This window comes from Streptosporangium sp. NPDC050148 (assembly GCF_055586505.1).
Map to the genome: position 1 here is coordinate 1 of NZ_JBVJIA010000023.1, position 108285 is coordinate 108285.

Annotated in this window: 117 protein-coding genes, 3 tRNA genes, 1 pseudogene and 1 riboswitch (1 of these 122 only partly in view); of the genes and pseudogenes, 53 read left to right on the forward strand and 68 right to left on the reverse strand. The window is 71.3% G+C overall.

All coding sequences use genetic code 11. The features are described from left to right. Positions 1-131: 131 nt before the first annotated feature. Both ACZ6RT_RS24700 and ACZ6RT_RS24705 read right to left on the reverse strand, forming a co-directional pair. Entirely contained in the window at positions 132-1166 is a 1035-nt protein-coding gene (locus ACZ6RT_RS24700; protein ID WP_399190494.1) for a hemolysin family protein, read from the reverse strand. After that, on the reverse strand, positions 1163-2650 hold the full coding sequence (locus ACZ6RT_RS24705) for a hemolysin family protein (RefSeq protein WP_470156397.1): 1488 nt from the start codon (positions 2648-2650) through the stop codon (positions 1163-1165). The genes ACZ6RT_RS24700 and ACZ6RT_RS24705 overlap by 4 nt, the downstream gene beginning before the upstream one ends. Before the next feature lie 683 nt (positions 2651-3333). On the opposite strand from ACZ6RT_RS24705, the gene ACZ6RT_RS24710 reads away from it, so the two are divergent. Further along, complete coding sequence (locus tag ACZ6RT_RS24710) at positions 3334-4308, forward strand: LCP family protein (protein ID WP_399190498.1); 975 nt, start codon at positions 3334-3336, stop codon at positions 4306-4308. Positions 4309-4400: 92 nt separating this feature from the next. Here ACZ6RT_RS24710 and ACZ6RT_RS24715 read toward each other — a convergent pair whose 3' ends face one another. After that, positions 4401-5048, reverse strand: coding sequence for a GOLPH3/VPS74 family protein (locus tag ACZ6RT_RS24715; RefSeq protein WP_399190500.1), 648 nt, complete (start codon positions 5046-5048; stop codon positions 4401-4403). A 154-nt stretch (positions 5049-5202) separates the two neighbouring features. Here ACZ6RT_RS24715 and ACZ6RT_RS24720 point away from each other — a divergent pair, with 154 nt between their 5' ends. The 4 genes from ACZ6RT_RS24720 (at position 5203) to ACZ6RT_RS24735 (ending at position 8770) form a co-directional block, all read left to right on the forward strand. Beyond that, entirely contained in the window at positions 5203-5826 is a 624-nt protein-coding gene (locus ACZ6RT_RS24720) for a DM13 domain-containing protein (RefSeq protein WP_399190502.1), read from the forward strand. Between the two features lie 141 nt (positions 5827-5967). Next, positions 5968-6573: a TenA family protein gene (locus ACZ6RT_RS24725; protein ID WP_470156399.1), complete on the forward strand. Its 606-nt coding sequence runs from the start codon at positions 5968-5970 to the stop codon at positions 6571-6573. Between the two features lie 146 nt (positions 6574-6719). Further along, positions 6720-7043 carry a rhodanese-like domain-containing protein gene (locus tag ACZ6RT_RS24730; RefSeq protein WP_399190506.1) on the forward strand — a complete coding sequence of 108 codons (324 nt, stop codon included), beginning with the start codon at positions 6720-6722 and terminating at the stop codon, positions 7041-7043. A 232-nt stretch (positions 7044-7275) separates the two neighbouring features. Continuing rightward, positions 7276-7388, forward strand: a riboswitch (TPP riboswitch). Then, entirely contained in the window at positions 7379-8770 is a 1392-nt protein-coding gene (locus ACZ6RT_RS24735) for a purine-cytosine permease family protein (RefSeq protein ID WP_470156400.1), read from the forward strand. Its footprint overlaps the riboswitch before it by 10 nt. Before the next feature lie 148 nt (positions 8771-8918). On the opposite strand, the gene ACZ6RT_RS24740 is transcribed toward ACZ6RT_RS24735, so the two are convergent. After that, entirely contained in the window at positions 8919-9503 is a 585-nt protein-coding gene (locus tag ACZ6RT_RS24740) for a methylated-DNA--[protein]-cysteine S-methyltransferase (RefSeq protein ID WP_344892159.1), read from the reverse strand. 125 nt (positions 9504-9628) lie between these two features. Between ACZ6RT_RS24740 and ACZ6RT_RS24745 the strand changes: the two genes are divergently transcribed. Both ACZ6RT_RS24745 and ACZ6RT_RS24750 read left to right on the forward strand, forming a co-directional pair. Further along, on the forward strand, positions 9629-11500 hold the full coding sequence (locus tag ACZ6RT_RS24745) for a PAS domain S-box protein (RefSeq protein WP_399190510.1): 1872 nt from the start codon (positions 9629-9631) through the stop codon (positions 11498-11500). 175 nt (positions 11501-11675) lie between these two features. Further along, positions 11676-12107, forward strand: coding sequence for an ATP-binding protein (locus tag ACZ6RT_RS24750; protein WP_399190632.1), 432 nt, complete (start codon positions 11676-11678; stop codon positions 12105-12107). A gap of 210 nt (positions 12108-12317) precedes the next feature. Here ACZ6RT_RS24750 and ACZ6RT_RS24755 read toward each other — a convergent pair whose 3' ends face one another. The 3 genes from ACZ6RT_RS24755 to ACZ6RT_RS24765 form a co-directional block, all read right to left on the reverse strand. Beyond that, positions 12318-13013, reverse strand: coding sequence for a YidC/Oxa1 family membrane protein insertase (locus ACZ6RT_RS24755; protein WP_399190512.1), 696 nt, complete (start codon positions 13011-13013; stop codon positions 12318-12320). A 284-nt stretch (positions 13014-13297) separates the two neighbouring features. Continuing rightward, positions 13298-13564, reverse strand: coding sequence for a DUF6412 domain-containing protein (locus ACZ6RT_RS24760; RefSeq protein WP_399190514.1), 267 nt, complete (start codon positions 13562-13564; stop codon positions 13298-13300). Further along, positions 13561-13728, reverse strand: coding sequence for a hypothetical protein (locus ACZ6RT_RS24765; RefSeq protein WP_399190516.1), 168 nt, complete (start codon positions 13726-13728; stop codon positions 13561-13563). Before ACZ6RT_RS24765 ends, ACZ6RT_RS24760 begins: the two co-directional genes overlap by 4 nt. Positions 13729-13844: 116 nt before the next feature. Here ACZ6RT_RS24765 and ACZ6RT_RS24770 point away from each other — a divergent pair, with 116 nt between their 5' ends. Further along, positions 13845-14540 carry a response regulator transcription factor gene (locus tag ACZ6RT_RS24770; protein ID WP_470156401.1) on the forward strand — a complete coding sequence of 232 codons (696 nt, stop codon included), beginning with the start codon at positions 13845-13847 and terminating at the stop codon, positions 14538-14540. After that, complete coding sequence (locus ACZ6RT_RS24775; RefSeq protein ID WP_470156403.1) at positions 14537-15664, forward strand: sensor histidine kinase; 1128 nt, start codon at positions 14537-14539, stop codon at positions 15662-15664. Before ACZ6RT_RS24770 ends, ACZ6RT_RS24775 begins: the two co-directional genes overlap by 4 nt. A 15-nt stretch (positions 15665-15679) precedes the next feature. Here ACZ6RT_RS24775 and ACZ6RT_RS24780 read toward each other — a convergent pair whose 3' ends face one another. Further along, on the reverse strand, positions 15680-16435 hold the full coding sequence (locus tag ACZ6RT_RS24780; protein WP_470156405.1) for a hypothetical protein: 756 nt from the start codon (positions 16433-16435) through the stop codon (positions 15680-15682). A gap of 229 nt (positions 16436-16664) precedes the next feature. Here ACZ6RT_RS24780 and ACZ6RT_RS24785 point away from each other — a divergent pair, with 229 nt between their 5' ends. The 3 genes from ACZ6RT_RS24785 (at position 16665) to ACZ6RT_RS24795 (ending at position 19379) form a co-directional block, all read left to right on the forward strand. After that, complete coding sequence (locus tag ACZ6RT_RS24785; RefSeq protein WP_399190524.1) at positions 16665-17018, forward strand: STAS domain-containing protein; 354 nt, start codon at positions 16665-16667, stop codon at positions 17016-17018. 48 nt (positions 17019-17066) lie between these two features. Beyond that, complete coding sequence (locus ACZ6RT_RS24790; protein ID WP_399190526.1) at positions 17067-17747, forward strand: glycosyltransferase family 2 protein; 681 nt, start codon at positions 17067-17069, stop codon at positions 17745-17747. 171 nt (positions 17748-17918) lie between these two features. Continuing rightward, positions 17919-19379, forward strand: a complete 1461-nt coding sequence (locus tag ACZ6RT_RS24795) for an MptA/MptB family glycosyltransferase (protein ID WP_470156407.1) — start codon at positions 17919-17921, stop codon at positions 19377-19379. On the opposite strand, the gene ACZ6RT_RS24800 is transcribed toward ACZ6RT_RS24795, so the two are convergent. Further along, complete coding sequence (locus tag ACZ6RT_RS24800; RefSeq protein WP_470156409.1) at positions 19261-21552, reverse strand: hypothetical protein; 2292 nt, start codon at positions 21550-21552, stop codon at positions 19261-19263. The genes ACZ6RT_RS24795 and ACZ6RT_RS24800 overlap by 119 nt on opposite strands. 65 nt (positions 21553-21617) lie before the next feature. Here ACZ6RT_RS24800 and ACZ6RT_RS24805 point away from each other — a divergent pair, with 65 nt between their 5' ends. The 3 genes from ACZ6RT_RS24805 (at position 21618) to serS (ending at position 25550) form a co-directional block, all read left to right on the forward strand. Continuing rightward, complete coding sequence (locus tag ACZ6RT_RS24805) at positions 21618-23084, forward strand: glycosyltransferase 87 family protein (RefSeq protein ID WP_470156411.1); 1467 nt, start codon at positions 21618-21620, stop codon at positions 23082-23084. A 102-nt stretch (positions 23085-23186) separates the two neighbouring features. Next, positions 23187-24107: a prephenate dehydratase gene (pheA, locus tag ACZ6RT_RS24810; RefSeq protein ID WP_470156413.1), complete on the forward strand. Its 921-nt coding sequence runs from the start codon at positions 23187-23189 to the stop codon at positions 24105-24107. A gap of 180 nt (positions 24108-24287) precedes the next feature. Next, on the forward strand, positions 24288-25550 hold the full coding sequence (gene serS / locus ACZ6RT_RS24815) for a serine--tRNA ligase (protein ID WP_399190536.1): 1263 nt from the start codon (positions 24288-24290) through the stop codon (positions 25548-25550). 221 nt (positions 25551-25771) lie between these two features. On the opposite strand, the gene ACZ6RT_RS24820 is transcribed toward serS, so the two are convergent. Next, positions 25772-26317: a TetR/AcrR family transcriptional regulator gene (locus ACZ6RT_RS24820; protein ID WP_399190538.1), complete on the reverse strand. Its 546-nt coding sequence runs from the start codon at positions 26315-26317 to the stop codon at positions 25772-25774. A 106-nt stretch (positions 26318-26423) separates the two neighbouring features. Here ACZ6RT_RS24820 and ACZ6RT_RS24825 point away from each other — a divergent pair, with 106 nt between their 5' ends. Further along, positions 26424-27566 carry an FAD-dependent oxidoreductase gene (locus tag ACZ6RT_RS24825; RefSeq protein ID WP_470156415.1) on the forward strand — a complete coding sequence of 381 codons (1143 nt, stop codon included), beginning with the start codon at positions 26424-26426 and terminating at the stop codon, positions 27564-27566. Between the two features lie 421 nt (positions 27567-27987). Here ACZ6RT_RS24825 and ACZ6RT_RS24830 read toward each other — a convergent pair whose 3' ends face one another. Continuing rightward, positions 27988-28191 (reverse strand): cold-shock protein, encoded by a 204-nt coding sequence (locus ACZ6RT_RS24830; RefSeq protein WP_012886943.1) that lies wholly within the window; start codon positions 28189-28191, stop codon positions 27988-27990. A gap of 236 nt (positions 28192-28427) precedes the next feature. On the opposite strand from ACZ6RT_RS24830, the gene ACZ6RT_RS24835 reads away from it, so the two are divergent. Further along, positions 28428-29228 (forward strand): HAD family hydrolase, encoded by an 801-nt coding sequence (locus ACZ6RT_RS24835; RefSeq protein ID WP_470156417.1) that lies wholly within the window; start codon positions 28428-28430, stop codon positions 29226-29228. A gap of 86 nt (positions 29229-29314) precedes the next feature. Here ACZ6RT_RS24835 and ACZ6RT_RS24840 read toward each other — a convergent pair whose 3' ends face one another. Both ACZ6RT_RS24840 and ACZ6RT_RS24845 read right to left on the reverse strand, forming a co-directional pair. Next, positions 29315-29839, reverse strand: coding sequence for a bacterial proteasome activator family protein (locus tag ACZ6RT_RS24840; RefSeq protein ID WP_470156419.1), 525 nt, complete (start codon positions 29837-29839; stop codon positions 29315-29317). A 4-nt stretch (positions 29840-29843) separates the two neighbouring features. Continuing rightward, a complete protein-coding gene (locus tag ACZ6RT_RS24845; RefSeq protein WP_470156421.1) occupies positions 29844-30800 on the reverse strand; it encodes an NAD(P)H-quinone oxidoreductase in 957 nt (318 codons plus the stop codon). Between the two features lie 117 nt (positions 30801-30917). Between ACZ6RT_RS24845 and ACZ6RT_RS24850 the strand changes: the two genes are divergently transcribed. The 3 genes from ACZ6RT_RS24850 to ACZ6RT_RS24860 all read left to right on the forward strand — a co-directional run bounded on the left by ACZ6RT_RS24850 (position 30918) and on the right by ACZ6RT_RS24860 (position 34918). Then, positions 30918-33392, forward strand: a complete 2475-nt coding sequence (locus tag ACZ6RT_RS24850; protein WP_470156422.1) for a nucleotide-binding protein — start codon at positions 30918-30920, stop codon at positions 33390-33392. Between the two features lie 119 nt (positions 33393-33511). Continuing rightward, positions 33512-33600: transfer RNA gene (locus ACZ6RT_RS24855), tRNA-Ser, on the forward strand. Between the two features lie 583 nt (positions 33601-34183). Continuing rightward, entirely contained in the window at positions 34184-34918 is a 735-nt protein-coding gene (locus ACZ6RT_RS24860) for a GAF and ANTAR domain-containing protein (protein ID WP_470156424.1), read from the forward strand. A gap of 350 nt (positions 34919-35268) precedes the next feature. On the opposite strand, the gene ACZ6RT_RS24865 is transcribed toward ACZ6RT_RS24860, so the two are convergent. Next, positions 35269-35724 carry an STAS domain-containing protein gene (locus ACZ6RT_RS24865; protein WP_470156426.1) on the reverse strand — a complete coding sequence of 152 codons (456 nt, stop codon included), beginning with the start codon at positions 35722-35724 and terminating at the stop codon, positions 35269-35271. A 198-nt stretch (positions 35725-35922) separates the two neighbouring features. Between ACZ6RT_RS24865 and ACZ6RT_RS24870 the strand changes: the two genes are divergently transcribed. Beyond that, the gene (locus tag ACZ6RT_RS24870) at positions 35923-36666 is read left to right on the forward strand and encodes a GAF and ANTAR domain-containing protein (RefSeq protein WP_470156428.1); all 744 of its coding nucleotides are present in this window, start codon (positions 35923-35925) and stop codon (positions 36664-36666) included. A 298-nt stretch (positions 36667-36964) separates the two neighbouring features. Here the strand turns inward: ACZ6RT_RS24870 and ACZ6RT_RS24875 are convergent, their stop codons facing one another. The 10 genes from ACZ6RT_RS24875 to ACZ6RT_RS24920 form a co-directional block, all read right to left on the reverse strand. Beyond that, positions 36965-37294, reverse strand: coding sequence for a hypothetical protein (locus ACZ6RT_RS24875; protein ID WP_470156430.1), 330 nt, complete (start codon positions 37292-37294; stop codon positions 36965-36967). Beyond that, complete coding sequence (locus ACZ6RT_RS24880; RefSeq protein WP_470156432.1) at positions 37291-37662, reverse strand: hypothetical protein; 372 nt, start codon at positions 37660-37662, stop codon at positions 37291-37293. Before ACZ6RT_RS24880 ends, ACZ6RT_RS24875 begins: the two co-directional genes overlap by 4 nt. After that, on the reverse strand, positions 37646-38095 hold the full coding sequence (locus tag ACZ6RT_RS24885; protein ID WP_470156433.1) for a hypothetical protein: 450 nt from the start codon (positions 38093-38095) through the stop codon (positions 37646-37648). The genes ACZ6RT_RS24880 and ACZ6RT_RS24885 overlap by 17 nt, the downstream gene beginning before the upstream one ends. Continuing rightward, positions 38092-38697 (reverse strand): hypothetical protein, encoded by a 606-nt coding sequence (locus ACZ6RT_RS24890; protein WP_470156435.1) that lies wholly within the window; start codon positions 38695-38697, stop codon positions 38092-38094. The genes ACZ6RT_RS24885 and ACZ6RT_RS24890 overlap by 4 nt, the downstream gene beginning before the upstream one ends. 244 nt (positions 38698-38941) lie before the next feature. Continuing rightward, on the reverse strand, positions 38942-40120 hold the full coding sequence (locus ACZ6RT_RS24895; protein WP_470156436.1) for a helix-turn-helix domain-containing protein: 1179 nt from the start codon (positions 40118-40120) through the stop codon (positions 38942-38944). Continuing rightward, positions 40101-40772 carry an HAD family hydrolase gene (locus ACZ6RT_RS24900; protein ID WP_470156438.1) on the reverse strand — a complete coding sequence of 224 codons (672 nt, stop codon included), beginning with the start codon at positions 40770-40772 and terminating at the stop codon, positions 40101-40103. The genes ACZ6RT_RS24895 and ACZ6RT_RS24900 overlap by 20 nt, the downstream gene beginning before the upstream one ends. Before the next feature lie 196 nt (positions 40773-40968). Continuing rightward, complete coding sequence (locus ACZ6RT_RS24905; RefSeq protein WP_470156440.1) at positions 40969-41430, reverse strand: hypothetical protein; 462 nt, start codon at positions 41428-41430, stop codon at positions 40969-40971. 384 nt (positions 41431-41814) lie between these two features. Further along, positions 41815-42375: a hypothetical protein gene (locus ACZ6RT_RS24910; protein ID WP_470156442.1), complete on the reverse strand. Its 561-nt coding sequence runs from the start codon at positions 42373-42375 to the stop codon at positions 41815-41817. A gap of 183 nt (positions 42376-42558) precedes the next feature. After that, entirely contained in the window at positions 42559-43134 is a 576-nt protein-coding gene (locus ACZ6RT_RS24915; RefSeq protein ID WP_399190572.1) for a hypothetical protein, read from the reverse strand. Positions 43135-43624: 490 nt separating this feature from the next. Then, on the reverse strand, positions 43625-44077 hold the full coding sequence (locus tag ACZ6RT_RS24920; protein ID WP_399190576.1) for a GNAT family N-acetyltransferase: 453 nt from the start codon (positions 44075-44077) through the stop codon (positions 43625-43627). 63 nt (positions 44078-44140) lie between these two features. Here ACZ6RT_RS24920 and ACZ6RT_RS24925 point away from each other — a divergent pair, with 63 nt between their 5' ends. Further along, positions 44141-45028: a DUF2268 domain-containing putative Zn-dependent protease gene (locus ACZ6RT_RS24925; RefSeq protein ID WP_470156444.1), complete on the forward strand. Its 888-nt coding sequence runs from the start codon at positions 44141-44143 to the stop codon at positions 45026-45028. Positions 45029-45091: 63 nt separating this feature from the next. Continuing rightward, on the forward strand, positions 45092-45850 hold the full coding sequence (locus tag ACZ6RT_RS24930) for a MerR family transcriptional regulator (RefSeq protein ID WP_470156446.1): 759 nt from the start codon (positions 45092-45094) through the stop codon (positions 45848-45850). A gap of 200 nt (positions 45851-46050) precedes the next feature. On the opposite strand, the gene ACZ6RT_RS24935 is transcribed toward ACZ6RT_RS24930, so the two are convergent. The 4 genes from ACZ6RT_RS24935 to ACZ6RT_RS24950 all read right to left on the reverse strand — a co-directional run bounded on the left by ACZ6RT_RS24935 (position 46051) and on the right by ACZ6RT_RS24950 (position 49962). After that, on the reverse strand, positions 46051-47043 hold the full coding sequence (locus tag ACZ6RT_RS24935) for an SMP-30/gluconolactonase/LRE family protein (protein ID WP_470156447.1): 993 nt from the start codon (positions 47041-47043) through the stop codon (positions 46051-46053). A 240-nt stretch (positions 47044-47283) separates the two neighbouring features. Continuing rightward, the gene (locus ACZ6RT_RS24940) at positions 47284-47916 is read right to left on the reverse strand and encodes a LysE family translocator (protein ID WP_470156449.1); all 633 of its coding nucleotides are present in this window, start codon (positions 47914-47916) and stop codon (positions 47284-47286) included. Between the two features lie 202 nt (positions 47917-48118). Then, complete coding sequence (locus ACZ6RT_RS24945) at positions 48119-48868, reverse strand: SDR family NAD(P)-dependent oxidoreductase (protein ID WP_470156451.1); 750 nt, start codon at positions 48866-48868, stop codon at positions 48119-48121. Positions 48869-49212: 344 nt separating this feature from the next. After that, positions 49213-49962, reverse strand: coding sequence for a TetR/AcrR family transcriptional regulator (locus ACZ6RT_RS24950; protein WP_399190588.1), 750 nt, complete (start codon positions 49960-49962; stop codon positions 49213-49215). A 117-nt stretch (positions 49963-50079) separates the two neighbouring features. Between ACZ6RT_RS24950 and ACZ6RT_RS24955 the strand changes: the two genes are divergently transcribed. The 5 genes from ACZ6RT_RS24955 (at position 50080) to ACZ6RT_RS24975 (ending at position 53260) form a co-directional block, all read left to right on the forward strand. Continuing rightward, complete coding sequence (locus tag ACZ6RT_RS24955) at positions 50080-51015, forward strand: ATP-binding cassette domain-containing protein (protein WP_470156454.1); 936 nt, start codon at positions 50080-50082, stop codon at positions 51013-51015. Between the two features lie 24 nt (positions 51016-51039). Beyond that, positions 51040-51825: an ABC transporter permease gene (locus tag ACZ6RT_RS24960; RefSeq protein ID WP_399190592.1), complete on the forward strand. Its 786-nt coding sequence runs from the start codon at positions 51040-51042 to the stop codon at positions 51823-51825. Between the two features lie 170 nt (positions 51826-51995). Next, a complete protein-coding gene (locus tag ACZ6RT_RS24965; RefSeq protein WP_399190594.1) occupies positions 51996-52289 on the forward strand; it encodes an ArsR/SmtB family transcription factor in 294 nt (97 codons plus the stop codon). Continuing rightward, positions 52286-52672, forward strand: a complete 387-nt coding sequence (locus tag ACZ6RT_RS24970) for a VOC family protein (protein ID WP_399190596.1) — start codon at positions 52286-52288, stop codon at positions 52670-52672. Before ACZ6RT_RS24965 ends, ACZ6RT_RS24970 begins: the two co-directional genes overlap by 4 nt. A 375-nt stretch (positions 52673-53047) precedes the next feature. Further along, the gene (locus ACZ6RT_RS24975) at positions 53048-53260 is read left to right on the forward strand and encodes a hypothetical protein (RefSeq protein ID WP_399190598.1); all 213 of its coding nucleotides are present in this window, start codon (positions 53048-53050) and stop codon (positions 53258-53260) included. Positions 53261-53340: 80 nt separating this feature from the next. On the opposite strand, the gene ACZ6RT_RS24980 is transcribed toward ACZ6RT_RS24975, so the two are convergent. The 6 genes from ACZ6RT_RS24980 to ACZ6RT_RS25005 form a co-directional block, all read right to left on the reverse strand. Next, positions 53341-53619, reverse strand: a complete 279-nt coding sequence (locus ACZ6RT_RS24980; RefSeq protein ID WP_344891985.1) for a cell division protein SepF — start codon at positions 53617-53619, stop codon at positions 53341-53343. 186 nt (positions 53620-53805) lie between these two features. Next, positions 53806-54696: a protein phosphatase 2C domain-containing protein gene (locus ACZ6RT_RS24985; protein WP_470156457.1), complete on the reverse strand. Its 891-nt coding sequence runs from the start codon at positions 54694-54696 to the stop codon at positions 53806-53808. A 121-nt stretch (positions 54697-54817) separates the two neighbouring features. After that, positions 54818-55054, reverse strand: coding sequence for a hypothetical protein (locus ACZ6RT_RS24990; RefSeq protein ID WP_399190602.1), 237 nt, complete (start codon positions 55052-55054; stop codon positions 54818-54820). Positions 55055-55142: 88 nt separating this feature from the next. Continuing rightward, positions 55143-55529, reverse strand: coding sequence for a hypothetical protein (locus ACZ6RT_RS24995; protein WP_399190604.1), 387 nt, complete (start codon positions 55527-55529; stop codon positions 55143-55145). 3 nt (positions 55530-55532) lie between these two features. After that, positions 55533-55955 (reverse strand): hypothetical protein, encoded by a 423-nt coding sequence (locus ACZ6RT_RS25000; RefSeq protein ID WP_470156460.1) that lies wholly within the window; start codon positions 55953-55955, stop codon positions 55533-55535. A 350-nt stretch (positions 55956-56305) separates the two neighbouring features. Further along, positions 56306-56992, reverse strand: a complete 687-nt coding sequence (locus ACZ6RT_RS25005) for a hypothetical protein (RefSeq protein WP_470156462.1) — start codon at positions 56990-56992, stop codon at positions 56306-56308. Between the two features lie 276 nt (positions 56993-57268). On the opposite strand from ACZ6RT_RS25005, the gene ACZ6RT_RS25010 reads away from it, so the two are divergent. Together ACZ6RT_RS25010 and ACZ6RT_RS25015 are read left to right on the forward strand one after the other, a co-directional pair. Beyond that, positions 57269-57844 (forward strand): cadmium resistance transporter, encoded by a 576-nt coding sequence (locus tag ACZ6RT_RS25010; protein ID WP_470156463.1) that lies wholly within the window; start codon positions 57269-57271, stop codon positions 57842-57844. A 52-nt stretch (positions 57845-57896) separates the two neighbouring features. Then, a complete protein-coding gene (locus ACZ6RT_RS25015; protein ID WP_470156465.1) occupies positions 57897-58721 on the forward strand; it encodes a PrsW family glutamic-type intramembrane protease in 825 nt (274 codons plus the stop codon). A 168-nt stretch (positions 58722-58889) separates the two neighbouring features. Here the strand turns inward: ACZ6RT_RS25015 and ACZ6RT_RS25020 are convergent, their stop codons facing one another. From ACZ6RT_RS25020 to ACZ6RT_RS25030, 3 genes are all read right to left on the reverse strand, one after another. Further along, positions 58890-59762, reverse strand: a complete 873-nt coding sequence (locus ACZ6RT_RS25020) for a TIGR03943 family putative permease subunit (protein WP_470156467.1) — start codon at positions 59760-59762, stop codon at positions 58890-58892. A 183-nt stretch (positions 59763-59945) separates the two neighbouring features. Continuing rightward, a complete protein-coding gene (locus ACZ6RT_RS25025; protein WP_470156468.1) occupies positions 59946-60974 on the reverse strand; it encodes a permease in 1029 nt (342 codons plus the stop codon). Between the two features lie 163 nt (positions 60975-61137). Continuing rightward, positions 61138-62001 carry an NUDIX domain-containing protein gene (locus tag ACZ6RT_RS25030; RefSeq protein ID WP_399196998.1) on the reverse strand — a complete coding sequence of 288 codons (864 nt, stop codon included), beginning with the start codon at positions 61999-62001 and terminating at the stop codon, positions 61138-61140. A gap of 219 nt (positions 62002-62220) precedes the next feature. Between ACZ6RT_RS25030 and ACZ6RT_RS25035 the strand changes: the two genes are divergently transcribed. Together ACZ6RT_RS25035 and ACZ6RT_RS25040 are read left to right on the forward strand one after the other, a co-directional pair. Further along, complete coding sequence (locus ACZ6RT_RS25035) at positions 62221-62514, forward strand: hypothetical protein (protein ID WP_470156470.1); 294 nt, start codon at positions 62221-62223, stop codon at positions 62512-62514. Continuing rightward, a complete protein-coding gene (locus ACZ6RT_RS25040; RefSeq protein WP_470156472.1) occupies positions 62436-63290 on the forward strand; it encodes a VOC family protein in 855 nt (284 codons plus the stop codon). Before ACZ6RT_RS25035 ends, ACZ6RT_RS25040 begins: the two co-directional genes overlap by 79 nt. A gap of 31 nt (positions 63291-63321) precedes the next feature. Here ACZ6RT_RS25040 and ACZ6RT_RS25045 read toward each other — a convergent pair whose 3' ends face one another. Next, on the reverse strand, positions 63322-63675 hold the full coding sequence (locus tag ACZ6RT_RS25045; RefSeq protein WP_470156474.1) for a VOC family protein: 354 nt from the start codon (positions 63673-63675) through the stop codon (positions 63322-63324). Between the two features lie 242 nt (positions 63676-63917). On the opposite strand from ACZ6RT_RS25045, the gene ACZ6RT_RS25050 reads away from it, so the two are divergent. Next, positions 63918-64394, forward strand: coding sequence for a winged helix-turn-helix transcriptional regulator (locus ACZ6RT_RS25050; RefSeq protein ID WP_470156476.1), 477 nt, complete (start codon positions 63918-63920; stop codon positions 64392-64394). Between the two features lie 135 nt (positions 64395-64529). Here ACZ6RT_RS25050 and ACZ6RT_RS25055 read toward each other — a convergent pair whose 3' ends face one another. Continuing rightward, a complete protein-coding gene (locus ACZ6RT_RS25055) occupies positions 64530-65348 on the reverse strand; it encodes a M15 family metallopeptidase (protein ID WP_470156478.1) in 819 nt (272 codons plus the stop codon). A 56-nt stretch (positions 65349-65404) separates the two neighbouring features. Continuing rightward, entirely contained in the window at positions 65405-66307 is a 903-nt protein-coding gene (locus ACZ6RT_RS25060; protein ID WP_470156480.1) for a helix-turn-helix domain-containing protein, read from the reverse strand. A gap of 53 nt (positions 66308-66360) precedes the next feature. Between ACZ6RT_RS25060 and rplK the strand changes: the two genes are divergently transcribed. Both rplK and ACZ6RT_RS25070 read left to right on the forward strand, forming a co-directional pair. After that, positions 66361-66786 (forward strand): 50S ribosomal protein L11, encoded by a 426-nt coding sequence (rplK, locus tag ACZ6RT_RS25065; protein WP_399197005.1) that lies wholly within the window; start codon positions 66361-66363, stop codon positions 66784-66786. A 413-nt stretch (positions 66787-67199) separates the two neighbouring features. Next, on the forward strand, positions 67200-68381 hold the full coding sequence (locus ACZ6RT_RS25070) for an ATP-binding protein (RefSeq protein ID WP_344891928.1): 1182 nt from the start codon (positions 67200-67202) through the stop codon (positions 68379-68381). Positions 68382-68499: 118 nt separating this feature from the next. Here the strand turns inward: ACZ6RT_RS25070 and ACZ6RT_RS25075 are convergent, their stop codons facing one another. Continuing rightward, on the reverse strand, positions 68500-69345 hold the full coding sequence (locus ACZ6RT_RS25075) for a MauE/DoxX family redox-associated membrane protein (protein WP_470156482.1): 846 nt from the start codon (positions 69343-69345) through the stop codon (positions 68500-68502). A gap of 5 nt (positions 69346-69350) precedes the next feature. Continuing rightward, positions 69351-70301, reverse strand: coding sequence for a hypothetical protein (locus tag ACZ6RT_RS25080; RefSeq protein WP_470156484.1), 951 nt, complete (start codon positions 70299-70301; stop codon positions 69351-69353). Positions 70302-70605: 304 nt separating this feature from the next. Between ACZ6RT_RS25080 and ACZ6RT_RS25085 the strand changes: the two genes are divergently transcribed. After that, positions 70606-71112: a SigE family RNA polymerase sigma factor gene (locus ACZ6RT_RS25085; RefSeq protein WP_399197054.1), complete on the forward strand. Its 507-nt coding sequence runs from the start codon at positions 70606-70608 to the stop codon at positions 71110-71112. A 180-nt stretch (positions 71113-71292) separates the two neighbouring features. On the opposite strand, the gene ACZ6RT_RS25090 is transcribed toward ACZ6RT_RS25085, so the two are convergent. After that, the gene (locus ACZ6RT_RS25090; RefSeq protein WP_399197008.1) at positions 71293-71820 is read right to left on the reverse strand and encodes a MarR family winged helix-turn-helix transcriptional regulator; all 528 of its coding nucleotides are present in this window, start codon (positions 71818-71820) and stop codon (positions 71293-71295) included. A 101-nt stretch (positions 71821-71921) separates the two neighbouring features. Between ACZ6RT_RS25090 and ACZ6RT_RS25095 the strand changes: the two genes are divergently transcribed. Continuing rightward, a complete protein-coding gene (locus ACZ6RT_RS25095; protein WP_470156485.1) occupies positions 71922-72485 on the forward strand; it encodes a YceI family protein in 564 nt (187 codons plus the stop codon). A gap of 396 nt (positions 72486-72881) precedes the next feature. Then, positions 72882-72971 (forward strand) — tRNA-Ser (locus ACZ6RT_RS25100). Positions 72972-73188: 217 nt separating this feature from the next. On the opposite strand, the gene vph is transcribed toward ACZ6RT_RS25100, so the two are convergent. Beyond that, entirely contained in the window at positions 73189-74049 is an 861-nt protein-coding gene (vph, locus tag ACZ6RT_RS25105; protein ID WP_470156487.1) for a viomycin phosphotransferase, read from the reverse strand. A 50-nt stretch (positions 74050-74099) separates the two neighbouring features. Beyond that, positions 74100-74505: pseudogene (locus ACZ6RT_RS25110) on the reverse strand (transposase); the annotation flags it as partial. Positions 74506-74544: 39 nt separating this feature from the next. Here ACZ6RT_RS25110 and ACZ6RT_RS25115 point away from each other — a divergent pair. Both ACZ6RT_RS25115 and ACZ6RT_RS25120 read left to right on the forward strand, forming a co-directional pair. Beyond that, positions 74545-74913, forward strand: a complete 369-nt coding sequence (locus tag ACZ6RT_RS25115) for an Imm21 family immunity protein (RefSeq protein ID WP_399197186.1) — start codon at positions 74545-74547, stop codon at positions 74911-74913. 286 nt (positions 74914-75199) lie between these two features. Further along, entirely contained in the window at positions 75200-75601 is a 402-nt protein-coding gene (locus tag ACZ6RT_RS25120) for a hypothetical protein (protein ID WP_470156490.1), read from the forward strand. Positions 75602-75790: 189 nt separating this feature from the next. Here the strand turns inward: ACZ6RT_RS25120 and ACZ6RT_RS25125 are convergent, their stop codons facing one another. Continuing rightward, complete coding sequence (locus ACZ6RT_RS25125) at positions 75791-76207, reverse strand: VOC family protein (protein WP_399197188.1); 417 nt, start codon at positions 76205-76207, stop codon at positions 75791-75793. A gap of 130 nt (positions 76208-76337) precedes the next feature. Between ACZ6RT_RS25125 and ACZ6RT_RS25130 the strand changes: the two genes are divergently transcribed. Together ACZ6RT_RS25130 and ACZ6RT_RS25135 are read left to right on the forward strand one after the other, a co-directional pair. Continuing rightward, a complete protein-coding gene (locus ACZ6RT_RS25130) occupies positions 76338-76475 on the forward strand; it encodes a hypothetical protein (RefSeq protein WP_470156492.1) in 138 nt (45 codons plus the stop codon). A gap of 252 nt (positions 76476-76727) precedes the next feature. Continuing rightward, positions 76728-77534 (forward strand): endonuclease/exonuclease/phosphatase family protein, encoded by an 807-nt coding sequence (locus ACZ6RT_RS25135; protein WP_470156494.1) that lies wholly within the window; start codon positions 76728-76730, stop codon positions 77532-77534. Between the two features lie 159 nt (positions 77535-77693). Here the strand turns inward: ACZ6RT_RS25135 and ACZ6RT_RS25140 are convergent, their stop codons facing one another. The 3 genes from ACZ6RT_RS25140 to ACZ6RT_RS25150 form a co-directional block, all read right to left on the reverse strand. Beyond that, positions 77694-78737, reverse strand: coding sequence for a hypothetical protein (locus ACZ6RT_RS25140; RefSeq protein ID WP_470156496.1), 1044 nt, complete (start codon positions 78735-78737; stop codon positions 77694-77696). A 5-nt stretch (positions 78738-78742) separates the two neighbouring features. Next, entirely contained in the window at positions 78743-79246 is a 504-nt protein-coding gene (locus ACZ6RT_RS25145; protein ID WP_470156498.1) for a SigE family RNA polymerase sigma factor, read from the reverse strand. 427 nt (positions 79247-79673) lie between these two features. Continuing rightward, positions 79674-80582: a LysR family transcriptional regulator gene (locus ACZ6RT_RS25150; protein ID WP_470156500.1), complete on the reverse strand. Its 909-nt coding sequence runs from the start codon at positions 80580-80582 to the stop codon at positions 79674-79676. A 69-nt stretch (positions 80583-80651) separates the two neighbouring features. Between ACZ6RT_RS25150 and ACZ6RT_RS25155 the strand changes: the two genes are divergently transcribed. Beyond that, a complete protein-coding gene (locus ACZ6RT_RS25155; protein WP_470156501.1) occupies positions 80652-81407 on the forward strand; it encodes an SDR family oxidoreductase in 756 nt (251 codons plus the stop codon). 67 nt (positions 81408-81474) lie between these two features. Here the strand turns inward: ACZ6RT_RS25155 and ACZ6RT_RS25160 are convergent, their stop codons facing one another. The 3 genes from ACZ6RT_RS25160 to ACZ6RT_RS25170 all read right to left on the reverse strand — a co-directional run bounded on the left by ACZ6RT_RS25160 (position 81475) and on the right by ACZ6RT_RS25170 (position 83620). Further along, positions 81475-82134 carry a dihydrofolate reductase family protein gene (locus ACZ6RT_RS25160; protein WP_470156503.1) on the reverse strand — a complete coding sequence of 220 codons (660 nt, stop codon included), beginning with the start codon at positions 82132-82134 and terminating at the stop codon, positions 81475-81477. A gap of 60 nt (positions 82135-82194) precedes the next feature. Then, entirely contained in the window at positions 82195-83058 is an 864-nt protein-coding gene (locus ACZ6RT_RS25165; protein WP_470156505.1) for a helix-turn-helix transcriptional regulator, read from the reverse strand. A gap of 109 nt (positions 83059-83167) precedes the next feature. Continuing rightward, positions 83168-83620 carry an alcohol dehydrogenase catalytic domain-containing protein gene (locus ACZ6RT_RS25170; RefSeq protein ID WP_470156507.1) on the reverse strand — a complete coding sequence of 151 codons (453 nt, stop codon included), beginning with the start codon at positions 83618-83620 and terminating at the stop codon, positions 83168-83170. 212 nt (positions 83621-83832) lie between these two features. On the opposite strand from ACZ6RT_RS25170, the gene ACZ6RT_RS25175 reads away from it, so the two are divergent. Beyond that, entirely contained in the window at positions 83833-84789 is a 957-nt protein-coding gene (locus ACZ6RT_RS25175) for a helix-turn-helix domain-containing protein (RefSeq protein WP_470156508.1), read from the forward strand. Here the strand turns inward: ACZ6RT_RS25175 and cutA are convergent. Beyond that, positions 84755-85099: a divalent-cation tolerance protein CutA gene (gene cutA, locus ACZ6RT_RS25180; RefSeq protein ID WP_399197198.1), complete on the reverse strand. Its 345-nt coding sequence runs from the start codon at positions 85097-85099 to the stop codon at positions 84755-84757. The two genes, ACZ6RT_RS25175 and cutA, sit on opposite strands and share 35 nt — an antisense overlap. 269 nt (positions 85100-85368) lie before the next feature. On the opposite strand from cutA, the gene ACZ6RT_RS25185 reads away from it, so the two are divergent. From ACZ6RT_RS25185 to ACZ6RT_RS25200, 4 genes are all read left to right on the forward strand, one after another. Continuing rightward, complete coding sequence (locus tag ACZ6RT_RS25185; RefSeq protein ID WP_399197199.1) at positions 85369-85740, forward strand: YciI family protein; 372 nt, start codon at positions 85369-85371, stop codon at positions 85738-85740. Beyond that, entirely contained in the window at positions 85737-87047 is a 1311-nt protein-coding gene (locus ACZ6RT_RS25190) for an RNA polymerase sigma factor (RefSeq protein WP_470156510.1), read from the forward strand. The genes ACZ6RT_RS25185 and ACZ6RT_RS25190 overlap by 4 nt, the downstream gene beginning before the upstream one ends. 79 nt (positions 87048-87126) lie before the next feature. After that, complete coding sequence (locus ACZ6RT_RS25195; protein ID WP_399197201.1) at positions 87127-87717, forward strand: RNA polymerase sigma factor; 591 nt, start codon at positions 87127-87129, stop codon at positions 87715-87717. Next, entirely contained in the window at positions 87710-88687 is a 978-nt protein-coding gene (locus ACZ6RT_RS25200; protein WP_399197203.1) for a CU044_5270 family protein, read from the forward strand. The genes ACZ6RT_RS25195 and ACZ6RT_RS25200 overlap by 8 nt, the downstream gene beginning before the upstream one ends. Positions 88688-88911: 224 nt before the next feature. On the opposite strand, the gene ACZ6RT_RS25205 is transcribed toward ACZ6RT_RS25200, so the two are convergent. The 5 genes from ACZ6RT_RS25205 to ACZ6RT_RS25225 form a co-directional block, all read right to left on the reverse strand. After that, on the reverse strand, positions 88912-89565 hold the full coding sequence (locus ACZ6RT_RS25205) for a response regulator transcription factor (RefSeq protein ID WP_470156513.1): 654 nt from the start codon (positions 89563-89565) through the stop codon (positions 88912-88914). After that, positions 89556-90779, reverse strand: coding sequence for a sensor histidine kinase (locus ACZ6RT_RS25210; RefSeq protein ID WP_470156514.1), 1224 nt, complete (start codon positions 90777-90779; stop codon positions 89556-89558). Before ACZ6RT_RS25210 ends, ACZ6RT_RS25205 begins: the two co-directional genes overlap by 10 nt. 77 nt (positions 90780-90856) lie before the next feature. Further along, positions 90857-91582 (reverse strand): hypothetical protein, encoded by a 726-nt coding sequence (locus ACZ6RT_RS25215; RefSeq protein WP_470156516.1) that lies wholly within the window; start codon positions 91580-91582, stop codon positions 90857-90859. Then, positions 91579-92508, reverse strand: coding sequence for an ATP-binding cassette domain-containing protein (locus ACZ6RT_RS25220; protein ID WP_399197207.1), 930 nt, complete (start codon positions 92506-92508; stop codon positions 91579-91581). The genes ACZ6RT_RS25215 and ACZ6RT_RS25220 overlap by 4 nt, the downstream gene beginning before the upstream one ends. A gap of 166 nt (positions 92509-92674) precedes the next feature. Next, positions 92675-93274, reverse strand: coding sequence for a transcriptional regulator (locus tag ACZ6RT_RS25225; RefSeq protein ID WP_470156518.1), 600 nt, complete (start codon positions 93272-93274; stop codon positions 92675-92677). Between the two features lie 44 nt (positions 93275-93318). Between ACZ6RT_RS25225 and ACZ6RT_RS25230 the strand changes: the two genes are divergently transcribed. Next, positions 93319-95211, forward strand: a complete 1893-nt coding sequence (locus ACZ6RT_RS25230; protein WP_470156520.1) for a pyruvate, phosphate dikinase — start codon at positions 93319-93321, stop codon at positions 95209-95211. Between the two features lie 70 nt (positions 95212-95281). Here the strand turns inward: ACZ6RT_RS25230 and ACZ6RT_RS25235 are convergent, their stop codons facing one another. Further along, positions 95282-95914, reverse strand: a complete 633-nt coding sequence (locus tag ACZ6RT_RS25235) for a LysE family translocator (RefSeq protein WP_470156522.1) — start codon at positions 95912-95914, stop codon at positions 95282-95284. A 187-nt stretch (positions 95915-96101) separates the two neighbouring features. Here ACZ6RT_RS25235 and ACZ6RT_RS25240 point away from each other — a divergent pair, with 187 nt between their 5' ends. Together ACZ6RT_RS25240 and ACZ6RT_RS25245 are read left to right on the forward strand one after the other, a co-directional pair. Beyond that, positions 96102-96629: a DinB family protein gene (locus ACZ6RT_RS25240; RefSeq protein ID WP_399197212.1), complete on the forward strand. Its 528-nt coding sequence runs from the start codon at positions 96102-96104 to the stop codon at positions 96627-96629. A 124-nt stretch (positions 96630-96753) separates the two neighbouring features. Further along, entirely contained in the window at positions 96754-97674 is a 921-nt protein-coding gene (locus ACZ6RT_RS25245) for a TIGR03619 family F420-dependent LLM class oxidoreductase (protein ID WP_399197213.1), read from the forward strand. 196 nt (positions 97675-97870) lie between these two features. On the opposite strand, the gene ACZ6RT_RS25250 is transcribed toward ACZ6RT_RS25245, so the two are convergent. The 3 genes from ACZ6RT_RS25250 to ACZ6RT_RS25260 form a co-directional block, all read right to left on the reverse strand. Continuing rightward, positions 97871-98275 (reverse strand): hypothetical protein, encoded by a 405-nt coding sequence (locus ACZ6RT_RS25250; protein WP_470156524.1) that lies wholly within the window; start codon positions 98273-98275, stop codon positions 97871-97873. A 1329-nt stretch (positions 98276-99604) separates the two neighbouring features. After that, positions 99605-100039, reverse strand: coding sequence for a hypothetical protein (locus ACZ6RT_RS25255; protein WP_470156526.1), 435 nt, complete (start codon positions 100037-100039; stop codon positions 99605-99607). A 419-nt stretch (positions 100040-100458) separates the two neighbouring features. Further along, positions 100459-101733, reverse strand: coding sequence for an esterase-like activity of phytase family protein (locus ACZ6RT_RS25260; RefSeq protein ID WP_470156528.1), 1275 nt, complete (start codon positions 101731-101733; stop codon positions 100459-100461). 256 nt (positions 101734-101989) lie between these two features. Between ACZ6RT_RS25260 and ACZ6RT_RS25265 the strand changes: the two genes are divergently transcribed. Beyond that, entirely contained in the window at positions 101990-102454 is a 465-nt protein-coding gene (locus tag ACZ6RT_RS25265; RefSeq protein WP_399197217.1) for a MaoC family dehydratase, read from the forward strand. 358 nt (positions 102455-102812) lie between these two features. On the opposite strand, the gene ACZ6RT_RS25270 is transcribed toward ACZ6RT_RS25265, so the two are convergent. Together ACZ6RT_RS25270 and ACZ6RT_RS25275 are read right to left on the reverse strand one after the other, a co-directional pair. Beyond that, a complete protein-coding gene (locus ACZ6RT_RS25270) occupies positions 102813-103448 on the reverse strand; it encodes a response regulator (RefSeq protein WP_399197218.1) in 636 nt (211 codons plus the stop codon). After that, the gene (locus tag ACZ6RT_RS25275; RefSeq protein ID WP_399197219.1) at positions 103445-104599 is read right to left on the reverse strand and encodes a sensor histidine kinase; all 1155 of its coding nucleotides are present in this window, start codon (positions 104597-104599) and stop codon (positions 103445-103447) included. Before ACZ6RT_RS25275 ends, ACZ6RT_RS25270 begins: the two co-directional genes overlap by 4 nt. 485 nt (positions 104600-105084) lie before the next feature. On the opposite strand from ACZ6RT_RS25275, the gene ACZ6RT_RS25280 reads away from it, so the two are divergent. Then, positions 105085-105157 (forward strand) — tRNA-Arg (locus tag ACZ6RT_RS25280). 61 nt (positions 105158-105218) lie between these two features. On the opposite strand, the gene ACZ6RT_RS25285 is transcribed toward ACZ6RT_RS25280, so the two are convergent. The 4 genes in view from ACZ6RT_RS25285 to ACZ6RT_RS25300 are tightly spaced (each overlapping or abutting the next) and all read right to left on the reverse strand, a layout consistent with a single transcriptional unit that may run on beyond the window. Further along, a complete protein-coding gene (locus tag ACZ6RT_RS25285) occupies positions 105219-106430 on the reverse strand; it encodes a tyrosine-type recombinase/integrase (RefSeq protein ID WP_470156530.1) in 1212 nt (403 codons plus the stop codon). Beyond that, on the reverse strand, positions 106427-106621 hold the full coding sequence (locus tag ACZ6RT_RS25290) for a helix-turn-helix domain-containing protein (RefSeq protein WP_425957679.1): 195 nt from the start codon (positions 106619-106621) through the stop codon (positions 106427-106429). The genes ACZ6RT_RS25285 and ACZ6RT_RS25290 overlap by 4 nt, the downstream gene beginning before the upstream one ends. After that, the gene (locus ACZ6RT_RS25295; RefSeq protein ID WP_470156532.1) at positions 106618-108282 is read right to left on the reverse strand and encodes a replication initiator; all 1665 of its coding nucleotides are present in this window, start codon (positions 108280-108282) and stop codon (positions 106618-106620) included. Before ACZ6RT_RS25295 ends, ACZ6RT_RS25290 begins: the two co-directional genes overlap by 4 nt. Continuing rightward, positions 108279-108285: the 3' end of a hypothetical protein gene (locus ACZ6RT_RS25300; protein WP_470156534.1), read on the reverse strand. Its footprint extends 152 nt past the window's final position; the window shows 7 of its 159 coding nt (coding positions 153-159); the start codon falls outside the window, past its right edge; its stop codon occupies positions 108279-108281. The genes ACZ6RT_RS25295 and ACZ6RT_RS25300 overlap by 4 nt, the downstream gene beginning before the upstream one ends.

Consider the following 108285-nt stretch of genomic DNA (forward strand, 5'->3'; position numbering starts at 1 on the left):
GAGGGGGGGGGGGGGGGGGGTGTTGGCTGTTTTTTTTTGGGGGTGGGGGGGGGGGGGGGGGGGGGGGGGGGGGGGGTGGTGGGACCGCCCCCCCCCCCCCCCCCCCCCACCACGGTGGAAGGGAAAGCCCGCTATCGGGCCGTGAGCGCCCGTACGTCCAGGATCTCGCCGAGCAGGTCCGTGAGGCTCACCATGCCGATCACCTCGCCGCCGCCGTCGGTGACGAGCCCCAGGTGGGCGCGGGCGTCCTGGAGGGCCGAGACCGCGTCGGGAATCGTGGTGCCCGCCTCCAGGCGGGGCACCGGGCGGGCGAGCTCGGCGGGAGTCGCCTCGGGACGGACCAGGACGTCCCTGACGTGCACCACGCCCAGCACGTCGCCCGGACGACCGGAGGTGACGAGCATGCGCAGGTGCCCGTCGCGCGCGGCGACCTCGCGCATGTGCGCCCCGGTCGCGTCGGCGGGCACCGAGGTGGTCTCCGCCAGCGGCAGCATCAGCCGTTCGACGGGCTGCTGGTGGACCCGCAGGGCCCGGGTGAGCAGGTCGTGCTCGTCGCGGTCGAGCAGGCCCATCCGGCCCGACTCCCCGACCAGCATCGCCAGCTGGACCGGGGTCCTGGTGGTGGCCAGCTCGTCCTTGGGATGGACCCCGAACAGCCTCAGGATCTGGTTGGTCAGGCCGTTCAGCGTGGCGAGCACGGGACGGACGACCCAGGTGAACCCCCGGAACGGCAGGGCCAGGGCCATCGCCGCGGTCTCCGGGTGGGTCAGCGCCCACGACTTGGGCGCCATCTCGCCGACGACCATGTGCAGGAAGGTGACGAGGGCCAGTGCGATCACCAGCGAGATGGGGACCTGGAGCGACTCGGGTACGCCGACCGCGGCGAAGACCGGCTCCAGCAGGTGCTCGATGGCGGGCTCGGTCACCATGCCCAGCCCGAGCGAGCAGAGCGTGATGCCGAGCTGCGCCCCCGCCAGCATCAGCGAGAGCTCCCTGCCGCCGCGTACGGCGGCGCGGGCCGTGATCCGGGTCAGACGGCCCCCCTTGGCCGCCAGCTCCTCCAGGCGGTGCCTGCGGGCCGAGATGACCGCGAACTCGGCGGCCACGAAGAAGGCGTTGCCGATCAGCAGGGCCACGCCCAGCAGCAGTGCCGCCGTGGTGCTCATCGTCGCCTCCCCCCGCTCCGCTCGATCATGGGCGCCTCGGGACCGCGTTCGATCATCCGTGGCTCGGATGTCATCGCCTCGCCGTCCCTCCCGGCGTCCGTCGCCGTTCCCTCCGCCACGTCCGTCCCGGTGCCGTCGTCCCCCGGGGGTGTGGCCAGCGAGAGCCGTACCCACTCGGGGACCCTGCGGTGCACCGACAGGACCGTCAGCTCGGCGTCCTGCTCGTCGGCGCGGTCGTTCTCCAGCGGGTCGTTCTGCAGGGTCAGCGTCACGGTCACCCGGTCGCCAGGCTCGGCCATCCGGCCGAGGGTGGCGAGCACCAGGCCCGCGGCGGTGTCGTAGTCGTCGCTCTCGGGCAGCTGCAGGCCGATGGCCCGCTCGATCTCGTCCAGCCGGAGCGTCCCGGGCAGATCCCAGGTGCCCTCCTCACCGGCCACGACCCCGGCCGGTTCGGGGTCGTTCTCGTCGATGAGCTCGCCGACGAGCTCCTCGGCGAGGTCCTCGACGGTGACCACTCCGGCCAGGCCGCCGTACTCGTCGATGACGCACGCCAGGTCGTCGCGGGCGACGCGCATGCGCTCCAGCACGACGGGCAGCGGCAGGGAGGTGGGCACCAGGAGCGCGGATCGGGTGATCTTCTCCAGCGTGCCCTCGGTCAGTCCGGACCTGAGCAGCTCGCGTACGCCGGTCACCCCCACCACGTCGTCGCCGTTCCGGCTGCACAGCACCGGGTAGCGCGAGTGGCCGTGGGTGCGCACGGCCTCGATCAGGTCGGAGATGGGCCGCTCGTCCCTCAGCAGCACGACGCGCGGGCGGGGCACCATCACGTCCTCCGCGGTGCGGTCGCCGAACTCCAGCGCGCGCTTCAGCAGGTCCGACAGCCGCGGCGGCAGGTCACCGGCCATTGCGGAGTCGGAGATGATCCGGGAGAGCTCCTCGGGGCTGGCACCGTGCTCGATCTCCTCCACCGGCTCCACGCCGACCAGGCGCAGCAGGCCGGTGGCGGCGGAGTCGAACAGCCGGATGACCGGCCCGGCGATCCGCAGGTAGATCATCGTCGAGCGGGCGAGGAACTTCGCCACCGGCTCCGGACGGGCGATGCCGAGGTTCTTGGGGGCCAGCTCGCCCAGGACCATCTGGATGACGGTGGCGACCGCGACCGCCAGCGCCACGGCGATGCCGGGTACGGCTCCCGGCGGCACGCCGGCGCTCTCCAGCCAGGGGCGGATGACGGTGGCGATCGCGGGTTCGGCGATGAAGCCGACCAGCAGGGCGGTGACGGTGATGCCGAGCTGCGCGCCGGACAGCATGAAGGACAGGCGCCCGGTCACCGCCAGTGCCCGCTCGGCGGCGGCGTCCCCGGCGTCGGCCTGCTCGCGGAGCACGCCGCGGTCCGCCGCGACGAAGGCGAACTCCTGGGCGACGAAGTAACCGGTGGCGAGAGTGAGGAGAAGTACGGCCAGCAGGCCCAGAGCCGTGTTCACCGGGGGATGCTCCCGACCGGTTCAGCGGGTCCCGTGCGCGTGCACGGGCAGGTACTCCACGGGTCCGCAGTGGACACGATCATCCTTTCGAGCAGAGGTAGTCCTCTACCGTAACGATCCGGGTGGGGCTTGATGTTTCCGGATCGGCCGTCGAGCGCATTATTGGTGGCTAACCACCCCTATGAGTACTTTTGCATAAGGAAACCTTGGTGACCCGGCGGCATGCGCGTGAGCCACGACGTAGCGTCGATAATGACGTTTTCACCAAAGATCGAGAAGTGGCGGGACACGACGTGGCTGACAGGCCCGAAGACGACGATCGCACTCGTGCGCTGCGATCGCCCACGCCGGGGTCCGTGCCGCAGGGAGCGGCCGGACGGCCCGCCCCTCCCTCGCGAGGCGGGCCGGCGTCGCCCCTCCAGGAGGTGACGGCGCCGCGGCGCGGGGCCTCCGCCCGTGAGGCGTCCACCGGGCAGGAGGCGCCCGGGGAGGTGCCGCGCCCCCGGGGAAGCTCGCGGGTGTACGGCAAGGCCAGGCCGGGTTCCAGCCCGGTCAGGCCGTTGAAGGCGTCCTCGGCCCCGGCCCCCGGCGTTCCGGCGCCCGCGGGCCCGCGGGCGGGAGGCCCGGGGGGTCCGGCAGGTCCGACAGGTCCGACAGGTCCGACAGGTCAGGGAGGATCGCGCGTGTCAGGCTGGCGGCCCAAGCGTCCCGGACGGCTCGCGGTACGGATCCTGGCCGGTGTGGTCGTCGTGTTGCTGGTCCTGGCCGTCGGCGGGTACTTCGTGGTCAGCTCGCGGCTGGTCACGATCGACGCGCTCGGCGACTACGAGGGACGTCCCGCCGACACCCCGGGCACCAACTGGCTGCTGGTCGGCTCCGACAGCCGGGCCGGTCTGACCGCGGCCCAGCGCAAGAAGCTCGCCACCGGCAAGGCGGTGGGGCGCCGTACCGACACGATGATGCTGCTGCACATCCCCGACGGCGACGGCCGCCCGACCCTGGTCAGCCTGCCCCGGGACTCCTACGTGCCGATCGACGGCCACGGCAGCGACAAGCTCAACGCGGCCTACGCCTTCCAGGACGGCGGGCCCAAGCTGCTGGCCAGGACCGTGGAGAAGGTCACCGGGCTGCGGCTCGACCACTACATGGAGATCGGCTTCGGCGGCTTCGTCGGCATCGTCGACGCCATCGGCGGCGTGGAGATCGACGTCAAGCAGGCCATCAAGGACCCCAAGGCCGGGATCAACCTGAAGAAGGGCCGGCAGGTCATGGACGGCGGGACGGCCCTGGGCTACGTCCGCACCCGCGCCACCGGCAACATCCCCGACCTGGACCGGACCCAGCGCCAGCGCCAGTTCTTCTCGGCGGTGGTGAAGAAGGCCGCCAGCCCGGGCGTCCTGATCAACCCCTTCACGTCCGTCCCGCTCGCGCTGAGCGCCGCCGACTCGGTGTCCGTGGACGAGGGGACAGGGGTGTTCAACCTGCTCTCCCTGGGCCTGGCCATGGGCGACAACCCGGTCACCACGGTCGTCCCGGTCGGCTCCCTGCCCACCATCAACGGCCAGTCCGTCGTCAAGTGGGACCGGGAGAAGGCCCTGCGCATGTTCGAGGCGCTGGCCCAGGACAAGGCGGTCCCCAAGGACGTCCTGGCCAAGTAGGCGCTCCGCCGGGCGGGGACGTCCGGCGGATGAGGCCGAGCCGGTGACGGGCCGCTGAGGGGCCGGTGGGCAGGGCGGTCGAGGGGCCGGTCTCAGCTGGTCGTGGTGGTGACCACGGCACCGGCGATCACGGCCGTCATCACGGCGGCGTTGACGGCTGCGATGGTGTCGGAGACCGCCTTGCCGGCCCATCCGCCCTCGACGATCTCCTTGATCCGCTCCTTGCTCGCGTCGGGGAACGCCTTACGGTCGATCTTGGCCGCGTGCAGGATCGCGATCAGCACCGTGACCCGCTCGTCCGGGACGGCACCCGACAGCACGCCCTGCACCCGCTCGCGGATCTCCAGCTCGACACGCGGGTCACGCTCGGGGTAACGCGTGCTCGGAAAGATCCCCAGCACCTTGTGCCGCTCCTCGTCCAGCACGCCCCGCTCCGCCAGGCGGGACAGCAGGCGCCTGCGGAGCTTGTCGGTCTGAAGCTTCTGCACCCACCACTCGGGCTTGCGCGCCTTGGTCTCCGCCGCCATCCGCGCGAGCGGCCCGTCCAGCTCCTCGTCGCCCAGGGGGGTCGTGTCGCGGACGGTGACCTTCTTGTCGGCGAGGTCGATCCGCCCGGCGACGGTGAGCTCGCCCAGCAGCGCGCCACCGAGCGCGGCGTTCAGCTCCGTGGAGCCGATGAGCTGCTTTCCGTCCTGCTCGCCGTACGCGAGCAGAAGTACTTCCTCTGCGATCGTCGTCATGGCCCAGACACTACGTCGCGGCTCCGGGGCGGGTGTAAGCACTCCGTAAGCGATGGGCGTCCCCATCGGCGATAGCGTCGCCCCGAGGTCGCGGGAACGCCCGTCGGCCTCGTTCCCGGGCCGAGGCCCGGGGGCTCGACGCTGGAGGTGTCCGATGAGGGTCAAGAGGTTGCTCCGGCATCCCGTCACCCGGGTCGTGCTGGTGATCGGCGCGGTGGCGGTCGGTGTCGCCCTGTACCTGTTCCAGCCCTGGCGGCTGTTCACCGTCGTGGAGGTGAACGAGGCGCTGCCGGTCGCGGAGGCGCCATCCTCCCCGGCGTCCCCGGGGGCCTCGGCGTCACCGGAGTCCGAAGCGTCCCCGGCGTCTCCGGAGTCCCCGGCGGACGGCGGGACGGGCGAGCCCACCCGCCCCGCCGAGACCTCCTCGGCGCCGAAGAGCCTGGCCACGGGCACGTTCGTCTCCCACGAGCACGACACCGCCGGTACGGCGAAGGTGCTGGAGCTGCCCGACGGGAGACGGATCCTGCGGATCGAGGACCTGAACACCTCCGACGGCCCGGACCTGAGGGTCTGGCTGAGCGACCAGCCCGTCAAGCAGGGAAGGGCCGGTTGGTTCAACCTGGACGACGGCAGGCACCTCGAACTGGGCGACCTGAAGGGGAACAGGGGGAACGCCAACTACGCCATCCCGGCCGGGGCCGACCTCGACGACCTGAAGAGCGTGACCATCTGGTGCAAACGCTTCAGCGTCTCCTTCGGCGCCGCCGCCCTGAGGTGACCGCGTCCGGGGGACGTCCCGAGGCGATCCGCGCCTCCGGGAGCGAGGGTCGGGACCGTCGAAGCGTCTTGCGCCTTCGGGAAGCGGAGGCCGGGACCGTCTCGGCGCGGCCGGACGCCCGCCTGGCACAATGCCCGGACTATGAGCGTTTCCGAGGAACTGCATGTCATCGGCCGCCCGCTCGTCGAGGCGCAGCTGGCCCACCCGACGGTGGCGGGCATCGCGCGGGGGGACCTGCCCGAGCCGGTGTTCCGGTCCTGGCTGGAGCAGGACTACCTCTTCCTGCTCGACTACGTGCGCGTCTTCTCGCGGCTGGCCTGGCAGGCCCCCGACGGGCATCTGGGCGACCTCGTGGACCTGGCCCACTCCACCTTCCACGACGAGCTGAACCTGCACCGGTCCCTGTCGGCCGGGTTCGGCGCCGACCTCGACGGGGCGACGAAGGGACCGGCCTGCGCGGCCTACACCGCCTTCCTGCTCGACTCCGCCGCGGTCTACGCCGACGGCCTGGCCGCGCTCTATCCCTGCATGTGGGGCTACTCCACCCTCGGCAGGAGGCTGGCCGAGAACCCGCCCGAGGAGCCTCGCTACCGCGCCTGGGTCGACACCTACGCCCACCCGGGCTTCGCCGAGCTGACCGGGAGGATCGCGGTGATGATCGACGAGGCGGCACCGGACCCGGACCGGGCCCGGAGGCTGTTCACCGAGGGGATGACCCATGAGATGGCCTTCTGGGACGTGCCCTGATCTCGTTCCCGTCCGTCCTCCGGCTTTGTGGCACCGGATGACCGACCGTGCCGGTTCGTCCTTCACCGGGGAGGATCGAAGGTCCGGATGAGGGCGTCCGAGTGGCTTTGCGCCCCATCGGGTGGCGGAGTTGGAACAATGAGCGCATGAATGTTCCTGAGGTCGAGGTGCAGGCCGTGCCGGATGACGCGTTCCTGCTCGACGTACGCGAGAACGACGAGTGGCGCGCCGGGCACGCGCCGGGAGCCGTCCACATCCCGCTGGGAGAGTTGCAGTCCCGGGTCGGTGAGGTGCCCAAGGACGCTCCCGTCTACGTGGTCTGCCGGGTCGGCGGCCGTTCGGCGAGCGCCACCGCCTGGCTCAACCACGGCGGCTGGAACGCGATCAACGTGGAGGGCGGAATGCGGTCCTGGGACTTCGCCGGCCGCCCGATGGTCGCCGACGGTGGTCACGACCCGTTCGTCGCCTGAGCCGCACGGACCACGGAGCCGCGCCGGCCGTGAAGCCGTCCGGGCCGTGACGTCGCCCGCGTTGTGAAGCCGCTCCGACCGCGGAATCGCTCCGGTCGCAAAACCGCCGGGTCGCGGAGCCGTCCGGGTCGTGAGGCCGCCGGTTGGACGTCCGCGCGGACCCGGTACTGGCCGAACACGGACCTATGGTGCATCATGATGGGCGCGAGCTGGGGTGACCCCGGCTTCGCGTACCACCCGACGCGGGAGCTTGGGGCAACCAGGCTGAGAGGGCAGCTACAGCTGCTGCCGACCGCATGAACCTGTCCGGGTAATGCCGGCGTAGGGAGCATGTGATGGCGTCTGCCGCCGTTGACTCTGCGAGTTCCACGAATCCGGGGGCGGCCGAGGCCCCCCTCACCCTCGACGAGGCTCCTCCCCGGGCGCTCGGCGTGCTCGACCAGGGCGCGCTCTGGGCCAACCTGGGCGTCAGCCTGCTCGGCTTCTCCGGCGCGATCGCGCTGATCGACCCGCTCGGCGACCGGCCGCTGAGCTTCGTGGCCGCGATCGTGGCCGCGGTGGTGGGCAGCCTCGTCGGCACCGCGATGGTGGGCCTGGCCGCCATCCCCGGGCAGCGGACCGGCGCCCCGGCGATGGTGCTGCTGCGCGGGTTGTTCGGGGCGAGGCTGTCCTACCTGCCGACCGTGCTGAACATCGTCCAGATGCTCGGCTGGGGCGCCTTCGAGCTCTGGGTCATCGCCCAGGGCGCGCAGGCCATCGCCGGATCCTTCGGGGTCGAGGTGCCCTACCCGGTCTGGGTGGTCATCGCGGGGGTGATCACCACCGCCTTGACCATCCGGCCGCTGGGAGCGGTCCGCCTGCTCCGCCGGTACGTCACCGCCGCCGTGGTGGTCTCGATGATCTGGTTCCTGGTCGCCCTGTTCCAGCGCGGACCGGCGATCGGTGGCGGGTCGTGGGAGGCGTTCGCCCCCTCGGTGGACTACGTGATCGCGCTGTCGGTCTCCTGGGTGCCGGTCGCGGCCGACTTCGCCCGGTTCTCCCGCTCGGGCAGGGCCTCCTTCGCGGGCGTCGTCGGCGGCTACACGATCGCCCAGGTGGCCTGCCTGGTGCTGGGCATCGCGGCGCTCGCGCTGGTCGGCAACGACCCGGACAGGGTGTGGGAGCCCTTCGTGGCCGCGGCGCTCGGCCCGCTGTTCTTCGGCGTCCTGGTGCTGCGCGAGACCGACCAGTCGTTCGTGAACGTCTACTCCACCGCGACCTCGCTGCAGAACCTGCTGCCCCGGCTGGACCGCAGGATCATCTCCGGGGCCATCGGCGTGCTGGTCACGCTGCTCGCGATCTTCGTCGAGGCGGACACCTACACCGGTTTCCTGGGCATCATCGGTGCGGTCTTCGTCCCGATGTTCGCGGTGCTCGTGGTCGACTACTTCCTGCTCGGCGGCGCCGCGCACTGGGACACCTCCGCCACCGCGCCCTCGCGCGGGCTCATGATCGTCCCCTGGGTGCTCGGCTTCGCGGCCTGGTGGATGCTCACCGCGCTGCCGGTCGCCCCGGAACTGGCGTGGTGGACCTCGTTCTGGACCGGTGTCCGCGACCTGGTCGGGTTCGTCCGGCAGCCGTGGATGAGCGCGGCCGTCGGCGCGTTCCTGGTCGCCGGGCTCGTGACCCTGGCCGTCGGCGCGCTCCAGCGCCGCTTCCGGGGCGCCGGACGAGGCGGGAGGCCCTGACCGTACGGGAACGAGGGTGACGGGGGCTTCCGGCCGTGCGGGCGGGAGCCTCCGGCGTGCGCGGGCGGGGGCTCCAGCCGTGCGCGAGCGGGATCTCCGACGGTGCGGGCGAGGCTGCGGGAAGCCGGTCGTGCGGGACGGGCGAGGGCTACAGGACGCCGGATCCGCGGGCGGCCGCGGTGGACTCGATGTGCAGCAGCCGCTCCTTGGCCGCCGAACCCCCGGCGTACCCGCCGAGGACGCCCTCGCTCTCGACCACCCGGTGGCACGGCACGATGACGCAGACCGGGTTGCTGCCCAGCGCGTTGCCCACCGCGCGCAGCGCCCGGGGCCTGCCGATCCGCTCGGCGATCTCGCGGTAGGTGGTCACGGTCCCGTACGGTACCGAGAGCATCATCTGCAGTACGGTCCTGGAGAACTGGGTGGCAAGGCGCAGGTCGACCGGTGTCGCGAAGGCGCGGAGCCGGGCGGAGAAGTAGGCGTCCAGCTCCCGGCGGACGGGGTCGAGGCGCCGGGCGTCCGGTCCGATGAAGGTGCCGACCTCGCGGCTGACCCGCTCGAAGACGACGTTCTCGTCCTCGTAGCTGCAGGCCACCACACCCCGGGCGGTGACGGCCAGGGTGAGACGCCCCAGCGGCCCGTCGAGCGTGCCGAACGCGATGTCGGGATGACTCGTCCCGACATAGTCGGGCGAGGTCACCCGTAGCAATGCATCGATGTCGCCGGATGACATGGCCCCACCCTTTCGTATCCAGGTGTGTGGTGACCGCAGAGTATCGGACGGATCGCCCGGCCAGTGGCAACACGTGCGGGCCGAAAGTGCCAAGATCAGACCGGTCGAGGCGGCACTATGGGTGGGTGGTGGACTACAGGGCCGGGATCGCCGGGGGCATCGGCCGCGAGGTCGTCGCCGCCGCGCCCAACGCGATCGTGGCCATCGACCGCGAGCAGACGGTCCTGGCGTGGAATCCCGCGGCCGAGCGGCTGTTCGGCTGGCCGGCCGGGGAGATGATCGGCCGCCGGGCGCCGGTGGTCCCCGAGGAGCTGACGGCCGAGCACAACGCGGTCCTGGAGAAGGTCCGGATCGACGGCCAGGTGTCGCTGCGGACCAGGAGGTTCCGCCGCGACGGCAGCCTGCTCGACGTGCGGGTCGACACCGGCGCGCTCTGCGGGCACGACGGCACCCTGCTGGGGTACGTCAGCGTCTACCACCTGGCCCAGGACGACGAGAGCGCCAACGACCGCAACGCGCGCCGCGGCCGGCTGGTGCGCCGCCTCACCGACGTGGTCGCCGACATCAACGCCGAGCTGGAGCTGCCCGCGGTGCTCGACCGGATCGCGGCCAGCCTCGCGGAGCTGACCGGCGCCGACGCCGGTGGCTTCGTGCTCATCGAGGGCGACCGGCTCCGCCTGGTGGCCCGGCACAACCTTCCCGACGCGCTGCGCGACTCCACCGCCGACCTGCGCACCAGCCTGGTCGGCAGGCTGCTGCGCGAGGGCAGGACCCTCATGCTGGAGACCGGCGACCAGGCCCGGCTGGACGAGCTCATCTGGTCGCGGCTGCCCGGCCTGCACACCGTCGCGCTCGGGCTCGCGTCCATGGGCGGGCGGCCGTACGGCGCGCTGTACGCGCTGTTCGCCAAGCGCAAGGCGGGCCACCTGGAGCTGGAGCTGCTGGAGCTGCTGGCCGGTCACGCGGGCATCGCCGTGGGCAACGCCATGGCCTACCAGGAGGCCCTGCGGCAGCGCGCCCACGAGCGGGCGGTCTTCGACGCCAGCGCCGACGGCATCGCGGTCCTCGACGACCTGGGGCGGGTCGTGCAGTGGAACCCGGCCGCGAGCGAGCTGACCGGTTTCCACGCGGCCGAGGTGATCGGCGGGCCGCCGCCCTTCCGGCTGCCCGCGCCGGGGGAGAAGCTCACCATCCAGCTCCCCTCGGGGACCTGGCTGGACGTGCTCTGCGCGGAGATCGTGGAGACCGGCGAGATCGTGGTCGACTTCCGCGACGTCACCCGCGCCAAGGAGCTGGAGGAGGCCAAGGACCTCTTCCTGGCCACCACCAGCCACGAGCTGCGCACCCCGATCACCGTGGTCCGAGGGTTCGCCGCCACGCTCGACGCGCGCTGGGACGGCATGACCGACGGCGAGCGCCGCGCCGCCGTGCACACCATCGCCGAGCGGGCCCGCTCCCTCGGACAGCTCATGGACCACCTGCTGCTGGGCGCGCGGGCGGGCGCGGGCGAGCTCACCCTGCGGATCGAGGGCTTCGACCTGGCCGAGTCGGTGCGCTCGGCCACGCTGGGGCTGCCGGTCCTGTCCGACCTGCACCGGGTGGAGGTGGACGTGCCCGGCGACCTTCCCCGGGTCTCCGGCGACGCGCTGGCCACAGACATCCTGCTGGGCCAGCTTCTGGAGAACGCCTTCAAGTACTCCCCGGACGGCGGCCTGATCAGGGTCCAGGCGTGGGTGGAGGGCGAGCGGGTGGTGCTGGTGGTCGACGACGAGGGCGTGGGCATCGCGCACGCCAGCCGGGAGCGGGTCTTCGAGCGTTTCGTCCAGGCCGACAGCGGTGACCGCCGCAGGTTCGGCGGGGTCGGTCTCGGCCTGTACATCGTGCGCAGCCTGGCGCGGGCCCAGGGAGGAGAGGTCTCCGCCCATCCCCGGCCCTCGGGAGGGACCCGGATGAGGCTCGCCCTGCGGATCGACGACACGCCCGGCGCCCTTACCTGATCGACACGCCGAAGCGGTAACGAGACCGTAACGGATGTGCTGATCTATTGTCGAATGTGCACAAGCTGTAGTCGACACTCGGTTTCCATGGCTGCGTAACGGGGCATTTCGGTCGTACTGGGGTGAGTTCCTCAGGGGGGTTCAGGGATACGGGGAGGTGAGTGCGTCGAGCGTCGTGTTGTTGCCGTATGCACCGTCCAGCGTCGCTGTCGCACGCCAACGCCTCTGCTCTGACCTGCAGGAACGGGGCGTGTACAAGGACGCGGTGGAGGACGCGGTGCTCGTGGTCAGCGAACTGCTGAGCAACGCGCTGCGTCACGCACACCCGTTGCCGTCGGGGCAGATCAGGGTGTCTTGGGAATGGAACGAAGAACACGTCGAGGTCGCTGTGAGTGACGGCGGCGCGGCGACCGAACCGAGGGCCGGGCGCCCGGCACTCTCCTCCCTGGGAGGACGGGGTCTCGGAATCGTCGAGTATCTGGCCTCCACATGGGGGGTCAGACACGAAGGGGGCGTGACCACGGTGTGGGCGGTGGTCACGGTGGCCGACACGTTGGGTAACGGCCGTGTCTCCACTCCCGAGCCCGCGCTCAGAGAGTGCGGCTGACCCCTTCACCGGATCCGCCCGCGATCTCCGTCCCGTCCCACCTGTCATGGGACGGGACGGAACCCCCAACGGCCCCTCCGGATCACCCGCCCAGACCACCGGCCCCCTGCCGCGTGCCCGCTTCCTCGGAGACCACCGGGCCCCTGCCCGCTGGCCGGGCCCGGGTAGCGGTGGCCGTTCGGCTGGCCGGGCCCGGGTACCGGTGGCCGTTCAGCCCGCGGTGAGCGCGGGACGGTGCAGCACCGCCCGCTCCCCGGCCGTCCACGCCGTGCTGACCAGCAGGTAGATCCCGGCCGCGAGCGGCAGCACCATCGCGGCGAGGACGGTTCCGTACGGGAGCAGGGGCATCAGCCGGCGCAGTGCCGCGGGCTGGACGTCCGGGCTCATCGTGCGCCGGATCCTCCGGGAGGTGATCCACGCCACGGCCACGAGCAGCACGAACAGGCCGGCGAAGACCAGGGTCGGGCCGCTGAGCAGCCCGAAACCGGCCACCGTACCGGCGAACTGCTGCCCGAGCGGCACCCCGAGAAGCCCGTGGGTGAGCAGCGCGTTGGCCTGCCCGGCGATCGTCGAGGAGATGAAGACCTGGTAGGTGACCAGCAGGAAGGGCGCCTGGGCCAGGGACGGCAGGCAGCCGGCGAGCGGGGAGGTGCCCTCCTTGGCGTAGAGGGCGGACAGCTCCCTGCGGAGCCGCTCGGGGTCGCGCTCGTGGCGCTTCCTGAGCCGCTGCACCTGCGGTGCGAGGCGGGTCCGGGCCCGCTCCCCCCGCGCCTGCATGACGCTCAGCGGCAGCAGCAGGAGGCGGACGAGGACGGTGAACACGATGATCGCCAGAGGGGTGGAACCCAGCGGCTCGGCGAGCGAGGCGATCAGACCGGCGGTGAACCCGATGACGGGGTCGAACATGACGGAACCCTTCTGAGCAGAGTGGAGACGGCACAGAAGGCGCCCGCGAGCCACGGGGGATCTTTCCGGTACGCGTGCGCGCAGCGCGCCGACGGGGCACGCTCACGGCGCGGTGCTCACATGAGAACGACGGTTCCCGTACGAGACCGGCGGTGCACGTACGAGGACGGTGACGCCCACATGGGGACGACGACGCTCATACGACGGCGCTCATACGACGGCGACGGCTCGTGCGAGAACGACGGCTCGCGCGGGATCACACGCGTATGCGGAAGGAAGAGGGGTCACGCGGGCGCCGGGCCCGCCGAGGGCGCACGGGGCCGGGGCCTGCCGGCCGCGTCGGGGTCGAGCTGCCGGACGAACATCGTCCGCCTCGCCCGGTCGCGCCGGGACAGCAGCGACCGTGGCCCCGCGTCGGAGGAGACGGGCGCGGGGCGCAGTGCCCAGGCGAGCAGGAGCACGCCCAGCCCGACCACGGCGGCCGCCGCCGGCGCACCGCCTCCGTCGAGCATCCAGACGGCCAGCGTCTGGAGGGCGAGCAGCAGGTTCACCTCGTGAACCTGGCCACCACCGTGACCATGGCGACGACGGCCAGGGCCACCAGCGCCAGCACGAGCGCGAGCTTCAGCAACCCGAACAGGGCGGGCAGCACGAAACCGAACACCACGTAGAGCGCGAGCAGGACGCCCAGAACCGCCATCACGATACGACCCATGCGCTCCACCGTACGTCGGCCGAGCAGGCCGTGAGCGGCTTGATCATAACGATCGGGGCGCGCCTGGACCGGCGGCGGGATCGAGGACCGGTCCCGGCGGGCCTACCGTGGTGGCCATGAGCGCGCGGATTCTGGTGGTCGACGACGATCCGATGGTGGCCGAGGTCGTGGCCCGCTATCTGGAACGTGACGGTCACACGGTCGAGTGCGTCGGCGACGGTGCCGAGGCGCTCAGGCGCGCGCTGGCGGACCCTCCCGACCTGATGGTGCTCGACCTGATGCTCCCCGGGCTGGACGGCCTGCAGGTGTGCAGGAAGCTCAGGGAGCGCCGGCCGGTGCCGGTGATCATGCTGACCGCGCTGGGCGAGGAGATGGACCGGGTCGTCGGCCTGGAGACCGGCGCCGACGACTACGTGACCAAGCCCTTCAGTCCCCGGGAGCTGGCCCTGCGCGTGCAGTCCGTCCTGCGCCGGGCCCGCGGCGCCTCGCTGCCGGCCGGTACCGGGGTGCTCAGGGACGGTGACCTGACCGTCGACGTGGGCGCCCACGAGGTGAGGTTCCGCGGCGAGGAGATCATGCTGACCGCCCGCGAGTTCGACCTGCTGGCCTACCTGATGCGCAACCCCCGGCAGGCCTTCAGCCGTTCCGCCCTGCTCGACCAGGTCTGGGGCTGGTCCTTCGGTGACTCCTCCACGGTGACCGTCCACGTCCGCAGGCTCCGCGAGAAGATCGAACCCGACCCGACCGTGCCGCGGCGGATCGTCACCGTCTGGGGCGTCGGCTACCGCTACGAGCCGCTGGCGGAGTCATGATCAACGAGATGGCGCTGATCGTCGCGGTCACCGCCGGGCTCGGCCTGCTGGTCGCGCTGGCGGGACTGGGCGCGATGTGGCTGCTGCGCGAACGGTCGATCGGCGCCATGCTCACGGTGGTCGCGGTGGTGACCGTCGTGGCGACGCTGGGCGGCGTGGTCGCCATCACCCTGAAAATGATCATCGAGGGTACGCCGAGGGACATCGTGCTCAGCGTGGTCGCGGTGGGCGGCCTGGTCGGGCTGGGCGTCGCGACGGTGCTGGCCCGGCGGGTGGTGGCGGCCAGCCGCAGGCTCGTCGACGCGGTGCACGCGGTACCGGCCTCGGGGGAGTTCACGCCGCCCACCGGCCTGCCCGCCGAGCTCGGCACCATCGCCGTGAGCCTGGACCGCGCCTACCGGCGGCTGCGCCTGGCAGGCGAGCGGGAGCGGGCCCTGGAGAGCGCCCGCCGCGAGCTGGTCGCCTGGGTGAGCCACGACCTGCGCACTCCCCTGGCGGGCATGCGGGCCATGGCCGAGGCCCTGGAGGACGGGGTGGTCTCCGACCCCGGGACGACCGGCCGCTACCACCGGCAGATCCGCCTGGAGGTGGACCGGCTGTCGGGCATGGTGGACGACCTGTTCGAGCTGTCCCGGATCCACGCCGGGGCGCTGCGCCTGTCACGCGGCAGGATCGGCCTCGGCGACCTGGTCGCCGACGCCCTGGCCGGGGTGGAGGAGCTGGCCAGGGCCAAGGGGGTACGGCTGACCGGCGAGGTCGACCCGGTGATCCCGGTCCAGGCCGACGCGGCCGAGCTCTCCCGGGCGCTGCGCAACCTGGTGGTCAACGCGATCAGGCACACGCCCGGGGACGGCACCGTCGTGGTCCGCGCCTCGGCCGGGGACGGGGTCGCCCGGCTGTCCGTCACCGACTGCTGCGGCGGCATACCCGCGGACGACCTGCCCCGCGTCTTCGACGTGGCCTTCCGCGGCGAGGCGGCCCGTACCCCCACCGTCGACGGCACCGGGGCGGGGCTCGGCCTGGCGATCGCGCGCGGCATCGTCGAGGCCCACGAGGGAGAGATCGGTGTCGTCAACTCCGGCCCGGGCTGCCGTTTCGAGATCAGGCTGCCCCTGTCGGCGTGAACGTTGCGGTCGTCCTCACGTCCCGCCGGAACCGAAGCCGGTGTCGCTCGCGTCGCCGGACCCGGGACCGTCCACCCCACCGGATCCGCCTCCGGCCTCGGAGCCCGGCCCGCTCCCGCGACCGGACCCGGCCTCGCCGCTCCCGAAGCCGGACCCGGGCCCGGACACGGCGGACCCGGACACGGACCCGTTCCCGGAGCCCGACCCCGACCCGTTCGTGGACCCCGGCCCCGATCCGAGGCCGAGGGCACCCCGGTCGCCGGTGGCCCCGGATCCGGTCCCGTTGGCGGCCGGTGCGGACGTGACCTCGCCGTCGGGCCGTACGGAGACCATGAGGGTCATCTGCGCGCACTCGCCGTCGGTGTCCGGCTCGACGTGCTGGCAGGAGGTCAGCCTTCTGGTGGTGCCGAGGGACTCCACCATCGCCCGGAACGTCGGGCACGGCCACCGCCACATGCAGCTGCGGCAGCGCAGGATCGGATGGGCCGCGTCGCTGGTGATGCCGCCCGCGTCCCGTGGCTGGTGCAGGTCGAGCAGCCGGACGCCCAGCGTGGCGAAGTCCAGGAGCTCCTCGCGGGCCCCTTCGAGGAAGTCGAGGTCCTCGACGGACAGACGGGTCCTGATCGGCACGTGTCCCTCGTGGTTCACCAGGCTGCGCAGCGAACTCGCCGCATCGCGCCACGAGGTGGCCTTGCCGGTACGTGTGATCATGGACTCCAGGTGCTCCTGGAGCCGCTGCCGCTGGAGGTCCTCGGGTAGGTCGGTGTTCATGGGTGGTTCGAGCCCGTTTCTCGTGACTCAACGGCCACCGCTGCGGTAGCGCAGCGGCGATCGGGAGGTGGCGGGTCCCCTCCCTGTTTCCGGCCAAGCCGGTGTCGCGCAGTGTCAAGCTTCGCGCACTCAGGGTTTCCGTGCGGCGGAAACGGGGGACAAAGGGCGGACGACTCGGGTTGTTCAAGAGAACGTGACCCGTGGCTCTCGCGCCGCTAGTGTGCCCGCTGTGGAGCTAAAAGTCTCAAGTCGATCTCATGCCGGGCACACCGTCGTGACCATCATTGGCGAAATCGACCTATATACCGCGCCTCGCCTGCAGGCCGAGTTCACCCGGCTGCTTGGCCAGAACCAGACCATGCTCGTGGTCCTCGACATGTCCGCCGTGGAGTTCTGCGACTCCACCGGCATGAACGTGCTCCTCTCGGCGCTCAAGCGGCTGCGTGAGCGCGGCGGCACGCTGGAGGTGGCGGCGCCCCGCCCTGCCGTGCGTAAGATCCTTCAGGTCACCGGACTGGACTCGGTCTTCGTCGTGCACGAGACCATGCCGGAGAAGCTGCTGAGTTCCGAATCCCAGGGATGACGCCCCGCCCGCGGCCGAGGCCCGGGATCTGCACGCTGGAGGTGCTCGATGACCGGCACGGCGGCGATCATCCCCGCCAAGGACGAGGCCGACCGGATCGGGGCCACGGTGGCCGCGGCCCTGGCGCTGCCCGGCGTCGACCTCGTCGTGGTCGTGGACGACGGCTCGGCCGACCGGACGGGGAGGATCGCCAAGGCGGCCGGGGCCCGGGTCGTGCGGCACAGCCGCAACCGGGGCAAGGCCGCCGCCATGGAGAGCGGTGCCGAGGCCGTCCGCCTGCTCGACGGCCCGCAGCCCCGGCACCTGCTCTTCCTCGACGCCGACCTGGGGGAGACCGCCCGTACGGCCGCGCCGTTGATCGAGCCCGTCGCCTCGGGAGAGGCCGACATGACGATCGCCGTGTTCGTCACGCGCGTGAAGCTCGGCGGGCACGGGTTCGTGGTGAAACTGGCCCGGCAGGGGGTCGAGCGCGCCACCGGCTGGACGCCGGCCCAGCCGCTCAACGGCCAGCGCTGCCTGACCAGGGCGGCCTTCGAGGCGGCCCGGCCGCTGGCCCGCGGTTTCGGCGTGGAGACGGGGCTCACGATCGACCTGCTGCGCAAGGGCTTCCGGGTGCGTGAGGTCCAGGTGGAGATGGCCCACCGGGCCACCGGCACCGACTGGAGGGCCCAGCTCCACCGGGCCAGGCAGTTCCGCGACGTCGCCCGCGCCCTGCTGGCCCGCCGCTGACCCTGTCCCGGCCCTGCGCCGCCTCCCGGCATCCGCGGTCGATCACGCGGCCGTCACGGTGTCCCGTCGCCGCTCGGCGTGCCGTCGCGTGATCGGTGGCGCGGGCGGACCCCGCGGTCGCGGCCGGAGGCGGCACGCCCGGCACCGCTCGGGATGTGGTGGAATTTGCCGGTGACCCGGGACGCGTCGGTCGTCGACGAGAGGCGGAGTCCCGCCGGCGACGCGCCGCGCGGGCCGGACGTCGCCGCGTTCGGCCTCCTGGCGCTCTCGGTGGCGACCACGGTCTCGATCGGCCTGCTGGGCCCGTCCGCGATGGTCCCCGGGCTGCCCGGCCCCTCCTGGCAGCCCCCGTACGCGCTGGACGCCCGTCCCGGCCCCCACCTGGTCATCGCCATGGGCCTCGCCGCGATCGTGCTGGGCGGGCTCGGTCTCGCCGGCGCGCTCCGGTCCCGGTGGAGTCCTCCCGCGCGCCTGCTGCTCGTGGCCGGTTGCGCCGCGGCGGGCCTGATCGCCTTCCTGCCGCCCTCCGGGTCGGCCGACCACCTCAACTACGCCGCCTACGGCCGCCTGGCCGTGCTCGGCCACGACCCCTACGCGATCGCCCCCTCGGCCGTGCCCGGTGACCCGGTCACCGGCGCGGTCGAGGAGTGGACCGGGGTGACCAGCGTCTACGGCCCGGTGGCCACCGCTGTGCAGGCGCTGGCGAGCCTGGTGGGCGGCGACTCGGTCAGGCTGACGGTCTTCGCCATGGCCGTGGTCAACGCCGCGGCGTTCATCGGCACGGCGCTGCTGCTGCACCGGTTCGCCGCCGGGGACGAGCGCCTGCGGAGACGGGCGGCGCTGCTCTGGGCGGCCAACCCGTTGCTGCTCTACCACCTGGCCGCCGGGATGCACGTCGACACCCTCGCCATCGCCTGCATGGTCGCCGCGCTCGTGGTGCGCGGGGCCGCCTCCGGGGTGCTGCTGGGGGTGGGCATCGGGATCAAGCTCAACGCCGGGCTGGTGGCGCTCGGCCCGGCGTGGGAGCTGCGCCGCTCTCCCGGCCGGCTCGCCGTGGTGGCCGGGACCGCGACGGTGACCGTGCTTGCCGTCTACGCCGTCGCCGGGCCGCACGTGCTGGACCAGGTGAGCGCCGCGAGCAGAAGGGTCTCCCTGGCCACCCCCTGGCAACTGGTCAAGACCGGCCTTCAGGAGGTGTTCGGGCCGGGCGCGTACTCGGCCTGGATCCAGGCCGGTTCCCTGGCCCTGATGGTCTTCCTGGCCTGGCTGCTGCTGCGGGTCATGCCCTCCGGCGACGCGCCCGCGGTCGCCGCCGCGGTGGTGGTCGCCTGGCTGTTCGCCGCCCCGTACGCGCTGCCCTGGTACGACGGGCTGGCCTTCGCGCTGCTGGCGATGGTCTCCTGGCCCGCGCTGGAGGGCTTCATGGTGGCCAGGGTCACGGTGCTCTCGCTGGGCTACCTCCCGGCCAGGGAGGCGCTGCGGCCCGAGGACCTGCTCTGGCTGAAGACCCTGGTCAGGGAGCGGGTGGTGCCGTGGACGCTGCTGGCCGTGACGGCCGCCCTGGCGTACTGGGCGGTGCGGAGCGCACGGCGCGCACCGAGGCGGCCAGTGTCAGCGGAACCGCGACCGTGAGCGCCATCGCCGGGATCGCGATGCCCGAGTCGTTCATCAGGAACCCGATCAGCGCGCACGTCAGCGCCCCGATCAGCCCGGCGCGCAGCGCGGGCGCCTGCGCGTAGGCCCGGCCCAGGGCCGAGGCCCCCCACCGCGACGGGCGGTCCAGCACCAGGAACAGGAACGCCAGCGCGACCAGGGTGAGCAGCGAGAGCGACCAGTTGCCGACCGTGACCCCGATCATCGCCGAGAACTTCCGGCCGACCACGGTCCACGCCTGCCCGTCCAGCACCTGCTGGACGAAGGCGCCCAGGTGGGTACGGCTCGCCGGGGGCCTGCTCCAGTCGGCCACCGCGATGGCACCGACCAGCAGGCCGCCCGCCAGACCGGCCAGGCCCAGCCGGACCGGTGAGAGCCGGCCACCGGCCAGCAGGATCAAAAAGACCGTGACCCCCACCAGGAACGCCGGGACCCCGCCGAAGTCGGCCCCCCAGGCCGGCCAGCCGTCGGCGAACACCGCGAGCCCCCCGTACGCCGCGCAGACCGAGAGCGCGAGGCCGCGCCGGCCCCGCGAGAGCAGCCACTGGCCGACCCCGGCCAGGGCCAGGATCGTCCCGGCCGAGTAGACGGCGAAGGCGATGTTGCCGAAGCCGTAGAAGCGCCCGCCGGTGACCGGCTCGTAGCCGGTGACCGCGTTCACCTGCAGCGCCGAGCCGGTCATCACGTCGGCCAGCAGCGTCACCGACGTGACGCCGGCGACCACGGTGAGCGGGCCCAGCGGATGTGCCCGCCAGGGCCGGGCGAACGCCACCGCGGTGATCGCGCAGGCGAGTCCGAGGATCGTCGCGATCACCGAGACCATCGGGACGGGCAGGGTCCACCACGGGACGAGCTGCGCCAGGAAGGTGGAGACCGGGACGGCCCCGCTGACCACGGCGACGACCTGGACGGCCCTCAGGGCCCGCGCCCCGCCCCGGCCGCGCCGGATCGCCAGGGCGGCCAGCAGGTAGAACAGGATCTGCACCGTCACGAGCACCGCGAAGAAGGGCCCCCGCACCGTGACGAGCACCTGGCTCGCCAGGTCGTCGTCGGCCAGCTTCCCGGCCGTGGCCGTGACCGGTTCCCCGCTCGGCCCGATGCCCTGCCAGGTCCGGCCCACGACCCCGTCCGGGGTCGGCAGGCCCAGCAGCCCGATCGCGGTGGCGGTCAGGTCGGTGTTGGTGACCAGGCCGTCCTGCCGGGTGGAGGCCGCGCCGAGGTACCCGCGGGGGTAGGGCGTGCCAGCGGGGGACGGGCCGTGGGCGATCGCCACGTGCAGGTGCGGCGCGGGTGAGGTGTCGGCCAGGCCGGCGACCAGGACCGTGGTGCCCGCGGGTCCGGCGCCCGCCGCGCCCGGCCGTGGCAGGCGGTCGAGGACCTGGCCCACCACGCGGTCGGCCCCGGCAACCGCCTCCCGCCTGACCCGGTCCGTCATCGCGCCGGGGATCGCGTCCCGCGTGGCGTCCGGGGAGGTGCCCGGTGCGGGCCCGCCGCCGGTCCAGGCCCGGGTGAGGTCACCGGCCTCCACCACGACCAGCCCGTACGGGGACAGGTCGCCGAGTCCCGCCACGTCGGCCGCGTACCGCGCGACCCTTCCCGACGCGTCGGCGGCGCCCAGGGCGGCTCCCGGCCCGGCCGCGGCCACCTTCAGCCCGGCCTCCGTCACGGTCCGCCCGAGCCGCCCGGGGACGGCGCGGAAGGCGGTGGTGGCGTTGAAGGCGGACAGGGCGGCCCAGCCCGGCACGCTCGCCCCGCCGCCGGGTGTGGCCTGCGGGACGGGCGGGGCGGCGCAGCCCGCGCCGGGCGCCCCGGCCCGCTGGCCCGCCGAGACGGTCAGCCAGCCCGCCGCCGGGCAGGTGATCGCCCGCTCCGGCGGGGGGACCGCCCGGGTGGACATGGACGCGGACCCGCCCTCGCCGGCGAGCCGCCACAGGTTCGGGGTCCTGGCCGGATCGAGGTCGCTCCAGAGCAGGCCCGGCACCCCGACGATCACGACCCGGCCGGCGGGGGCCCGGGACGCCGAGGCGGCCTCCGCGGCACCGGCACCGGCGAGCACCGGGACGGCCAGGAGCGCGCAGACCAGGACGAACAGCGGCGCGAGCGGCGCGGGGACGATCCCCGCGGGCCCGCGGCCGTGCTGCGTCGAAACCATCGGGTTCCCCCTGTCCGTACCCGCCGGGCGGCCGTTTTCCCGGCCCCACGGTAACCTGCCTGGTCGTGAGGACTGGCGAGACGACCGCGACCCGACGGAGCCCGTGGGCGCGGTGGTCGTCGTACCTGCTCGCGCTGCTGCTCGTCGCCGTGGCGGTGGCCCCGCTGGTGCTCCACTGGCTGGGCAACGTGGACGACCAGCGCCTGGTCGACCTGGATGTGTACCGTACCGGCGGAGAGGCCGTGCTGCAGGGGCGGCCCGTCTACGACTTCGTGACGCCCGCGCCGCAACTGCTGCCGTTCACCTACCCGCCGGTGGCCGCGCTGCTGGCCACGCCGCTGGCGGCGATCTCGTGGCCGACGGCGCAGTGGGCGTGGACGGCGCTGATCTTCCTGACCCTCGCGGTCACCGTCGCGCTCTCCTTCCGCGCGGTGCTCGACGGCGGCGCCGGGTCCGCGGGGAGCGCCGGGAGCGCTGGGAGCGCCGGGTCCGCGGGGAACGCCGGGTCCGCCGCGTCCTCCGGGAGTGCCGATGCCGTCGGGAGGGACGATCCGGCGCGGGCGGCCGTGCCCGGTGCCCCGGGCGGGTGGCGCGCCGTGGGCCGGTTCCGGTGGCCGCTGCTGTTCGCCGCGCTGATGATCGGCTGCACCTATCTGATGCCGATCAGGGACCAGGTGCGCTTCGGCCAGGTGGACATCCTGCTCGTCGCGCTCTGCCTGGCCGACTGCACGGTCCGGCGGCCGGTGTGGCCGCGCGGCATGCTGATCGGCCTGGCCGTCGCGGTCAAGCTCACCCCGGGCGTCTTCCTCGTCTACCTTCTCGTCACCGCCCTGGGGCCGGGCGGAAGGCGTGAGCAGCGAGAGACCTTCCTGACGGCCGCGCTCACCGCCGCGCTGCTGACCCTGCTGCCGTTCCTGGTGATCCCGTCGGACGCCGCCGACTTCTGGTTCCGCGCGCTGCTCGACCCCGAGCGGCTCGGCGCCAACGCCGCGACCACCAACCAGTCGATGCGCGGCATGCTCATCCGGCTCTACCTGCCCGACACCCTGACGACCCTCCTGTGGATCGCGCTGGTGGCCGTGGTCGCCTGGTACGGCTTCCGGTACGCCCGCAGGGCCCTGCTCGACGGCCACCCGGTGACCGGGGCCGCCCTGGTGGGCCTGATGGCCGTGCTGCTCTCGCCGGTCGCCTGGATCCACCACCTGGCCTGGGTGGTCGTGGTGATCGGCGCCCTGGCCGGCGACGGGCGCGACCCCGTCAGGACCAGGGTGGCCGCGGGGGTCTGGCTCTACTACGTGCTGCCGATCCCCTGGTGGGGGGTGACGATCAAGGCGGCCGAGATCCCGGTGCTCAGCCCGGTGCTGGGGAAGATCGTCCAGAACGGGTTCGGGCTGGGCGCGCTGGCCCTGGTCTGGCTGCTCGGGGTGTGGCTGCCCCGGCGACGAGAGGCGTTCCGGGCCGTCACGCCGGGCGGCCATGAGAACGGGCCCGCCCGGAAAGCGGGTCCGTCCCCGGGGAAGACCACCCTCTGAGACGGGGCGGCCACATGGCGGGACGGCCCACGCGGCCGAGGGAATGATCCGAGTATGTAATCCTGCGCGCATCTTCCGGTGGGTCCCGGCTAACCTGGGGACATGCCGAAACTCGCTTACCTGGGACCGGAGGGGACCTTCACCGAGGAGGCCCTGCGCATCCTGGCGCCCGGGGCCGAGCGCCTGCCCAGCACGAACGTCCCCGCGGCCCTGGAGGCCGTCCGGCGCGGCCAGGCCGACGGAGCCGTCGTTCCGCTGGAGAACTCGCTCGAGGGCGCCATCACCACGACCCTGGACGAGCTCGCCCGGGGCGAGTCGTTGCTGATCAACGCCGAGCTGCTGCTGCCCGTCGAGTTCTCGCTCCTGGCGCGCCCCGGCACCGAGATCGCCCACATCAAGAGGGTCTTCACCCACCCGGCGGCCATCACCCAGTGCCGCAACTTCATCGCCCGCGAGCTGCCCGACGCGGTGGTGGTCGCCGCGTCGTCGACCGCGGCCGCGGCGCAGGAGGTCGCGCTCCCCGGCTCGCCGTACGACGCGGCCATCGCCGCGCGGATCGCCGGTGAGCACTACGGCCTGGTCGAGCTGGCCGGTGGGATCGGCGACCGTCCCGACACCGTGACCCGGTTCGTCCAGGTCTCCCGTCCCGGGCCGCTGCCCGAGCCGACCGGTGCGGACCGGACGTCCCTGGTCGCCTTTCTGGCCGACGACCACCCGGGCGCGCTGCTGGAGATGCTGACCGAGTTCTCCGTCCGCGGCGTCAACCTCTCCCGCATCGAGTCGCGGCCGACCGGCGACGGCATCGGACGCTATTTCTTCCACTTCGACTTCGAGGGGCACGTCGCCGACGCCCGCGTCGGCGAGGCCGTCTCCGGCCTGCACCGGATCTGCTCCCGGGTGCGCTTCCTGGGCAGCTACCCGCGTGCCGACGCCCTGTCCCCGCAGATCAAGCGCGGCACCCGGGACGACGACTTCGCCGAGGCCGCGAGCTGGCTGGACAGGATCCGCACCGGCCGGGTCTGACCCGGGCCCGATCGCCTGTTCCGAGCCTGTCGCCGGGCCCGGGATCCCCGGTCCCGGGCCGGTCCGAGAGGCGGCCCAGGTACGCTCCCCGCCGTCCCGCGCCGTCTTCGGACGGGTCCGGGACGGCGCACGGATCAATCCGGGCGCGGAGCGCGGCCGTCCATCGGTAGCCTTATGCGTGTGATTGACCTGCGTACCCTTCGTGAGGATCCCGACCGGCTACGGGCGTCGCAGCGTGCCCGCGGTGAGGACGACTCTGTCGTCGAAACGCTGCTCGACCTCGACGAGCGCCGCCGTGGCGCGCTGAGCCGCTTCGAGACGCTCCGCGCCGAGCAGAAGACCGTCGGCAAGTCGGTCTCCCGTGCCTCCGGCGAGGAGAAGGCGGCCCTGCTGGAGCGGGCGAAGGATCTCTCCTCGCAGGTCAAGTCGGCCGAGGCCGAGGCCGAGAAGCTCGGCGTCGAGCTCGACGAGCTGCTCTACACGGTGCCCAACCTGGTCGAGGAGGGCGCTCCGGCGGGCGGCGAGGACGACTACGTCGTGCTGGAGCAGGTCGGTGAGAAGCCGTCCTTCGACTTCGAGCCCAGGGACCACCTGGCGCTGGGCGAGCTGCTCGGCGCGATCGACATGGAACGCGGCGCCAAGGTCTCGGGATCGCGGTTCTTCTTCCTGAGGGGCGTCGGCGCCCGGCTCCAGCTCGGGCTGCTCAACATGGCCATGCAGCAGGCGATCGAGGCGGGCTTCGTCCCGATGATCACGCCGGTGCTGGTCAAGCCGGAGTCGATGAAGGGCACCGGTTTCCTCGGGGCGCACGCCTCGGAGGTCTACCACCTGCCCGGCGACGACCTGTTCCTGGTCGGCACGAGCGAGGTGCCGATGGCGGCCTACCACGCCGACGAGATCCTCGACGACTCCGCGCTGCCGTACCGCTACGCGGGATGGTCCTCGTGTTTCCGCCGCGAGGCCGGGTCGTACGGCAAGGACACCCGGGGCATCATCCGGGTCCACCAGTTCGACAAGGTGGAGATGTTCTCCTACGTCCGTCCCGAGGACGCCTACGACGAGCACCGGCGCCTGCTCGACTGGGAGAAGGAGATGCTGGCCAAGGTCGAGCTGCCCTACCGCGTGATCGACACCGCGGCCGGAGACCTCGGCACGTCGGCCGCGCGGAAGTTCGACTGCGAGGCGTGGGTGCCCAGCCAGAACCGCTACCTCGAACTCACCTCGACCTCCAACTGCACCGACTTCCAGGCCCGCAGGCTCGGCGTCCGGTTCCGTGAGGCGGGGGGCAAGCCCCGGCACGTGGCCACCCTGAACGGCACGCTGGCCACCACCCGGTGGATCGTCGCCATCCTGGAGAACCACCAGCGGGCGGACGGCTCGGTCGTGCTCCCCGAGGCGCTGCGTCCCTACGTCGGCCTCGACGTGCTCGAACCCGTCAGGTAGCCGGTTCCGAGGCACCCCCGTTCACCACGTCACCACGTCACCACTTCACCGCGAGGACCCCGCCCACGGCGGGGTCCTCGCGCGTTCCCCCACCGCCCCCACCGCCCCCACCGCCCCCACCGCCCCCACCGGCCGCCTCGCCGCCGCCCGGCCCACCGGGACGGACGCCGCCATGCCGAGACCGGCGACGACCCGGCCGGGGAAGCCCGCCGGGGCCCGGGTCACTCCGTGAGGTAGCGCTGCAGGGTGGGGCCGAGCCAGTCGACGATCTCCTCGCGGGACATCCCGGCCACCGGTGGCAGGCGGAGGATGTAGCGGCACAGGGCCATGCCGAGGACCTGCGTGGCGGCCAGCCCGGCCCGTACGGGGGCCTGGGCCGGGTCGGCGATGAGGCGGGCGGTCAGGGAGCCGAGCTGGGTGGCGAAGATGCCGCGCATGCGCTCGGCGACGGCCTCGTCGGTGACACCGGTGCGGAGCAGGATCATCATGCCCTCGTCCTCCTCCCAGCGGTCGAGGAAGTGGGTGATCAGCGCCCTGCCCACGGTGTGGCGGGGGACGGCCGTCAGGTCCGGGAACCTGAGGTCGACGTCGGCGGCGGCGGCGAAGAGCCCGTCCTTGCTGCCGTAGTAGCGCATGACCATGGACGGGTCGATGCCCGCGTCCGCGGCGATGGCCCGGATGGTCGCGCGCTGGTAGCCGTCCGAGGCGAAGCGCTCGCGTGCCGCGGTCAGGATCGCCGCCTTGGTGTCGTCCGAGGTTCTCCGCACGTCACCGACTGTAGGCCAACACGTGTTGACATGGCCAGCCCGAAGGCGCACAGTTATGCCAACACCTGTTGACCAACAAGCGTTGGCATACGAGAGGGAGAACGACATGCTTCCCGTCACCACGGACGTTCTCGTCATCGGCGCGGGCCCGACCGGCCTGGTCGTCGCCGCAGCCCTCGCCGCGCACGGGATCGGCGTCACCGTCGTCGACGACCAGGCGGCCGGTGACAACACCTCCCGCGCCGCCGTCGTCCACGCCAGGACCCTGGAGGTCCTGGAGGGCATCGGCGTCTCCGGGCGGCTGACCCCCCTGGGCATCCACGCGCCGCGCTTCACCATCAGGGACCGCGACAGGACGCTCGTGCCGGTCGAGTTCGACAGGCTCCCCACTCGCTACCCGTACACGCTGATGATCTCCCAGGCCGTCACCGAGCGGATCCTGCTGGAACGCCTCGTCGAGCTGGGCGGCCACGTCGCCAGGCCGTACCGGCTGGAGAGCCTCGTCCAGGACACCGACGGGGTGACCGCGAGGCTGTCCGGCGGCGCGGTCGTCACCGCGAAGTACCTGGTCGGCGCGGACGGCATGCGCAGCACGGTCCGCGAGCAGGCGGGGATCGCCTTCGAGGGCAAGGAGTACCGGGAGTCGTTCAGCCTGGCGGACGTGCGGCTCACCGGCGGCGTCCCCGACGACGAGGTGGTGCTGTTCTTCTCACCCGCCGGGCTGGTCGTGGTCGCGCCGCTGCCCGACGGCAGCCACCGGATCGTCTCCACGGTCGACGAGGCGCCCGAGCACCCCGACGTGGCCTTCGTCCAGGGCCTGCTGGACGGCCGGGGCCCGAAGAGGGAGCGGGCCGTGGTGAACGAGGTCGTCTGGGGGTCGCGCTTCCGGGTCCACCACCGCGTGGCCCGCACCTTCCGCGCCGGACGGGTCCTGCTCGCCGGTGACGCCGCGCACGTGCACAGCCCGGCCGGAGGGCAGGGGATGAACACCGGCATCCAGGACGCCGTCGTGCTCGGGGAGGCGCTCCTGGTCGCGCTCAAGGGCGATCAGGGGGCACTGGACCGCTACGCGGACGCCCGCCGCCCCGTGGCCCTGCAGGTGGCCACCTTCGCCGGGCTGCTCTCCCGGCTGGCCAACGTCGACAGGCGCCTGCGGCCGTTCAGGAACGTCGTCCTGGGGACGCTGGCGCGCGTCCCCGCCTTCCGCCGCCGGCTCGCCTGGCGGCTCTCCGGCCTTGTCTACCGGTGAGGGAGCCCGCCCGAGGGGGGTGGGCGGTTCCCGGGGCGGGATCCTTCAGGGGCGGCCGTTTGCGGTGAGGATCGCGTCCACCGCGTGAAGGACCCCGCGCGAAGTCCCGCGCGGGGTCCTTCGCCGGTGTGATTCGACCCCGATGAAGGGCCCGCCGGCCGGTGAGAACCTCACCCGCCGGTAAGGTTCCCGGTCCTTGTCCGCGGATGGGAATCACCCTTCGGTAAGGGCCGCCGGGTGCCCGAACCGGTCACGCGGACATCCAAGGACCGAACGGACGTGACAGGCGACCGGTGACGGCCCCAACAAAGGCGACGTCTGGCACGTTCCATATCGCCCCGGACGTGAAGCACGGACATGAAGAAGGCGGGGTTCGCGTGAAGCGAACCCCGCCTTCCGGTTCAACCAAGAGGTCTATGCGTCAGACGGCGCGGACCTGCGAGGCCTGCGGGCCCTTCTGGCCCTGGGTGATCTCGAACTCGACCCGCTGGCCGTCTTCGAGGCTACGGTAGCCGTTGCCCTGGATCTCGGAGAAGTGCACGAACACGTCCGGTGCACCGCCGTCCGGTGCGATGAAGCCGAAGCCCTTTTCAGCGTTGAACCACTTGACGGTTCCCTGAGCCATTAAAGCTCTCCCTCAGGATTTGAAACTTCGGGATTCACACCTCATGAACCCCATGTGTCGTACAGCGGGCCCCGGGTGGTTCAGTAAAACTGGTTTTCACAACGGGATTCAGCTAATACAACGCCATCACATCTAACACTATCCGGCCCGGCCGTGTTCCCGCCACGAGGAAGATTCCTTCGACGGGATCCCGGGGGCCGACAGACCGCCCATCACAGTGCAGACTGGGACGTGTTATGCAAAGCCCCAGGCTGGTCGCCACCGACCTCGACGGCACCGTGCTGCGCTCGGACGGCACCGTCTCCTCCCGTACGGTCGCCGCTTTTTCGCTTGTGGAGAACGCCGGGGCCACCCTGGTCTTCGTGACCGGCAGGCCGCCCCGCTGGATGCACCCGGTCGCCGGGGCCGTACGCCACCGCGGCCTGGCCATCTGCGCCAACGGCGCCCTGGTCTACGACCTGCACACCGAGCGCATCGTCGACTCCCACCTCATCCACCCCGACGTGCTCGAGGAGGTCGTCCGGCGCCTGCGGGAGAAGGTGCCCGACCTCTCCTTCTCCGTGGAGTACGAGAGCGGGTTCGCCCACGAGTCGGACTTCCTCCTCGGAGGATGGGACAGCGGGGAGGTCGCCGGGCTCCAGGTCGGCACGAACACCCTCACCTCGCGGCCCTGCGCCAAACTGCTGGCCCTGCACCCCACGATGGATCCGGACATCCTCCACGCGGCCGTCCACGGCCTGGTCGGCGATCTCGTCACCGCCACCCACTCCAGCGGGCGGGCGCTGGTCGAGATGAGCGCGCACGGCGTGACGAAGGCCACGGCGCTGGCCCACCTCGCGATGACCCGCGACATCGGGTCGCACGAGGTGATCGCCTTCGGCGACATGCCCAACGACCTTCCGATGCTCCGCTGGGCCGGTACCGCGTACGCCGTCGCCAACGCCCACCCCGAGGTGCTGGCCTCGGTCGATCACGTGACCGGGACCAACAACGAGGACGGGGTCGCCGAGGTGCTGGAGAAGCTCTACGCCTCCTGAGGGGCCCGGTGCCCGTCACGGGTACCGGGCCGGAGCCGCTACGGGCAGGGAGCCGCTACAGGCAGGGCGCTACGGGCAGGGACCCGCTACAGGTAGGGGCCCGAGGTGGCCGAACCGCCCTCCTGCTGCTGCTGCTGCTGGAGGGACGACATGCCCCCGGGCAGTGCCCTGCGCATGTTCTCCAGCTGGGCACGGGCCGCCATCTGCTGGGCGAAGAGCGTGGTCTGGATGCCGTGGAACAGCCCCTCCAGCCAGCCGACCAGCTGCGCGTGCGCGACCCGGAGCTCCGCCTCGCTGGGCGGGGTGCCGTTGACGTCCTCGGTGAACGGCAGCGACAGCCGCTCCAGCTCGTCGACGAGCTCCGGCGCGAGCCCGTCCTCGAGTTCCTTGATGGAGCTCTCGTGGATCTCCTTGAGCCGCTTGCGGCTGGCCTCGTCCAGGGGAGCCGCCCGCACCTCCTCCAGGAGCTGACGGATCATGCTTCCGATGCGCATCACCTTCGCGGGCTGCTCGACCAGGTCCGCGATCGACCGGCTCTCGCCGTCCGCCTCGGACTGGGAGCCCTGGGGACCCACGACCACGATGTGCGGGGTGTTCTCCTCAGCGTTCATAGCCTCAACTTACTAGCAGGATTTTCCCGATGTGTTCTCCGGTCTCCAGGATCCGGTGCGCCTCGGCCGCGTCGCTCATCGGCACCCGGGCGTGCACGACCGGCCGGATCGCCCCCGCGTCGACCAGCGGCCAGACGTTCTGCACCACCCCGCGCACGATCGCCCCCTTCTCGTCGACCGGACGGGCACGCAGCGTGGTGGCGTGCACCGAGGCCCGCTTCGCCAGCAGGGCCCCCAGGTTCAGCTCGCCCTTCGCGCCGCCCTGCAGCCCGATCACGACCAGCCGCCCGCCCGTCTCCAGCGCCTTGACGTTGCCCGCGAGGTAGGCGCCGCCCATGATGTCGAGGATCACGTCGGCCCTTACCCTCTCGGAGAAGTCCTCCCGCCGGTAGTCGATCCCCTCGTCGGCCCCGAGCTCCAGGCAGCGGGCGATCTTCTCGGGAGATCCGGCGGTGACGACCACGCGGGAGCCGAACGCCTTGGCCAGCTGCACCGCCATGGTGCCGATCCCGCTGGCGCCCCCGTGGACCAGGAGGGTCTCCCCCTTGCGCAGGCGCGCGGTCATGAAGACGTTGGACCACACCGTGCACGCCACCTCGGGCAGCCCGGCCGCCTCGTCCAGCTCGACGCCCTCGGGCACCCGCATGACCTGCTGCCAGGGCACGGCCACCCGCTCGGCGTACCCGCCGCCGCTGAGCAGCGCGCACACCCGGTCACCCGGGGCGAACCCCTCGACGTCGCGCCCCACCGCGCCGACCACACCGGAACACTCCAGCCCCGGGTACGGCGACGCGCCGGGCGGCGGATCGTAGGCGCCCTGTCTCTGCAGCGTGTCGGCCCTGTTGACGGCCGAGGCGGTCACCTCGATCAGGACGTCACCGGGCCCGACGGCCGGGTCGGGGACCTGCCGCCAGGCCAGGACTTCCGGTCCGCCGGGTTTATCGATCACGATGGCGCGCATGTGAACAAAGGTATCCGCTGAGCTTCAACTTGGTGGTTGCTCGCGTTGACAAGAACACAGGGCGTTAACCTGCTATGTGTTTGCTGCCCTTTTATGCCCATCCCGAGGGGGAACACGGTGGCAAGACACGATCGTGAGGAATCTCTCGAGGAACAGCTCGCCTGGCTCGACGCCATCAAGGAGCAGGAGGAGGCGCCCGCCCTGGCGGTGACGTCCACCACGGTGGACGACGCCGTCATCTCGCCGTACCCCAAGGATCCTTGGAGCCTGGTCCCGACCGAGCCCGACACGACCTCCTCGCCGTTGTTCCGCGCGGCCGTCGACTCGGCCCACCCGGCCGCGGGTACGCCCGAGGTGGTGGCCGAACCGCCGGTCGAGGACGCCGACGCGGCCGAGTGGCTGGAGGCCTCCGAGACGGCGAGTTCCTTCACCGTGCCCGCGCCGGCCTCCGGCAGGCAGGACGACGGCTTCCTCGCCCCGCTCAAGCCGCTGCCGCGCCAGGAGCCCGACGAGCCCGGCGACTTCACCGAGCCGCACATCCGCACCCCGTTCGCGGCGCCCGCCCAGGAGCCGTCCCGCGGTCTCTTCGAACAGCCCCGGCGTCCGGCCGAGCAGGTCGAGCCCTTCACCCCCGCCGCGCCCCCGGGCGGATCCTTCGATCCCGAGCCCGCACGGCCCGCCGCCCCTGAGACCGAGCGGTTCGCCTTCGGCGGCAAGGACCCGGCGGACGCGGACACCGGAAGGTTCTCCTTCGGCCGTACCGAGGCGGAGCGTACGAGCTCCACCCCGGGGAGCGCGGACCGTCCCGCCGGTACCGGCCTTCCGGTCACCGGATCCGAGTCCGACCGGCCCGGCCGTCCCTCCGACGACGACCGGCCCGCCTCCGGCACGGCCGACGGTGGCCGTACCGTGACGGGGACGCCCAGGGAGGACCGTTTCGTCGCGGGTGCCCCGGCGGCCGAGCGCTTCCCCGCGACCGGTGCCGAGCACGACCGCGACCGGACGATCTTCGAATCCGCGTCGGGCACGGCGAAGGAGGCACCCGAGCGTTTCCCGGCCTCCCCGCCCGCCCCGTCCGCCGCCTCCCCGTCCATCCCCGACCGCGGCTCCGAGCGCGGGCCGGACCGCGGGACGGACCGTGGCTCCGATCGCGGCTCCGATCGTGGCTCCGATCGCGGCGAGTCGTTCCGGGCGCCGGAGTCCTTCGGCACGGACCGGGCCGAGGCCCCGGTCTCGCCGGAGCGTCCCCTCTCCGGTTCGTCGGGCGCGGAGCGTACCGGTGCCGCGCCCGCCTCGTCCCCCTCCACGTTCTCCGCCTTCGCACCCGGCCAGGACGCGCCGGCGGCGACGGAGCGGGAGAACGTCCCGCCCACGGAGCGGGAGAACCCGTTCCGCACCGAACGGGAGACCTCCTTCGCGCCGACGAGGGAGACCCCCTTCGCGACCGAGCGCGAGACCTCTTTCGCACCCGAGCGTGAGACACCCTTCGCACCCGAGCGTGAGAACCCCTTCGCGCCGGGAGGGGAGAACCCCTTCGCCCCTGGCACGGAGCCGGCCGAGCCGGCCCGCGAGCCCTACCAGCCGCGCCGTCGCCAGACGGCTCCGGCACCGGCCTTCGGCGCTCCCGCCAGGCAGCACACCCCCGGAACCGGCCCCCGGCAGTCGGCCGACAGCCTGGACCCGGAGTCCCTGCTCAGGGGACGCCGCAACGGCCCCTCCGGAGGCTGGCGGAAGCTGATCTTCAAGGCGTCCGCCGGGCTGATCAAGCCCGGTGAGTCCCCCGAGGTCCGCCGGCGCAGGGAACTGGTCGCGCGCGCCCGTACCCCGGTGGCCACCGGCCACCACCGCGTCGCCGTGCTCAGCCTCAAGGGCGGCGTCGGCAAGACCACCACCACGGTCGGCCTCGGCGCCACCCTCGCCCAGGTCCGCGGCGACCGGGTCATCGCGGTCGACGCCAACCCCGACCGGGGCACGCTGTCGGACAAGGTGGAACTGGAGACCTCCGCCACGGTCCGCGACCTGCTCAACGAGCGCCAGCAGATCAAGAGGTACGTCGACATAAGGGCCTTCACCTCGCAGGCCCCGTCACGCCTGGAGATCCTCGCCTCCGACCGTGACCCGTCGGTGTCGGAGGCGTTCAGCGCGTCCGACTACCAGTCGGTCTCCCAGGTCCTGGAGAACTTCTACTCGATCTGCATCACCGACTGCGGCACCGGCCTGCTCCACTCGGCCATGTCCGGTGTGCTGGGCCTGGCCGACCAGCTCGTCCTGGTCAGCTCCCCGTCCGTGGACGGTGCCCGCGCCGCATCGGCGACCCTCGACTGGCTGGAGGCCCACCACTACGAGGAGCTCGTACGCTCGGCCACCGTGGTGCTGTGCAGTGTCCGCCCGCGCTCGAAGTCGACCGTCGACCTCGACCGCCTGGAAGCCCACTTCGCGGCCCGCTGCCGGGCGGTCATCCGCGTTCCCTACGACCCGCACCTGGAGGAGGGGGCGGAGATCGACCTGGAGAGGCTCCAGGCCGCCACCCGCGACTCCTACCTCCGCCTGGCCGCCTCGGTCGGCGACGGTTTCGCCGGTCCCCAGCCCTGACCCGCACCCGGCGGCCGCCCCGTGCCCGAAAGGACGCGAGGCGCCCGCCGGGTCCCGGGCACCCCCGGGCCAATGAGAGACTAGGGTGCAATCTGACACGTTCTCCGGACGTGTCACCAGGAGAGCTCGCCTAGTGGACGATGGCGGCGGTCTTGAAAACCGCTAGGCCGGGTGACCGGTCTCGTGGGTTCGAATCCCACGCTCTCCGCTGAGCAGGCAGAACGCCCGCTGTTCGCATCGGCGATCTTCGCCAGAGGATCGCCAATGTGGACGGCTCCGCGCGGCCAGGATCACGACCATGCGTCTCGCGCGCTCGTCGACCCGCTGCCGGATCTCCAGCGGCCCCCTCGCTTCCGCCGAGGCCACGAAGGTCGGCTGTGTCAGATCCGCGATCGGCATGAGCTCACGAGGCGCGGGCACCACCTCGTCGAGGGGTGGCGTGCACGCGGGGAGCGGTGAAGGCGTCCAGCTCACCCAGGAGGCGAGGGATCCGCAGCGACTCCGGCCGCCAGGTCCGTCCCTCCGGCAGCGCGTCAAGATCATCGGGTGTCGGACGTGGAGGCAAGGAGGGGGCGATCGGGTCGCGATACGTCAGGCGTCGACCTTCACGGACATGACGGAAGGAGGCCGCGTCTCCGGGCCCGGACCCTGCCACCCGCCCTACCGGCGTGAGCACCACCACCGGCGTGTAAACCTTGGAAGGTCACCGTGGGGGCACCTTGTACCCGTCATCTGGACGTCTCGTCGCCGGTGATCGTTGGGGTGTAACCCCGGGAATTCGCAGGCACGCCATGTCGTCGCCGCTCATCACCACCACCTCCGATCCCTCCTGGCCGGACCCGCTGTTGTCGCTGTTGTTGTCGACGCAGACCTTCGAGACGTTCCTGCACGAGCTGGCCGTGCTGACCGTCGAGGCCCTGCCGCAGGGCAGTATGTGCGGTATCACCGTCGCCCGCGCCTCACATGCGGCGACCATCGCCGGCAGCGACGATCTCACCCTGGCCGTCGATGAGATCCAGTACCGCACCGGTCAGGGGCCGTGCCTGGACACCCTGACCGGCGGTGAGGTCTGCTACGTCGCCGACACCTCCGCCGAGTCTCGCTGGCCGGCCTTCTGCGCCGAGGCCTTCGCGCACGGGGTGCGCAGCTGCCTGTCGATCCCGATGCCGTTGGCGCTACCGGAGCCGACCACGGTCAGGGGCGTCTACAACCTCTACAACCTCGGTCCCGACGCCTTCGACGAGGCCGCCCAGGCCCGGATGCACGCCTTGGCCGCCAATGCCGCCGGCGCGGTCTCCCTGGCGATACGCATCGCAGGCCAGGCGCGATCGAACGAGGACCTGCACGCCACGCTGGCCTCGCGCAGCGTCATCGACCAGGCGATCGGCATCGTGATGGAGCAGGGTTGCCCGCCCGATGACGCCTTCGCCCTGCTCAGCCGCGCCTCGCAGAACCGCAACCTCAAGATCCGCGTCCTGGCGGCCGAGATCGTCGCCACCGTCGGCGGCCAGGCCCCCCGACCTTGACACCTTCGGCCTGCCCGGGTGACTCATCGCGCCCTGGCGTACCTGCCTCTGCGTTCGGGACGATCGTCCATGACCCCCCGGACCCCGATCCCCTGTCGGCAGGAGGGGCACGGGCGCAGGGCGCTGACCGCGGCGGACGGCGCAAGAGCCGGTCTTCGGTGCCGCCGGGGTCGCGGTAGGAGACGATGGCGGGACCTTGGGCAGCCGGGTGCCGGGGCTCCAGTGGTTGCCGTCGAAGCGGGTCCCTCACGGGTTCCGGTCGCTGTCGCCGCGATGCGGGCAGTACAGCCGTTCGTCGTAGATCCCTGCCCATCGGCCTCACGTCGGAGCCGGGTGCGTGCAGGGGGCACCTACGGCATCTCGCCGGTGCCGCCCCGCCGGGTCAGGTCGCCCTCTGCCCGCTTCAGGACGCCTACCGCCTCTCGGAGGCTTTCTGCGACCTCGAAGTAATCCCTCATGGTGGTCAGGTCGAAAAGGCGCCGGGGACTGCTGCCCGGGGCGAGGATCACGATCAGACGCCCCCCGCGCTCGCCGACCCGCCTGCGGATCTCCACCAGCAGTCCCACCCCTGCCGAGGCGATGAAGGTCAACTGCGTCAGATCCACGATCACCATGGGTTCATGGGGCGCGGACACCACCTTGTCGAGGATGGCGCGCACGCGGGGGGCGGTGGAGACGTCCAGCTCGCCCAGGAGGCGAAGAATCCGCAGCGACTCCAGCCGCCAGGTCCGTACCTCCAGCAGCGCGTCAAAATCATCGGTCGTCGCGCGCGGCGACAGGGAGGAGATGAACGGGTCGGAAGACATTAGGCGTTGACCTTCGCGGGCATGGCGGAAGGAGGCCGCGTCTCTGGACCGACCTCCACCATACCCACCCCATTGGCGTGAGCATCATCACCGGCGTGCAAAGCTGGGGAAGTCACCGCAGGCACTTCGTACACGTCGGTCAGACGTTTCGTCGCCGGTGACCGGTGGGGCGCAGCCCCGGAAAATCGCGGGCGAGCCATGTCTTCGCCGTTGACCTCCCCCTCCGGTCCTACCTGGTCGGACGGATTGCTGTCGCTGCTGGTGGCGACCGACACCTTCGAGGGATTCCTGCACGAGTTGACCGTGGCCACCGTGGCCGCGCTGCCCGAGGGCAGCATGTGCGGTCTCACCGTCGTGCGTAACGAGCGCGCCGTGACGATCGCCAGCAGCGACGATCTCACCTTGGCCGTCGATCAGATCCAGTACCGCACCGGCGAGGGCCCGTGCCTGGACACCCTGGCCACCGGGCAGGCCAACCACATCACCGACACCTCCACCGAGCCGCGCTGGCGCTCGTTCTGCACCGAGGCCTTCGCCCACGGCGTGCGCAGCTGCCTGTCGCTGCCGCTGATGGGCCCGGGCGGCCAGGTGGGCGGCTACAACCTCTACAACACCCACCCCGGCGCCTTCGACGACGACGTCCAAGCCCGGATGAGCGTGTTCGCCGGCACCGCCGCCGGCGCCGTCGCGCTGAGCCTGCGCATGGCCGATCAGTCCAGGCTGAACGCCGACCTGCGCGCCACCCTCGCCTCACGCAGCGTCATCGACCAGGCGATCGGCATCGTGATGGCCCAGCAGCGCTGCCCGCCCGAAGACGCCTTCTCCCTGCTCAGCCGCGCCTCCCAGAACCGCAACCTCAAGATCCGCGACCTGGCCGCCGAGATCGTCGCCACCGTCGGCGGCCGGCCCTCCGGCCCCGACACCTTCCAACCGCACGAGTGACGAGGAGATCGTGCCGGTTCACGCTCGAAGGCGACGCCGGCGGTGATTCCTCAGCCGGCCCTGCACCGGCCACCGCGTCGAGCCTCGGCCGTCCGCCGGAACTCACGCACCGCACTCGGGTCCCGTCGGAAACGAAACGGCCATAGGAATTGCGCGGTGCCCTCGCCGCCCCTGGAGAGGGCACCGCACTATCCCGCGGGCGGCCCTCCTGGCGGCGACCCGGCCGGCTGCGCGCCTCCGCCTGCGGGAGTGGAAGGCGTGACGGTACGAGAGGCCGGTCGCCGTACCGCCACGCTGCTCATGGAGCCGCCTTCGGCTCGGTGTGGTGCTCGCCGAGCAGTTCGGCGAGTCGGCGTGCGACCCGTGCCGGGTCGTCGGCCGGGGCGTGGCCGGCGGGTTCCTCGGTGAAGGAGGGTCCCCAGGAGAATACGGTTCCGGCGCGGTCGGCCCATACGGTCAGTTTGTCGCTGACCACGAGGCGCGGCTGCCCGCCGTCGTAGGTGATCGCGGGACAGGTCCGGTAGGCGTGCAGCTCGGTGCGGAGCCGCTGCAGGACGGTCACGGCGGCGGGCCGCCAGGTGGCCGCGCTCAGCCGGTCGGCCGCCGGTGTGCCGTTGGGCGGGATCACAGCCGGGCTCCTTCCCGCGAGGAGTGACGTGGCCCCGGGACTCGTACCGGTCGGCCCGGGGGCAGGCCGACTGAGGGGGTGAGTCCCGGGGCCACCGGAAGTGGCGGACCCGGGTGATCGGCCACAACGGGCGTGGGCGGCTGATCGCCTTGAGGTCGGGTCCGCCACAGGTCGAGGTCCACCTGCTGCATCCGGTCCCGCAGTTCACCGGCGCCGGTGGCGTGGACGATGCGGCAGCGGGCCGGGTCGGTGAGCTCCCACGCCTCGAAGCGCTGGTTGTGCAGGCTCCAGAAGACCAGCCAGGTCGGCGCGTGCTTCTGTACCTGCCGGGCGGCTCGCGCCGCCAGGGCGTCATCGCGGGACAACATGGTCAGCTGTGAGGACGTCGGCCAGCAGCGGAAGTTCGCTGCCCAGCACGTCGGTGAGCGGGCGGGAGCGCAGGATCCGGTGGTCGTGGACGAGCCGGTCGACCGCGGCGGCCATCGTCGCCTCCGCGACGGATACCGGCCTGCCCCGGCGGGAGGGCTTCGGGGAGGTCCACCGGATCTCCTGGCCGTCGGTGAAGGCCACCAGTCCGTAGTAGATCGATACCGCGGCCCGGCCGGAGGCCAGCTCGTGGACGTCGGCCGAGATGTCGTGACGGGCCAGCTCGATGGCCAGCTCTTCGGCGCGGCGTCTGGCGGCGAACCGCTGTGCCGCGGCCTGGGCGATGGTCGAGGGCGCGGCGGCGTCCGCGTGGGAAGCATGACCGCCGCCGCGCCTGCTCATGGGGGTGCCGTCTAGGGACAGGGTCGCGTTCATGCCGCGGTTCCCTGCCGGGAGGGCTCGTACCGTCGGGGCGGGACGGCGTCCGGGAGGTGGCTCCGGCCGAGGGCGACGGCGTGCCCAGGCCGGAGGGGCTGGTGCCGATGCTCGGGCGGGAGCGGCAACAGGGTGAGCGGTGGCCGGTCGAGTGGCTCCCCGGGGCGCGGGGGCGGAGTGCCGGCGCCGGTCGGGGGGAGCGCGAGGGCCGCGGCGCGGGCCCGTCGCCGGGAGAGGGGGTCGCGGGCGAGGGCCAGGCGGAGCGCACGGTCGGCGCGTGTCTCGACCGGCCGGTGCGGGCGTACGCCGCCGGGAGCGGCCGGGCGGCGGAGGTCGGTGCGGCCGGCGGGCCGGGTGCGCGACGGTGCCGCCTCGGGCTCGGCCCGGCGGGGAGCGGGAACGAGCGTCGGCCGCGCGGTGACCTCGCGGACGGGCCCGAACGTCGGCAGGGCCCGGCCGAGGCCGAGGCCGAGTCGGCGGCGCGCGTCGAGGCGCTCGTCCATCAGCTCGGCGGACGGCTGGACGTACTCGTGATCGGCGGCCTGGCCGGGGCAGCCGTGCGCGTAGGGGGCGTGCCCGCAGGCGGCACAACCCATCGGCATGGGCGGCGCGTCGGCGAAGCAGCTACATGCTGTAGTCCGGTCGAGAACCGGAGCACTATGGTGAATCACGGGTCAGGACTCGCTTCCTGATCAAGGAGCCCGTACGGTGTGTCAGCACTTGCGGGCTCCGCTTTTGCGCATGGCGACGGGCTGTCACCGCTCGCCTACGCTCTGGCTCGGACGGTCCCATGGTGCTTCGCGGAGAATCAGTGAAGTGCCACACCTTGTGTCACTGAAGTGGTTGTCAGATCACGCCGACCCATTCGGCGAAACCGACCAGGGTTTCGCTGCCGGCGCGGTGCAGGCGTAGCAGCGTCTCGGCATCCTCGCGAACCCACGGATGCTCTCGGGTGTGCTGCGGCGCGATTCGGCGGGCCGTCCTCAACGACTCGAACGCCGCGTCCTTCAGGCCGGCCCACAGCTGCGCTCTGGCCAGGTCGATAAAGAAGCCGCTGCGGCGTTCGGCCGGCATGCTCAGAGGCGGCGACCAGGTGGCGCCCAAGGTGAGGGCGAGGTGGAGGTGACGGTCTCCGAGGCCCAATGCGACGGATATCTCGTGGACGCGGACCGAGCAAGGGCCGAACGCGGTGCCGTAGTAGATGTCCTCGGGAATCAGATCGCCGAGTCGCCGTGCCTCGCCCAGGTGGGTCACGGCAGCGTCGGCGTCGGCTGCTCGCGCCGCGACGACGGCCGCTCGCATGTGCAGGGCCCCCAGGACGCCAAGGCGTGAGCGCTCCGCCTTTTCCGGCAGGCGGTCAATCGCCGACTCGATGGCACGCAGACCCGCCTGGTACGCATGGGCGGCGAAGAAAATCTCGGTACGAACATACGCTGTCGAGGCGCTCAGAAGAGGGTCCTCTGCGGTGGCCGAGGCTTGACGCATCAACTCGATCAGCCGGGCCGACAAATCCAGGTAGCCGTATTTGTAAGCGACCGCGTCAGAAGCTCGGTAAGCGGCGACGAGTAGCGTTGCGAACTTGTCAGGATCAGCCGCCGTGTGAGCCCCGCGGATGAGTTCGCCGAGTAGCTCGCGAAGGTTCTGTGACAGCAGTACATATTGAGCACTCAGACGTTTCTGAACTGCGTCGGCAACAGACGCGCGGAGCGCGGGCAAGGGACGCACCGGTCCCTTGTCGAGGACGTCGTAGGCGGCTATGACCTCGCGTAGGGCAGGGATCGCGTCATGGACGCGGCTGTCGAGGCGACCAGAATCCCCCAGTAGGCGCGATGGATCAACACCCAGGGCTGCGGCGATGGCGTCCAGCATGTGATCGCTGGGTACGCGCGTGCCTTGCTCGATCTTTCGGAGCATGCTGATGGAGACGTTGGCCGCCCGAGCGAGATCGGCCTGATACATGCGGCGCGCGCTGCGAATCGCAGCGATGCGCTCTCCGACGCTGCTTCTAAGAGCTGGGCGAGCCATCTCTGCGCTTACTTCCGGCTAGTAGCGGAGAGAGTTGCGTAATGCTGTCGATCTGCCAGTCCGCTGCATCCAGGGTGGTCATGTCGTTTCCCCACAAGTGCCCCCAGGGGCCGCGTCGAATTACACATGTGCGTAGACCGAATGCTTTCGCGGGAATGATGTCGTTCGCAGGGTGGTCACCTACGTACACGGTTTCATGAGCAGGTGCGTCGGCAAGCCGAAGAACTTTCTCAAAGAACTCGGGAGCAGGTTTCGCGACGCCCCATTCCTCCGAGGTGACAATGATGTCGGCAGGAATCGACAGCGCTCTCAGAAGATCGCCGGCTCTGCGCGTCTGGTTCCCCGCGACACAGACGCGAAGTCCCGCGTCACGCAGGGCCTGCAGCCCCTGCCGCACGTCGGGGTACAGATCGGTCTCATCGAGGTGCTCACCGCGGCCGGCCTCTTCGCGAGCCTGGCGCTCCGCGCGCAGGTCGATACCGGGCCGAAGGATGCGGATCGCCTCTGCGTTGTCCATGCCAAGCGCTGTCACCGCGCCGACCAGGGCGGACATGGTGTGGCGAGGAACATTCAACCAGTCTGCCCAAGACCCCCAGTAGCGGTCATCACGAACCAACGTCTCACCTATGTCGAACACCACAGTCGCGACCACACTCCGGAGAGTAAATCAGCGGGGCGGCGTCCGCCTGGGATGGGCGACATGTCGCAGGGAGACCGGCCTCCTGCCAGAACCGATCTCGCTGGAAGTCTTTCGCCCAGCTCGCGAGCCGTAGGATCCGAGATCGAACCGATGTGCAAGCAGGACGCCAGGAGTTCGAACCGCTCACTTTCCCGGTGCTTTCCATCGATCAACGGCTCGTGGACGCAGGGACGACCCCCTTCCGCGAATGCCGGACGGCGACACCCCGATCGATCAGGATCGCCGCGCCGACGAGCAGGGTCACCACTCCCGACAGCTCGGCGAACGCCGCCATGACGTACTCGCCGTCCGGATCGCCGACCCCGTCAGGTGAGCCGTTGAGCCAACGTGACGCGGCCATCGCCTGCGACAGGACCAGGGCTCCGAACGCGACGGTGACCCCTCCCAGGACGAAGCCCGGAGGTGCCGAGCGGGGCCGCCTGCTGAAAAAGCTGACCCTCCAGGCTCCGATCACCAGTGAGACCGGGACCGTGAGAAACCAGCCGATCTCCAGGCTCACGATCGCATCCAGGCGCAGATGCTCGAATCCGTCGCCCCGTGGGGAGTGCAGGAGCGGGATCATCACGGTCCCGCCGAGGAGCCCGATGGCGAGGAAGCGGAGGAACCACATGATCGACATGGTCTCGGACGGCCTGGGGAGCGGGTCAAGAGGGGGAAGGAAGAAACTTCCGCCGGCGGGAAAGGGCTGATCTGCGACACGAGCCGCGCTGATCGGGGATCGAGAAGCTGTGGGCAGGGGTCCCGGAACCTCTTCGATGCATGATCGATCGTACGGTCCGCGCATCACCGGTCCTGCGGTCGGTGATCTCGGCGTCTCCACGGACGCGGTACGTGGACCCTGGGCGTCACGTCCGCTCCAGGCCCGCCGGGTGGATCCCCTGACGGGCCTTCGTCGTGGTGGGGCCACGGTGTTTCGGGCCCCGTACCCCTTCGATCCGACCGTCCCGGCCCGGCCTCGCCAGGGTCCGGACGGCCGGCCGGTACGGCGGGGAGATCAGCCCGTGAACGACACGGTGGCGAACCGGTACCAGGTCTTGCCGTTCTCGTCCCCGTAGTGGGCGCGCCCGGTCATGACCTTGCCGTCATCCGCCAGCCAGGTGTGGCTGCTCTCCGTGTACGCACCGGTGCTGTCCCCGTTGATCAGCATCACCTGCCGTCCCTGCCAGTACAGCGCGGCGGTGCGGTACCTCGTGTCGCCGTTCTCGTCGTCGTCGTGCCACCTGCCGACGATCACCTGGTTGTTGGGGGCGCTGAAGTCGGACCTGGCCTCCCACTGACGGCGGGTCCAGTCTCCGGAATGCACCTCGACCTGCTCTTCGTTGATCAGAATCCGGCTGCAGTGGTAGGTGGTCTGCCTGCTCTCGTCGCCGTAGTGCGAGCGGCCGGTCATTACCATGTTCGGCGGGCAGGTGAACTGGGCGCCGTCCTCCCAGACGGTCTCGTTGTAGGTGCGTTCCATCCTGATCGTCGCCGCCGAGGCGGGGGAGGCCATGGTGGTGGCCGACAGGACGGCGGCCACGGCGGCGACGGACAGGGCTTTGCCGTACGTTCTCATCGTCTTCTGTTCCTTTCGAAGTGTGCTCACGCGCGGGGCGGCGAGGATCGAAGAGAGTCCGGCCGTTCCCCGGGGTGTCGAAGGACGAGAGCCGCGTCGGGAACGGCCTGGCCTGGCCGGTTGTACCGCCAGGCGTGATGGTCAGGGGATCGCCGCCGCTCGATGCCGGCGGCGGCCGGTGGGTCAGCCCGTGACGGTTACGGTGGCGAACCGGTAGTAGGTCGTGCCGTTCTCGTCCCCGGTGTGCTTGCGGCCGGTCATGACGGTGTTGCCCACGGCCTGCCAGATGTGACCGCTCTCCTTGTACGGAACGCTGATGTCGCCGTTGGCCAGCAGCACCTGCTTGCCCCGCCAGGACATGGTGGCGGTGCGGTACTTCGTGTCGCCGTTCTCGTCGCCTTCGTGCCACCTGCCGACGACCGCCTGGTGGTCGGGGGCGCTGAAGTCGGACCTGTTCTCCTTCTGAGGACGGGTCCAGTCGCTCATGTACACCCTGGCCTGCTCACCCTCGATGAGGATGAAGCTGCAGTAGTAGGTGGTGCGGCCTCCCTCGTCGCCGTAGTGCGAGCGGCCGGTGAGCACCATGTTCGTCGGGCAGGTGAACGACGCCTCGAAGTCCTCCCATACGCTCCCGCTGTGGGCGGGCACGATCTCGATCTTCACGGCCGCGGCGGACGCGGGTGCGGGAGCCGCCACGCCCATGGCCGCCAGGGCGGTCAGGGCGGCCGCCGCGGCGGACAAGGTCTTCTTCTTCCTCATATGCGTGTCTCCTGCGATGCGTTTTCGCTTACCTGGCGGAGCATCACAGGGCTCACTGGCGATCCACTTGTGTCTCGGTTGGAACGACGGCGGGGCGTGTCCGCGATCGCCGGCACGCGTCGTGAGCCGTGTCCGTGGCGCCGTGGACGATCTCCTCGAAGGGGGCGCCGCGACGCGGAGCGGACGGCCACGACGGTCGGCCACGGTGTGCCCGCGGACCGGGCGGACATGCTGCTCGGCATGTTCCACGCGGCACGCCGCGGGGAGTTCTCCACCACCGGACCGGACCGGACCGGATCGGGAGGACCTTCTCCGGCGCCCGGCCACGCCGGTCCGTTCGGCGCTGGAGGGGCACATCGCCCGGCCGTGAGCCCTCCCCGACGAGGCGGCCACATCGCTCCCGTCTCCGCATGGGCGGATGCGGCGGATGCGACGGCCGGGCCCGTTCGTGCACGGACGGCCGGGATCCGGCCGGTACGCGAGCAGGACGTCAGGAGGGAACAGGCGTCAGGTCCAGCACCCCGACCGTCTCGCCCTCGCTCTTCTCCCCGGTGAGCCGGAACCCGAGCCTCCGGTAGAAGCCCTCGGGGCCGTCCTCTCCCGGCTCCCACGTGACGTACATCCTCGTGCCGCCGCGGTGCCTGATCTCGGTGGCCACCGACTCGACGGCGAAGCGGCCGACGCCGCGTCCCTGCGCGTCGGAGGCCACGTTGAGGCGCCACAGGCCGGACCGGAAGTCCACGCCCTCACCGTCCCAGTCGATGTCCAGGAAGGCCATGAGGAAGCCCACGGGACGGTCGCCGTCGAGGACGAGGCGCGGCCAGGCCGTCGTGGGGTGGACGTAGGCATCGGCCAGCGACCTCACCACCGGTGAGACGAAGCGCTCCTGGTCGGGACGGACCTTCACCGCGACGGTACGCGGCGTCGGCCAGGTGCGCGGCACCCGCCCGGTCGTGTCGCCCGTTCGGTTGACCCTGCCGTTACGTCACCCTTTAGCGTCGGGCGCATGACCATCACCGTTCTCGACACCTACTCCGCCATGAAGCGGATCCTGCGGGCCCCGGCCGCGGATCGTGTCGCCCTGCTGTGCTCGATGCTGGAGCCCGTCAGGGGCATGTACCGCTACTTCCCCGGGGACGTCGACCTGGCGGCGATGCACCGGATGGCGTCCGGATTCCCCCTCGACCGCGACGAGGAGCGCTGCCTCGACGCGCTCGAGACGCTGGCGGCGGCCGGGGCGTGGGAGCGGATGCAGCGTGCCCTCGACGACGCCCTCGCCCTGCAGTCGGCGGCGACACCGGGGCTGGAGGTCCCGGACATCACCGTGCTGTTCGTGCTCGGCGATCCCGAGGACGCCCACTTCATGGGCCCCTGCCTGGGAGTCACCGGGAACGGCGGGTTCTCGGGCTACATCATGATCACGTTGTGGCCCTTCCCGGAGAACGTGGAACGGCTGGAGGCCACCGCCGTGCACGAGCTCAACCACAACCTGCGCTACGGCCCCGGTGGGGTCGTGTGGAACCCGATGACCGTCACGGTCGGCGAGCACGTGGTCTCGGAGGGCCTGGCCGACGCGTTCGCCCGCGGGATCTACGGCGACGAGCTCGGCCACACCCGCATCGGCGTGCCGCACCTGCGCGACGAGGCGGTCTTCGACAAGGTGGTGTCCGGACTCGGCGTGACCGGCATGGAGAACTTCACGGCCTGGGTGCACGGCGACGCCAGCGCGGAGCGCTTCGGCGCCACCCCGGTGGGCCTGCCGACCGGGGCCGGATACGCCGTCGGCAACAGGCTGGTCGACACCTACCTGGCGGTGACGGGACGGACGGCGGCACAGGCCCTGCACGCCGACAGCTCGGAGATCATCACCACGGCGCTCCGTCACAGGGGCTGACCGGCGGCCGGACGCGGAGATGGGGGACACTCGATCGGCAGACCGTGACGAGGAGAGCGGACGATGGAGTGGATGATCCACGAGCTGGCGGTCAGGGCGGGCGTCACGCGCCGTACCCTGCGTCACTACGACCGCATCGGGCTTCTGCCCCCCTCCCGGGTGGGCGAGAACGGGTACAGGTTCTACGGTCCCGGAGCGGTCGCCCGGCTGCAGCGGATCCTGCTGATGCGCAGGCTGGGCCTGGGCCTGCCGGCCATCGCCGAGGTCCTGGCCGAGGAGGTGGACGAGCGTGACGGGCTGCGGGCGCACATCGCCGCGCTGGAGGGCGAGCGGGACCGGATCGAGCGGCAGATCAAGGCGGCGCGCCACACCCTTGAGGCCATGCTGGCCGGTACCGAGCCGGGCGCGGACGTGATGCTCGCCGGGTTCAACGACCTCTACCGGGACGAGGTCGTCTCGCGCTGGGGCGAGCACGCCTTCCAGGCGAGCAACGACTGGTGGCACGGCAAGAGCCTCGACGAGCAGCTGGCCTGGAAACGGTCCGGCGACGACCTCGTGGCCGCGTGGGTCGCCGCGTGGAAGGCCGGGGCCCGTCCGGCGTCGGAACGCGCGCAGTCGATGGCCGCCCGGCACGTGGAGTGGCTGAGCGAGATCCCCGGCACCCCCACGGCCGAGGGGGACCGGGAGCGGTCGATCGAGATGGTCCGGTGCCTGGGCCACATGTACGTCGACGATCCCCGCTTCGCCGCCATGTACGACGGCGTCGAGGGGGCGGCGTTCGTCCGCGACGCGCTGCACGAGTACGCGCGGACACGGATGTAATCCTCACCTCGACGGAGACGGACGACGCCGCGTCGCGAGCCGGACCCGGGAAAGCAGAAGAGGCCCCGGTGGCTCCGGAGCCTCTTCGGCGCATGAACGGTCATGCGGTTCGGGAGTCAGGGCTCACCGGGTCGGAACTCCCGGTGGCCCGACGGCGGTGCCTCCGTGTTGCTGCGGTCCACGCGACACCCTGCCGGCGACTACGGCGTCGGCAGCCAGCGCAGCGTGAACGGGAGGTTCGGCTGCTGACCGGTCTGGAGCCGCGGGATCTGACCCTCGGCCACGTAGATCCCGTGCCGGGCCTTCACCACGGAGCTGGGCTGGTCGAGGGTGGCGTCCACCGCCTTCACGGTGCGGGCGCGCACGTCGACCACGCTCAGCGGCCCCGGGTTCTCCGTGACCAGCAGCCGGGTGCGGTCGAGCATCCGGATGCCGTCCGGGGTGACGAATCGCCTGCCCAGGTCGATGACCTCGGCCGGAAGCGCCGATCCGTCGGCGGCGATGCCGACCTTGATCAGCTCTCCGCTGCTGTAGTTGGTCGTGTAGAACGAGCGCGCGCCGTCGAAGGCGATGCCGTTGATCTGCAGTCCGGCTCCGTTCGTGAGGGCGGGGTCCTTCGACCACACCGACAGCGTGCCCCCGGTCGCCCTCCTCGGGCTGGGCGTCGTCAGCTTGAGGATGCGACCGGGCGGCTGCGGGGTGGCCGTCGGGTTGGTCGTGTCGGTGATGTAGACGGCGTTCCTCGCCAGGGTGATGTCCGCGCAGACGCCACCGTCCGGCAGGGTGTACGCGGCCTTCAGGGCCCCGGACGACAGGTCGAACGCCTGCAGGAGGGTGGGGGTCTGGAACGACAGGTCGATCCCGCACGCCCAAAGGACGCCGCGGTCGTCGTCGGCGAGCACCCCGGCGGTCCCGAGGTTCACGTCGGCCGGGACGAACGTCCGGGCGGTGGTGGATCCGGCGGGGAACCGGACGATCTCGCCGGTCACGATGCTGGCGGCGAACACCGTGCCCTCCCGCGTCGCCGCGACGCTCTCGGGGTGGAAGTCGTCACCGGGGACGACGAGGTCGGCCGGCCGGTGCCACGAGGCGGTCGTGTCCAGGTCGTGCCGCTGGTCGGCCAGGGCCGCGGGAGCCGAACCGACGGCGACCGCTGCACCCAGGCACAGGGTGAGGATGAGATTGCGAGACAAGGGCTTCGTGCCCCTTTCTGAAGGCGATGGCGGTGCCATCCGGTACCGCCCGGAGTTGATCATAAGTATTCAAACGACTCCGGAAAGGGGCTTTCGGGCAGACCGGGTGAAGACGGCGCCCGCGTCGGCGAGCGGCCGTCCGGCCGGTGAGGAACCGGCGGAGGGGGGCGCATGCGGCGGGCTCCGTCCCGCCCGCGTCGAGTTCGATCAGCGCCGCCTCGCCGTCCGCGGCCGGTCCGATCAGGACTGCTGCGTCGCCAGCCGCAGACCGAATCCGATCACGATGACGCCCGTGAGCCGGTCCAGGCCACGCTTGATCGACGGCCTGCGCAACCAGTCGCGCACCAGGCCGGCGAACCCGATGAGCAGGACGCTCCACACCAGCCCCTCGGCCACGTGGACGCTCGCCAGCAGGACGCCCATCGCGGCGTGGGGCACGTCGTCCGGGATGAACTGGGGGAGCATCGCGACGTAGAACGCGCCCACCTTCGGGTTGAGCGCGTTGGTCAGCAGGCCGCGGCGGAATGCCTGCCACCACCCGTCGGCCTGGGGCTCGGGTGCGGCCGCGTCGCCGGCATGACCTCTGCGGCTCTGCCAGAGCATCTGGCCCCCCATCCACAGCAGGTAGGCGACACCCGCCCAGCGCAGCGTCTCGTAGGCGAGGCGGGAGGTCGCGAGGAGGGCGGACAGGCCGGCGGCCGTCAGAAGACCCCACAGGAGCGTGCCGGCCTGGATGCCGAGCACCACGGCCCAGGCCGACCTTCTGCCGGCGAGAAGCGAGGTGCGCAGGATCAGGGCCGTGTCCAGACCGGGCGTGATCGTGAGCAGTCCCACTATCAGGGCGAACGAGAGAACAGACCCCTGTACGTCCATGGACGTCACCATAGTGATCGCCGCGAGAGCCGACGAGGCCGACCTCTCGATGTCCTCCACACCGAACCGGACCGAAGCGTCGAACCGCGCTGAACCTCGCTGGGCCGGGTCGAACCGCACTGAGCCCCTCCGAATCACGCCGGACCTCGCCGCAGCGTGCCGGACCCCGCCGTGGGCCGGTGCCCGGTGAGGCGTCCGGGGCTCAGGCGAGGTAGCCGCCGTCGATGTCCAGCACGGCGCCGGTGATGAAGGAGGCGCCGGGATCCGCGAGGAAGGCGATGCCCGCGGCGACCTCTTCGGGACGGCCGTAGCGTCCCATGGCGTTGGCGGCGCGCTGGGCGTCGGAGTAGGGGCCGTCGGCGGGGTTCATGTCCGTCTCGATCGAACCGGGCTGGACGACGTTGACCGTGATCCCGCGGGGTGCCAGGTCGCGGGCGGCGGCCTTGCTGTAGGCGGTGACCGCGGCCTTGGCCGCGGCGTAGTCGGCGACGCCCTGGTAACCGGCGCGGGCGGCCAGCACCGAGCCGACGGTGATGATGCGGCCGTCGGCGCGCAGGACCGTGGCGGCGGCACGGATCGTGGCCAGTACGCCACCGGCGTTGACGGTGAACTGCCGGTCGAGGGCGCGGTGGTCGGTGGAGGGGTCGTCGATCAGGCCACCGGCGGGAGTGCCGGCGTTGTTCACCAGGATGTCGAGGTGCCCGAAGTCGGCGACGACGTCGCCGATCAGAGCGGCGACCTGGTCGACGTCCCCCTGGTCGGCACGGTAGGCGCCGGTACGGACCCCGGTGGCCTTGAGGTCGCCGGCGATCCGCTGCGCCCTGTCGGCCGAACCGAGGTAGCTGATGGCGACGTCGGCGCCGGCATCGGCGAGGGCGTGGGCGGTGGCGGCACCGATGCCGCGTGATCCACCGGTGACGAGGGCGACTTTTCCGGTGAGGGGTCCGGGCATGACTGCTCCGTTCTGGTCGGCGAGCGCGACCTTCGGAAACGCGGTCCGATGAAGGGACGCGGTCCGGTGAAGGGTCGCGGATCGGTGAAGGGACGCGCTCCGGTACGGGGACGCGCTCCGGCACCGGGGACGCGGCCCGGTGAGCGCGCGGATCGGGGAGAGGACGCAGCCCAGTAAAAGGCGTGCGCCCGGCGGCACATACCCCTACGAGCCCTTGAACTCCCGCGTACTTCCCGGTGACCACCCGCCGTGGACCCGCGCGGGAGGCGTGACGCTCACGGGGCGGTGACGCCGTGCGGCTTCACCGCCGCTCCGATCCCTCCCGAATTCAGATGGCCCCTGTGTCACGGCCGCCCGGCGGTCCTGTGCTCGATGAACGCGGCCACCCCGTCGAGGTAGAGGCCCAGCGCGAACGCCCTCTCGGTCTCCTCGTCGTAGTGGACCTCGCCCGCGAAGATCCCGGAGGCGATCGCCCTGCTCAGCGCGGGGAAGCGCCGCGCGTCCACCACGCGGGCGAGTGCCGCGCCGTACTGGCGGCCGAAGGCCTCGGGGTTCTCCGTGTAGCCCGCGGACAGGTCGATGCTCAGCCGGAGCTCGCCGTGCAGGAAGGTCAGCAGGCCCATCACGATCCCGACCTTGTCCTCCTCCTCCAGGCCGGTGCCGCCGAGCGCGTGCAGCGCGCGGTCGAACCACCAGAGGTTGTTCGGTCCCATCGGCGGCGCGCTGATCGGGATCTGCGCGGCCCAGGGGTGCCGGCGCAGCACCGTCAGCGCGCCCTTGACCCACAGGGTCAGCCCGGTCCGCCAGTCCACGTCGTCCGGCAGGTCCGGGGGGTCGTCCAGGGCCGCGTCCGCCATCAGCAGGAGCAACTCGTCCTTGCTCTTCACGTAGCGGTACAGCGCCATCGTGGAGTTGCCGAGCTGGGCGGCGATCCTGGACATCGACACCGCGGCCAGCCCTTCGGCGTCCGCCACCTCGACCGCGGCCCGGGTGATGTCGGCGATCGTGAGGGACGGCCTGCGCCCCCGCCGTACCGTCTCGCGCAGCCCCCACAGCAGGGTCACCTCGGCGGACAGTTCGATGTCGTCGGTCATCCGGTCCCTCTCGTCACGAGCACGGAAACAGTCTAGGAACACCCTTCCACTCTCCTATGCGTATGGTCTACGCTTTTAGGCGTATGAGATACGCAATACCGTCACCGTACCCGAGGAGTGAGAGTGATCGTCGAGGCGACCGGCCTGCACAAGGCCTTCGGATCCACCAAGGTCCTGAACGGGGTGGACCTGCACGTCGAGGAGGGCACGGTCTTCGCGCTGCTGGGCCCGAACGGCGCGGGGAAGACCACCGCCGTCCGCATCCTGACCACGCTCCTGCGGCCCGACCTGGGCAGCGTGCGGATCGCCGGGTACGACGTCGTGCGCGAGGCGACCGGGGTGCGCGGCGTCATCAGCCTGACCGGCCAGTCCGCCGCCGTGGACGATGAGCAGACCGGCCGGGAGAACCTGGTCATGATCGGCCGGTTGATGCACCTGGGCGCCCCCGCCGCCCGCCGCCGCGCCACGGAGCTCCTGGAGCGGTTCGAGCTGGTGGACGCCATGAACCGGCGGGTCAAGACCTACTCCGGCGGCATGCGCCGCCGGCTGGACCTGGCGATGAGCCTGGTCTCCCAGCCGAAGGTGATCTTCCTCGACGAGCCGACCACCGGTCTCGACCCGTCCAGCCGGACGACGATGTGGGACGCCATCAAGGACATGGTCGCGTCGGGGACGACGATCGTCCTCACCACGCAGTACCTGGAGGAGGCGGACCGGCTGGCCGACCGGATCGTGCTGATCAACGGTGGCAAGGTCGTCGCGTCCGGTACGGCCGACGCGCTGAAGTCCCAGGTGGGCGGGGACCGGCTCGACCTGCGGTTCGCCGCGGAGGCCGACGCGGCCCGTGCCGCCGCGCTGTTCGACGTGCCGCGCGGCACCGACCCGCTCGTGCTGGGCGTCCCGTCCGACGGCGGTGCCGAGCACCTGTACCGGGTGCTGGACGACCTGCGGATCGCGGGCGTGCCGCCCGTCACGGTGTCCTCCCACCGGCCGACGCTGGACGACGTCTTCCTCTCCCTGACCGCCATCGGCCGGACCCCCGCCCAGGTCTGACCGGCTCCCGAAAGGACCACCACCATGACCGTCACCACCGTGCACGGCGGCACCCGCAACGCCGTGAGCGACTCCCTGACCATGATCGGCCGTAGTGTCCGGCTCAGCCGCCGCAACGTCGACACGCTGATCATGTCGATCGTCCTGCCGCTGCTGATGATGGCGCTGTTCGTCAACGTCTTCGGCGGGGCCATCAACACCGGCACCGAGTACATCAACTACGTCGTGCCCGGCATCATCCTGCTGTGCACCGGTTACGGGGCCTCGGCCACCGCGATGTCCGTCGCGCACGACATGACCAGCGGCATGGTCGACCGGCTGCGCTCGCTGCCGATCCGCAGCTCGGCCGTCCTGACCGGGCACGTCGTCGCCAGCGTCGCGCGGAACCTGCTGTCCACCACCGTGGTCGTCGGCGCCGCCGTCGTGATGGGCTTCCGCCCCGACGCGACGGTCGCCGACTGGGCGATGGCGGCCGGCCTGCTCCTGCTCTACGTGCTCGCGCTGTCCTGGCTGGCGGCGGGGCTCGGCGTGATCGCCAAATCCGTCGAGTCGGCCAGCACGCTGAGCTTCCTCATGCTGTTCCTGCCCTATCTCAGCAGCGCGTTCGTGCCGACGCACACCATGCCGTCGTTCCTGCACGCGGTGAGCGAGAACCAGCCGATCACCCCGGTGATCGAGACCGTCCGGGGCCTGCTGACCGGGACCCCGATCGGCGGCACCGGCCAGATCGCGCTCGCCTGGTGCGTCGGCCTGCTGGTCTGCTCGTTCACCTTCGCCGTCTGGCTGTTCCGCCGCCGTACCCACGGCTGAGGACGTGGTCCGCGCGAGGACCGGATGGCCGTCACGTCGCCGGGACGCGTCCCGGAGGTCGTCCTCGGCCTCATCGCGGGGCCGTTCCTCCCGCCGGGCTCGACGAACACGACAGGCAAGTTTCCACTTGCCTCTTGTTAGGCAAGTGGTGACTTGCCTATGCTGGGGGTGTGGCGGAAGACCTTTTCAAGGCGCTGTCCGATCCCACCCGCCGGCACATCCTCGACGAGCTGGTGGAACGGGACGGCCAGACCCTCTTCGAGATCTGCACACGGCTGGTGAGCAGGCACGGCCTGAGCCTGACCCGTCAGGCGATCAGTCAGCACCTGGCGGTACTGGAGTCCGCAGGCCTGGTCCGTTCGCGACGCCAGGGCCGCTACAAGTTCCACGACCTGAACACCGAACCGCTTGAGCACATCGTGAACCGGTGGCTCAGGCCGGGCACACCGGAAGGCACCTCATGAGGATCCATCTGTCCAGCGTCTTCGTCGACGACCAGGACAAGGCCCTGCGCTTCTACACCGACGTACTGGGCTTCGTGAAGAAGACCGAGGTCCCGCTGGGCGAGCACCGGTGGCTGACCGTCGTCTCACCGGACGACCCCGACGGGACCGAACTGGTGCTGGAGCCCGACGAGCACCCCGCGGTGAGGCCGTTCAAGACGGCGCTGGTCGAGGACGGCATCCCGGTCACCTCCTTCGCCGTGGACGACGTGCACGCCGAGTTCGAACGGCTGCGCGGGCTCGGGGTGCGCTTCACCCAGGAGCCGCTGGACATGGGCCCGGTCACCACCGCGGTCCTGGACGACACCTGCGGCAACCTCATCCAGATCGCGCACCACAAGTAGGCGTCCGTGCCTCCGCGTCCCGTCCACGGGGGCCGGACCCACGGGGGTACGAGAAAGGTAGGGCTCCAGGTTCTCCGGCCGATGGCAGGAGATGGGGACTAACCGCGTCGCCGACCGGATCGACCGTACCCTCCGGGGTCGTGCCGGTTCCTCCCGGCAGAGTGTGGCCCGAAGGGGAACGCGCGTTCGGCACATAGCGGAAGCCGTCTCCCCTCCCGGTCCGGGCCGGACAGCTGCGGAAGTGCCCCGAACACGGTCGCCTGCCCGGATGGTTCCCCGAGTTGAACAGGGCCGCTCCAGGTAGTCGTATGAGTGCCCACAGCAATGGGGAGGCGACCCGCAGCGGGCCGCCCTCGTCCGAAGGAGAAGACCGCGATGAACCGCACCACGATCGCCGCCGGGTTGATCGCTCTCGGCGCCGTCCTGGCCGCGCCGCTGCTGGCCGCCGGTCCGGCTCACGCGACGACGTCCCCCTGCGACCCCTGGGACGGGCTGGGGATCGGGATCGGGGACGGAACGGGAAGCGGGATCGGGGACGGGGTGGGGAGCGGGATGTTCCTCGACTACGGCAACATCGGCATCCTCTAGGGGCGATCGCACCGCTCCGAACGCCGTCGGCCTCGCCCTTTTCCCGGGTGAGGCGGGCGGCGTCGCCGTCGGGGCGCCCGCTACGGCGTCCCGGTGACGTCCGGGGGCGGGGCCGCCGACGGCTCGGGGGCCGGCGGTCGTCGCGCCATCCCGCGGGGCATCAGCAGGAACACCTTGGGCGACAGGCGGTCCATGTCCCCGCCCCTGCCGAACACCAGGCCGGCGGCGAAGTCGACGAACTGCTTGGCCTCACCGTCCGGCACTCCGGTCAGGTCCATCACCACGGGCACACCGGTGCGGAAGTAGTGCCCGACGTGGAGCACCTCGTTGTAGTCCTGGGGACACAGCGTCTTGAACACCGCATCAGTCTCCACCGTCCGCGCCGTCCGTCAAGACCTCTCCCGCCGGACAGGCCGGGACGCTTCGAGGCCGGGACGGTTCAGAGCCGGGATGGTTCGAACGGGCCGGGACGGTTCGGACGACCGGGGCGGTTCGAGCAGGCCCGGATGGTTCGAGCGGGCCGGGACGCCCGCGCGGGCCGATGGTCAGCCGAACAGGCAGTAGGCGGCCGTCGCGTCGTCGTGGACCTTCGTCCGGGGCCAGCGGGACCCCAGGGGGTCGGTGCGTTCGGCCTCGCGGACGCGGTGGATCAGCTCGCCGGGACCGGGCCCCTCCAGGATGTCGAGGACCTCGCGCCAGGTGGCCAGGCCGAACCGGTCCACCAGCCGGGAGGCGCCGTCGCTCAGCAGGGCGATCGCGCGTACCCGGTCGGCAGGGAGCGTGCCGGTGAGCGACCGCTCGGCGGTGAGCGGATCGACGGCGGCGACCCAGAAGCCGCCCTCGCGGTTGCGGTGGCCGCGCATGGTCTCCACGTACTCGCGGTGCGCGGTGACGTGGTCGGGGCTTCCGTGGGCGAGCGTGTCCAGGACCGACCGGTGCGTCCTGCCGACCAGCGCCTCCCGGTCGTCGCAGACGACCGTCGGCTCGGCCTCGCCGACCAGGTCCAGGAGGAGCACGGAGTCGGCCAGGACGAGGTACTCCAGCTCGTCACCGGTACGGCGGACCATGACCACCGTGGCCGACGGCGAACCGGGGTGGGTCAGGTCGCAGACGAAGTCGTGGAGGGAGGCGACGGCCTTGATGCCGTTTCCCAGGATCTCCGTGAGCGTTCCGTTGTCCTGGACCATGCCCGCCAGAAGGGTCGAGCCGAGGGAGCGGACGTACCAGCCGACGCCGTGGATGCACCCGGAGCCCGATCCATCCGGGGTGCCGGCGCCGTCGAGGAGCACGAAGACCTCGGGTGTCGTGCCGACGAAGTCCTCGTTCCGCCGGCCTGGAGCGGCCTCGGTGGCGAAGGTGATGCGCATCGGGTCGGTGCTCCTCGTGCTGGACGGCCTGATCCGGGTGGACTTGAGGGAGATGCGTGTTTCCCTCACCAGGTTCCCCCGTCGGGAGCGGCGTACTCCCTCCACCTCCCTCCGCCTCCCTCCGCGCAAGGACGCCGCTGTCGCGCGGGAGGACCGGTGCGGGGCCGGTGCGGCGGGGCGGGAGCCCCGGTCAGTACGAGGGTTCGGAAATGGACTCGGCCCGGTAGACGTCCATCGGCCCCTCATCGTCCTCGTCCACCCCCACCTTTCTCAGCAGCAATGTCCGGCTGCCGATTTTCAGCGAGCGTTCGCCGTTGATCTCCGTGGACGCGAAGACGGTGACGACGTGGCCGTGCATATCGCGTACCTGGTCGTATTCCGATTGATCAGGAATGTCTAACTTGATGCGCCTGGTCTCGAATGTCACTCTTCCAGTGTGAAGCCGCCGGGCCGGAAATCACCCTGCGGACGTGATGTTTCCATCGTTTTCCCGAAGAAATCACGATCATCGGCCGTCAGGGCAGCGGATCGATCTCGATGTGCCGGTCGTACTGGACGAGTTCCGACCCGCGGTCGGTGAGGATGGGCCACCTGGTGGCCCGGGCGCACCAGACCACGTGCCCGGCCGTGACGTCGCGCGATCCGTCGAGGATCTCCGCGATGTCCCCGACCTTCCCGTGGGTGAAGTCGTCGATCCTCACGCCGGGGGTGGTGACGAGTTCGAACAGCTCGACCTGGGTGGAGATGGGGGAGATGGACAGCACGGCCGCGAGGCTGGTCGCCGGGACGCATATCCCGCCGCCGCGGAAGAGGCACATGGCGGCGACGCTCCTGGAGTACTCGGTCTTCGCCACCGCGATGTCGACCAGGGCGCTCACGTCGAGCACTCGACCGGGAAGCATGGTTCAGCCCCTCCGGAAGCCACGGACGCCGATCTGGTCCCACTCCCTCTCGGAGAGCGGATCGACCCCGAGAGAGCCGGCCGCCCTGTCGAGGTCCTCGCGGTGCAGGTTCCACCGGTGCATCAGCGTGATCACGTGGGGCTTGTTGCCGATCTCCCGCTGGACGGCCGCGTGGATCACGTCGGCGATCCGGCTTCCGGTCAGCCGTGCCTTACGGGAAAGTGCCTCATAATCTGCTTTATCCAACTCTATGGTGATAGAGGTTTCGGAGGCCGCCGTGCCGTTCGCCTTCCGTTCCTCACCGAGCCGGAGATGGGCCAGCCAGAGCGGGATCGGACCGGATTCCTGTCCGGTCGCCGCACGATCATTCGCCGATGGTCTTTCCGATCCTGTGCCGTCTCGCCAGGCCGGCATGGAGTGGGCCATGCGTTCGACAGTAGCCGTGAATCGCCGATCATGACAGCACTTCTCCGTGACTTCGACGGCCGGTACGGCAGGGCTTCCCGTCGCTTTTCCCCGGCCTTTCCGGGACCGGTCCGGCCCTTCACCTTCCGCCTTTTCCGGGCCTCGCCACGTCCTGCGATCCGTCCCGGCGTTTCGGAGGCGGTCGTGCCCGTCCGTCGGCCCGGACACGGACATGGACACGGACATGGACACGGACACGGACACGGACATGGACACGGACATGGACATGGACACGGACATGGACACGGACATGGACACGGACATGGACACGGACATGGACACGGACATGGACACGGACATGGACGGGACCGTCATCGCGGGAACCCCATGGGCCGGCCGGGGACCCCCTGGCCGGGATCGAGCGGGGGCGCGGACGTGGGTGCGGACGTGGTTCCCGAGGTGGGCCCGGAGGTGGGCCCGGAGGTGGGCACGGTCCCGGGATCCTGGGGGGCGGAGGTGGGCACGGTCCCCGGATCCTGAGGAGGGGCGGCGGGCGTGGTCCCGGGGTCCGGGAGGGCGGTGCCGCAGAATCCGGCGGTCCGCCGCTCCGCGGCGAGCTGGTCGACCGGTTTGCGGTACTCCTCGCGTTCCTGCCGCGGCGGTTCGTACCGCCAGGAGTCGCCTTCGAAGACGAAGCCGAACTCCGTGGTGCCACCGGCCCTGGTGGCCTGGACCAGGGCGGTGTCACCGGTGACCGCCACGGACGCGATGGTGAACGGGGAGTCGGCCACGATCGGCGGGCAGAGCGTGAACAGCCGCACGTACTCCTCCCGGGAGATCAGCTGCTGTGCCCCCGCGGTCCACAGGTCCCAGAAGTCACCGTAGGAGCCGCTGCCGTAGGCGTCGAGCGCGGGCTGCACGGCCTGGCGGACCGAGGTCTCCGAGTGGTCGGCGCCCTGCGCCGAAGGCCGGGTCGGGGGTGAGGAGGGCGGGTTGAGCACCATGAACATGGTCACGACGGCTCCGATGGCCACACCGAGGGCCAGAACGAGTATCACGGCCAGTCCCCGCCCCGTCTCGCCCCGGGAGGGCTTGCCGTACTGCGGCGAAAAGCCCACGTGCGGTCTCCGGGGGCCGGTGAGAGCGGATGAAAGTGATCATAACGCCCATGGCGTGAGGGTGGCCACGGCGCCGTCCGGTCACAGGGCAACATACCCGGTCACCGATCGGCGAGGAGGACGGCACGTCTGATCCCCGGAGACCGGGCCGCGCGGGGTGTCCGGCCCTCGGGGGCGACGGGACCCGGTCGCCGGGACAGGCGACATAATGCGCCCGTGATCTCAACGATCGGTACGGCCGTCGCCGTCTTCGCGGGCACCAACGTGGACGACCTCGTCATCCTGACGGTGCTCTTCCTGGCGTCCCGGGCGGGCGGCGTCCCCCGTCCCGCGCAGATCGTCACCGGTCAGTACGCGGGCATCGCGGCCCTGGTGGCCGTCTCGGCCGCGGCCGCGCTCGGGCTGGCGGTCGTACCGGACCGCTGGGTGGGGCTGCTCGGCCTGGTGCCGTTCGGCCTGGGGGTGCGCGGGCTGGTCAGGGCCGCGCGGAGCGACGGGGACGAGGCGCCGCGGGTCGCCTCCGGGGTGATCTCGATCGCGGGGGTGACCATCGCCAACGGGGCCGACAACATCTCCGTCTACACCCCGCTGTTCCGTACGATCGGGACGGTGGCGACCGCCGTCACGATCGCCGTGTTCGCGGTGCTCGTGGCGGTCTGGTGCGCGGCGGCCTCCTGGCTCGGGTCGCACGAGAGGGTCATCGCGCTGGTGGAGCGGTGGGGCAGGTGGCTGGTGCCCGTGGTGTTCATGGCCATCGGCGCGGTCATCGTCGCGGAGTCGGTATTTAGATAAACATGGACAATTCACCCGAATCCAGGGTATACGGATCGGGGAACTACCTGTCATGCGAGACCACTTACGCTTCTACCGTCATCGATGGTTCAAGGCGTGGATCGCCATGATCGTTCTTTCCTTCTCGCTCATCGCCGTGATGCAGGCCGCCGGGAACGAGGCGTTGCTCCCCGCGGCGTTCTTCTACGGGGCCGCGGCCGGGCCCGTCGCCCTCCTGCTCGCCACCCACGACCGGACCCGGATCGGCGTCAGCCTGCCGGCCATGACGCTGATGGGGATGTTCCTGTTCGGCGGGGGCGTCGCCCTCCTGCTCGGTGGCTGCCTCGACTCGCTGTTCATCTCCCCGAAGAACGACGTCTCGATCCTGCGGGTCGGGTGGATCGAGGAGTCCGCCAAGCTCGTCCCGCCCCTCGCGGTCGCCCTCACCGGCCGCCACCTGACCAAGGCCGCCGGGGTCGCCCTCGGGCTGTCCTGCGCGACCGGATTCGCGATCATGGAGTCGATGGCCTACGCCTGGAAGAACGTCGCGGGCGAGGGCGGGGTGGTCGGTGCGGGCACGATCCTCTTCCTGCGCGGCCTGACCACCCCGTTCAGCCACCTCGTCTGGACCGGCCTGATCTGCGCGGTGGCGTTCGGGACCTGGCAGGCGCGCGGGCGCGTCGTGGTGACCCTTCCCGTCGTCGCCGCCTTCGTGACGGCGGCCGTGCTGCACTCGCTCAGCGACGGCCTGCTCGTCCTGGACATCCCCCGCCCGGCGCGGCTGCTCTTCCTCGTCGTCGCGGTGGTGAGCTACTGGCTCTTCCACCGGGCCACCCGCGACCTGAAACCGCCCGTGGTGCCACCGGATCCCCTCCCACACCTGACCCGCACACCCTGACCCGCACACCCTGACCCGCGCACCCTGACGCGAGCACCCTTACCCGTCCGCGCACCCGGAACCGTGCGCACGCCCGAGGCGCACGCCCACCGGAGCCCGGCGCCGGGACCCGGCCCCGCCACCGGGCCCGCGCGTACGGCCGGGAGTCCCGCGGCGAGCCGGGCCGGTCTACTCATACGGCTCGGCGGGGGCCTTCACCGGGGTGATGCTCTCCCCGGTCAGCTGCGGGTACACCACGCCGTTGGGCATGTCCCCGAACGTCTGCGGGATCCAGGTGCCGGTGACCGCGACCCAGGTGTCGGGCGGCGGCGCGTCCAGCCCCTTGACCGCGACCTTCAGCGGGAACGCGTCCGCGGCGCAGCAGGCGATCTGCATGCGGGTGACGTACCACTGCCCCTTCTTCTTGGCCGGGGAGACGAAGCCGGTCAGCCTGACCTTGCGGCCGGTGAGGGACTTCTTGTCGTCGTCCCAGGCCCGGCCGATGAACTCGCCGACGGTCATGTCCACCGGGCCGGTGCCACCGGTCAGCGGGGTGAACGAGCTCAGGGTCTGGTCGCGGGGCGGCGGGGTGTCCTCCCGGGAGGCGGCGAACGAGCCGAGCGCGGGCGGTGCGATCAGGAAGATCGCGAACACCGGCAGGCACAGCAGCCAGGCGACCCGGGGCCCGCCACCGGCGTGATCGTGCCCCCCGTGCGAGGCGTGCGGGCCGTCCTCCTCGTGCGAGTCGTCGCGGCCGTGCGGGCCGTGTTCCTCGTGCGAGTCGTCGCGGCCGTGTCCGGACGCAGGCTCCTCCGCCGCGCCCGGATCGCGCGAGAGGTGGCCGTGCCCGGCCGGCACGGGCTCCTCGGCGGTACGGTTCTCCGTCCGGGACGCCTGGAGCAACCCGGCGACCCCGAGGATCACCAGCACCGCTCCGGCACCGACCAGGAAGGGCTGGAAGCCCGGTTTGACGTAGTTGAGGTAGGTGGTGGAGAACGCCGAGATCCGCAGCACGGCGCAGCCCAGCAGGGTCAGGACCAGGTTCTGTGTCACACGGTTCATCGGGGGCCGCGGACTCCTTCCGGACTCGCGAACGCGGTGGACGGGACGGACGGGTGAGGAAGGCGCCGGGCATGCCGGGCGCGGTGGGCGCGACGGTCTCCCGGGCGGTACGACCGGCGACCCACGAGCGGGAGGACGCAACTCTCCGCGCCGAGCCGGTCCGCGGGGACGCCGGGGGGTGTCTCACAGGAGCCACCAGCCGAACAGGACGCTCACCCCGACGGCCAGGACGAAGGTGAGCGGGACGAACCTGAGCGCGAACGCCTTGCCGAACGTGCCGGTCTGCAGCGCGATCAGCTTGAGGTCGACCATCGGGCCGACCACCAGGAAGGCCAGCTTCGCGGTCGGGGAGAACGCGGTCATCGAGGCCGCCACGAACGCGTCGGCCTCCGAGCAGATCGACAGCAGCACCGCCAGCAGCGCCATCACCAGGACGGCCAGCCACGGCACTCCGGCGATCGTGGTCAGCCACTCGCGCGGGACGACGACGTTCAGCGTGGCCGCGGCCAGCCCGCCGACGATGAGGAAACCGCCCGCGTGCAGCAGGTCGTGCCGCATCGCCTCGGCGAACTGCGCCAGCCGGGGGCCTTGGCCCTGTGGGCGGGAGGGGATGCGCAGCCACTGGCTGCGGCCGAACCTCAGCCACAGCCAGCCGACCAGTACCGCCACGACCAGCGAGGCCCCGAACCGGGCGGCCACCATCAGCGGCTGACCGGGGAAGGCCACCGCGGTGGCGACCAGCACGATCGGGTTGATCGCGGGGGAGGCCAGCAAGAACGCCAGCGCGGCGGCCGGGGCCACCCCGCGCGCCATCAGCCCCGAGGCGACCGGCACGGAGGCGCACTCACACCCCGGCAGCACCGCCCCGGCCATCCCGGCGACCGGCACGGCCACGGCCGGGTTCTTCGGCAGCGCCCTGGTCCAGAACGACGCCGGCACGAACGCCGTGATCGCCGCCGACAGGGCCACACCGAAGACCAGGAACGGCAGCGCCTGCACGCAGATCGCCACGAAGATCGTGGCCCAGGTCTGCAGGGCCGGTGCCGTCAGATGCGGGGTCAGCAGCAGCCGGCCCGCCACCAGCGCCACGATGACGAGCGCGAACCCCCACGGCAGGGCACCGCCGGAGCCTCGACGGCCCCAGGAATCGGGGGGAACCGGGATCTCGTCCTGGGCCCAGGTGTCCCGCGGGCCGGTTCGGAGCTCGGACATGCGTCTCATCGTGCCAGAAGTTCCGCGTGTCCCGGCCGGAACGTCACGGCTGTGACGACGGCCACGGCCGTCGTGCGCGACGTTCCACGTCTGCCGCTCGGAGCGGTCGCGATCGTGACGGCCGGTCGTCGTGCGTGACGTCCCTGCGTGCCGGGAGGGAACCTCACAGCTGCGACAGCAGCCACCGGGGGCCGACGACCTCGGCGCCCAGTTCCGCGACCCGTCCGCGCAGCCCGCGGTCGGCGGTGACGACCAGCACCCGCTCCCACGGCCGGGAGTCGCGTACGACCTGGACGACGGCGTCGTCCCCGTCCCCCGGGGCGGAGATCACCGAGACGCCGGGCACCGGGGCGGCACCGCGGGCGGCGCCCTCGACGACCGCGGACACCCGGGGGAACCAGTACTCCAGCGCGGGAACCCGGTCGGGCACGGCCCGCAGGCCGTCGGCGGCGCGTGCCCCGACCTCGGCGAGCAGCCCGGCCGCCGCCCCGGCGCGGTCGTTCCACCAGCCGTGCTCGGCGCGGGCGCCCACCACGTTGGCGACGTCCAGGACGACGAGGGAGGGGGCGAGCGCGAGGCCGACCTCCGGCCAGGTCTCGGCGAAGCCGGGGTGCAGGTTCCTGGTGGTGACCTTCTCGACCGGCAGCCAGCGCAGGGCGATGCTCTCGCTGTTGGCGGGGGCCACGGGCAGCAGCCCGGAGGCCTCGGCGATGACGGTCTCGAAGGACCACCCGCCGTGGTCGTCGAGGTAGACGCCCTGCACCCGCAGGCCGGTGCGGTCCATCACGGCCTCCTCGGACGCCTCGCGCAGGGCGGCCTCGACGCCGCTCTCGTGACTGTCGCGGGCGCCGCCCGGCAGTCCCCAGGTGCCGCCGTGGTGACTCCAGTACGCGCGTTTCTGCATGAGGATGTGAGGGGTCCCCGCGGCGTCGTGGTGAACGGCCAGCAGCCCGGCGGCACCGTGCACGCCCCAGTGCCGATGGCCGCGATCGCACCGGGCCCAGCCGTCCCCATCCCTGGCCGCCATGCGACCAATGATGCCCCAGGCCCCGGAGCCCCCCGGAACGGCGCCCCGCGGCGGACCCGCCCGAAGCGCGTGACCCGCCCCCGGGAGGCGGGCGCCCTTCGGACGAGGTCCCGTTCGTGACCCCGCCGTCCAGCGGAGGTACGGCGTGGGACGCGTCCGTACGGCCGTGTCATGATCCGGCATACTGGCGCGGATCTCACCCCCGGTCGAAGGAATGTCATGACCACGAGCGCGTTCGCCGTGCCGGTTCGACCCCTGCGTCCGATCCGCCCGTTCGCGACGGTCGTCGTCGTCTCGATCGCGCTGGTCTGCGTCGCGTCCACCGTCGTGTCGGTGCTGCAGCTCCTCGGCGGGGAGAAGTGGGCACGACCGGCGGTCCTGACGTGGTACGTCCTGGGCGGGCTCCTGTACCTCGTGGCGGGGGTCGCCTTCCTGTGCTGGCTGTTCCGTGCCCGTGCCAACGCCTACGCGATCTCCCGGGGGTCTTCCACACCTATCCCACGTCGTACCTGATCCTCGGCTGGATCCCCTACCTCTGCCTCTTCGTCCCCAAGGGGATCGTCGACGACATCTGGGCCACGTCACGGCCCGGTGGCCTGTGGCCCGGGACCGATCTCCTGAGGGTCCGCCGCTCCGGCCTGATCCGGGCGTGGTGGTCGGCCTGGCTGCTGTCGTGGGCCGTGGCCGGGGTGACCGTGAGGTTCGTCGAGGGGAGGCTGAACGGGCCGGAGGCCGTCGCTCTCGTCGCGGGCACCGTCCTGCCGATCGTCGCCGGCCTGCTGGCCGTCCGGGTGGTCCGGACGATCACCGATCTCCAGGAGTCGGCCCTCGCCGCGGATCCGCCCGCGTGGCCGCGGCACCCCGGACAGGCCGGCCCGTTCGGGAACGGCGCCCACTGGACGCATCTCGCGCTCTTCACCCTGGTCGTGCGCGACTACGACGAGGCCGTCGCCTTCTACGCCGGGACCCTCGGGCTCGACCTCCTGGAGGACAGGCTCATGGACGACGGCGAGCGCTGGGTGACCGTACGGCCGCGAGGCGCGCGGGAGACGGCGCTCCTGCTCGCCCGCGCCCGTACTCCCGAGCAGGAGGCACGCGTCGGCGGACAGACCGGCCTGGTCTTCTCCACCGCCGACCTCGTCCACGACCACGAGCGGATGACGGCGGCGGGCATCGTCTTCGAGGGGACCCCGCGACGCGAGCCCTACGGCACGGTGGCCCTCTTCTCGGACCTGTACGGCAACCGGTGGGAACTGCTCCAGCCCAACGTCTCACCGGTGTACGGCTGACCGCTGCCGTGACCCCTGCGGCGCGCCGCGCTCATGCGCTCCTTGTGAACCGGATGATCTGAAGGGTGTTCCCGTCAGGGTCGGCGAACGTCCCGAAGCGGCCGGAGGGGCGGTCCGCGACAGGAACGAGCCAGTCCACACCCGCCGCCCGCAGTCGCGTCTCGACGGCGTCGAAGTCGTCGACGTGGAAGTTGAGGATCATCCGCCCGGGCTCGCCGTTCCCGGCACCGACGTCGTCGCGCTCCTCGATGACCAGCAGGAACCCGCCCAGATCGATCGGCCCCTCGCCCCGGTGGTCCGGTGCCAGTGCCCTGCGGTACCAGTCGCGCAGTTCCACCGGCCGGGTGGTGCCGAGAAGGATGCTGCCGAGTCTCGGTGTGGTCATTTCAGGTCTCCTCGTCGTCGGACGCGCACGCCCCGGTGATCGGTACGGTCTTTCCCGCGGTCGCGGTCATGTCAGGCGCCGTGCGGCCCGGTGGCGGCCAGGTCGGTGATCCGGCTCGAAGGCCTCCTGCACAGTCCGGCCGACCGGGAAGGTGACGGTGAAGTCCTGATTTACTTGCATCATGCAAGTAACCGTAACCGAGTCGCTTTCATGATGCAAGCGCCTTCGGTAGAATCGGACGCATGCTGGGAAAGACCTACGACTCACAGGTGTGTTCGATCGCGCGCTCGCTGGAGATGGTCGGCGAGCGCTGGAGCCTGCTGATCATCCGCGACGCCCTGTTCGGAGGGGCGACGCGCTACAGCGACTTCCAGCGCAACCTGGGCATCGCGACCAACGTCCTCAAGGCCCGGCTCGACGGCTTCGTCGAGGCAGGGATCATGCGGCGTCACAGGCACTCCGGGCAGTCCGGGCAGCATGAGTACCTGCTGACCGACAAGGGGCGTGCGCTCGCGCCCGCCCTGGTCGCGCTCTCGGAGTGGGGCGACCGGTGGGCGACCGACGGGGAGCCGCCGATCCTCTACACCCATTCGGTGTGCGGCGGCGAGGTCGGCCCGCAGACGGTGTGCGCCCACTGCGGCCGCGTGGACGACCCGGCCGAGATCCGGGCCGTGATCGGGCCCGGCATGCCCGCCGACCGCATACCGCGCGAGGCGTGACCCGGCGCCGATGTGCCGGGCCGATGCCGAGGACGAGCAGGAGCACGAAGAACGCGTGAGGGGGCGAGCCGCGGGCCGGGCCTCAGGGGTCAGGGCGCGCGGTTCAGGTCTCAGGGGACGGCGCCGCCTGCGAGCTCAGCCGCCGCCCATGGAGAAGTGCTGGTAGTCCTTGACGCCCGACCAGTCACCGCCCCACTCCCAGCCCTCCCGTTCGAAGGCCCTGACCACGCGGTCGCCCGGGTTGATCACCCCGGGAGCCTTCAGGGGGCGCTTGAGGAACTTGCGGGCGTTGCTGTGGGAGCCCGAGCCGTCGGCGTACACGTACGGGTTCTCGCGCGGGTTGATGTCGACGGCCCGGCCGTAGGCGTGCCTGGACCAGCTGCTCGACCCCGTGGCCGGGCGGCAGTTGAAGGCCGAGGTGTTGTCGGCGTCGATCGAGGCGAAGTCGTCGCCCTTGTAGACGTCGACGAGCCGCATCCTGTAGATCGGCCAGCGCCAGCCGTACAGGCGGCGGAAGACGGAGACGATGTCGTCGACGGCCTCCTCGTGCACGACCAGCTCGCCGGTGTGCGGCCTGTCGTCGAAGCCCCAGTAGGTCATCGTGATCAGCCGCAGGTCGCCGACCGGGACCGGGCATCCGGGCCGCCAGGAGTACCGGAGCCGTTCGCGGGTGACCCGGGAGACCTTCGCGGAGAACTCCGGCGGGCCCGCCGGGGTCGGCGACGCCGTGGTGGACGGACCGGCCGTCGGTGTCGCGGCCGTGGGCGTCGCGCCGGTCGGCTCCGGGACGGCCACCCCGGTCGCGGACGGGCTCGCCGAGGGGGGCGCCACCGGAGCGGAGGTGGCCGGAGAGGCGGCCGGGGAGGTCGCGACGCCGCACGCGGCCACGGTCAGGCAGCCCGTGGCCGTCGCGAGCGCGGCCCGCGTACGGATCGCGAATCTGGAACCTGGCATATGCCGCCCCTCTCGAAAAACAGACAAAAGCGACAAAAAACCATTGTAACGACCGGTCACCCGAGGTGGGAGGCCGCCGCGGCGGCGATCCACTCGTGGGCGACCACGGACTCCGGCGGCCAGGGTGTGCCGTTGACCACGGCCACCAGCTCCCAGTATCGCCCGGCGCGGGGGTCGTGCTCGGCGTAGTTGCGCACGATCACCTCCGGGGCGCACCCCCGCGCCTCCGCCAGGACCGCGACGATCCCGGCCACGACGGGCGCGGCGGCCTGTGACCCCGGGGCCACGCCGTCCCGTACCGCGGCCAGCGCCGTTCTCGTGACCAGCGTGTCGGCCTCGATCAAGGCCGCCGGGTCGAGCCGGTCGGCCTTCTCCCAGAAGTCGCCGCCCATCTCGCGCAGACCGGCGCGGAAGTCGTCGTCGCCGAGCAGCTCGGTCAGCTCCAGCCAGGCGTCGAGCTGCTCGATGCCCGGCTCGTCCGGCAGCTCGGGCACCATGGCCGCGCGCAGGCCGCCGAGCCACTCCTGCCTGGCGGCGTTCTCGCCGGCGACGTCGTCGACGAACTCGTTCACCAGCTTCGTCGTCTCCGCCGCGCCGAGCCGCCCGAGGGCGTTGAGCCGGCGCAGGTCGTCGTCGGTGGGCTCGTCCCGCTCCAGCGTGGCCCTGAGCACCGCCCGGGTCCGCTGCAGCGCCCTGATCTGCGTCTCCACCGTACGGAGGTGCAGGGAGAGCACCTCGCCCAGGTCGCGCTCGCCGAGTGACCTGATGGTCGCCAGGTCGACGCCGATCTCGCGCAGCGTCCTGACGAGCTCCAGCCGCCCGCGGTCCTCGTCGCCGTAGAGGCGGTAGCCGCCGCGGGTACGGCCGCGCTCGGGGAGCACCCCGATGTCGGAGTAGAACCGGATCGTCTTCACCGGCAGCCCGGAGAGCCTGGCGAGCTGTCCGATCGTGTAGCTCATGGCGTGATTATTCCGTTGAGCCTCCAGTTACGGGAGACTTTAGCGTCCCCGGCATGTCGAAAAAGCAGATCAACCGGATCGCCACCCTCCACCTCCCGGCCGGTGAGGCCGGTCCCGCCGCCGTCGGCAAGGACCTGGGCCCGCTGGGCCTGAACCTCATGGAGTTCTGCCGCCGGTACAACGAGGCCACCCAGGACCGGCGGGGGTTCGTCGTCCCCGTCGTCGTCACCGTGTTCGAGGACCGCTCGTTCGAGCTGACGATCAAGATGCCCACCACGGCCTCGCTGATCCGCCGGGTGATCGGCCTGGAGGGGGGCGCCTCCCGCCCCGGTCACCAGGCGGTGGGCACGATCACCCGCGCGCAGCTGCGGGAGGTCGCCAGGACCAAGCTGCCCGACCTCAACACCACCGACCTCGACCAGGCCGAGAAGATCGTCGCCGGTACCGCGCGCTCGATGGGGCTGACCGTCCGGGAGTGAGGCGGTACGCCGTGGACGTCCCGTGACGGTCGCGCGGATCCGGCCCGGTTCGTAGGCGAGCGGTCTCGGTCCGCGGGCGAATCGCCTCGGCCCGGGGGCGAGCGGCCTCGGCCCGAGGCGGGTGGCCCCGGTCCGCGGGCGGGTGGCACGGAACCCGGATTCCTTGGGGAGGCTTTTCACCGAAACGTATCGCGCCTGTGTTCGAACCCGCGCTACAGTCATGGGCACGGGATCGAACACGGGTTCGGTCTGACGTCCGCCCAGGTGAAGGGGGGTCCACGGTGATGCTCGCGATCTCGCCCACCGCGCCCGCCCCTCCCGCCCCCGATCGGACGGACCGCGCGGCGACACGCCGTAGGTCTTTCTACGGAAATCTAAGCCGACCGCTATATCCCGTCATAAAGTCCGAGAGCGTGGACCCCGTTCGCAATCCCTACGCGCCCGGTGCCGGGCAGCGCCCCCCGGAGCTCGCCGGACGTGACCGCGAGCTCCAGCAGTTCGAGATCGTGCTGGAGCGGGTGGCCCGTGGCCGCCCGGAGCGCAGCATGGTGGTCACCGGGCTGCGCGGCGTGGGCAAGACCGTCCTGCTCAACACCTTCAAGTCGATGGCCATGCAGCGGCTCTGGGGCACCGGCAAGATCGAGGCCCGGCCGGACCAGTCGATCCGCCGCCCGGTGGCCGCCGCCATGCACATGGCGGTCAGGGAGCTGGCCCCGCGACATCGGGCGCCCGAGCGCATCGAGGAGTTCCTCGGCGTGCTCAAGGCGTTCGCGATGCGCGACCCGTCCGCCGCCAAGGGCACCTCCCACTGGTCGCCCGCGATCGACGTGCCCGCCGGTCGCGGGCGCGCCGACTCCGGGGACCTGGAGATCGACCTCACCGAGCTGTTCGTCGACGCCGCCGCGGTCGCCACCGACCTCGGGGTCGGCATCGCGCTCTTCATCGACGAGATGCAGGACGTGCAGGCCCCCGACGTCTCGGCGCTCTGCGCGGCCTGTCACGAGCTCTCCCAGAGCGGTGGCCCGCTGATCGTGGTCGGCGCGGGACTGCCGCACCTGCCCAGCGTGCTCTCGGCCAGCAAGAGCTACTCCGAGCGGCTCTTCCGCTACGCCCGGATCGACCGTCTCGACCGCGAGGCCGCCGACCTGGCGCTCATCGCCCCGGCCGAGAGCGAAGGGGTGGAGTTCACCCAGGACGCCCTCGACGCCCTCTACGTGGCGGCCGACGGCTACCCCTACTTCGTCCAGGCGTACGGCAAGGTCGCCTGGGACCTGGCGCTGCGCAGCCCGATCACCGCCGAGGACATCAGGGTCTCCGCGCCCGAGGCCGAGGAGGAGCTCGCGGTCGGGTTCTTCGGCAGCCGCTACGAGAGGGCCACCCCCGCCGAGCGCGACTACATGCACGCCATGGCCGCCATCGGCGACGAGCCGGTGGCGACGTCCGAGGTGGCCGAGGGGCTGGGGCGCAAGCCGTCCAGCCTCTCCCCGGCGCGCGACAGCTTGATCAAGAAGGGCCTGATCTACAGCGCCGAGCGCGGGCTGATCGCCTTCACCGTGCCACATTTTGGAAAATTCCTGCGCTCACAACCGGTATGACGAACGCATGTTCGATATCCTGTGGAGGTGCCGATAGCCCTCTATACGGCTCTCTAGTGGGGAAGCTAGAGAGCCGTATAGAGTCACATCGTGCTGCCCTAGAAAAATCTAGGGCTCTCTAGCGTCCCGCCGATATCGGTAGAGATTCGCCGAGAGGCTCACCCGTCACCGGACGGCCGTCGGAGCCGACCATGGCCACCCGCACCGCCGGGTGTCGCCCGCTCAGGTAGACCGCGAAGACCACGTCGACGGCGTCGCCGGTGTGACTGCGTCCCGGGTAGACGAAGAACCGCCAGCACAGCTCGCGCCAGCTGTCGACCGGCTCCGTGCCCGACAACAGCTCCGCGTGCGAGCGCCAGACCGTGCTCGACCGCAGCCGGCCGAGCGCGGTGACCGGGTCCAGACGGCGCTGCTCGCAGGGCGCCCGGTGGCGGAGCCTGGCCACGGCCTCCTCGATCTCCGGGGAGAGCGCGGCCAGCAGCAGCAGCCCGCCGAGCGTGGCCGGGACGTGCCCCCACGTCATCGCGGCCATCATCTCCCAGCCGGGGACCGCGGGAAGCCAGACCAGCCCCGTGGACATGGCCGTCAGCACCACCGTCCGGCCCAGCGACCGCCGGCCCACCGGGATGGCGCTGACCTCGCCGAAGCAGCCGCAGCCCGCGTCCGGCCGACGGCGGCGCAGCTCCCACAGGACGTAGGTGGAGACGGCGAAGAACGCGGCCGTCCCCCACCGGAAGAACGGATGCCCGGTCGCCAGCAGGCCGCCGACCAGGACCAGCTCGCCGACCGCGCACCCGAGCATCGCGATCGGGCGCCAGCGTTCGGTCACCAGCACGGCGGGCCCCAGCCTGCTCAGCGTGCCCGGCTCCGCCGCCCGCGCGACCGTCCAGGCCTTCGCGGCCGTACCGGCGGCCAGCAGCAGGAGCACGACGGGCAACTGCCCCATGGCGATCGTCGTCAGCATCTGTGTCACCCCATTCCGAGCCGGGCGTTGAAGCACCCGGTGGTCAGGTCTCCGCCGAGCTCCACGAAGGAGTGCGGTGACAGTTCCAGGATCCGGCCGCGCGGGGACGTCCCGCACTCCAGGCAGCGGTCGCAAAACCGGCCGGCCAGGCAGCCGCACCCCACGATCGGCAGGACGGAGGTGCGCCCGGCGCAGACGTTGCGCACGTTGAGCATCGAACCCAGCGCGAGGTACGGCAACCCGGTGCACGACACCCCGGCGTCCTCGCACGCCGTGTCGCCCCGCTCCAGCATGGGGTAGGCCACCCCCTGCTCGTCGTCGTCGAAGGTGTCCGACCAGGTCGCCGTGCCCGAGATGCGCGACTGCACGCCGCCGTACCCGGGGGAGGGCGCCGGGACCGCCGTCCACCGGTAGGGCGGCTGCGAGGTCGCGGGCAGCCGGGCCTGCGACACGCCGCCCTCCCGTACCCCGATGGCGTCGAACAGGTACCCCGGCTCGAACCGGGGGTGCCTCACCCGGAGTCGTCCCGACGAACGGTAGGGGATGACGATGGTGCGCCGACCGCGGTGCGGCCCGCAGTACAGCTCCACCGTGCGGTCCTTGCCCTCGGAGCCGATCGACTGGATCACCCCGGTGATCCTGGTGATGTCCGCCCAGATCCGGTCCACCACCCGGCCGGCCCGCAACGCCTTGATGATCACGTTGGAACCGACCGGCAGGTCGGCCGGGCTGATGGACTCCCCCCGCCAGGCGGTCGCCCAGGGGGCGATGACGAGCCGCTCCTCGCGGCCGTCGGGGGTGTCGACGACGATCAGATGCGGGCTGACGTCCAGGACCGTACCGCTGATCGAGTGCAGGAGCTCGCCCTCGAAGGGGAGAGGTCCCGGCTCCTGGACGGTCCGGCCGAGCGCGGCCGCCGCCAGCACGCGGCGGCGATCGGCGCTGTGGTAGGGCATCGTCGCTCCCCAGGTTCTGCGAGGTGTGGCAGCCAGCGTCACATGCTTCGCGGAATCCCGCTGTCCGCTCCACCAATAATCGGGGTAGGTGTCCGCCCCGGTACTAAAGTTCCCCTTCCTGGTGGAACGCATTGGTGTCCGTCCGATGACAAACCGTTCTCTATGCCTTGGATGCGGTCCATCATCCATCGAAACCGATCTTTGCCCTTTATAGATGAAATATAGGTTCCGGTTCAGCCGCAGTATGGATTCCGGCTGCGATCGTGGCCATCATGAGCACCCGGAGCGCGGGGCGGTGATCGCGGTGGCCGGCGGAGTCGACGAGGAGTTCCGCGAGTACGTCGTCGCCCGCGGCCCGACACTGCTGCGCGCCGCCCACCGGCTCACCGGCCACCCCAGCGACGCCGAGGACCTGCTCCAGGCCGCACTGGTCAAGACCTACCTCGCCTGGGACCGCATCCAGGACCGCGCCGCGCTGGACGGCTACGTGCGGCGTGCGATGGTCAACATCAACATCTCCTGGTGGCGGCGGCGGAAACTGGAGGAGTACCCCTCCGAGCACCTCCCCGAGCCCGCGGTCCCGGGCGACAGGCACCTGCCGGAACGGGTCGAGCAGGCGCTGGACCGGTTGCCCGTCCGGATGCGGACCGCCGTCGTCCTGCGCTACTACGAGGACATGACCGAGCTGGAGATCGCCAGGACGCTGGGCATCAGCGTCGGAACGGTCAAGAGCACGGTCTCGCGCGGGATGGCCAAGCTCCGCGGCGACCTGGCCCCGCCGGAGAACCGGCGGCTGGAACCCCAGACCTGACGTTCCGCGCCGGGCACTTTTGGGAATGTCCGCTCTCTTCGACGGCGCGCTCTCTTCGGTGGCCGGTCTCTTCGGCGGTGGATCTCTTCCACGGCCGGTCTCTTCGGTGGTGCGGTCTCTTCGACGGTGCGGTTTTCCAGGGCGTCCGGTGACCGTCGCGGGACGCTCTTTCCCGGTCGTTCAACGCCCCTCGGCGTCGCGAGGGCCGGGGCACTCCGTCCCGGCGAGCTCGGCGGTGGACGCCCCTTCCGCTCCCGCGGTCGCACAGGGCCGTACGGCGTCGCGGAGGATGCGGAGCGTGTCCAGGAAGGCATCGAGCTGCTCGGGGGAGAGCAGCCCGGTGAACCAGGTCTCGATGTCGGCGAGATGCTGGGGCAGGACGCCGCCGAGCCGGTCCGTCCCGGCCTCGGTGAGGACCGCATAGGAGGTACGCCGGTCGGTGGTGCACGCCTGCCTGGCGACCAGTCCCTCGCGCTCCAGCCGGTCGACGACCCGGGTGACCCCGCTCGTGGACAGGCTGGTCTGCGCCGCCAGATCGCTCATGCGCAGCCGCTGCCCTGGTGAACGCGCCAGCCGGATCAGTGTCTCGAAGTCGATCACCGAGAGTCCCGCGGTCGCGAAGAGCACGCTCGTCTTCGCCGCCATGCCGCTGTGGACCTCGGTGAGCAGGCCCATGGCCGTGAGGCGGGAGTCGTCAAAGGGGATCACGTTCACACCCTATCCGACGATAGTTGACGTGAGGAATATTCCTCATGTAGAAATCTGTTGTCGCAACCATCTGCACAGCAACGACCCCTCGGGAGCACAGCATGACCACTCGCACCTGGGAGAACCTCCAGATTCCCGCCGCGGGCACCTACGTTCTCGACGCCGCCCACACCCGGGTCGGTTTCCTCGTCAAGCACATGATGGTGAGCAAGGTTCGCGGCCACTTCGGTGAGTTCGCGGGCACCGTCACCATCGCCGAGAACCCGCTGGACTCCTCCGCGGAGATCACGATCAAGGCGGAGAGCATCAACACCGGTGCCCCCGACCGCGACAACCACCTGCGCGGCGACGACTTCCTGGGCGCCGACAAGTTCCCCGACCTGACCTTCCGCAGCACCCGCGTGCTCGGCCACTCCGGCGACGAGTTCACCCTCGTCGGCGACCTCACCATCCGTGACGTCACCAAGCCGGTCGAACTGACCGTCGAGTACGGCGGCGCCGGCACCAACCCGTGGGGGCAGACCCTCTGGGGCTTCTCGATCACCGGCGAGATCGACCGCGAGGAGTTCGGCCTGACCTGGAACCAGGCGCTGGAGACCGGTGGCGTCCTGGTCGGCAAGAAGATCAAGATCGAGATCGAGGGCGAGGCCAACCCGGCCGCCTGATCCTCACGGGCGGCCCGGGGTCGCCCGGGTCTTCCCGGGACGGCGAGCCCGGATCTTCCTGGAGGCGGCGAGCCCGGATCTTCCTGGAGGCGGCGAGCCCGGATCTTCCTGGAGGCGGCGAGCCCGGGTCTTCCCGGGGCGGCGAGCCCAGTTCTTCCGGGGGGCGAGAACCCACCGAAATCGTCCATTGTGTGAGATGTAGCGTCCCACCGATTGGGAATCCACAGCACTTCCGCCCTCCCCGTCTGCGGACTCCCCGACTTGTCCACAGGGCAGGGAAGAGTTATCCACCATCTGTGGATAACTCTTCCCCAACTCTTGCCCGGGGCGCGATCGACAACCGCTTTGCCGCCTCGCCGGATGGCCGGTACTCTGTGCTGAGCCGAACGGCAACCAGGAGGCTTCGCCTAGTCAGGTCTATGGCGCCGCACTGCTAATGCGGTTTGGGTTTACCGCCCATCCGGGGTTCAAATCCCCGAGCCTCCGCAGGTCAGAGGCCCTCTCCCGAGACTTGGGAGAGGGCCTTTTTCGATCTTCAAGGACTTCATAGTTGCAGTCCTAGTGCTGTGACCGGAAACGATCACCGAGTTGTGGACACGAGTGCCGTTGGAGAGGCCGATGGCCTGACACGTTTTCAGGGATCGCTTGCCGGTTGGGTCAACACCGGCGATGAGGGTGGACGACGATCACGGTGGGAGTGAGTTCAGCGGTAGCCGGTCAGACCGTCGGCCAACTGTTCTTCGTCGCCGTCCCGGTGTGCGAACAGGGCCTGCTGCAGGGCGAAGGTCGTGCGGATGACGGCGATGCGGGTGGTGATCGTGCTGTCTGACCAGCCGCCCAGCGCGAGGACCTGATTCAGGAAGTCGCTGCCGTAGCTGGCGTCGATGGCCGCAAGGTCCTCGGCGGGATCACCGATCGTCACCTCATCCCAATCGATCACCCCGCTGAGGATTGGCAGTCCGTCATGGCACTCCCATAGGACGTTCTCGGCACCGAGGTCACCGTGCACCACCGCTGCGTTGACCTGGGGAAGGCCGTCGAGCGCAGTGAGTTCTCGCTCGGCTCGCCGGCGTCCGGCATCGGACATGAACTCGAACAACTCGGCGCGGACGTCCGCTGCGAACCGCCGCCACCGATCTCGTGGTGCCGGTAGGGCCGCTCGCACCTTCTCCTGCTGGCCGATCCGGGCCAGCTCGGTCAGCAGGGTGACGTACTGCGCAGCCGCGGCCTCGGCGATCTGGGGATCTTCGAGTGCGTCGGCCTCCAGCGGGTCTCCGGGAACGCGGCTGAGGACCAGGAACGACAGCTTGTCCGTGCCCTGAGCGCCGCCCTCCAGCAGTGGCCGAGGCGTGCGGAAGCCGAGATCGAACCCGGCGAGCAGGCGCAAGACGGCGGCCCTGTGCGGTAACCGGGCGGCAGCGGCCTCGGTGCGAGGCAGGCACACGACACGGTCTGAGCCGATCACCACCTGATGGAATTGCCCTTGACGGACGGTGAGATGCTCCGCTTCGACGCCCGGCAGCAGCCGGCTCAGCAGAGCGCGATTGGCCTGCAGGATCTGCATGGGATGCGAGCTGTCCTTTTCGTCGACGTGGCGCAACGAGCGGGTGGGGCTCACCCTGTGGGCGCAAGTGGTCGGCCGCCCCAGCGGATGCCTTTCTCGCTGCGGATGCGGGCGCGTTCGCGACGTTGAGCCGCCAAGAGGGCGGGGTGGCGGGTGTGGGCGTTGCGCCAGCGCAGGTAGGCGTGCAGGGCCCGGGTCTGGACGGTGTGGTTGGGGTGGTCGGAGTTGGCCAGGGTGAACGGGCGCAGCGGGCCGAAGTGCGCCTCGATCGGGTTGGCCCAGGAGGCATAGGTCGGGGTGAACAGCAGCTTGACCTTGTTCTCGTTCGCCCAGGTGCGGATGCGCCAGTTCTTGTGCGCTGAAAGTCCCGACGAGCAGCGCGGCGGACGGCTCTGAGCGGTCCTGTACGCCGTTCGGGGACCTACGGGTTAGAAGGTTAGCTGCACCCTTCTGTCGGCTTCTCGCCGTACTCTGACCATCATGTCCCCTTCGTGCATGGAGCAGTCGGGCGATGGAGATCCGTTCTGGGTCACCACGCTGGGCGGGCCGCACATCGTTGTTCCGGAGTCGGCCTGCCGGTACTGGAACGGTGTACCGGAGGATCACCCCGACGATGAGGGAGACTACGGCCGAGCCTGCGAGGTTGACGGCTACATCGGTTTGATCGATGTCGGGCCAGGCAAGGCCCTTGTTCTCGGCGACCATCCCGCCGGTACCACGTTCCTGCCCGAACACTACCTTTTCGTCCGCTGGATCGCTGCGGGTTCGGCCGAGGAGATCCTCCAGGCCGCTACCGATGTGGGGCCGGCGGTGCCCATTGGTCCAGGTTGGACCGATCGGGACGGGCAAGATCAGAGCTGCTAGCGCGGTTTGGGTTTACCGCCCATCCGGGGTTCAAATTCCCGAGCCTCCGCAGGTCAGAGGCCCTCTCCCGAGACTTGGGAGAGGGCCTTTTTGATCTTCTGACCTTGCCGGGGTTGCAGTTCTTACGCGTCGCCCCAGAGGGCGGCCCCCATCCGGGTGCTCGCGTCCTGCATCAACGCGCCGACCATATGGCGAGCATAGTGAACGCGATATATCTTGACCCAGAATGCAACGCGACATATCGTAACTCTCCAGTGATGTACCTCGCCCTCGGGAGGACGATCTCATGAACGAACTGGTGCCTGTCCTCGTCGTCCTCTTCGTCGTCGTCCTCGTCCTGCTGTCGGGCTTACAACTAGCGCTCGTGTGCGGCGCGCCATGGGGGAGCCTTGCATGGGGCGGGCAGCATCGGGTCCTCCCGGGACCGCTGCGGGTCGGCAGCGGTATCGTGCTGGTGCTCTATGTCGCGTTCGCAGGCGTGGTCCTGGACCGCGCCGGCTGGATCGACGTAGTGGCAGAGCCCGTCGCAGCTGTCGGCACCTGGGCGGTGTTCGGGTTCGCTGCGCTCAGTGTCATCCCCAATGCGGTGTCCCGGAGCAAGCCGGAGCGATACGTCGGAACATCGGCTGCGTTCATGCTCGCGACCGCCAGTCTCGTCGTCGCGCTCAGTGGGGCGTCGACGACGTGACATCGTTTCGACCGGGCTCACACGGTCGAGATTGTCCGGGCAGCCGCGAACTTGCCGGCTGGTCGCCGTCCCCCGAAAGTCGGAGCCGAGTGAACCAGGGCCAGGCGGTCACGGTCGTTCGTCCGCAGGGCGCTCCACCGTGACCGCCTGGCCCTGCCCCGCTTCCCATGACCGACAGGTCCGACCGGTTCATTCCTTCTCCCGACCGAGGAACTCAAGCCGGTTGCCGAGCACGTCGAACACGTAGAAGCGGCGATGACCGGGGAAGTCGTCATCCCAGGTGATCTCCACTCCCTTGTCGGTGAGACGTTCGGCGAGGCCGTCCAGATCCGTCACCAGGATGCCCGGATGCGCCTTGCGCGCCGGCCGGAAGTCCTCCTCGACGCCGAGATGGATCTCCAACCGGTCCGCCCGCACCCAGAGTCCACCCCGCGCGGCGAGCACCGGTGGCTTTCGTACCTCGGTCATGCCGAGCACATCGACGTAGAACTCGCGGCACTCGTCCTCACTGCCCGGCGGGATCGCCAGCTGGACGTGGTGCAGGGCCAATCCGAACGCGGAGACGGTGTCGGTCGTGTCGTACGGAAGTGCCTGGCGCTCTGTCATGGGACCGGGGATCCTTTCGAATGGGTTCTTCAGAGGGTGATCCGCTCGAGCAACGAGTACCGCACCGTGGCGACGTCCTGCGGTGGTGCTTCGACCTCACCGTCGCCGTCACGCTACGCAGGTCACTCGCGTGGCGGACCAGGTCGGGATCGAGTATCTCGGACGGCCGGTGATCGTGCTCCAGGCGATCCCGGCGGCCACGGCCCGTAACACCCGCTCCGTCGTCCCCAGCCGGCGTTCGGCACTCACCCCGTACGGTGGCCGGTGACGAAGAGCGTGGAGGATCTCGTCCGTGCGCAGGTGCGGTCCGCGCAGGTCCGCGGGTGTGCGCCGGCGGTGCAGCAGGTGGGGCGACCTGCCGTCGATGGTGAACCGGCCGCCCACCTCGGCGAATGCTCGGGATGGACGGAACCTCTGTGCAGTGAGCTTAGGTCGCAGCTCTCGCCGGACGGCGTTGTACGCCGGGAGCGGCTCCCGGAGGATGGAGCTTCGAAGGTCGGAACCGGCCAGGAGGAGACGGATGGCCTACGACATCACCGAACCCTACGGGCCGCTCATCACGACGACGTTCCGGCTCGTCACCTGGAACGTGTGGGGCAGGTACGGTCCGTGGGAGCGTCGTGAGGCCGCGATCCGCGTGACTCTGGAACGGCACGACCCCGACGTGGTGGGGCTGGTGGAGGCATGGGACGGGCAGGGCGCACGGCTCGGCCTTCCGCACCATGTGTTCGAGGGCGACCCCGAGGTCGACGGGGTGCGCTCCGGCCTGGCCGTCCTGTCGCGCTGGCCGATCGGCGCGCACGAGTCGCGCAGGCTCACGGGTGAGGCAGACACCGGCGGCCGGGTGCTGTACGCCAGGATCGACGGCCCGCGCGGCATCATCCAGGTCTACGTGGTGGCGCTCACCTGGCGGCTGGAGCACAGCGGCGAACGCCGGCGGCAGTTGCGCGAGGTGGCCGCCTTCATCGCCGGGACGCAGCGGCGTCGGCACCCGACGATACTGTGCGGTGACTTCAACGCCGACCCCGACAGCGACGAACTGCGCATGCTGACCGGTAAGTCCGTCCCGGCCACGCCCGGCCTCGTGTTCTATGACGCCTGGACGGCCGCCGGGAACAGCCGGGACGGCGGGTACACCTGGGCCGGTGCCAACCCGTGGGCGGCGCCGGCGCTGTGGCCCGACCGCAGGATCGACCATGTGCTGTCCGCCTGGCCGCGCCGGGGCGGCGCGGGCCATCCGGTGCGCTGCGAGGTGATCGGAGACGAGCCCGTCGACGGGGTGGTGGCGTCCGACCATTACGGCGTTCTGGCGGACCTGCGCTACTGACGCGGACGCCGGCACTCTTCGCCGACCTCGACCTCGACCTCGACCTCGACCTCGACCTCGACCCCGGTCCCGGGCGCGGGCGGGCACCTTCGTCCGGGCACCGGCGTTCACGATGCCCGCGGTCGTGCCCACGCCGCTGCTGCCCGGCCGGATCCGAGTTCACCGAGGACTCTCGTAGACGGCCACCGTCAGCGTCCCCGGCCGCTGCCGATACTCGGGAATCTTCGCCACCAGCCGGACCTGGATGGTCACCGTCTTCTGGCTGCGCGGATTCGGCCTGCCCAAGCGGGTGTACCCGCCTCCACGGTAGGTGGGCGCGACGGAGCAGATGGGGGAAGCCTTGATCAGGCGGCCGTTCACCCGGACCTCACTGATGAGGCGGTCGGTGATGTCGTCTCCGCAGTACGCCATGAAGGCCATCGGCCTACCCGTGTTCGGCACGGTGACCGTCACCTCGCGGGCGGCCGGCCAGACGGCGCTCTTCTTCGTGATCAGCTTGAACTCGGGTGGCCGCCCCGCGAAAACCGCGGGTGGCTCGGCCGGCGGCGACGCGGCCTTCATCGTGGCGGGGGGCGTCCACTCGTAGACGCCGAACCGCCACCTCTCCAGGCGCTCGTGCGGAGCGACGTCCTCGGACCTCTTGGGGACCTCGACGGTGAACGTCGCCCGGCGCGTCCCGGCCGGGAGCGGCATCACGTCGACCGGCCTGTTCTTCCGGCAGCCGGGCCACATGAAGGGCACGGGCGACAGGGTGAACGCCTTGGACACGCCCGTCACGCGTACGGTGATGTGCGGCATCATGAACATCGACCCCGTCGAGCAGTCCGCCAGGACGGCCAGAGGCTTGCCGCGTGTCTCCACGTCGAACGTCACCGACTTCTTACGGGAGGCGTCGAGCGTCGCCGTGGCGACCCTGCGGTAGACCGTCCCGTCCGCCTCCTGGAACCGAACCGGGATCCGGTCCGCGACGGACGCGGTGATCCGGTCGTCCTCGCCGGGTCCACGCGGGTTCAGAAGACTCCCCCACGCCACGACCGCCACGGCCGCGACGCCTGCGACGGCGACGGCGGTGACGGAGGCGAAGCGGCGGCGCCGGGCGTCACGCACCCGTGTGCGCAGCGACTCCCACGGGACCGGGCGCTCGACCGCGGTACGGCTGCGCTCCTCCAGAAGATCACGGAGATCTCGCCGGTCGATGGGCATGAGCCCTACCTCCTTGTCACGAACGTGGATGTGAACGAGTCGTCGACCCGTAGCTTGGTCAGTGCCTTACTGGTCTGGCTCTTGACCGTCCCGACGCTGCACCCCAGCGTCTCGGCGGTCTGGGCCTCGGTCATGTCCTCGAAGAACCGCAGCACCACCACGGCCCGCTGCCGGGCGGGCAGCCGTCCGAGCGCCTGCCAGACGATCTCGCGCTCATCGGCCCGCCCCATGTCGTCGGCCGCCTGTGTCCGGTCGGGAGGTGATCCGGTCGTGACCTCCACATGTCGCCAGCGCCGCCGCCACCACGACACGTGCACATTGACGATGATTCTGCGGACGTACGCCTCGCGTTCGTTCCCCAGACGCGGCCAGGCCAGCCACGCCTTCATCAGCGCCGTCTGCACCAGGTCCTCGGCCACCGCCCAGTCCCTGGTCAGCAGATAGGCGGTGCGGAGCAACCGTTGCCACGCCGCCGCAACGAACGCGTCGTATTCCGATCGATCCGCCATTCACAGGCCTCCCTCAGACAACAGTCACCCGTTGTACGCCGCCGGAGCGCGAGGAGGTTGCCCGCGCCGCGGTCCAGCGCTCGGAGTTCCATGTGGCGGGCGTCGTGTCAGGACGTCTTCGAACCCACTCCCGCCTGCGCGGGGTGGTTCTCCATGCCCTGAGAGCACCTGACCGAGGAAGTTCTGCCGTGCTTCAACTCTCGCTGTAGCCACGGCGAGGAGGGCGGGTTCCGCCGTTCAGGACATCTCTTCACGATCCCGGCCGGACGCCGGCGTGTGTTACCTCAAGATCGATAGGGTGTGTCCCCGCCTGTGGAAGGACCGCCTTGCCGAACTCTCCTGCGGTGTCGCGACCGGCGATGGCGGCCTGGACGGTGGCGGCGGGCCTCGCAGCCTTCCCGACCTGGGAGGAGTGGCGCTTCCGGCTTCACCCCGGTCCGAGCGAGATGCGCGAGTGCATGGGTTTCGCGTGGTCGGGAACGGGGCGGACGTCCGACGTCCGCAGGGCCGCGACGCCGGTCGCCGTCCTGACGAAGGCGGCGAGTGCCGGGGAACGGCTCTGCTCCGGCCACGTGAGCAGCATCGTCGTCGGCGGCGCGTCGAGCACGGGCACGCACACCACGTCGCCACCGGCGTAGGCGCGGGCGGACTCCGGCAGGACGGCGACGGTCCGCCCCATGGCGATCAGCTGCATCAGCTGCCCGGCGTCACGCACCTCGGGACCGTCACCGCCCTGGGGCAGACCCGCCCAGCGCGGCGTCACCTCGCCGTCCAGGTCCGTCAGGGTCACCGCCGTCCGTCCGGCCAGCCGGTGCCGTACCGGCATCACCGCGACCTGGCGTTCGACCAGCAGGTCCTCGGAGTCGAGTCCGGTCAGGTCCGGCCGGCCGTGCAGCAGCCCGACGTCGGCGGACCCGCTCCGCAGCAGGTCCGCCTGCTCGCCGAAGCCGCAGAACAGCACCTCGACCTCTGTCGCGTCCGGTTCCTTCGCGTAGGCGGCCAGGATGTCCGGCAGCATGCCACCGTCGCCGACGGCCTTCATCACCAGGGTCAGCCGAGGGTCGGGGCCACCTGCCCGCCGGGCGCGGCGAGCGGCCGCCGACAGTGCCGCCAGGGCCCGCCTGCCCTCGTCGAGCAGCACCTGTCCCGCCGCGGTGAGCGCGACCTTCCTGCTGGTCCGCTCCAGCAGCACGACGCCCAGGCGGCGTTCGAGCTGCTTGACGGCCCGGGAGAGGGGCGGCTGCGCGATACCGAGGCGCTGTGCCGCCCGGCTGAAGTTCAGCTCCTCGGCGACCGCCACGAAGTAGGCCAGCTCGCGAGCCTCCAACCCGTCCATACACCCACGGTATAGCTCATGACCGGATCGATCATGGTCTTCCGTGGCCGCCCGTGGTGAGGTCTGACCATGAAGGACACCACCGGCTCCATTTCGAAGATCGCTCTGATCACCGGCGCGAACAAGGGCATCGGGTACGAGACGGCCGCCCGGCTCGCCGCGCTGGGGACGACCGTTCTGGTCGCGGCCCGGGACCCGGACCGGGGCCGGGAGGCGGCCGAGACGCTGCGCGCCACCGGCGGCGACGCCCACCCGGTCACGCTCGACGTCACCCTCCCGGACACGGTCACGGCCGCCGCGGCGCTGGTCGAGCGGCGTTTCGGCCGTCTCGACATCCTGGTCAACAACGCCGGTGTCACCGGGAGCCTCGCCGGGCAGTCACCCGGCAGCGCCGACCTGGACACGGTGCGGGCGGTGTTCGACACCAACGTCTTCGGCGTGATCACGGTGACCGACGCGTTGCTGCCCCTGCTGTCGCGCTCTCCCGCCCCGCGGATCGTCAACGTCTCCAGCGGCGTCGGCTCGCTGACCGCCCACGCTCCCGGCGGATCGATGGCCTGGCTGCCGGGATCGGCCGCGTACGCCACCTCCAAGACCGCGCTCAACGCCCTGACCGTGCAGTACGCCAAGGACCTCCGCGAGGCCGGTGTGCTCGTCAACGCCGCCGACCCCGGCGGGTGCGACACCGACCTCACCAGGCCGACCGGGTTCCCCGTCCGGCGCACCGCCGCCCAGGGCGCGGCCGTCGTCGTACGGCTGGCGACCCTCGGGGCCGACGGTCCCACCGGCGGCTTCTTCGACGACGCCGACCCGGTGCCGTGGTGACCCCCTGCCGGCGTACCGGTGTACCGGTCGACGTGCTCGATCTCGCGGTGCCGATCGGGGATCGGCATCAGCCGAGGACCGTCGCCGAGCGTCCCTCGTCCACGGTGTACGCGCCCGCGGAGAGCGCGCCGCGGCTCACGGGGTCGAGGGTCAGCGAGACGACGCCACCGGGCAGCACGCGCGAGCTCTCCTCGACGGTCGCGAACGTCGCGGGCGTCGATCCGTCCGGGAACAGGCGCTTCCCCGTCCCGACGACGACCGGGTACTGGAGCAGCCGGTGGACGTCGACGAGTCCTGCCCGGTGCAGCGCCTGCACGAGCTGCCAGCTTCCGTGGACCTGGAGCTCCCTGCCGGGGAGCTCCTTGAGGCGGCGTACCTCGTCGACCAGGTCACCGCGCAGGACCGTCGTCGGGCTCCAGTCGGCCTCCTCGTCGGTCAGCGTCGAACTGACGACGTACTTCGGCAGCGTGTTGAGTTTCGTGGCGATCAGGTCGTCGGGATCGGTGACCTTCGACCAGTACCCGCCGAGCAGGCCGAAGCTCGTGCGGCCGAAGAGGAACGCGTCGGCCTCACGGAACCAGCCCTCGACGACCTCGGTGGTGTGCGCCGAGGCGTACGGGACGAGCCACCCGCCGCGGTCGAAGCCGTCGGAGCGGTCCTCGTCGGGGGCTCCGGGTCCTTGCATGACGTTGTCGAGACTGACGAAGGTGTTGACGCTGAGCAGCACGGTTCTCCAACCGGATTCGGGTCACGGACGGCGGGCCGGGGGGCGGCCCGCAGGCGGACACTAGCTGCCGGGCCCGGGGTGCCTCTTGTACAGGAACGACATCGCGGCATGGTCGCCCGCCTGCAGCTCGCGCGCGGTGCACCCGACGTAGCGACGTAGCGCGTGTGCGAGGTGGGCCTGGTCGAAGTACCCGAGCGTCTCGACGACCCTGTGCCAGTCGTGGCCGTCGCCCAGCATCATGGCGGCGGCGTTCGCGCGGTCGATCTGCGTCACGGCGGTCTGCGACAGCCCGGTGATCGCCCGGTGGCGACGCTGAAGGGTACGTCTGGTCGGGCCGGCCCCGGGACGCCCGGCGACGTGCTGCTCGTCCCCGAGGCGCGACCGCACCAGCAGACCCGCGTCCTGCAGTCGCAGGACGAAGTGCTCGACGTTCTCGTACGTCGGCGCCTCCCACTCCTCGCCGCCGATGACGACTCTGCCCGAGCCGGTCACCGGGAACGGCACGTACCCGTCGGTGATCGAGGCCGCGGGATGCGGCCTAAGGACCGCGCCGAGTGCGAATCGGATCCCGAGGAACTCGGTGTCCGGCGGGACCGGTGCGGTGGTCGCCCTCGTCTCCGGCCCGCGGAGGCCGACGAACAGGCGTCCCCGCGTCCGCGAGAGGATCACATGCGGGCAGGTGCGCGCCGCGGACGTCATCGTGCCCTCGACGTCGCTGCGGGTGCGCCATACGCGGTCGACGACGCTCGCGTCGATCTCGGTGCCGCGATGCTCGAACCGCAGGGCCATGGCCTCCTCCGCCTTCGTCGGGGTCCCGGTGGCGATGAATACATTCTCGACGAAGTACCGCCTGCGCCAGACGGTCCGAACGGTCCGAACGGGTCTGCGCCCGGTGACGGTCCCGCGGGCGATGATCGTCCTCATGCGCTCACGATGGTCTCCCCGGCATGGTCATCCTTCCGCGACGATCGACGGTCGCTTCTTATCGTCCGATCCTCCGATTCGCTTTCACGGTTCACGGACCTGATCCACGTCACTCGTCCTCACCGGTCTCGGGGCGGGCGAGGAGAGAGAACGGTGTGCACGGGCCGGAGAGGAGGGCGTACTCGGCCGGCATGCCGTCCAGGGTGCAGCCGAACTGGTCGAGGAGCTCGGGCCTCGGCCTGCCGTCGTGCCACCGGGGCCAGTAGGCGCCGACGACCCGGTCGCCCACCGCGAAACGCGTCACCTTCTCGCCGACGGCGACGACCTTCCCTGCCCCGTCGCTGACCGGGACGACGCCGGGCACCGACGGCAGGGCGTAGCACCGCCGCGGGATGAGCGCGTCGCGCCGGTTGAGCGAGACCGCGCGGACGAGGACGAGGACGTCGGTCGGTTTCGGCGTCGGTACCGGTTCCTCACGCGGCACGATCCCGCCGGCGGACCCGGGTCCCTCCAGCCGGTAGGAGCGCATGATCACCCCGCGGGCGGCCGGTTCACCCGACATCGGCGGGCTCACGCCTCGATGAACTGGTGGTCGGTCAGGATCCGGCCGTCCTCGTCGAGGACGAGGACCTCCAGGCCGGCGCCCGCCGGCTCACCGTTCTTCCCTCGGGGTGACGTGTTCGTGAACACCGCCGATCCTGGGCGCGACACGACGGCCCGGCAATTCCCTCCGGGGAATGGCCGTACGCCGTTCGCTGCGTTAGACAGGGTGCGGTGACCGGTACCTCGGAACGCGACGGGCTCGCCGGCGTCCTGCGCGAGTGGCGCGGGCGCCGCGGCGTCAGCCAGCTGGACCTCGCCCTGCGGGCCGGGACCACGCAGCGGCACGTCAGCTTCATCGAGAGCGGCCGGTCGGTGCCCGGCAGGGCCATGGTCGTACGGCTGGCCGAGTCGCTGGAGATCCCGCTCCGGGAGCGGAACGCGCTGCTGCTGGCCGCGGGCTACGCGCCCGCCTACCCGGAGACCCGGCTCGGCGATCCCGTGCTCCGGCCGGTCCGCACCGCGCTGGAGGGCGTCCTGCGGGGGCACCAGCCGTACCCGGCGGTGATCGTCGACCGGCACAGCGACCTCGTCTCGGCCAACGACGCGTTCTGGGCGCTGACCGAGGGGGTGGCGCCCCCGCTGCTCGCGCCGCCCCTCAGCGTCCCCCGCCTGTTCCTGGACCTCCGGGGCATGGCGCCGCGGATCGTCAACCTGGACGTGTGGGCCTGGCACGTGATCGACCACCTGCGGCTGGAGGCGGTGCGCAATCCCCGCGACCGGCTCTCGGAGCTGCTCACCGAGCTCACCGCGCTGGTCCCGGAGCGACCCCGCCACCCCGGACCGGATCACCTCGGCTTCGCCGTCCCGCTGCGGCTCCGCCTCGGCGGCGGCGAGCTGCGGCTGCTGACCACGCTGACCCACTTCGGGACCGCGGTCGACGTCACCGTCGCCGAGCTGCGGATGGAGGCGTTCCTGCCGGCCGACGCGGAGACCGCCTCCGCCCTCACGGCCCTCACCGGTCTCGGACGGCCCGCACCGGCCACGCCTCCGGGACCGCCCGACGGCGGCACCGCGCGCCTGAACACGCCTCCGGAACCGCCCGACGGTGACGCCGCGCGCCGGGTCACACCTCCGGGACCGCCCGGCGAAGCCGCTACGCGCCGGGCCGCGGGGCCGTCTCCCGTCTGATCCACTCCAGGTAGTCGGCCGTACCGGCCACGAGCGCGACGGCGACGATCTGCGGCACCTCGTAGGAGTGCAGCTCCCGCACGCACCGGGCCAGGTCCTCGAACCGCCCGGTGGTCGTCTTCATGAGCAGCAGCCACTCGCCTGAGCGCTGGACCTCCCCGGCCCACCAGTAGGCCGACTCGACCGGCGCGATGATCTGGCAGTCGGCCGACAACCGGCGCTCCACCACCGCCGCGCAGATCAGGTCGGCCTCCTGACGGCTCGCGGCGGTGACACGGACCTCGAGGCAGTCCGGAACACGTTCGATCATGCCGACACACTGCCCGATCGCCCCGCGGTCATCAACACGACCGTGCGGCGGGCCGTCGTACGATCCCCGTCCGGGGCACGGCTCCGGGATGCCCTGGCGGTGACGTGATGCCCCGGCGGTGACGTGATGTCATGGCGGTGACCAGGTGCCGCGGCATCGGGTGGAGGATCTCGTCCCGAAGCACGCCCGGCCGATGTCAAGACGGGGGCGCCGGCTCCGACCATCCGGTGGAAGGACCCACCGGGGTCCGGGACGACGGGAGAGACGAGATGAAGTTCGTACTGAACATGCACATGAACCCGGCGGTCTGGGAGTCTCTGACCGAGGACGAGCGCAACGAGGTCATGAACGGCCACTCCACGTTCATGGAGACGGTCACCGCGTCCGGTGAAATGATCATGACGCAGGGGCTGGCCGACCCGTCGCAGAGCGCCGTGGTGCGGGTCCGCGGCGGTCGGCCGGTGGTCACCGACGGGCCCTACCTGGAGGCCAAGGAGTACCTCGGCGGCTTCTACCTGATCGACTGCGAGAGCAGGGAGCGCGCGCTCGAACTGGCCGCCCTGATCCCCGACGCCGAGGTCGAGGGGATGGGCATCGAGGTGCGGCCGGTCATGTTCTCCGCCGGGCGGCTGGACGTGTGACGGCCGGCGAACACGCGACCGAGGACCTGCTGCGCGAGCTGGCGCCGCAGGTCCTGGGCGTGCTCGTGCGCCGCCACGGCCGGTTCGAGGAGTGCGAGGACGCCGTGCAGGAGGCCGTCCTGGCCGCGGCGGTCCAGTGGCCCGCCGAGGGCGTCCCGGACAACCCTCGCGGCTGGCTGGTCACCATCGCCTCGCGCAGGCTGGTCGACCAGGCCCGCAGCGACAGCGCCCGCAGGGCCCGGGAGATCAGGGTCGTCGCGCAGGAGACCGAGCCCGAGGTCCCGGACGTCGACGACACGCTGACGCTGCTGTTCCTGTGCTGTCACGCGTCGCTGACCCCGGCGTCCCAGACGGCCCTCACCCTGCGGGCCGTGGGGGGCCTGACCACCGCCGAGATCGCCCACGCGTTCCTCGTCCCCGAGGCCACCATGGCCGCCCGCATCAGCCGGGCCAAGCAGCGGGTCAGGGCCGCGGGGAGCCGGTTCGCCATGCCCGCGCCGCACGAGTGGCAGGAGCGGCTGGACGTCGTGCTGCACGTGCTGTACCTCATCTTCAACGAGGGGTACACCGCCACCTCGGGCGGCGACCTGCACCGCACCGACCTGTCCCACGAGGCCGTCCGCCTGACCCGCATGGTCCACCGGCGGCTGCCCGAGGACGGCGAGGTGGCCGGGCTGCTGGCCCTCATGCTCCTGACGGACGCGCGCCGCGCGGCGCGCGTCACCCCCTCGGGGGACCTGGTCCCCCTGGCCGACCAGGACCGCACCCTCTGGGACGGCGACCTGATCGCCGAGGGCGTCGCCCTCGTCACCGAGGCGATGGGTCCAGGCTCGATGAGTATGGGCGTCGACTCCCGCGTCGGCCTCGTCACCGGGGCGATGGCGCGGCCCCCTCTCGGGCCGTACCGGCTGCAGGCGGCCATCGCGGCGACCCACGCGAGCGCGGAGCGGGCCGAGGACACCGACTGGAGGCAGGTCCACGTCCTGTACCGGATCCTCGAACGGGTCGCGCCCAACCCGATGGTCACGCTCAACCGGGCGATCGCGCTGGCCGAGATCGAGGGGCCCGAGGCCGGGCTCGGCCTGCTGGCCACCCTCGACGGCGACGACCGGATGGCCGGCCACCACCGCCTGCACGCCGTCCGCGCCCACCTGCTGGAGAAGACGGGCGACCTCGCGTCCGCCCGTGAGCACTACGGCAGGGCCGCGCGCGGCACCGCCAGCCTCGCCGAACGCCGCTATCTCGAATCCCGCGCCCGCCGCCTGCGCGCGGCCGGAGACCCGCCCGCACAAGAACATGTGACGTAGGTCACACGCCGTACCGCGAACCTTCGCCGTCCGTACGGGTGAAAGCCGGGTGATCGACGCACGGGGACGGGAGCACCATGTGATCACTGAGGAATCCGGCAGGGTCGACGACGCCGAGCTGATACGGCGCTCGGAGAGCGTCCCGGAGGCGTTCGCCGACCTGTTCGACCGGCACGCGCCCGCCCTGCGGCGCTACGTCGCCCGGCGGCTGGGGTCCTCCCTGGCCGACGACATCGTCTCCGACGCCTTCCTGACCGCCTTCCGGCGCCGCCACCGCTACGACGCGGCCCATCCCGACGCGCGGCCCTGGCTGTACGGCATCACCGCCCGGCTCATCGGCCGGCACCGCAGGACGGAGGTCCGGTTCTACCGGGCGCTGGTCCGCAGCGGCGTCGACGAGATCGCCGAGCCCTACGCCGAACGCGTCGACGACCGGGTCGCCGCCCAGCAGGCCGGGCTGGCGGCGGCACTGGCGAAGCTGTCCCCCGGCGACCGGGAGGTGCTGCTCCTCGTGGCCTGGGCCGACATGTCGTACGAGGACGTCGCCCGCGCGCTGGACATCCCGGTCGGCACCGTCAGATCACGCCTGCACCGGGCCAGGGCCAGGACGCGCCGGGCCCTCGGTGGTTCCAACCCCGTGACGACCCGAGAGGAGTCTTTCGATGGATGACCTGCGATCGCTGCGCGAGTGGCGTGCCGAGGTCCCCGAGCCGGATCGGGACTGGGTCGTCCAGGAGCGGCGGCGGCTGCTGACGCGGATGCGGCGGAACAGGTGGGCACCGGGGCGCCGCCTGCTCGTCGGCGTGGCGGCGGGGGTCACCGCCGTGCTCGCCGTGCTCGCCGTGACCGTCCTGCGGCCGGAACCGCCCGCCCCCGACCCGGTGAGCCTGCCGCCGGTCGTCCGGCTCGACTCCGACGTGGTGCTGGCCCGCGCCGCCGAGGTGGCGGGCAGGCGGAAGGGCGACCGGACGCCCCTGCCGACGCAGTGGCAGTACACCAGGACGCTGGACAAGCAGCCGAACTCGGACACGGTCGAGACCCGGGAGGGATGGATGCGCTACGACGGCGCGCAGAGCGCCGGCTTCGACGAGAACGGCGAACTGGTCGTCGAGGACGTCCCCCCGGACCCTGGGGACGACGACCTGTCACCGCAGCAGTACGACGCCAAGCTCCGCGAGCTGCCGACCGACCCGGAGAAGCTGCTGGCCAAGGTCACCGGCGACCGCCACTGGATCGACTACCCCCGGGAGGAGAGCGGCCCGGAGAACGCCGAACCGGACGACGCCCGCGCCTACCGGGTGATCATGCTCTATCTCAGCAGGTACGGCTCGATGCCACCGCGGCTGGAGGCGACCCTGTTCCGGGCCCTGGCGCGCATCCCGGGCGTCCGGATCGAGCAGGGCGTCGTCGACGCCGCGGGCCGCGCCGGCCTGGGCCTGTGGAAGGAGGAGCCCGGCGACCAGGCCTCACGCCGCTACTTCATCCTCGACCCGGGCACCTACCGCTACCTGGGGGAGCAGACGGTCTGGCTGCGCGACGAGTTCCTGGGCGACAGCGAGCCCGCCTTCCACAAGGGCGCGGTGTGGAGGACGGCCCTGCTGTCGTCGGTGATCGTCGATCGTCCGGGGCAGCGCGGCTGAGCGCTCGTCGTACGGTCCGAGGAACCCGACGCCCGCGCCGCGGGCGGACCGCCGCCCGCGGCGCCCATGTCGCGATGGAGCGTGCTCGTGCTGACCAGGATCTGGGCGATGTCCCGCGCAGCCCGGGTACGGCCGCAGGTGAACGCCGTGCCCGCAGCCGGTTCCAGACGGTGATCATGAGCCAAGGCGTAGGGCGGACCGCGCCGCCCGGCGGGTCCCTCGGCTCAGCGGAGAAGCCCCGACTCGTGGGCGAGGATCGCCGCCTCGACCCGGTTCCGCACACCGAGACGGACGAAGATCGCGCTGACGTAGCCCTTGACGGTGCCTTCGGTGAGGAAGTGTTCCGCCGCGATCTCCGCGTTGGACCTGCCCCGCGCCAGGGAGACCAGGATCCGGCGCTCACCGGGGGTGAGCCCGGCGAGGGCACCGTGCCCGGGAGGTCGCGGTCCGGCGGGACGGGGCAGCCTGCGGATGAGCCGGGCGGCGACATGGGGCGAGAGGCAGGCGCCACCGGCCGCGGCCGCCCGGATGCCGTTGATGAGCTCGTACGGGTCCCCGGACTTGAGGAGGAAGCCGTTCACGCCGAGCCGGAGGGCACGGTCGACGTAGGCGTCCTCGCCGAAGGTGGTGAGGATGACGATGACCTGCTCCGGAAGGTCCTCGCGGATCCGTTCCGCCGCGGACAGCCCGTCGCCGCCCGGCATGCGGATGTCCATCAGCACGACGTCCGGCTCCCGGGCCGAGACGGCGGCGACGGTGCCCGGTCCGGTGGACGTCTCGGCGGTGACGGCGATGTCGGGGGCGCTGGACAGGATGTCCCGGATCTGCCGTCGGACGACGGGCTCGTCGTCGGCGACGAGGACGCGGATCACATCCACGACCGGCGCCGCAGGTCGGTCGTGCGGACCACGGTTCCGCCCCGGTAGCAGATCTCGAAGGTCGCCAGGCCGAGCGGGAAGTTCCCGTCGGTGTAGTGGTCGCATCGCCAGCCGACCGGACGGGGCGGGGACGGTACCAGGCGGACGACGGCTTCGAGCGGCGGCAGGAGGGGAGCCACCTCCGCCTCGCTCATCCCGGCGGAGACGAGCGCGAAATCCGTCTCCTCCATGGTGGTGTCGTGGACCGACCACCCGTAGAAGGCCACCAGGGCGGCGATCGCGGCGAGCGCGGGAGGAAGCGTCCTTCGCAGGAGCACCAGCAGGGGGGAACGCCGCGCGAAGGACCGCGGCGGGCCCGCCGCCGGGCGAGGCCGGTGCGGGAGCGACGCGACGAGGACGAACTCGCCCTGGCCGGCCGCCGCCTCGACGGTGCCGCCGATCGCGGAGATCCGCCGTTCCAGCGAGGCGATCCCGCGTGGCGCCCTGTCGGGCCGCCCGGGCGGCAGGTCCGGCTCCGCCGGGAGATCGTTCCGTACGGTGACCGTGTCCGCCGGGAGATCGTTCCGTACGGTGACCGTGACGCTGCCGGACGGGGTCGTGCCGACGTCGACGTGGATCACCCGTCCCGGGGCGTGCCGCGTCGCGTTGGTGAGAGCCTCGCGAAGGATCAGGTACAGGTGGCGCCGGACCGGAGCGGGGTGGTCATCGCCCAGCACCCCGGTGTGGACGATCTCGGCGCCGGCGTCGATCGCCCGGTGCAGCAGGGCCTCGATGTCGTCGTGCTCCTCCCGGGACGTCAGGCGGCCGGGATGCAGCACGCCGAGGATCTCGTGGAGCTGTTCGACCGCCCGCTCGGCGTCCCGGCGCAGGGCGGCGGCGGTGTCCGCCGCCCTCCCCTCGGCGTGGACCTGCAACGCCCCCGCCCGGAGTGCCATGACGCTCAGGTGGTGGCCGAGCGTGTCGTGCATGTCCTCGGCGATGCGGGAGCGTTCCTGAGCCGCGACGGCCTCGATCGTCTGCGCGTGAAGGTCGCGGCTGATCCGCCGGAACCGTACGACGAGGCCGAGGCAGGCCGCGAGGAGCGCGAGCAGTGCCTGCGCGCCGAGGAGGACGAGGGTGTTCGCCGACGCGACCCAGTAACCGACGACGGCGACCTCGGCCGCGACGCCGAGCCCGAGGAGGACGCCGCCGCCGCGCGGAGCGGACAGGCGCATGTGCGCTCCCTCCTTGGCGTCACGCCGGGCCGGATCACGCGTCACGCCGGGCCGCGTCACGCGTCCGCCGGGTCGGATCACGCGTCACGCCGGGTCAGAGCCCACGACGCGCCGGCGAAGAGCGCCGCGGCCCAGGCGGCGACCACCAGCAGCCCCGCGATCGGAGGATACGTGCCCTGACCGGCTCCGAGGAACTCCGAGACGGCCCCCGCCGGTGTCCAGGCGGCGACCGACGGCAGCGCGAGCGTGCCGACGAGCAGCACGACCGCGACCGCGAGGGTGCCGACCGCGCTCCGGATCAGCGCGCCGAGGGCCACGACCAGGACGGCGCTCACCGCGAACAGCGCTCCGGCACGAAGGCCGGTGACGGCCGCCACCTCGGACGTCGGTGCGGCGTGCCCGCCCAGCGTCAGGTGTGCCAGCGCCGTGGCGAGACAACCGGCCAGCGCCCCCGCGGGAAGGCCGGCACCGGCCGCGACCGCCGCCTTGGCGGCCAGGACGAGGACCCGCCGGGGCTCGGCCTGGAACGTGGCCAGGATGCCGGCGGTCGCGTACTCCGAGGTGATCGTGATCATGGCGAACGCCGCGAACACCACGAGGCCGAACTGGACGGCGGGTCCTGCGGCGTCGCTCGCCGCCATCGTGTCGGCCGTGCCGTGCTCACCGGTGCCGAGGCCGTGGACGAAGTCGTTCACCAGCGTGCCGGCGATGCCCACCACGGTCAGCACCGCACCCGCCAGGCAGAACCAGGGCGACCGGATCGACCAGGTCCTGCCCCACTCCGCTCTCAACGCGCCGATCATGCCGCCGTTCCCCCTGTCGTAGCGGTCGTGTACTCCACGTCGTCCTGGACGAGCCGCAGGTACCCCTGTTCGAGGGTCATCGGTACCGTCGCGAGGGTGTGGAGCGGGACGCGATGGGCGAAGGCGATGTCTCCGACGGCCTCCGCGGACCCGCCGCCGACGGTCAGCTCGCAGGGGCCCGACGTCTCCGGGGTCATGCCACGGGCCCGCAACGCCCGGGTGAACGCGGTGAGGTCGAGGCCCGCCGGGGTCCGTACGATCACACCGTTCTCCGCGCCCGCGGTGAGCTCGGAGACGGGGCAGTCGGCGAGCAGGCGGCCCCGGCCGAGGACGACGACGCGGTCGGCCGTCTGGTGCATCTCGGCCATGAGATGGCTGGACACCAGGACGGTACGGCCGTCGGCGGCGAACCTCCGCAGGAGCCCGCGCATCCACCGCACGCCGTCGGTGTCGAGGCCGTTGACCGGCTCGTCGAGGACCAGGATCCGCGGGTCACCGAGGAGAGCGGCCGCGATGCCGACCCTCTGTCCCATTCCCAGCGAGAAACCGCCCACCCGCCTGCGGGCGACGGCCGTCAGCCCGACCTCGTCGAGAACCTCGTCGACCCGGTGGGCGGGAATGCCGTTGTAGCGCGCCAGCCCCAGGAGGTGCGAACGTGCCGTCCGCCCCGGGTGGGCGGCACGGCCGTCCAGATGCGCGCCCACGACCCGCAGCGGGTTCCGCAACCGCGCGTACGGGATGCCGCCGATCGTGACCTCTCCCGAGGTCGGCCGGTCCAGGCCGAGCAGGAGCCGCATCGACGTCGACTTCCCCGCGCCGTTCGGCCCGAGAAGGCCGGTGATGTGCCCGGGGCGGACCGTGACGGTCAGACGGTCCACGGCGACCTTGTCCCCGTACCGCTTCGAGACGCCCTTGAATTCGATCATGGCGTCAGCCTGCCGCGTTCCCGGTCGCCGCCGACACCGACGAAAGTAAGGAATCCGCGGTCCCCGTACGCACCGTCCTCGCTCACGCGCTCCTCGTGCGCGTGGTTCTCGTACGCATGGTCCTCGTACGCGCCGCACCCGGTCGGCGGGAGGGGAGACGGCCGGCTCAGTGGCGGGGGATGCCCAGGGTGACGAGCAGGTCCTCGTGGAGCTGGAACCACACGTTGTGGTAGGACGCGAGGTCGTCCGTCACGTACCGCGGCTCACCGGCCCTGGCGCGGGTGAGCGCGTCGGCGAGCCGGGTCCGGTACCTGCGGAACCGGAGCATCGTCGCGTACAGGTCCGCGCAGGCGATCTCGGCACGCCGGTCGAGGTCGCCGAGAAGGTTCAGGACGCGGGCGTCGTAGGCGGGGTCGTCGTGTTCGTTGAGGGTCACGGCACCGTCGGCGGACCGCATCTGCCAGGCCGTGCACAGGTCGAGCAGCTCCGGGTTGAGCACGAGGAAGTCGTCGTACACCCTGGACACCGTGGCGCGGGTGCCCGCCGCGTCCAGCTCGGCGGCGATCCGCTCGGTGTCGGCGGCGCGGCCGGCCTCGGTGAGCCCCCACCCGCCGAAGTCACCCGGGGTACGCGTGACCAGGCCGGCCACGGCGAGGTCGATCAGCTCGGACTCGACGTCGGACTCGGACAGCCCCGTCGCCTCGGACACGCGGGAGAGGTCGACGAACCCGAGACAGCGGAGCGCGTGGAGTGTCAACAGGTCCACGCTGGTCGCGTGGGGCGGGTTCGGCACGTCGATATGCTACCTCGATGGCCTGGATTCACCCGATCTCGGCGGAGGCCGGGGAGACCGCGAGCGTCCTGGGCGGCAAGGGGTACGGCCTCGTCGTGCTGCGCCGCCTCGGCCTGCCCGTACCTCCCGGGTTCGTCATCGGCACCGGGGCGTGCCGCGCCTTTCTTCGTGACGGGCGGTTCCCCGAGGGCCTGGACGCCGAGCTGGCGGCCGCCGTCTCGGGACTTGAGGCCACCACGCGACGACGCCTCGGCGGGACCGAGCGGCCGCTGACGGTGTCGGTCCGCTCGGGCGGCAGCGTGTCGATGCCCGGCATGATGAACACGATCCTCAACGTCGGCCTCACGACCGGGACCACGGCCGGGCTGGCGGCCGAGACGGGTGAGCCGCGGTTCGCCCTCGACGCGCGCCTGCGGTTCCTGTCCGGTTACGCCTCGGCCGTCTTCGGCGTGGGGCCGGAGAGCCTGGAGGCCGTCGTGCGCCGGGCCACCGGCCGGGGCGTCGGCGTCGAAGGCGGGGGCGGGGGCGCCGGGGGTGGTGACGGTGTCGGGGTCGGGGGCGGGGGTGGCAACGGTGTCGGGGGTGGCGTCGGTGTCGGTGAGGGCGTCGGCGAGGAGGCGCGCCTGGCCGCGGCGATCCGGGGCGTCGAGGCCCTCGTCCGCGAACGGGCCGGTGAACCGGTCCCGGACGACGCGGCGCGTCAGCTGGAGCCGGCCGTCAGGGCGGTGTTCTCGTCCTGGGACACGCCGCGCGCCAGGACCTACCGCGAGCTGCACGGCATCCCGCACGACCTCGGCACGGCCGTCGTCGTACAGGCCATGGTGTACGGCAACCGCGACGACCGCAGCGGCACCGGTGTCGCGTTCAGCCGTGACCCCAACACCGGTGAGAACGTCCCGTTCGGCGAGGTCCTGTTCGGCCACCAGGGCGAGGACGTCGTCTCCGGGCGCTCGGCGACCCGGCCGCTGCCCGATCTGGCCGACCGGGAGCCGCGGGTGTGGGACGACCTGCTCAGGGCCCTGAACCGGATCGAGGAGCACTACCGCGACGCCTGCCACGTGGAGTTCACCTTCGAGGCGGGCGAGCTGTGGGTGCTGCAGGTACGGGCCGGCGGCCTCTCCGGGCGCGCCGCCGTCCGCGCCGCGGTCGACCTCGCCGACGAGGGCGTCATCGGCCGCCACGACGCGCTGCTCCGTGTCTCCCCGCGGCACCTGCGACACGCCCGCACCCCCCGGATGGAGGTGACCGGCGCGACCGACGTACTGGTCCGGGGCACGGGAGCCTGTCCGGGCGTCGCGGCCGGAAGGGTGGCGACCACCGCCGACCGGGCGGTGCGGATGGCCGCCACCGGCCCGGTCATCCTGGTGCGCCCGCACACCTCCCCGCTCGACATGCACGGCCTGGCCGCGGCCGCGGGAGTCGTCACCGCCGGTGGCGGACCGGCCAGTCACGCCGCCGTCGTCGCGCGGGCGATGGGCAAGCCCGCCGTCGTGGGAGCCACGGACCTCACGGTCGACGTCGCCGCCGCCTGCGTGCGGGCCGGTGGGCGTACCGTCCCGGAGGGCACGTTCGTCACCGTCGACGGGACCGGCGGGGAGGTCGTCGTCGGCAGCGCCCGCGTCGTGACGTCCGGCACCGACCCCCACCTGCGCCGCCTGCTGGCGTGGGCCGACGAGGTCACGGGCGTCCCGGACGGCGCCCGGGGCGGTGACCCGGGGCCCGCGAGCGGCTGTGCGAGTGACGTCGCGGGCGACTCCGCGAGCGGTTCCGTGAACGACGTCGCGAGCGGCTCCGGCGACGGTTCCGTGAGCGGCTCCGATGACGGTTCCGTGAGCGGCTCCGGTGACGGTTCCGGTGGTGACGAGGTGGAACGTCTCACGGCGGCCCAGGCCGTCCTCCGCCGCGCCTGACCTCTCCCGTTCGCTCCCCGGCGCGTTCGGCCGGGATCCAGGAGGACGATGCCGGAGGGGCGGCGGGAGGTCACCGCTCGACGGCCAGCTTCACCCCCAGGCCGACGAAGATCCCTCCTGTCGCGACGTCGATGCGGCGGCGAGCGGCCGGCCGGTGGCGCAGCCACCCGCCGATCCGGCCCGCGAGCACGCCGACCGCGCCGTCGACGATGAACTCCAGCACGATCAGGATCGTCCCGAGGATCGCGAACTGCAGCCACACCCGGCCCAGGGCCGGGTTGACGAACTGGGGCAGGAAGGCGATGGTGAAGGTGACCATCTTCGGGTTCAGCAGGTTGGTCATCAGGCCGCTGAGATACGCCCGGCGGCCCGACATCCCTTCGCCGGAGGCCGCCGTGTCCAGCTGCCCCTCCTTGCGCTTACGGATCATCTGGACACCCAGGTAGATCAGGTACGCGGCCCCGACGATGCGGACCACCGTGAACGCGGTCGGCACCGCCTCGAAGAGCGCGGCCAGCCCCACGGCGGCCACGGCGACGTGCACGGCCTCGCTGGTCGCCACCCCGGCCGTGGCGAACAGCCCGGCACGCGGGCCCCCGCGCATCCCGCACCCCAGGACGAACAGCATGTCCGGGCCGGGGGTGATCATGGCGATGATCGTGGTCACGGTGAAGAGCACGAGCAGATGCTGATCGATCGGCATATGAGGATCGTCGCACACGGGTCGTCGCCCGGCCGAGGCGATTTCCGCCTTTCCCGCCCTTCCGGCCCTTCCAGCCCTTCCGGCCCTTTCCGCCCGACCTTACAGCGGTCTCACAGCGGCCTCAGCGGCCTCGCAGCGGCCGAAAACCGGTTGCCGGGGGACGGGGGGCGTGTGGCAGGGTCACCCGATGCCTGTTTCTCGCCGTGACGTGCTGCGCTGGCAGTTCGACCTGACCTGGTCGTTGTTCGAGTTCCACCTGGACCGGCTGACGGAGGAGGACGTCCTGTGGGAGCCCGCCTCCCTCTGCTGGACGGTACGCCCCGGCGCCGACGGGGTGTGGAGGCCGGACTGGGAGGAGTCCGAGCCCGACCCCGTCCCGGTCCCCACGATCGGCTGGATCGGCTGGCATGTCGGCTGGTGGTGGTCGACGGCCATCGACCACGCCCGGAAAAGGACGCCGCGCCCGCGCGAGGACATCGAATGGCCCGGTGACCGGGAGTCGGCCGTCGAATGGCTGCGCGGCCTCCGTACGGAGTGGCTCGCGGTGCTGGACGGGTTCACCGACACCGACCTGGACGCCACCGCGCCGTTCCCGTGGCAGGACGCCCCCGAGCTGACCGTCGCGCACATGGTCGCCTGGGTGAACGCCGAACTGATGAAGAACGTCGCCGAGATCGGCCAGCTCCGCCTGGTGCGCGCCGCGTCGGCGGGGTGAGAGGGTGACGGATCGTGGGCGAGGGAACCGGCCCGGCCGATGGGACGGCCGCCTGAGATCGCGTCGTCCGCCCGGACGTGGACGATCCCGTTCGCGGGGCCGGCGACAGGAGAGGTGACCGTCCATGCGCATCGGGTTCGCGGTACCGCAGTTCGGGGTCCACGCCGACCCCGACCTCATCGGCGAGGTCAGCGGGACGCTGGAGACCATGGGCTACGACAGCCTGTGGGCCGGTGACCGCATCCTCCGGCCCCTCTCGCCCAGCGATCGCTACCTGGGCGGCGACGGCGTGATGCCGCCCGAGTACGCGACGAGTTTCGACCCGCTGTCGGCGCTGACGATCGCCGCGCTCAACACCCGCCGGGTACGGCTGGGAACCAGCACGCTCAACGCGCTGTGGCATCCGCCCGTCCTGCTCGCGCGCGGCCTGACCTCGCTGGACCTGCTCAGCCACGGACGGCTGGACGTGGGCATCGGCCTGGGCTGGCTGCGCGACGAGTACGCCGCGGCGGGCGTGCCGTGGGCGGCCCGGGGAGCCAGGCTGGAGGAGACCCTCGACCTGATGGAGTCGGTCTGGACCTCGGAGGTGGTGGAGCATCGGGGACCGCTGTGGACGGTGCCCCCCTCGCACGTCGACCTCAAACCGTTCCAGAGGCCGCGCCCGCCGATCCTGCTCGCGGGTTTCACCCCCTCGGCCCTCGAACGGGTCGGGCGGCGCGCCGACGGCTGGCTCGGGGTCGCCATGCCGCTGCCGTACCTGAAGGCGCTGTGGGGCATGGTCTGCCGGGCCGCCGAGGAGGCGGGCCGGGACCCCTCAGGACTGCGCCTGGTGATGCGGGTCAACGCGGAGATCACCGCGCGACCGGCCGAAAAGGACCGGGCGCCGCACGTCGGCACCGTGGAGCAGGTCAGCGAGTACATCCTGGCCGCGAGGGAGGTGGGAGCCGACGAGGTGTTCATCGACGTGCAGACCACGACCTCCTCCCGCGCCCGCCTCCTGGAGATCGCGGAGGACTTCGCCGGGCGGCTGAGCGCCGCTCGATGAGCGCGCGACCCCGGCGGGGGTGTCGTGCCCGACGGTCATCGGGCACGACATCCCGTTCTCGTTCCTGCCCTCACCCGTCGCGGGGCCGGGCCACCGGCGTACGGGCCCGGTGGCACGTACGCCGGTGTGCGGATCCGGCGGCCCGTACCCACGGGCCGGTGGGCCGCGGTCCCGCCCGCGCGGCGCCCGTGCGGACCTACGGAACGCACATGATCGACGGCTTCGCCGTACCGGTGAGAGCGGTGATCATGCTGGTGTCGGGAGCGCAGACCGCCGTGCCGAGGCCGAAGGCCCCGGCGAGGCCGACGGAACCGGCCGAGCACGGCCGGCCGGCGTACCCGGTGTACCCGGCGACACCGAGGGAGCATGCCGATCCGGAGTGGCCGGCCGGTACGGCGAACCCGATGGACCCGAGCGAGCCGAGTGAACCGATCGGGCTGATCAAACCGATCGGACCGGCGGGGCCGGTCAGGTCGATCGACCCGATGGATCCGTCCGAGACGATCGAGTAGCCGGGACCGATCGAGGCGATGGATCCGACCGAACAGACGGGGCTGACCGGGGTCAGCCGGATCGCGGAGACCGCGGGAGCGACGGACATGCCGGAGCATGCGACCGGCTGGACCGGCTGCGAGACTCCTGCCGCCCCCTTGGGACCCACCGGTCCTGCCGGACCTCTGAGCCCGGTCGCCCCCTTGAGACCCGCGGGCCCGGCCGGTCCTCTGAGCCCCGCCGGACCCGCCGGACCCGCCGGTCCTCTCGGTCCCGGAACGGTCACGACCTTCGGCGCGCTGAGAACGGTCGCGCGTCCCGCCGGTCCCGCGGGACCGATCGCTCCGGCCGGTCCCGCCGGTCCTGCGGGGCCGATCGCACCCCCGGGCCCTGCGGGTCCCGCCGGCCCTGTCGTTCCCGCCGGTCCCGGCACTCCCGCGGGTCCTGCCGGCCCTGCCGGTCCCGCGGGACCGATCGCTCCGGCCGGTCCTGCGGGGCCCGGCACTCCTGCGGGTCCGAGGGTGGCGGACGTGGAGGAGGTGGCGGTGTTCGTCCCCGGCGCGCCCGTGCCCTTCACGGTTCCCGTGGCTGCGGGGCCCGCGTTCGTCACGGCTCCCGGGACCACCGCCGGGCCGACCAGGCCGGTGAGCCCGGCGGGTCCGGGAGGCCCGGGAGGTCCCGGAGGTCCGGGAGGCCCGGGCAGGCCGCGCGGGCCACGTTCTCCCCTCCAGTCGTGGTGCCGGCCGTGACACCCGCAGCGGCGATGCGTTCTACGGCACCCACAATGCCGGTTTCGATGAAGAATGGGCTTTTCGTCCTGATGTACGGATCTGTGAAGAAGGCCGGTTCCGCCGCTGTCGCCGTGAGGTGCGGACGTGAGGGCCCCGCCCGGCTCGATCGTGGCGTTCGCCGGTGCCTGGTTCGACGACATCACGAGGACGCCTGCCATCGTCGCGACGGCCAAGGCGCCGATACGCTTGCTGGAGAGGAGGGATGACACCCACCTGCTATTGCGAGGAAGCAATTGATTTCCCCATGTCTTGCTAATTCCGAAAAGTCCGGATCCGTCACGCAGTCACGGAAGTGACAGCGAATAGGAGATACCCGGGCCTTATGGGGGCAACGCACCTGCATAGTTGAGGAAGGGCAAATAAACAGTGGGGCGAAGGAAAATCTACTCTCGTCCGGGTTTTGGTGTGATTTGATGGCTTATTCGGCCGTAGGGGTGATAGAGGTTTTCGTACTTTTGGATCGGAGGGTTTTTTCCCGGAAGGGCCCAGGGCCGCTTCGGGGTGCCCGGCCCGATGCCGGTACGGGGCCGCTTCTTCTCGTCGCGCCGTACCGGCACCGGGCGGATGTCACCGGCTCGTACCGGCCCTGACCGGGTGTCGCCTCCCGCGCCGTGCCGGAACCGGACACCGGAGGCCACCCGCGGGTCTCATTGCTCGCGAATGATGATCTCCGGGAACGACGGGTCGTTCTGGAGGTCCCTGAGCAGCCTCTCGGAACGGGTGAGACGCTCGCGCTCCGGGCGCCGGCTCTCTGCGTAGCCGCCCCTGTGGCCGCGGTAGCGGTCGGGGGGACGTACCTGCTGGCGTTGCGACCGTCCGCGCCACCTGTCGTAGGGGCGCGCCTCGCGGCCGCGGTCCCGGTACTGGCGCCGAGAGGGGTCGGGGTAGGGGGCGGACAGGCCGCCGGGAGCGCCCGCCGCGCTCGGCTGTGAGATCGAGCCGGGCGAGCACTCCTGTGCCGCGGCGGCGTTGACCGGCTGGGCCGACGTCATGAGGATGGCGGCGAACGCCGCGACGGCCAGAACGCCCACCCGCCTGCCGGAGACCGGCTCCGATATCCCTCTGCTCTTTCGAGGAAGCACGTTATTTCCCCATCTCGTTTCTGATTCCGAAAACATCTGATACACCTCGCTACCCCATAAGTGGTAGTAGCTAGGAGATACCCCTCGGTCAGTGAGATAGGGCATTGAAAAGGTTGAGGCAGGGCAAACAAATGACACCCTGAAGATCAATGATGGTTTATCTATTCCTATTTGCTCTTTTATCCTAATTCTTCACGTCGCGGGGGATCCGGTGCCGTTCCGGGCCGCGGATCCGCGCCGTTTCCGGCACCCGGCCGGATCCGTTCCCCGTCCCCGTCGTCGGGCGGCCGGATCCGTTCCCCTTTCCTGGACGGCCGGATCCGTTCGCCGTCCCGCCACCGGGCCTCCCCGGTGGCCGCGACACGGTGCGTTCCGGCGCCTGCGAGGTGCACCGTGTCGCCGTCCGGTCCCGCGGGGCGTCAGAGCCGGGCGCGGGGGTCCGCCAGAAGCGGACGGGTCAGACGTACGGTGATGAACTCATTGTCATCGGGCTTACCCGGAGTGCGGCCTGCCGAGAACGGGAAGTTGTTGTCGTCGAGCACGCCCAGCGTGCGGTCGTCGAGGATCACCACGTCCTCGATGGTCTGGAACGGGAAGCGGAAGGTCTCGCCGGAACCGCCGAGCCGGCGCGGGTCGGCCAGGTCGAGCAGGTCCGCGACGAGGGTCTTGCGCAGGTCCGGGTGGCGGAGGTCCACCAGGTAGATGCGCTTGGTCAGGGCCGCGTCCCCCTGCAGGTTGTCGCGCTCGATGACCAGGAACCGGTGACGGTCGACCGCGATCATGTCCCCGATCGCGTTGTCGGGGCTCTCCAGCCGGTAGGTCCACGTCCTGCCGGTGTACGCCCTCCCGCGCAGGTCGAACTCGTTGATCCGCAGCGTCCCGGCGGTGTCACCGGTCACCGTGCCCTCCAGCATCGGGTACAGCGTCCTGCCGTCGACCGAGCGCGCCATGCCCTCGAAGCCCTTGCTCCGGCCGAGGTTCGGCTGCTCGCCGTCGAGGGACGGGTTCTCCGGTGCCTTCACGCCGGGCAGCGGCACCGGTGCCTCCAGCAGCCTGCCGGAACGGGAGAAGTGCAGCAGGAACGGGCCGAACTCGTCCCCGATCCAGTAGGTGCCGTCGAAGGTCCGGACGATCGACTCCACGTCGAAGTCGGCGCCGGTCAGCTTCCGGTCCGCCCGGGTGAGCGGCCAGGTGACGTGCCCGTCGGGGTCGCTCAGGTCGAAGCCGCCCAGCAGCGCCACCGTGCCACGCCGGAAGTCGGGCTTGATCCTGTGCACCCGCAGCAGGAAGTCGGCGCTGTTGGACTTGGAGCCGTAGCCGTTGTCCGACAGCACGTCGAAGGTGCCGTCGTGCCGCCGCACGATGCCGCTGAACCCCTGCACCGGCTGCCCGGTGAACGGCGGGGTCACGCCGTTGACCGGGGCGGTGCCCAGCTGCGTCCCCGAGGGCTCGCTGCCGGGTACGAAGGTCAGCGCGGGCAGGGAGGCGAAGCCGGTCAGCGTGGCGCGGCCGAACCGGTGGCCACCGGAACCGTGCCTGTCCGAACCGGACCGCTCCGCGTCGGCCTGCCGGGTGGGGGCCGGGTCGATGACGGACGGGGCGGGGGTGGCGCGCCCGGGCTCGGCGACCGCCGGCGCGGACATCGCCAGCGCCAGCGCGGCCGTGCCGATGGTGATCGTCATGCGTCGTCTCATGGCGGCACGCTAGGCAGCCGGCGTGAACGGTCGATGTTGCGTCACGGGCCGTACGGCGAAAACAAGATGCGGACTGTACGAAAAGAGGAAGAGTGGTGTCCGGAAGTGGGGGGTGCGTGCTCCCGGGCCGGGCGACCCGCCGGACACGCGAGGACCGGCCGTCCTGCTCCGGCAGGGCCGGGACGCGTCCACCGTACGGGAGGGAGTCGGTACCGCGATCTTCTCGCCGCACCTGGAACGGAATAAAGTTCCAGACATGAGGATTTTCGCCAATGTCATCGAGCTCAAGGCCGCAGTCGGGGAACACCTCGGCCACACCGGCTGGCGTGAGGTCACCCAGGAGCAGGTCAACCTGTTCGCCGACGCGACCGACGACCACCAGTGGATCCACGTCGACGTCGAAAAGGCCAAGCAGGGCCCCTTCGGAGCCACCATCGCCCACGGGTACCTGAGCCTGTCGCTGCTGCCCTCCTTCATGGTGGAACTGTTCCGGGTGGACGGCCTGGCCATGGGGATCAACTACGGGCTGAACAAGGTCCGCTTCCCCTCGCCGATCCCGGTCGGGTCGCGGATCCGCGCCGGCGCCGAACTCGTCGACGTCAAGGGCACCCCGTCGGGCTACCTGTCGAACATGCGGATGACCGTGGAGATCGAGGACCGGGACAGGCCCGCCTGCGTCGCGGAGACCCTCTCCCTGTACGTCCCGGCCGAGACCTCCTGACCGCCCGGTACCACCGGGAGCGGCCCGGCACCGGCCGGGAACGTCCTGGAACGCGCAGGTAGGCACGACGCGCCCTCCGGGCCGTCCGCCCGAGCACGGCCCTCGCCACCTCCGGCGAGGAGTCCTTTTCGGGCGGGCGGCCTCTCCCCGGACGGCCTCCCTCCGAGTCCCTCGGCCTGGACCGCCTTCGAATTCCTTCGTCCGGATCGCCTCGGATTTCCTTCGTCCGGACCGCCTTCGGGCTCCTTCGCCTGGACCGTCTCCGAATCCCTCCGCCCGGGACCGTCTTCGCCCGAACGATCGGTCCCGAGAACGGCCCTCACCGGACGACCCGCGCGATGCCGTACCGTGCCCGCGCTCACCGCTCCGTGGAGAGCTCCTGGGCCAGGATCGCGGCCTGGACGCGGCTGCGCAGCCCGAGCTTGTTCAGCAACCGGCTGACGTGCGTCTTCGTCGTCGCCTCGGCCATGTCCAGCTCCGCGGAGATCTCCGCGTTCGACAGGCCCCGTCCGATGCAGGCCAGCACCTCGCGCTCGCGCGGGGTGAGGACGCCGATCTCGTACGACCTGCGCTGCGGGACCGACGCGCCGAAGGCGGAGATCAACCGCCGGGTGACCGCCGGCGCGATCAGTCCCTCGCCGCGGGCCACCACCCGCACCGCCTGCACCAGCGCGTCGGCGTCGGTGTTCTTCAGCAGGAACCCGGCCGCTCCGGCCCGGAGCGCGCCGAAGACGTACTCGTCGATGTCGAACGTGGTCAGGATCAGCACGTCGGTGATCCCGCTCAGCTCGCGCGTCGCGGAGATCCCGTCGAGCCGGGGCATCCGGATGTCCATCAGCACCACGTCGGGGCGGAGGTCGCGGGCCATCGCGACGGCCTCCTCCCCGTCGGCGGCCTGGCCGACGACCTCGATGTCCTCGTGGCCGTCGAGGATGAGGACGATCCCGGCACGGACCGCGGCGTGGTCGTCGGCGACGAGGACGCGGATGCTCATGTGCTCTCCCGCACGGCCGGCCGGACGCTCTCCTGGGTGGGCAGCTCGGCGCGGACGCGCCAGCCGTCACCGTACGGCCCGGCCTCGAAGACGCCGCCCAGCAGGGCCGTACGCTCCCGCATACCGATGATCCCCGCACCCGCGCCGGGAAGCGCGCCGTCCACGTCGCCGAGCGGGTTGTCCACGGTAAGCATGACCAGGCCGGGCCGGTAGCCGATCACCAGGTCCGCGGCCTTGCCGCCGTGCTTGAGCGCGTTGGTGAGCGACTCCTGGACGATCCGGTAGCCGGCCAGGTCCACCGAGGCGGGCAGTTCCCTGGGAGGGCCGTCCACGCGCAGGCGCACGTCGAGCCCCGCGACCCGGGCTCGTTCGACCAGGTCCTCGACCTCGGCCAGCCGTCTCCGCGTCGCCTCGGGCTCCTCGCCGTCCTGGCGGAGCAGCCCGATCATGGCACGCATCTCCTCCATTCCCTCGACACTGTTCTCCCTGATGGACTCCAGTACCCCCCGTACCGTCCGCGCCTCCAGATCCGTGCGCGACAGGACGGCGGTGGACTGGATGGCGATCGCGCTGAAGTGATTGGCGATCATGTCGTGCAGCTCCCGCGCCATCCGGGTCCGCTCGGCCTGCACCGCCGCCACCCGGTCCAGCTCCGCCAGCCGCGCCACCTGCTCGGCTCTCGCCCGTTCGGCCACGGCCTGGTCCTCCAGCTGTCTGACGAGCATCGCGGTGAAGACGGGGGTCACCCCCACCAGGCCCGCCTGGACCAGGAAGATGGCCCCGATAGCCCACTGCCTGAGGAGGGCCCCTCCCAGCACGCCCGCCAGGACGGCGATCACCGAGGTGATGATGAGCATCCACCGGCCCAGCGCGCGGGGGCCGTACCTGACACCCGAGTACAGGTTGTCCGTGACGATCAGGACCGTGCCCAGGGACGGGCCCATGGCGAAGTCGCCGATGAAGGCCACCACCCCCAGCCCGAGCGAGAGCAGCGGCCTGGTCCGCCGTACCGCCACCCCCACGCAGGTGATCGCCAACGGCCCGACGAACAGGTACGCCGGGGCCCACCGGTGCTCATAGGCACCCGCGACGAGCAGGAGAAGAGCCGCGACGAAACACGCCACGGCCCACAGCGCGTCGTCTCGTCTCATGTCCCCATCTCATCACCCCGGCCGGTCCGGCGGATCCGGCGCGGGACGGGGGGCTCGTACACACAAGGATGTAGAAGGAATCATCACCCGACACTGCCGCACCGGGTCCGCATCTCAGTGCTTCGGCACCTCGACACCTCGGTCCCCGCCCCCGACACCTCGACACCTCGGTCCCCGCCCCCGACACCTCGGTCCCCGCCCCCGGCGTCGCGGATCTTCCCACCCCCTCGGCGTCGCGAGCTTTTCCAGCCCCTTGGACCCGGGCCCCCATCCTCGCCGCCCAGGGTCCTCCTCCCCGGTGTCCCGGGTCCTCACTCCCTGATTCCCTGACTCCCTGCGTCGCGTCCGAAGATCGCACCGGGTGTCCGGCCGTCCCTCCTGCTCCGACGGCACCGGAGGATCCGGTCCCGACATCCCGAACACGGGCGCATCGGTAACCGGTTCGAGGCATCGCCCAAAACCCGCTATGCTTGCTTACGCAGCGAGCGGCCGTAGCTCAATGGATAGAGCATCTGACTACGGATCAGAAGGTTGGGGTTTCGAGTACCTCCGGCCGCACACATGCAAGAAGGCCCCTGAACAGGCATTACGCCGTCAGGGGCCTTTTTCGTTGTGTCGCTCAGCCGGTCTCTTCGGTGTCGGTGGGAGCCAACCTGGGAGCCAAAGGCGCGGACCTGCCCAGCAGAGCCCCGGAGATCGCTGCAGACGCCGCCCGCTTGTCCCCCTCCATCAGATGCCCGTAGACATCCTTGGTGATCGCGATGCTGGCGTGCCCGAGGACGTCGGAGACGACGTGCAGCGGCGTGCCCTGGGCGAGCATGAGCGAGGCCCCGGAGTGCCGCAGCTCGTGCGGATGCCAGTGACCGAGGCCGGCCTTCTGCGCCAGCTTCGAGAACAGATGGGAGAAGGTGTCGGGGTCGGACGGGTTGCCGAGCATCGAAGGGAAGATCAGTCCGTGCTCGGTCCACTCCTCTCCGGCCTGGAGACGTTCCGCGTTGTGCACGGCCCGATGCCGCTTGAGCGCGTCGACCAACTCGGGCGTCAGGCAGAGCGTACGGCGTGACTTCCTGGTCTTGAGTTCGGTGATCACGAGCTTGGTCTTGCGTTCCGCGCCGGGGGTGCGGTTCTTGATCCGTTTCACCGCGTGCGCCACACGCAGGGTTCTGGCCTCCGGGTCGAAGCCGCTCCACATCAGCCCGAGAGCCTCACCGCGGCGAAGGCCGAAGACGAGCGACAGGAGGACGAGCGCCCCCATTCGATGCTCTGCGACCTCGTCGAGAAGCTTGTGCGACTGGTCGATCGTGAGCGTACGGCCCTCGTCGGTGTTGAGTCGGGGAGGCATCGACAGCGCCGCGACGTTCCGCGCCACCAGGCCCTCACGCTCAGCCTGCCCAAGAGCCTTACGCAGGACGGCCCGCATGATCCGGACGCTGTTGGGCTTGTACTTCGCCCGCTTGGCCTGCCACAGGGCATCGACGTGGGCGACGGTCAGCGCGGTGAGCTTGTGCCGCCCGAGCCCCGGCTTGAGGTGGAGCCGCACCGTGTCTTCGTAGTCGTCCAAGGTGGAATCGGCGATATGACCGGGGAGCGTCGACAGCCAGCGGTCGAGGAAAGCACCAACGGTGATCTTGTCGTCGGGGACCGGCAGACCCTTGGCGATGCCCTCACGGATTTTTCGAATCTTCTCGACGACCTCGGGTCGGGTCTTGCCGGAGACCTTCTTGCGGAGACGTTTCCCGTCTGGTCCGTATCCGATGGAGATCGCCCCACGCCACCGGTCGCCGTCCTTGTAGATCGAGTCCTCGTTGTGGCCACGCTTCTTGGTGCTCATGCTGCTTGCTCCTCTTCCAGATGCGCGACGAACTCGGCGAGCGCGGTCGGGGGAATCCTGCGAAGGGTGCCGACACGGACTGAGCGGAGAGCGCCCGACCGCATCAGCGCGTAGACCGTGGTCCGGCCGATGCTGAGAAGCTCCGCCGCCCTCTCCGGGCGAAGAAGCAGGTGATCGAGGTCATCCGTCATGCCGCCTCCCTCGTTGCCGAAAGGTCGGGTGTGAGTTGGCCGGTGGCTTTCACCTGGAGAGCGACCAGGCTTGCTCGCCAGCGCTGGCGTTCGGCGACCATGCGCAGCAGTCGCAGGGCCAGGGAGGGGATGTTGCCGGCGCCGGCCGGGACGGGCTTCCAGACGTAGCGGTGCGGGTCGGTGGGCTCGTCGGCCAGGCCGAGGGCTTCCATGACCCAGGTGCGGCGGTCGCGTTTGTGCTCGGACAGGGTCTTGTTGGACCACTTGCGCGAGACCAGGACGCGTCGTCCGGCGTAGCCGAGGTGTTCGGGCTTGTGTGCCTTGCTGCGGCACCGGCCCGGCGTCATGCCCGCCTTGGGGTTCTTGGGCTGTACTCCGTAGCGCAGCCAGTTCGAACAGGCCGGGGAACAGGGTTCGTAGCGCAGTGCTTCCACCATGCGGGCCGCGTGGTCACGTTGGGCGGTGTTGTCGGCGTCGAGGGTGTCGCCGAGGCCCTTGGTCAGGTACTTGCTCAGGTAGCGGATGCACTGGTCGGCATCCGGGGTGCCACCCAGGACGCCCTGAACGTCGACCTGGGTGCCGAAGCGGACCACGTGCAGCGGTTCGGCCTCCTCGTCGGCATCCAGCCGGTCGAGCGCTTCGCGCCAGGTGGGCAGCACTTCACCGGTGACCGGATCGAGGTAGTCGCCGTTCTGTCCGTCCGGATAGGGAGTGCCGTCCTCTCGCGCAGAACGCTCGGCCCACACCGGCAGGTGGTCGCCCTCGAAGCGCACCTCGTCGACCGAGGGCCACCACACCTGGTGGTAGGTGGCCGCAGCGATCGCCTTGACCTCGGCGCGCGGCATGGTGCCGCGGATGGCCATGTGCAGGTGCGGCGCGAGGCGCTTTTGTGGTTCGACGGAGGAGAAGTACTGCAGGTCATAGCCCGCGACGCGGCGAAGGTTCTGCACGAAGCGGTCGACGAGCTTGGAAAAATGCAGCGCGTCCCGGACCGCCCGCCGGTAGTCGTAGGTGTCCGGGTCGACGGGTACGCCGTTGCGTACCTTGCCGTAGGAGGGAAGCGTGAGCGTGAGGAACAGCGACGGCCGGTAGACCATCCCATCAGAGCTGGTGAAGGTCCGTCCCAGAGTAGTGTTCTGCCGGACTTTTCTGGGCAGGTCGGGGGCGTCCTGGCGTCGCCGGGTGGAGCGGTTGCGCTTGGCGGTGGTACGGCCGAGTAGGGTGCCGCGCATTCCGGCCGCGTTGATCTCGTCGTCCAGCCCGGTGAGGATCGCGTCCAGGTCGGTGGTGTCGTCGCCGGCCTTGTCGGCGGCATCGCGCTGGGCTTGCATGTCGGCGCGGAACTCCACCAGCCACAGCTGTTCCTCGTCGGGCTCATCCGGGGTGATCGAGGGTTCGGCGTCCAGGTGCCAGCCTTCGCGGCACTGGGTCATCCGCAGGTAGCGGTTGCGCTTGGCGCAGGAGGGGCACTTGGCGTCCATGGTGGCCCCGCAGGGCACGTTGATGTCCTCGGTGAGGCCGGTGTGGGTGTCGAGTCGACGCAGGACCACCGGCCGGATGCACACCCCGTTGTGCTTGGCGATCTCCACCGCCACATCCAGCGCGAGCGGCATCCTTTGACGCTCGGCGCGCGAGAGGCTGCGGTCGTTGGGGTTGCTCACGCG

Coding starts and splice junctions, on each gene's coding strand:
- ACZ6RT_RS24700 (WP_399190494.1), bottom strand. CDS start 1,166: ATGAGCACCACGGCGGCACTGCTGCTGGGCGTGGCCCTGCTGATCGGC.
- ACZ6RT_RS24715 (WP_399190500.1), bottom strand. CDS start 5,048: ATGACGACGATCGCAGAGGAAGTACTTCTGCTCGCGTACGGCGAGCAG.
- ACZ6RT_RS24720 (WP_399190502.1), top strand. CDS start 5,203: ATGAGGGTCAAGAGGTTGCTCCGGCATCCCGTCACCCGGGTCGTGCTG.
- ACZ6RT_RS24725 (WP_470156399.1), top strand. CDS start 5,968: ATGAGCGTTTCCGAGGAACTGCATGTCATCGGCCGCCCGCTCGTCGAG.
- ACZ6RT_RS24730 (WP_399190506.1), top strand. CDS start 6,720: ATGAATGTTCCTGAGGTCGAGGTGCAGGCCGTGCCGGATGACGCGTTC.
- ACZ6RT_RS24735 (WP_470156400.1), top strand. CDS start 7,379: ATGGCGTCTGCCGCCGTTGACTCTGCGAGTTCCACGAATCCGGGGGCG.
- ACZ6RT_RS24740 (WP_344892159.1), bottom strand. CDS start 9,503: ATGTCATCCGGCGACATCGATGCATTGCTACGGGTGACCTCGCCCGAC.
- ACZ6RT_RS24755 (WP_399190512.1), bottom strand. CDS start 13,013: ATGTTCGACCCCGTCATCGGGTTCACCGCCGGTCTGATCGCCTCGCTC.
- ACZ6RT_RS24765 (WP_399190516.1), bottom strand. CDS start 13,728: ATGGGTCGTATCGTGATGGCGGTTCTGGGCGTCCTGCTCGCGCTCTAC.
- ACZ6RT_RS24770 (WP_470156401.1), top strand. CDS start 13,845: ATGAGCGCGCGGATTCTGGTGGTCGACGACGATCCGATGGTGGCCGAG.
- ACZ6RT_RS24775 (WP_470156403.1), top strand. CDS start 14,537: ATGATCAACGAGATGGCGCTGATCGTCGCGGTCACCGCCGGGCTCGGC.
- ACZ6RT_RS24780 (WP_470156405.1), bottom strand. CDS start 16,435: ATGAACACCGACCTACCCGAGGACCTCCAGCGGCAGCGGCTCCAGGAG.
- ACZ6RT_RS24790 (WP_399190526.1), top strand. CDS start 17,067: ATGACCGGCACGGCGGCGATCATCCCCGCCAAGGACGAGGCCGACCGG.
- ACZ6RT_RS24800 (WP_470156409.1), bottom strand. CDS start 21,552: ATGGTTTCGACGCAGCACGGCCGCGGGCCCGCGGGGATCGTCCCCGCG.
- pheA (WP_470156413.1), top strand. CDS start 23,187: ATGCCGAAACTCGCTTACCTGGGACCGGAGGGGACCTTCACCGAGGAG.
- ACZ6RT_RS24825 (WP_470156415.1), top strand. CDS start 26,424: ATGCTTCCCGTCACCACGGACGTTCTCGTCATCGGCGCGGGCCCGACC.
- ACZ6RT_RS24830 (WP_012886943.1), bottom strand. CDS start 28,191: ATGGCTCAGGGAACCGTCAAGTGGTTCAACGCTGAAAAGGGCTTCGGC.
- ACZ6RT_RS24835 (WP_470156417.1), top strand. CDS start 28,428: ATGCAAAGCCCCAGGCTGGTCGCCACCGACCTCGACGGCACCGTGCTG.
- ACZ6RT_RS24840 (WP_470156419.1), bottom strand. CDS start 29,839: ATGAACGCTGAGGAGAACACCCCGCACATCGTGGTCGTGGGTCCCCAG.
- ACZ6RT_RS24845 (WP_470156421.1), bottom strand. CDS start 30,800: ATGCGCGCCATCGTGATCGATAAACCCGGCGGACCGGAAGTCCTGGCC.
- ACZ6RT_RS24860 (WP_470156424.1), top strand. CDS start 34,184: ATGTCGTCGCCGCTCATCACCACCACCTCCGATCCCTCCTGGCCGGAC.
- ACZ6RT_RS24865 (WP_470156426.1), bottom strand. CDS start 35,724: ATGTCTTCCGACCCGTTCATCTCCTCCCTGTCGCCGCGCGCGACGACC.
- ACZ6RT_RS24870 (WP_470156428.1), top strand. CDS start 35,923: ATGTCTTCGCCGTTGACCTCCCCCTCCGGTCCTACCTGGTCGGACGGA.
- ACZ6RT_RS24880 (WP_470156432.1), bottom strand. CDS start 37,662: ATGTTGTCCCGCGATGACGCCCTGGCGGCGCGAGCCGCCCGGCAGGTA.
- ACZ6RT_RS24885 (WP_470156433.1), bottom strand. CDS start 38,095: ATGAACGCGACCCTGTCCCTAGACGGCACCCCCATGAGCAGGCGCGGC.
- ACZ6RT_RS24890 (WP_470156435.1), bottom strand. CDS start 38,697: ATGCCGATGGGTTGTGCCGCCTGCGGGCACGCCCCCTACGCGCACGGC.
- ACZ6RT_RS24895 (WP_470156436.1), bottom strand. CDS start 40,120: ATGGCTCGCCCAGCTCTTAGAAGCAGCGTCGGAGAGCGCATCGCTGCG.
- ACZ6RT_RS24905 (WP_470156440.1), bottom strand. CDS start 41,430: ATGTGGTTCCTCCGCTTCCTCGCCATCGGGCTCCTCGGCGGGACCGTG.
- ACZ6RT_RS24910 (WP_470156442.1), bottom strand. CDS start 42,375: ATGAGAACGTACGGCAAAGCCCTGTCCGTCGCCGCCGTGGCCGCCGTC.
- ACZ6RT_RS24915 (WP_399190572.1), bottom strand. CDS start 43,134: ATGAGGAAGAAGAAGACCTTGTCCGCCGCGGCGGCCGCCCTGACCGCC.
- ACZ6RT_RS24925 (WP_470156444.1), top strand. CDS start 44,141: ATGACCATCACCGTTCTCGACACCTACTCCGCCATGAAGCGGATCCTG.
- ACZ6RT_RS24930 (WP_470156446.1), top strand. CDS start 45,092: ATGGAGTGGATGATCCACGAGCTGGCGGTCAGGGCGGGCGTCACGCGC.
- ACZ6RT_RS24940 (WP_470156449.1), bottom strand. CDS start 47,916: ATGGACGTACAGGGGTCTGTTCTCTCGTTCGCCCTGATAGTGGGACTG.
- ACZ6RT_RS24945 (WP_470156451.1), bottom strand. CDS start 48,868: ATGCCCGGACCCCTCACCGGAAAAGTCGCCCTCGTCACCGGTGGATCA.
- ACZ6RT_RS24950 (WP_399190588.1), bottom strand. CDS start 49,962: ATGACCGACGACATCGAACTGTCCGCCGAGGTGACCCTGCTGTGGGGG.
- ACZ6RT_RS24960 (WP_399190592.1), top strand. CDS start 51,040: ATGACCGTCACCACCGTGCACGGCGGCACCCGCAACGCCGTGAGCGAC.
- ACZ6RT_RS24970 (WP_399190596.1), top strand. CDS start 52,286: ATGAGGATCCATCTGTCCAGCGTCTTCGTCGACGACCAGGACAAGGCC.
- ACZ6RT_RS24975 (WP_399190598.1), top strand. CDS start 53,048: ATGAACCGCACCACGATCGCCGCCGGGTTGATCGCTCTCGGCGCCGTC.
- ACZ6RT_RS24995 (WP_399190604.1), bottom strand. CDS start 55,529: ATGCTTCCCGGTCGAGTGCTCGACGTGAGCGCCCTGGTCGACATCGCG.
- ACZ6RT_RS25000 (WP_470156460.1), bottom strand. CDS start 55,955: ATGGCCCACTCCATGCCGGCCTGGCGAGACGGCACAGGATCGGAAAGA.
- ACZ6RT_RS25015 (WP_470156465.1), top strand. CDS start 57,897: ATGCGAGACCACTTACGCTTCTACCGTCATCGATGGTTCAAGGCGTGG.
- ACZ6RT_RS25020 (WP_470156467.1), bottom strand. CDS start 59,762: ATGAACCGTGTGACACAGAACCTGGTCCTGACCCTGCTGGGCTGCGCC.
- ACZ6RT_RS25025 (WP_470156468.1), bottom strand. CDS start 60,974: ATGTCCGAGCTCCGAACCGGCCCGCGGGACACCTGGGCCCAGGACGAG.
- ACZ6RT_RS25030 (WP_399196998.1), bottom strand. CDS start 62,001: ATGGCGGCCAGGGATGGGGACGGCTGGGCCCGGTGCGATCGCGGCCAT.
- ACZ6RT_RS25035 (WP_470156470.1), top strand. CDS start 62,221: ATGACCACGAGCGCGTTCGCCGTGCCGGTTCGACCCCTGCGTCCGATC.
- ACZ6RT_RS25045 (WP_470156474.1), bottom strand. CDS start 63,675: ATGACCACACCGAGACTCGGCAGCATCCTTCTCGGCACCACCCGGCCG.
- ACZ6RT_RS25050 (WP_470156476.1), top strand. CDS start 63,918: ATGCTGGGAAAGACCTACGACTCACAGGTGTGTTCGATCGCGCGCTCG.
- ACZ6RT_RS25055 (WP_470156478.1), bottom strand. CDS start 65,348: ATGCCAGGTTCCAGATTCGCGATCCGTACGCGGGCCGCGCTCGCGACG.
- ACZ6RT_RS25060 (WP_470156480.1), bottom strand. CDS start 66,307: ATGAGCTACACGATCGGACAGCTCGCCAGGCTCTCCGGGCTGCCGGTG.
- rplK (WP_399197005.1), top strand. CDS start 66,361: ATGTCGAAAAAGCAGATCAACCGGATCGCCACCCTCCACCTCCCGGCC.
- ACZ6RT_RS25075 (WP_470156482.1), bottom strand. CDS start 69,345: ATGCTGACGACGATCGCCATGGGGCAGTTGCCCGTCGTGCTCCTGCTG.
- ACZ6RT_RS25080 (WP_470156484.1), bottom strand. CDS start 70,301: ATGCCCTACCACAGCGCCGATCGCCGCCGCGTGCTGGCGGCGGCCGCG.
- ACZ6RT_RS25095 (WP_470156485.1), top strand. CDS start 71,922: ATGACCACTCGCACCTGGGAGAACCTCCAGATTCCCGCCGCGGGCACC.
- vph (WP_470156487.1), bottom strand. CDS start 74,049: ATGCAGATCCTGCAGGCCAATCGCGCTCTGCTGAGCCGGCTGCTGCCG.
- ACZ6RT_RS25115 (WP_399197186.1), top strand. CDS start 74,545: ATGGAGCAGTCGGGCGATGGAGATCCGTTCTGGGTCACCACGCTGGGC.
- ACZ6RT_RS25120 (WP_470156490.1), top strand. CDS start 75,200: ATGAACGAACTGGTGCCTGTCCTCGTCGTCCTCTTCGTCGTCGTCCTC.
- ACZ6RT_RS25125 (WP_399197188.1), bottom strand. CDS start 76,207: ATGACAGAGCGCCAGGCACTTCCGTACGACACGACCGACACCGTCTCC.
- ACZ6RT_RS25135 (WP_470156494.1), top strand. CDS start 76,728: ATGGCCTACGACATCACCGAACCCTACGGGCCGCTCATCACGACGACG.
- ACZ6RT_RS25140 (WP_470156496.1), bottom strand. CDS start 78,737: ATGCCCATCGACCGGCGAGATCTCCGTGATCTTCTGGAGGAGCGCAGC.
- ACZ6RT_RS25145 (WP_470156498.1), bottom strand. CDS start 79,246: ATGGCGGATCGATCGGAATACGACGCGTTCGTTGCGGCGGCGTGGCAA.
- ACZ6RT_RS25150 (WP_470156500.1), bottom strand. CDS start 80,582: ATGGACGGGTTGGAGGCTCGCGAGCTGGCCTACTTCGTGGCGGTCGCC.
- ACZ6RT_RS25155 (WP_470156501.1), top strand. CDS start 80,652: ATGAAGGACACCACCGGCTCCATTTCGAAGATCGCTCTGATCACCGGC.
- ACZ6RT_RS25165 (WP_470156505.1), bottom strand. CDS start 83,058: ATGAGGACGATCATCGCCCGCGGGACCGTCACCGGGCGCAGACCCGTT.
- ACZ6RT_RS25170 (WP_470156507.1), bottom strand. CDS start 83,620: ATGTCGGGTGAACCGGCCGCCCGCGGGGTGATCATGCGCTCCTACCGG.
- cutA (WP_399197198.1), bottom strand. CDS start 85,099: ATGATCGAACGTGTTCCGGACTGCCTCGAGGTCCGTGTCACCGCCGCG.
- ACZ6RT_RS25185 (WP_399197199.1), top strand. CDS start 85,369: ATGAAGTTCGTACTGAACATGCACATGAACCCGGCGGTCTGGGAGTCT.
- ACZ6RT_RS25200 (WP_399197203.1), top strand. CDS start 87,710: ATGGATGACCTGCGATCGCTGCGCGAGTGGCGTGCCGAGGTCCCCGAG.
- ACZ6RT_RS25210 (WP_470156514.1), bottom strand. CDS start 90,779: ATGCGCCTGTCCGCTCCGCGCGGCGGCGGCGTCCTCCTCGGGCTCGGC.
- ACZ6RT_RS25215 (WP_470156516.1), bottom strand. CDS start 91,582: ATGATCGGCGCGTTGAGAGCGGAGTGGGGCAGGACCTGGTCGATCCGG.
- ACZ6RT_RS25220 (WP_399197207.1), bottom strand. CDS start 92,508: ATGATCGAATTCAAGGGCGTCTCGAAGCGGTACGGGGACAAGGTCGCC.
- ACZ6RT_RS25230 (WP_470156520.1), top strand. CDS start 93,319: ATGGCCTGGATTCACCCGATCTCGGCGGAGGCCGGGGAGACCGCGAGC.
- ACZ6RT_RS25235 (WP_470156522.1), bottom strand. CDS start 95,914: ATGCCGATCGATCAGCATCTGCTCGTGCTCTTCACCGTGACCACGATC.
- ACZ6RT_RS25240 (WP_399197212.1), top strand. CDS start 96,102: ATGCCTGTTTCTCGCCGTGACGTGCTGCGCTGGCAGTTCGACCTGACC.
- ACZ6RT_RS25245 (WP_399197213.1), top strand. CDS start 96,754: ATGCGCATCGGGTTCGCGGTACCGCAGTTCGGGGTCCACGCCGACCCC.
- ACZ6RT_RS25250 (WP_470156524.1), bottom strand. CDS start 98,275: ATGTCCGTCGCTCCCGCGGTCTCCGCGATCCGGCTGACCCCGGTCAGC.
- ACZ6RT_RS25260 (WP_470156528.1), bottom strand. CDS start 101,733: ATGAGACGACGCATGACGATCACCATCGGCACGGCCGCGCTGGCGCTG.
- ACZ6RT_RS25265 (WP_399197217.1), top strand. CDS start 101,990: ATGAGGATTTTCGCCAATGTCATCGAGCTCAAGGCCGCAGTCGGGGAA.
- ACZ6RT_RS25270 (WP_399197218.1), bottom strand. CDS start 103,448: ATGAGCATCCGCGTCCTCGTCGCCGACGACCACGCCGCGGTCCGTGCC.
- ACZ6RT_RS25275 (WP_399197219.1), bottom strand. CDS start 104,599: ATGAGACGAGACGACGCGCTGTGGGCCGTGGCGTGTTTCGTCGCGGCT.
- ACZ6RT_RS25285 (WP_470156530.1), bottom strand. CDS start 106,430: ATGAGCACCAAGAAGCGTGGCCACAACGAGGACTCGATCTACAAGGAC.
- ACZ6RT_RS25290 (WP_425957679.1), bottom strand. CDS start 106,621: ATGACGGATGACCTCGATCACCTGCTTCTTCGCCCGGAGAGGGCGGCG.